This window comes from Serratia sp. BW106 (assembly GCF_002607755.1).
GTDB classification, from domain to species: domain Bacteria; phylum Pseudomonadota; class Gammaproteobacteria; order Enterobacterales; family Enterobacteriaceae; genus Serratia; species Serratia proteamaculans.
Genome location: NZ_MCGS01000009.1, coordinates 1 through 87,980, shown reverse-complemented (window position 1 = coordinate 87,980; position 87,980 = coordinate 1). Strand labels below are relative to the sequence as shown.

General features: G+C 54.3%; 89 protein-coding genes, 4 tRNA genes, 1 pseudogene and 1 other annotated feature. Of the genes and pseudogenes, 42 read left to right on the top strand and 52 right to left on the bottom strand.

All coding sequences use genetic code 11. From position 1 onward, the window contains the following. Positions 1-299: 299 nt before the first annotated feature. From clpB to rluD, 3 genes are all read right to left on the bottom strand, one after another. Positions 300-2,873, bottom strand: a complete 2,574-nt coding sequence (clpB, locus tag BEI65_RS07795; protein WP_085120345.1) for an ATP-dependent chaperone ClpB — start codon at positions 2,871-2,873, stop codon at positions 300-302. Between the two features lie 131 nt (positions 2,874-3,004). After that, positions 3,005-3,736, bottom strand: coding sequence for a purine nucleoside phosphorylase YfiH (yfiH, locus tag BEI65_RS07790; RefSeq protein WP_099062830.1), 732 nt, complete (start codon positions 3,734-3,736; stop codon positions 3,005-3,007). Further along, positions 3,736-4,713 carry a 23S rRNA pseudouridine(1911/1915/1917) synthase RluD gene (rluD, locus tag BEI65_RS07785; RefSeq protein WP_099062829.1) on the bottom strand — a complete coding sequence of 326 codons (978 nt, stop codon included), beginning with the start codon at positions 4,711-4,713 and terminating at the stop codon, positions 3,736-3,738. Before rluD ends, yfiH begins: the two co-directional genes overlap by 1 nt. A gap of 131 nt (positions 4,714-4,844) precedes the next feature. Between rluD and bamD the strand changes: the two genes are divergently transcribed. The 4 genes from bamD to pheA all read left to right on the top strand — a co-directional run bounded on the left by bamD (position 4,845) and on the right by pheA (position 7,679). Continuing rightward, positions 4,845-5,576 carry an outer membrane protein assembly factor BamD gene (gene bamD, locus BEI65_RS07775; RefSeq protein ID WP_099062828.1) on the top strand — a complete coding sequence of 244 codons (732 nt, stop codon included), beginning with the start codon at positions 4,845-4,847 and terminating at the stop codon, positions 5,574-5,576. Between the two features lie 312 nt (positions 5,577-5,888). Further along, positions 5,889-6,230, top strand: coding sequence for a ribosome-associated translation inhibitor RaiA (raiA, locus tag BEI65_RS07770; RefSeq protein ID WP_012005327.1), 342 nt, complete (start codon positions 5,889-5,891; stop codon positions 6,228-6,230). Between the two features lie 122 nt (positions 6,231-6,352). Further along, positions 6,353-6,479 (top strand) — a sequence feature (Phe leader region). Further along, complete coding sequence (locus BEI65_RS26965) at positions 6,354-6,401, top strand: hypothetical protein (RefSeq protein ID WP_197724615.1); 48 nt, start codon at positions 6,354-6,356, stop codon at positions 6,399-6,401. It overlaps the preceding feature by 48 nt. A 42-nt stretch (positions 6,480-6,521) precedes the next feature. Then, positions 6,522-7,679, top strand: coding sequence for a bifunctional chorismate mutase/prephenate dehydratase (pheA, locus tag BEI65_RS07765; protein ID WP_099062827.1), 1,158 nt, complete (start codon positions 6,522-6,524; stop codon positions 7,677-7,679). 41 nt (positions 7,680-7,720) lie between these two features. Here the strand turns inward: pheA and tyrA are convergent, their stop codons facing one another. Together tyrA and BEI65_RS07755 are read right to left on the bottom strand one after the other, a co-directional pair. Next, positions 7,721-8,842 (bottom strand): bifunctional chorismate mutase/prephenate dehydrogenase, encoded by a 1,122-nt coding sequence (tyrA, locus tag BEI65_RS07760; RefSeq protein WP_099062826.1) that lies wholly within the window; start codon positions 8,840-8,842, stop codon positions 7,721-7,723. 6 nt (positions 8,843-8,848) lie between these two features. Beyond that, positions 8,849-9,922, bottom strand: coding sequence for a 3-deoxy-7-phosphoheptulonate synthase (locus BEI65_RS07755; RefSeq protein ID WP_099062825.1), 1,074 nt, complete (start codon positions 9,920-9,922; stop codon positions 8,849-8,851). 583 nt (positions 9,923-10,505) lie between these two features. On the opposite strand from BEI65_RS07755, the gene BEI65_RS07750 reads away from it, so the two are divergent. Then, positions 10,506-11,270: a YdiY family protein gene (locus tag BEI65_RS07750; RefSeq protein WP_146751348.1), complete on the top strand. Its 765-nt coding sequence runs from the start codon at positions 10,506-10,508 to the stop codon at positions 11,268-11,270. Between the two features lie 54 nt (positions 11,271-11,324). On the opposite strand, the gene BEI65_RS07745 is transcribed toward BEI65_RS07750, so the two are convergent. Further along, positions 11,325-12,221: a helix-turn-helix domain-containing protein gene (locus BEI65_RS07745; RefSeq protein WP_099062824.1), complete on the bottom strand. Its 897-nt coding sequence runs from the start codon at positions 12,219-12,221 to the stop codon at positions 11,325-11,327. A gap of 247 nt (positions 12,222-12,468) precedes the next feature. Between BEI65_RS07745 and BEI65_RS07740 the strand changes: the two genes are divergently transcribed. From BEI65_RS07740 to BEI65_RS07635, 22 genes and pseudogenes are all read left to right on the top strand, one after another. Next, positions 12,469-12,774, top strand: a complete 306-nt coding sequence (locus BEI65_RS07740) for a hypothetical protein (RefSeq protein ID WP_099062823.1) — start codon at positions 12,469-12,471, stop codon at positions 12,772-12,774. Positions 12,775-12,848: 74 nt separating this feature from the next. Beyond that, the gene (locus BEI65_RS07735; RefSeq protein WP_085120335.1) at positions 12,849-13,070 is read left to right on the top strand and encodes a TraR/DksA C4-type zinc finger protein; all 222 of its coding nucleotides are present in this window, start codon (positions 12,849-12,851) and stop codon (positions 13,068-13,070) included. A 3-nt stretch (positions 13,071-13,073) separates the two neighbouring features. Further along, entirely contained in the window at positions 13,074-15,137 is a 2,064-nt protein-coding gene (locus tag BEI65_RS07730; RefSeq protein ID WP_099062822.1) for a replication endonuclease, read from the top strand. 63 nt (positions 15,138-15,200) lie between these two features. Further along, positions 15,201-15,395: a hypothetical protein gene (locus tag BEI65_RS07725; protein ID WP_099062821.1), complete on the top strand. Its 195-nt coding sequence runs from the start codon at positions 15,201-15,203 to the stop codon at positions 15,393-15,395. Positions 15,396-15,599: 204 nt separating this feature from the next. Continuing rightward, entirely contained in the window at positions 15,600-15,803 is a 204-nt protein-coding gene (locus BEI65_RS07720; RefSeq protein WP_099062820.1) for a tail protein X, read from the top strand. Positions 15,804-15,806: 3 nt separating this feature from the next. After that, complete coding sequence (locus BEI65_RS07715) at positions 15,807-16,025, top strand: HP1 family phage holin (RefSeq protein ID WP_099062819.1); 219 nt, start codon at positions 15,807-15,809, stop codon at positions 16,023-16,025. Beyond that, positions 16,009-16,521, top strand: coding sequence for a lysozyme (locus BEI65_RS07710; protein WP_099062818.1), 513 nt, complete (start codon positions 16,009-16,011; stop codon positions 16,519-16,521). The genes BEI65_RS07715 and BEI65_RS07710 overlap by 17 nt, the downstream gene beginning before the upstream one ends. 57 nt (positions 16,522-16,578) lie before the next feature. Further along, a complete protein-coding gene (locus tag BEI65_RS07705) occupies positions 16,579-17,043 on the top strand; it encodes a phage tail protein (protein WP_099062817.1) in 465 nt (154 codons plus the stop codon). Between the two features lie 88 nt (positions 17,044-17,131). Then, entirely contained in the window at positions 17,132-17,767 is a 636-nt protein-coding gene (locus tag BEI65_RS07700) for a phage baseplate assembly protein V (protein WP_099062816.1), read from the top strand. Next, positions 17,764-18,114 (top strand): GPW/gp25 family protein, encoded by a 351-nt coding sequence (locus BEI65_RS07695; RefSeq protein ID WP_085120328.1) that lies wholly within the window; start codon positions 17,764-17,766, stop codon positions 18,112-18,114. Before BEI65_RS07700 ends, BEI65_RS07695 begins: the two co-directional genes overlap by 4 nt. Before the next feature lie 4 nt (positions 18,115-18,118). Then, positions 18,119-19,027, top strand: a complete 909-nt coding sequence (locus tag BEI65_RS07690; protein WP_099062815.1) for a baseplate assembly protein — start codon at positions 18,119-18,121, stop codon at positions 19,025-19,027. After that, positions 19,020-19,541 (top strand): annotated as a pseudogene (locus BEI65_RS27395) (phage tail protein I); the annotation flags it as partial. The gene BEI65_RS07690 and the pseudogene BEI65_RS27395, both read left to right, overlap by 8 nt. 2,768 nt (positions 19,542-22,309) lie before the next feature. Next, positions 22,310-24,136: a phage tail protein gene (locus BEI65_RS07680; protein ID WP_099062813.1), complete on the top strand. Its 1,827-nt coding sequence runs from the start codon at positions 22,310-22,312 to the stop codon at positions 24,134-24,136. 1 nt (position 24,137) lies between these two features. Beyond that, positions 24,138-24,692 (top strand): tail fiber assembly protein, encoded by a 555-nt coding sequence (locus BEI65_RS07675; protein WP_099062812.1) that lies wholly within the window; start codon positions 24,138-24,140, stop codon positions 24,690-24,692. A gap of 143 nt (positions 24,693-24,835) precedes the next feature. Continuing rightward, on the top strand, positions 24,836-26,005 hold the full coding sequence (locus BEI65_RS07670; protein ID WP_012005308.1) for a phage tail sheath protein: 1,170 nt from the start codon (positions 24,836-24,838) through the stop codon (positions 26,003-26,005). Positions 26,006-26,018: 13 nt separating this feature from the next. Continuing rightward, positions 26,019-26,528 carry a phage major tail tube protein gene (locus tag BEI65_RS07665; protein ID WP_006323695.1) on the top strand — a complete coding sequence of 170 codons (510 nt, stop codon included), beginning with the start codon at positions 26,019-26,021 and terminating at the stop codon, positions 26,526-26,528. 64 nt (positions 26,529-26,592) lie between these two features. Then, a complete protein-coding gene (locus BEI65_RS07660; RefSeq protein WP_099062811.1) occupies positions 26,593-26,880 on the top strand; it encodes a phage tail assembly protein in 288 nt (95 codons plus the stop codon). Between the two features lie 20 nt (positions 26,881-26,900). After that, positions 26,901-27,035 carry a GpE family phage tail protein gene (locus tag BEI65_RS07655; protein ID WP_099062810.1) on the top strand — a complete coding sequence of 45 codons (135 nt, stop codon included), beginning with the start codon at positions 26,901-26,903 and terminating at the stop codon, positions 27,033-27,035. Continuing rightward, positions 27,028-29,085, top strand: a complete 2,058-nt coding sequence (locus BEI65_RS07650; RefSeq protein WP_099062809.1) for a phage tail tape measure protein — start codon at positions 27,028-27,030, stop codon at positions 29,083-29,085. Before BEI65_RS07655 ends, BEI65_RS07650 begins: the two co-directional genes overlap by 8 nt. A gap of 12 nt (positions 29,086-29,097) precedes the next feature. Next, the gene (locus BEI65_RS07645) at positions 29,098-29,559 is read left to right on the top strand and encodes a phage tail protein (RefSeq protein ID WP_099062808.1); all 462 of its coding nucleotides are present in this window, start codon (positions 29,098-29,100) and stop codon (positions 29,557-29,559) included. After that, positions 29,556-30,710, top strand: coding sequence for a contractile injection system protein, VgrG/Pvc8 family (locus BEI65_RS07640; protein WP_099062807.1), 1,155 nt, complete (start codon positions 29,556-29,558; stop codon positions 30,708-30,710). The genes BEI65_RS07645 and BEI65_RS07640 overlap by 4 nt, the downstream gene beginning before the upstream one ends. A gap of 89 nt (positions 30,711-30,799) precedes the next feature. Beyond that, a complete protein-coding gene (locus tag BEI65_RS07635) occupies positions 30,800-31,018 on the top strand; it encodes an ogr/Delta-like zinc finger family protein (RefSeq protein ID WP_017891661.1) in 219 nt (72 codons plus the stop codon). A gap of 155 nt (positions 31,019-31,173) precedes the next feature. Here the strand turns inward: BEI65_RS07635 and rplS are convergent, their stop codons facing one another. The 5 genes from rplS to ffh all read right to left on the bottom strand — a co-directional run bounded on the left by rplS (position 31,174) and on the right by ffh (position 34,798). Further along, the gene (rplS, locus tag BEI65_RS07630; RefSeq protein ID WP_012005300.1) at positions 31,174-31,530 is read right to left on the bottom strand and encodes a 50S ribosomal protein L19; all 357 of its coding nucleotides are present in this window, start codon (positions 31,528-31,530) and stop codon (positions 31,174-31,176) included. Positions 31,531-31,608: 78 nt separating this feature from the next. Beyond that, positions 31,609-32,352, bottom strand: a complete 744-nt coding sequence (trmD, locus tag BEI65_RS07625) for a tRNA (guanosine(37)-N1)-methyltransferase TrmD (RefSeq protein WP_085120317.1) — start codon at positions 32,350-32,352, stop codon at positions 31,609-31,611. Positions 32,353-32,404: 52 nt separating this feature from the next. Further along, on the bottom strand, positions 32,405-32,953 hold the full coding sequence (gene rimM, locus BEI65_RS07620) for a ribosome maturation factor RimM (protein WP_099062806.1): 549 nt from the start codon (positions 32,951-32,953) through the stop codon (positions 32,405-32,407). An 18-nt stretch (positions 32,954-32,971) separates the two neighbouring features. Then, entirely contained in the window at positions 32,972-33,220 is a 249-nt protein-coding gene (gene rpsP, locus BEI65_RS07615; RefSeq protein WP_004932501.1) for a 30S ribosomal protein S16, read from the bottom strand. Between the two features lie 216 nt (positions 33,221-33,436). After that, a complete protein-coding gene (gene ffh / locus BEI65_RS07610; RefSeq protein ID WP_099062805.1) occupies positions 33,437-34,798 on the bottom strand; it encodes a signal recognition particle protein in 1,362 nt (453 codons plus the stop codon). 169 nt (positions 34,799-34,967) lie between these two features. Here ffh and BEI65_RS07605 point away from each other — a divergent pair, with 169 nt between their 5' ends. Both BEI65_RS07605 and BEI65_RS07600 read left to right on the top strand, forming a co-directional pair. Then, positions 34,968-35,759 carry an inner membrane protein YpjD gene (locus tag BEI65_RS07605; protein WP_017891659.1) on the top strand — a complete coding sequence of 264 codons (792 nt, stop codon included), beginning with the start codon at positions 34,968-34,970 and terminating at the stop codon, positions 35,757-35,759. 40 nt (positions 35,760-35,799) lie between these two features. Further along, positions 35,800-37,089, top strand: a complete 1,290-nt coding sequence (locus BEI65_RS07600; protein ID WP_157765436.1) for an HlyC/CorC family transporter — start codon at positions 35,800-35,802, stop codon at positions 37,087-37,089. Positions 37,090-37,157: 68 nt separating this feature from the next. On the opposite strand, the gene luxS is transcribed toward BEI65_RS07600, so the two are convergent. The 13 genes from luxS to pncC form a co-directional block, all read right to left on the bottom strand. Further along, positions 37,158-37,673 carry an S-ribosylhomocysteine lyase gene (gene luxS, locus BEI65_RS07595; protein WP_004950350.1) on the bottom strand — a complete coding sequence of 172 codons (516 nt, stop codon included), beginning with the start codon at positions 37,671-37,673 and terminating at the stop codon, positions 37,158-37,160. Positions 37,674-37,839: 166 nt separating this feature from the next. Next, positions 37,840-39,402 carry a glutamate--cysteine ligase gene (gshA, locus tag BEI65_RS07590; RefSeq protein WP_099062804.1) on the bottom strand — a complete coding sequence of 521 codons (1,563 nt, stop codon included), beginning with the start codon at positions 39,400-39,402 and terminating at the stop codon, positions 37,840-37,842. Between the two features lie 82 nt (positions 39,403-39,484). Next, the gene (locus tag BEI65_RS07585; RefSeq protein WP_012005293.1) at positions 39,485-39,913 is read right to left on the bottom strand and encodes a YqaA family protein; all 429 of its coding nucleotides are present in this window, start codon (positions 39,911-39,913) and stop codon (positions 39,485-39,487) included. Beyond that, positions 39,910-40,476 (bottom strand): fructose-1-phosphate/6-phosphogluconate phosphatase, encoded by a 567-nt coding sequence (gene yqaB / locus BEI65_RS07580; protein ID WP_099062803.1) that lies wholly within the window; start codon positions 40,474-40,476, stop codon positions 39,910-39,912. The genes BEI65_RS07585 and yqaB overlap by 4 nt, the downstream gene beginning before the upstream one ends. A gap of 312 nt (positions 40,477-40,788) precedes the next feature. Next, positions 40,789-40,865 (bottom strand) — tRNA-Arg (locus BEI65_RS07575). A 188-nt stretch (positions 40,866-41,053) separates the two neighbouring features. Next, a tRNA-Arg gene (locus tag BEI65_RS07570) sits at positions 41,054-41,130 on the bottom strand. A gap of 61 nt (positions 41,131-41,191) precedes the next feature. Continuing rightward, positions 41,192-41,268: transfer RNA gene (locus BEI65_RS07565), tRNA-Arg, on the bottom strand. Between the two features lie 3 nt (positions 41,269-41,271). After that, positions 41,272-41,364 (bottom strand) — tRNA-Ser (locus BEI65_RS07560). Positions 41,365-41,674: 310 nt separating this feature from the next. Further along, a complete protein-coding gene (csrA, locus tag BEI65_RS07550) occupies positions 41,675-41,860 on the bottom strand; it encodes a carbon storage regulator CsrA (protein ID WP_004950328.1) in 186 nt (61 codons plus the stop codon). 252 nt (positions 41,861-42,112) lie between these two features. Then, positions 42,113-44,740, bottom strand: coding sequence for an alanine--tRNA ligase (gene alaS / locus BEI65_RS07545; protein ID WP_099062801.1), 2,628 nt, complete (start codon positions 44,738-44,740; stop codon positions 42,113-42,115). A 132-nt stretch (positions 44,741-44,872) separates the two neighbouring features. After that, positions 44,873-45,379: a recombination regulator RecX gene (gene recX / locus BEI65_RS07540; RefSeq protein ID WP_099062800.1), complete on the bottom strand. Its 507-nt coding sequence runs from the start codon at positions 45,377-45,379 to the stop codon at positions 44,873-44,875. Positions 45,380-45,442: 63 nt separating this feature from the next. Continuing rightward, positions 45,443-46,504: a recombinase RecA gene (gene recA, locus BEI65_RS07535; RefSeq protein ID WP_085120306.1), complete on the bottom strand. Its 1,062-nt coding sequence runs from the start codon at positions 46,502-46,504 to the stop codon at positions 45,443-45,445. A gap of 112 nt (positions 46,505-46,616) precedes the next feature. Further along, the gene (gene pncC / locus BEI65_RS07530; RefSeq protein ID WP_099062799.1) at positions 46,617-47,105 is read right to left on the bottom strand and encodes a nicotinamide-nucleotide amidase; all 489 of its coding nucleotides are present in this window, start codon (positions 47,103-47,105) and stop codon (positions 46,617-46,619) included. Positions 47,106-47,355: 250 nt separating this feature from the next. On the opposite strand from pncC, the gene BEI65_RS07525 reads away from it, so the two are divergent. Then, the gene (locus BEI65_RS07525) at positions 47,356-48,750 is read left to right on the top strand and encodes an MFS transporter (protein WP_099062798.1); all 1,395 of its coding nucleotides are present in this window, start codon (positions 47,356-47,358) and stop codon (positions 48,748-48,750) included. A 33-nt stretch (positions 48,751-48,783) separates the two neighbouring features. On the opposite strand, the gene chbG is transcribed toward BEI65_RS07525, so the two are convergent. From chbG to BEI65_RS07495, 6 genes are all read right to left on the bottom strand, one after another. Then, positions 48,784-49,545: a chitin disaccharide deacetylase gene (chbG, locus tag BEI65_RS07520; RefSeq protein WP_099062797.1), complete on the bottom strand. Its 762-nt coding sequence runs from the start codon at positions 49,543-49,545 to the stop codon at positions 48,784-48,786. 154 nt (positions 49,546-49,699) lie between these two features. Next, the gene (chbR, locus tag BEI65_RS07515) at positions 49,700-50,563 is read right to left on the bottom strand and encodes a transcriptional regulator ChbR (RefSeq protein WP_099062796.1); all 864 of its coding nucleotides are present in this window, start codon (positions 50,561-50,563) and stop codon (positions 49,700-49,702) included. Next, positions 50,563-51,948: a glycoside hydrolase family 1 protein gene (locus tag BEI65_RS07510; protein ID WP_099062795.1), complete on the bottom strand. Its 1,386-nt coding sequence runs from the start codon at positions 51,946-51,948 to the stop codon at positions 50,563-50,565. Before BEI65_RS07510 ends, chbR begins: the two co-directional genes overlap by 1 nt. Before the next feature lie 48 nt (positions 51,949-51,996). Beyond that, the gene (gene chbC / locus BEI65_RS07505) at positions 51,997-53,358 is read right to left on the bottom strand and encodes a PTS N,N'-diacetylchitobiose transporter subunit IIC (protein WP_012005283.1); all 1,362 of its coding nucleotides are present in this window, start codon (positions 53,356-53,358) and stop codon (positions 51,997-51,999) included. Between the two features lie 11 nt (positions 53,359-53,369). Then, a complete protein-coding gene (locus BEI65_RS07500; protein WP_020825274.1) occupies positions 53,370-53,687 on the bottom strand; it encodes a PTS sugar transporter subunit IIB in 318 nt (105 codons plus the stop codon). Positions 53,688-54,180: 493 nt separating this feature from the next. Further along, positions 54,181-55,098, bottom strand: coding sequence for a LysR family transcriptional regulator (locus BEI65_RS07495; protein ID WP_099062794.1), 918 nt, complete (start codon positions 55,096-55,098; stop codon positions 54,181-54,183). A 106-nt stretch (positions 55,099-55,204) separates the two neighbouring features. Between BEI65_RS07495 and BEI65_RS07490 the strand changes: the two genes are divergently transcribed. The 3 genes from BEI65_RS07490 to BEI65_RS07480 are packed head-to-tail and all read left to right on the top strand — an operon-like array spanning position 55,205 to position 58,075. Further along, positions 55,205-56,008 (top strand): SDR family NAD(P)-dependent oxidoreductase, encoded by an 804-nt coding sequence (locus BEI65_RS07490; protein WP_099062793.1) that lies wholly within the window; start codon positions 55,205-55,207, stop codon positions 56,006-56,008. 49 nt (positions 56,009-56,057) lie between these two features. After that, positions 56,058-57,029, top strand: coding sequence for an aldo/keto reductase (locus BEI65_RS07485; RefSeq protein ID WP_099062832.1), 972 nt, complete (start codon positions 56,058-56,060; stop codon positions 57,027-57,029). 35 nt (positions 57,030-57,064) lie between these two features. Then, on the top strand, positions 57,065-58,075 hold the full coding sequence (locus BEI65_RS07480; protein WP_232519024.1) for a hypothetical protein: 1,011 nt from the start codon (positions 57,065-57,067) through the stop codon (positions 58,073-58,075). A gap of 156 nt (positions 58,076-58,231) precedes the next feature. Here BEI65_RS07480 and BEI65_RS07475 read toward each other — a convergent pair whose 3' ends face one another. Both BEI65_RS07475 and BEI65_RS07470 read right to left on the bottom strand, forming a co-directional pair. Continuing rightward, a complete protein-coding gene (locus tag BEI65_RS07475; RefSeq protein WP_099062792.1) occupies positions 58,232-59,149 on the bottom strand; it encodes a nucleotidyl transferase AbiEii/AbiGii toxin family protein in 918 nt (305 codons plus the stop codon). Next, positions 59,142-59,915 carry a type IV toxin-antitoxin system AbiEi family antitoxin gene (locus tag BEI65_RS07470; protein ID WP_099062791.1) on the bottom strand — a complete coding sequence of 258 codons (774 nt, stop codon included), beginning with the start codon at positions 59,913-59,915 and terminating at the stop codon, positions 59,142-59,144. Before BEI65_RS07470 ends, BEI65_RS07475 begins: the two co-directional genes overlap by 8 nt. 441 nt (positions 59,916-60,356) lie before the next feature. Between BEI65_RS07470 and mutS the strand changes: the two genes are divergently transcribed. Beyond that, the gene (gene mutS / locus BEI65_RS07465; protein ID WP_099062790.1) at positions 60,357-62,912 is read left to right on the top strand and encodes a DNA mismatch repair protein MutS; all 2,556 of its coding nucleotides are present in this window, start codon (positions 60,357-60,359) and stop codon (positions 62,910-62,912) included. Between the two features lie 80 nt (positions 62,913-62,992). On the opposite strand, the gene rpoS is transcribed toward mutS, so the two are convergent. From rpoS to ftsB, 8 genes are all read right to left on the bottom strand, one after another. Continuing rightward, complete coding sequence (gene rpoS / locus BEI65_RS07460; RefSeq protein WP_099062789.1) at positions 62,993-63,991, bottom strand: RNA polymerase sigma factor RpoS; 999 nt, start codon at positions 63,989-63,991, stop codon at positions 62,993-62,995. Positions 63,992-64,044: 53 nt separating this feature from the next. Next, complete coding sequence (nlpD, locus tag BEI65_RS07455) at positions 64,045-65,031, bottom strand: murein hydrolase activator NlpD (RefSeq protein WP_198404416.1); 987 nt, start codon at positions 65,029-65,031, stop codon at positions 64,045-64,047. A gap of 325 nt (positions 65,032-65,356) precedes the next feature. After that, positions 65,357-65,983, bottom strand: a complete 627-nt coding sequence (locus tag BEI65_RS07445; RefSeq protein ID WP_012005278.1) for a protein-L-isoaspartate(D-aspartate) O-methyltransferase — start codon at positions 65,981-65,983, stop codon at positions 65,357-65,359. Beyond that, on the bottom strand, positions 65,977-66,738 hold the full coding sequence (gene surE / locus BEI65_RS07440) for a 5'/3'-nucleotidase SurE (protein ID WP_099062787.1): 762 nt from the start codon (positions 66,736-66,738) through the stop codon (positions 65,977-65,979). The genes BEI65_RS07445 and surE overlap by 7 nt, the downstream gene beginning before the upstream one ends. A gap of 268 nt (positions 66,739-67,006) precedes the next feature. Next, the gene (gene truD / locus BEI65_RS07435) at positions 67,007-68,053 is read right to left on the bottom strand and encodes a tRNA pseudouridine(13) synthase TruD (RefSeq protein WP_099062786.1); all 1,047 of its coding nucleotides are present in this window, start codon (positions 68,051-68,053) and stop codon (positions 67,007-67,009) included. 4 nt (positions 68,054-68,057) lie between these two features. After that, the gene (gene ispF / locus BEI65_RS07430) at positions 68,058-68,531 is read right to left on the bottom strand and encodes a 2-C-methyl-D-erythritol 2,4-cyclodiphosphate synthase (protein WP_099062785.1); all 474 of its coding nucleotides are present in this window, start codon (positions 68,529-68,531) and stop codon (positions 68,058-68,060) included. 10 nt (positions 68,532-68,541) lie between these two features. Further along, a complete protein-coding gene (gene ispD, locus BEI65_RS07425) occupies positions 68,542-69,249 on the bottom strand; it encodes a 2-C-methyl-D-erythritol 4-phosphate cytidylyltransferase (protein ID WP_099062784.1) in 708 nt (235 codons plus the stop codon). A 3-nt stretch (positions 69,250-69,252) separates the two neighbouring features. After that, the gene (ftsB, locus tag BEI65_RS07420) at positions 69,253-69,573 is read right to left on the bottom strand and encodes a cell division protein FtsB (protein WP_012005273.1); all 321 of its coding nucleotides are present in this window, start codon (positions 69,571-69,573) and stop codon (positions 69,253-69,255) included. 406 nt (positions 69,574-69,979) lie between these two features. On the opposite strand from ftsB, the gene BEI65_RS07415 reads away from it, so the two are divergent. From BEI65_RS07415 to BEI65_RS07405, 3 genes are all read left to right on the top strand, one after another. Further along, entirely contained in the window at positions 69,980-70,750 is a 771-nt protein-coding gene (locus BEI65_RS07415; RefSeq protein ID WP_099062783.1) for a basic amino acid ABC transporter substrate-binding protein, read from the top strand. Positions 70,751-70,867: 117 nt separating this feature from the next. Continuing rightward, positions 70,868-71,587, top strand: coding sequence for an amino acid ABC transporter permease (locus tag BEI65_RS07410; protein WP_051922616.1), 720 nt, complete (start codon positions 70,868-70,870; stop codon positions 71,585-71,587). Further along, positions 71,571-72,293 (top strand): amino acid ABC transporter ATP-binding protein, encoded by a 723-nt coding sequence (locus tag BEI65_RS07405; protein ID WP_099062782.1) that lies wholly within the window; start codon positions 71,571-71,573, stop codon positions 72,291-72,293. The genes BEI65_RS07410 and BEI65_RS07405 overlap by 17 nt, the downstream gene beginning before the upstream one ends. A gap of 52 nt (positions 72,294-72,345) precedes the next feature. On the opposite strand, the gene BEI65_RS07400 is transcribed toward BEI65_RS07405, so the two are convergent. The 6 genes from BEI65_RS07400 to BEI65_RS27120 all read right to left on the bottom strand — a co-directional run bounded on the left by BEI65_RS07400 (position 72,346) and on the right by BEI65_RS27120 (position 78,035). After that, positions 72,346-72,663 (bottom strand): DUF3561 family protein, encoded by a 318-nt coding sequence (locus BEI65_RS07400; protein WP_012005269.1) that lies wholly within the window; start codon positions 72,661-72,663, stop codon positions 72,346-72,348. An 85-nt stretch (positions 72,664-72,748) separates the two neighbouring features. Continuing rightward, positions 72,749-73,378, bottom strand: coding sequence for an adenylyl-sulfate kinase (gene cysC / locus BEI65_RS07395; RefSeq protein ID WP_099062781.1), 630 nt, complete (start codon positions 73,376-73,378; stop codon positions 72,749-72,751). Position 73,379: 1 nt separating this feature from the next. Next, positions 73,380-74,807, bottom strand: coding sequence for a sulfate adenylyltransferase subunit CysN (cysN, locus tag BEI65_RS07390; RefSeq protein WP_099062780.1), 1,428 nt, complete (start codon positions 74,805-74,807; stop codon positions 73,380-73,382). 11 nt (positions 74,808-74,818) lie between these two features. Beyond that, positions 74,819-75,727: a sulfate adenylyltransferase subunit CysD gene (gene cysD / locus BEI65_RS07385; RefSeq protein ID WP_037424720.1), complete on the bottom strand. Its 909-nt coding sequence runs from the start codon at positions 75,725-75,727 to the stop codon at positions 74,819-74,821. 9 nt (positions 75,728-75,736) lie between these two features. Beyond that, on the bottom strand, positions 75,737-77,167 hold the full coding sequence (gene cysG, locus BEI65_RS07380) for a siroheme synthase CysG (RefSeq protein WP_099062779.1): 1,431 nt from the start codon (positions 77,165-77,167) through the stop codon (positions 75,737-75,739). A 187-nt stretch (positions 77,168-77,354) separates the two neighbouring features. Continuing rightward, positions 77,355-78,035, bottom strand: a complete 681-nt coding sequence (locus BEI65_RS27120; protein ID WP_232519029.1) for a hypothetical protein — start codon at positions 78,033-78,035, stop codon at positions 77,355-77,357. Here BEI65_RS27120 and BEI65_RS07370 point away from each other — a divergent pair. The 3 genes from BEI65_RS07370 to BEI65_RS07360 all read left to right on the top strand — a co-directional run bounded on the left by BEI65_RS07370 (position 77,940) and on the right by BEI65_RS07360 (position 79,682). Further along, complete coding sequence (locus tag BEI65_RS07370) at positions 77,940-78,977, top strand: aminopeptidase (RefSeq protein ID WP_232519026.1); 1,038 nt, start codon at positions 77,940-77,942, stop codon at positions 78,975-78,977. The genes BEI65_RS27120 and BEI65_RS07370 overlap by 96 nt on opposite strands. 91 nt (positions 78,978-79,068) lie before the next feature. Beyond that, positions 79,069-79,344 (top strand): hypothetical protein, encoded by a 276-nt coding sequence (locus BEI65_RS07365; protein WP_085120271.1) that lies wholly within the window; start codon positions 79,069-79,071, stop codon positions 79,342-79,344. Positions 79,345-79,355: 11 nt separating this feature from the next. After that, complete coding sequence (locus BEI65_RS07360) at positions 79,356-79,682, top strand: type II toxin-antitoxin system RelE/ParE family toxin (protein WP_099062776.1); 327 nt, start codon at positions 79,356-79,358, stop codon at positions 79,680-79,682. A 45-nt stretch (positions 79,683-79,727) separates the two neighbouring features. Here the strand turns inward: BEI65_RS07360 and BEI65_RS07355 are convergent, their stop codons facing one another. From BEI65_RS07355 to cysJ, 3 genes are all read right to left on the bottom strand, one after another. After that, positions 79,728-80,462, bottom strand: coding sequence for a phosphoadenylyl-sulfate reductase (locus tag BEI65_RS07355; RefSeq protein ID WP_099062775.1), 735 nt, complete (start codon positions 80,460-80,462; stop codon positions 79,728-79,730). A 71-nt stretch (positions 80,463-80,533) separates the two neighbouring features. Next, complete coding sequence (gene cysI, locus BEI65_RS07350; RefSeq protein WP_099062774.1) at positions 80,534-82,249, bottom strand: assimilatory sulfite reductase (NADPH) hemoprotein subunit; 1,716 nt, start codon at positions 82,247-82,249, stop codon at positions 80,534-80,536. Continuing rightward, positions 82,249-84,048, bottom strand: a complete 1,800-nt coding sequence (gene cysJ / locus BEI65_RS07345; protein WP_085120268.1) for an NADPH-dependent assimilatory sulfite reductase flavoprotein subunit — start codon at positions 84,046-84,048, stop codon at positions 82,249-82,251. The genes cysI and cysJ overlap by 1 nt, the downstream gene beginning before the upstream one ends. Positions 84,049-84,485: 437 nt before the next feature. On the opposite strand from cysJ, the gene queD reads away from it, so the two are divergent. Continuing rightward, entirely contained in the window at positions 84,486-84,845 is a 360-nt protein-coding gene (queD, locus tag BEI65_RS07340; protein ID WP_012005257.1) for a 6-carboxytetrahydropterin synthase QueD, read from the top strand. Between the two features lie 41 nt (positions 84,846-84,886). Here the strand turns inward: queD and BEI65_RS26760 are convergent, their stop codons facing one another. Genes BEI65_RS26760 through queE form a run of 3 tightly spaced genes read right to left on the bottom strand, consistent with a single transcriptional unit; the run spans position 84,887 to position 86,277 of the window. Beyond that, a complete protein-coding gene (locus tag BEI65_RS26760; protein WP_139815969.1) occupies positions 84,887-85,078 on the bottom strand; it encodes a hypothetical protein in 192 nt (63 codons plus the stop codon). Beyond that, on the bottom strand, positions 85,053-85,580 hold the full coding sequence (locus BEI65_RS07335) for a hypothetical protein (protein ID WP_099062773.1): 528 nt from the start codon (positions 85,578-85,580) through the stop codon (positions 85,053-85,055). The genes BEI65_RS26760 and BEI65_RS07335 overlap by 26 nt, the downstream gene beginning before the upstream one ends. Before the next feature lie 25 nt (positions 85,581-85,605). Further along, positions 85,606-86,277, bottom strand: a complete 672-nt coding sequence (gene queE / locus BEI65_RS07330; RefSeq protein WP_099062772.1) for a 7-carboxy-7-deazaguanine synthase QueE — start codon at positions 86,275-86,277, stop codon at positions 85,606-85,608. A gap of 323 nt (positions 86,278-86,600) precedes the next feature. Between queE and BEI65_RS07325 the strand changes: the two genes are divergently transcribed. Further along, entirely contained in the window at positions 86,601-87,938 is a 1,338-nt protein-coding gene (locus tag BEI65_RS07325) for an aromatic acid/H+ symport family MFS transporter (protein WP_099062771.1), read from the top strand. The last annotated feature ends 42 nt before the right edge of the window (positions 87,939-87,980 follow it).

The following is an 87,980-nucleotide window of genomic DNA, read 5'->3' as shown; positions in this document are numbered from 1 at the left end:
CGGTGTTTTCACCGGCTTGCTCCTTCCTGGCTGGGCGACTGGTTCTCGTTAGAGGAGTCGTTGTTCCCGGTCAGTGGAGGCGCATTATAGGGAGTTCTCAGAAGGTCGCAACCCCTAAATGCAAAAAACTTTTCAAGCGTTCAAATAACCACCAAAAAAGCCATTTCAGGATATTTATTAGCCAGAAAAGTGAGATTTTAAGGTCGTTGCCTCGGAAAATCCTTTAAACCCAATGAAAACAGATAAAGAAAAGGGAGCGGTTTCCCGCTCCCTTTTATCGTAATGACTATAGATAGTCGTTACTGCCTGGCGACGATATGCTCGTTTTCTACATCCAGCGTCACCGGTTTGCCCGGAATCAGCTTGCCGGAAAGGATTTGCTGCGCCAATGGGTTTTCGATCTCCTGCTGGATAGCGCGTTTCAACGGACGCGCACCATACACAGGGTCGAAACCGGTTTTGCCCAGCAGCTCCAACGCCGGTTCGGTCATAGTGACTTCGTAACCGCGTTCTTCCAGACGTTTGTACAGACGTGCCAACTGAATCTTGGCGATCTCGGCAATGTGTTTCTGGCCGAGTGGGTGGAACACCACCACTTCATCTATACGGTTGATGAATTCCGGACGGAAATGATGTGTGACCATTTCCATCACCGATTCTTTCATCTGCGCGTAGTTCATCTGACCAAAGTGTTCCTGGATCAGATCGGACCCCAGGTTAGAAGTCATGATCACCACGGTATTACGGAAATCAACGGTGCGGCCCTGACCATCGGTCAGACGCCCGTCATCCAATACCTGCAGCAGGATGTTGAACACATCCGGGTGCGCCTTCTCAACTTCATCCAGCAGGATCACTGAATAAGGTCGACGACGCACTGCCTCGGTCAGATAACCGCCCTCTTCATACCCGACATAGCCCGGAGGCGCACCCACCAGCCGCGATACCGAATGTTTCTCCATAAACTCGGACATGTCGATACGCACCATGGCGTCGTCACTGTCAAACAGGAACGAAGCCAGTGCCTTACAGAGTTCGGTTTTACCCACCCCGGTCGGGCCGAGGAACAGGAATGAACCGATAGGTCGGTTTGGATCTGAAAGACCGGCACGGCTACGACGAATCGCGTTAGATACCGCACTCACTGCTTCATCCTGGCCAATGACCCGAGAATGCAGCTCCTGCTCCAGACGCAACAGTTTGTCACGCTCGCCTTCCAGCATTCTGGCAACAGGAATACCGGTGGCACGCGCCAGCACTTCGGCGATTTCTGCGTCCGTCACCCGGTTACGCAACAGCTTCATGGTTTTGCCTTCGGCCAGCGTGGCGGCGGCAAGCTGTTTTTCCAGCTCAGGGATCTTGCCGTACTGCAGTTCCGACATCCGCCCCAGATCGCCGACGCGACGCGCCTGCTCCAGGGTGATCTTGGCCTGCTCAAGATCCGCTTTAATATTCTGCGTGCCGGAGAGTGAAGCCTTTTCCGCTTTCCACTCTTCTTCCAGCTCTGAATATTCGCGTTCTTTCTGCTCGAGCTCGCCGCTAAGCATTTCCAGACGTTTCTTGCTGGCGTCGTCCGACTCTTTACTCAGCGCCTGCTGCTCCAGCTTGAGCTGAATAATGCGGCGCTCCAGACGATCGAGCGATTCCGGCTTCGAGTCCATCTGCATACGGATGCTGGACGCTGCCTCATCGATCAGGTCAATAGCCTTATCCGGCAATTGACGATCGGAGATGTAACGGTGTGACAACGTCGCCGCCGCAACAATCGCCGGGTCAGTGATCTGCACATGGTGATGCAGTTCATAACGTTCTTTCAGGCCGCGCAGAATTGCGATGGTGTCTTCAACGCTGGGTTCAGCCACATAGACTTTCTGGAAACGACGTTCGAGCGCCGCATCCTTCTCTATATACTGGCGGTATTCGTCCAGCGTAGTGGCACCGACGCAGTGCAGTTCCCCACGTGCCAGCGCCGGTTTCAACATATTACCGGCATCCATCGCGCCATCGGCTTTACCCGCGCCGACCATAGTGTGCAATTCATCAATAAACAGAATGACGCTGCCTTCCTGTTTAGACAAATCACTCAGCACCGCTTTCAGACGCTCTTCGAACTCACCGCGGTACTTGGCACCGGCGATCAGCGCCCCCATGTCGAGGGACAGCACGCGTTTATGCTTCAGGCCTTCCGGTACTTCACCATTAATGATGCGCTGCGCCAAACCTTCGACGATGGCGGTTTTACCCACGCCAGGCTCACCGATTAACACCGGGTTGTTTTTGGTGCGGCGTTGCAATACCTGAATGGTACGGCGGATCTCTTCGTCACGGCCGATAACCGGGTCAAGTTTGCCCTGTTCGGCACGTTCGGTCAGATCAATAGTGTATTTCTTCAATGCCTGACGTTGGTCTTCAGCACCCTGATCTTCCACGCTGTCTCCACCTCGCATTTGCTCAATCGCCTTGCTGATTTTATCGGTAGTCGCACCGGCCGCTTTCAACAGATCGGTCAATGTTCCGCGATCTTCAAGCACCGCCAACACAAAGAGTTCGGAAGAAATGAATTTGTCCGCCCGCTTTTGCGCCAGCTTGTCGCACAGGTTAAGGACACGCACCAGTTCATGGGACGGTTGAACGTCGCCACCGGTGCCTTCGACTTGAGGCTGACGAGACAGTGCCTGTTCGATTTCAGTGCGCACGCGCCCTGCATCGATACCGGCAGAAGTTAAGAGTGGACGAACCGTGCCCCCTTCCTGATTGAGCAAGGCGCTCATCAGATGTAACGGTTCAATAAATTGGTTGTCGCGCCCAAGGGCTAAAGATTGGGCATCGGCGAGGGCAAGCTGGAATTTGTTAGTAAGACGATCCAGACGCATAACACCTCCAAGATTGGGTCGAAATTGCTACTGGAGATTAAATGAGGTCATCCCTCAAAAATTCAAGGTTATTTCGACTGTATATTTTCGGTACTACATCATGCGTCTTTGGACCGTCCTAATTCAATAGGTTATATCAGCCAGATTAAACTTGCCAGACGTCCGGTTATTCCATCGCGACGATAGGAGAAAAAATGACTGATTTCGCTCACCGTACAGCGATCGCCACCGTAGATAGTGTGAATGCCTGCACGTTGCAAGCGTTGGCGAGCTAATAAATAGATATCGGCCAGGAATTTATCACCCTGGGGGGTAAAAGCCGCTGCTGCGACGGCGTCTACAGCAATAAATGCCGCACGGACCTCAGGCCCTACTTCAAACTGCTGCGGGCCAATCGCCGGCCCCAGCCAGGCGCTGATGCTACCTGGCTGGGCGGCAAAAGCGGCCAGAGTCTGTTCCAGCACGCCATTGCACAACCCACGCCAACCGGCATGGGCTGCGGCAACTTCATCACCGGCCTGCGAGCAAAACAGCACCGGCAGGCAATCTGCCGTCATCACGGCACACACCTGCCCCGGCACATTGCTGTAAACCGCATCCGCTTGCAGATCGGTTGGCGTTTGCCCATCCAGCCGCACTACGCGGGTACCATGCACCTGCTCCAGCCAAACTGGCATCTGAGGTAAGCTGGCACCCACCACCAGCCGTTGGCGATTATCCGCCACCGCCCGCTCTTCATCACCCACATGGGTTCCGAGGTTGAGCGAGTCATACGGCGGCAGGCTAACGCCGCCATGACGAGTGGTGCTGCAGGCTTTTACCCCCGCAGGCAACGGCCAATCGGGCAGGATGAGCGGATCCATTACCAGTTCATCTGATCTTTGAATTCTTCGGTATCAGCTTTCAGCGCGTTAATCAGATCGACCATATCCTGTGGCAGCGGCGCATGCCACTCCATCTGGATACCGCTGATTGGATGATATAAACGCAGCATGGTGGCGTGCAGTGCCTGGCGATCGAAACCGCGCAGCGCAGCAATAAATGCATCCGACGCACCTTTTGGTGGACGTGGACGGCCACCGTACAGTTGATCACCCACCAAAGGATGGTTGATATGTGACATATGAACGCGGATCTGGTGAGTACGGCCGGTTTCCAGACGCAGACGCAGACGAGTATGCGCGCGGAAGTGCTCCATAATACGGTAATGGGTCACCGCCGGTTTGCCCATCGGGTGCACTGCCATATGGGTGCGTTTGGTCGAATGGCGCGAAATCGGCTCTTCGACGGTGCCACCGGCGGTCATGGTACCAATAGCAACCGCTTCATATTCACGGGTGATATCACGCGCCTGCAGCGCTTCGACCAGCCGGGTTTGCGCCGGAACGGTTTTTGCCACGACCATCAGGCCGGTAGTGTCTTTGTCCAGACGGTGCACAATGCCGGCACGCGGCACATCGGCAATTTCAGGATAGTAGTGCAGTAATGCATTGAGCACCGTGCCATCCGGGTTACCGGCGCCAGGGTGCACGACCAGGTCGCGTGGCTTGTTGATAACCAGAATGTCACTGTCTTCGTAGACGATATTCAGCGCGATGTCCTGCGGTTCCCAACGGGCGTCTTCTTCTATCTGTGCATCAATGGCGACCGTCTCTCCCCCCAGTACCTTCTCTTTCGGTTTGTTTATCGTTTTGCCATTAACCTGTACCCGATTGTCCAGGATCCAATCTTTTATGCGAGATCGTGAATAATCAGGGAACAATTCGGCCAAAGCCTGATCTAAACGTTGTCCGAGTTGAGATTCGGCCACCGTTGCGGTGAGTTGTACTTGTTGTGCCATATGCAGCTTCTTCGTTAACGTTGGGTTTTCACGGCGATGCCGTTTAATATAATGTGCTATTGTAACTGGTCTTTGTCGGGAGCTTAACGGACAGTCTCCCGGAATAACACCCTGAGGATAATCAAAACGTCATGACGCGTATGAAATATCTGGTGGCGGCAGCCACGTTGAGCCTGGCGCTGGCAGGTTGCTCCACATCCAAGGATGCGGTTCCCGACAACCCACCTTCGGAAATCTATGCTACTGCCCAGCAAAAACTGCAGGACGGTAACTTTAAGGGCGCGATTACGCAACTCGAAGCGTTAGATAACCGCTATCCTTTCGGGCCGTACTCCCAGCAGGTTCAGTTAGACCTGATTTATGCCTACTACAAATCTGCCGATTTACCGCTGGCTCAGGCGTCTATCGATCGTTTCATGCGTCTGAACCCTACGCACCCGAACATCGACTACGTGATGTACATGCGTGGCCTGACCGATATGGCGTTGGATGACAGTGCATTGCAAGGCTTCTTCGGGGTCGATCGTTCAGACCGCGATCCACAGCATGCTCGCGCTGCGTTTCGCGATTTCAGCCAGCTGATTCAGCAGTACCCGAACAGCCAGTATGTGACCGATGCCAACAAGCGTCTGGTGTATCTGAAAGACCGCCTGGCCAAGTATGAGCTTTCGGTGGTGGAATACTACACTAAACGCGGTGCCTACGTCGCGGTCGTTAATCGTGCCGAACAGATGCTACGTGAATATCCAGATACTCAAGCGACGCGCGACGCGCTGCCGCTGATGGAAAATGCATATAAGCAGTTGCAACTGAACGGTCAGGCCGACAAAGTGGCCAAAGTGATTACCGCCAACCCGGCGTAACCGAATTGGCAAGGGTAGAAAAACAAAACGGCAGCTTCGGCTGCCGTTTTCATTTGCTGCGAACTTAGCCAGGGCTGGATAAATACACAAGAAAAAACACGATGTTAGCAAGACTGCGCCACCGCTTATCCTTTCAATCATGCGCGTTCCGCTCACAAGACTCAAGCGTTAGATAGCCAATTCAAATGCTGAATCACAGATTGAACTAACTTTGCAAAAAGTGACAAAAATACGTGATTTTCATCACGCATTTAAGCAAGAAGCGGGGTATGCTGGATCCATCCAAGACGGAAAGACAGAGAGGTAAGTTATATGACATTGAACATTACCAGCAAACAAATGGATATCACTCCCGCAATCCGCAGTCACGTCGAAGACCGTCTCACCAAACTGGAAAAATGGCAGGCCCAACTGATTAACCCACATATCGTCTTATCCAAAGAGCCGAAAGGGTTTGTTGCCGATGCCACCATTACTACCCCTAACGGCCCGCTGGTCGCCAGCGCAAAACATGAAGACATGTACACCGCCGTTAACGATCTGATCGCCAAGCTGGAGCGCCAATTGAATAAGGTGCAGCACAAAGGCGAAGCACGCCGTGCCGCGACCAGCGTGAAAGACATCATTCCAGAAGTCGAGCCGGAACAAGAATAACCGTTTAGCGGCTGTTTCACATCAAACGCGCCTGAGGGCGCGTTTTTTGTCTGGTTTTTTTATTGACGAGATAAAGGCCTGCGGTTACTTTAAAACCTGTCTCATGCATACTCTGGATAACCCATGTTCCGTAAACCGTTTTTCTTCGCATTCTTTTTTACCTTCCCCTGATTGGGAGGCGTTTCGTCGTGTGATAAAGAATGCGAAGACGAACAACAAAGCCTCCTGAAACCAGGGGGCTTTTTTTATGGCTATTTTACGACGTATAAAAATACAAGGCAGAAGCTGATTATGACCGACAACCCGTTACTCGTGCTGCGCAAACGCATCAGCGCACTGGATCTGAAACTGCTGTCCTTGCTGGCAGAACGCCGTGAGCTGGCGGTAGAAGTAGGAAAGACCAAGCTGCACTCTCACCGGCCAATCCGTGATAAAGAGCGCGAACGCGACCTGCTGGACGCCCTGATCGCCGCCGCCAAACCCTACGACCTGGACGGTTTTTACGTTACCCGCCTGTTCCAGCTGATTATCGAAGACTCGGTATTAACCCAGCAGTCACTACTGCAGAACCAGCTCAATCAAGTTAGCCAGCATTCCGCCCGCATCGCCTTCCTTGGCCCCAAGGGGTCCTATTCACATCTGGCCGCGCGCCAATATGCCGCTCGCCACTTCGATCAGTTGGTCGAATGCGGTTGCCAGAAATTCCAGGACATCTTCACCCAGGTCGAAACCGGCCAGGCGGATTACGCCATCCTGCCGATCGAGAATACCAGTTCCGGTTCGATTAACGACGTTTACGACCTGCTGCAACACACCAGCCTGTCGATCGTCGGCGAGTTGACCAACCCTATCGATCACTGTGTCCTGGTCGCCAGTGAGACCGATCTCGCCCAGATTGAAACCGTATATAGCCACCCGCAGCCGTTCCAGCAATGCAGTCAGTTCATTAACCGTTATCCACACTGGAAAATCGAATACTGTGAAAGCACGGCCGCCGCGATGGAAAAAGTGGCCAAATTGAACTCGCCAAAAGCCGCAGCGCTAGGCAGCGAAGCCGGTGGAGCCCTCTACGGGCTGCAAGTACTGGAGCATAATCTGGCCAATCAGCAGCAGAATATCACCCGTTTCATCGTACTGGCGCGCAAGGCTATTGAAGTGTCCGAACAGGTTCCGGCTAAAACCACGTTGATTATGGCGACCGGCCAGCAGTCAGGTGCGTTGGTTGAAGCCCTGTTGGTGCTGCGCGAAAACGGCATCATCATGACCAAACTGGAATCTCGCCCGATTAACGGCAATCCGTGGGAAGAAATGTTTTATATCGATGTGCAGGCAAACCTGCGTTCTGAATCAATGCAGAAAGCATTGAGGGATCTGACGCCAATCACCCGCTCGCTAAAAGTACTGGGTTGCTACCCAAGCGACAACGTGGTGCCGGTCAATCCATCCTGAATGAGATAAAAAAGGGTTCGGCATTGCCGAACCCGGATACTTTATTGCCGACTGTCGTTTGCCTGGCGCAGTAGCGAACGGCTTTCCACCAGGAAGCGCTGCGCATAGTCGCCAAACCAATGCTCGACCTTCTGGAAGCTCTGAATAAACGCTTGTTTATCGCCCTGCTCCAGCAGCTTTATTGCCTCGCCAAACCGCTGGTAGTAGCGTTTGATTAATGCAATGTTCTCTTCCGACGACATGATGATATCGGCGTACAGCTGCGGATCCTGAGCAAACAGCCGCCCGACCATTGCCAGCTCCAGCCGGTAGATTGGCGAGGAGAGTGCCAGCAACTGTTCCAGCTGTACGTTTTCTTCCGCCAGATGCAGACCGTAGGCAAAGGTCGCAAAATGGCGTAATGCCTGAATGAACGCCATGTTCTGGTCATGTTCAACCGCGCTGATACAGTGCAAACGAGCGCCCCATACCTGCAATTGCTCCAGCAACCATTGGTAAGCTTCCGGTTGGCGGCCATCACAGTAGACCACTACCTGCTTGGCCACGCTGCCTACGTCCGGACCAAACATCGGATGCAGCCCTACCACAGGCCCTGGATGTGCTGCCAGCATGGCATTCAGTGGGCGATTTTTTACTGAAGCAAGATCGACCAGGATACAGTCCGCCGGCAGTGGCGGTAACCGCTCAATGACCTGTTCTGTCACGTGAATCGGCACGCTGACAATCACCATGCCGGCGTCGGCCAGCAAGGTGTCGGCCTGCGGCCAATCTTGCTGATCCAATACCTTGACCTGGTAGCCGGACAGCGTCAGCAGGCGGTTAAACAACCGTCCCATTTGACCGTTACCGCCGATAATGACAATCGGACGCAGCTGTGGGTGCAGGGTTTTAAAACCTTTGTCGTTCTCACTGACATAAGACTCACGCATCACCCGACGTAGTACATCCTCGATCAGGTCAGGTGGCACACCAAGCTTCTCGGCTTCTTGACGCCGTGAGGCTAACATCGCCGCCTCACGCTCAGGAACATACACCGGCAAACCATGGTGGCTTTTAACCTCACCCACTTCCGCCACCAGTTGCAAGCGTTTTGCCAGCAGCCCCAGCAGAGCCTTATCCACTTCGTCAATTTGATCGCGCAACGCGGTCAGTTCAGCCACCATAACTTACTACTCTCCAGTACGTGCCGTCAGCGCAGTGCCGAGTTCCTGGTGCATATGGCGCAGCAGCGTCTCTGTACTTTCCCAGTTAATGCAGGCGTCAGTAACAGAAACCCCGTAGCGCATATCTGCACGAGGTTGTTCAGAAGACTGACTGCCTTCGTGCAGGTGGCTTTCCAGCATGATGCCGGTGATCGAACGGTTACCCGCTTTAATCTGCTCTACCACGGACTCGGCAACCGCCGGCTGACGGCGATAATCTTTGTTCGAGTTGCCATGGCTGCAATCTATCATCAAGGACGGGTGGAGTCCCGCCTCCTGCATCTGTTTTTCGCAAGCCGCAACGTCTTCGGCGCTGTAGTTCGGCGTTTTACCGCCGCGCAGGATCACGTGCCCATCCGGGTTACCCTGCGTTTGCAGCAGGCATACTTGCCCTGCCTGGTTGATGCCGACAAAACGGTGTGGCATCGCCGCAGCGCGCATGGCATTGATTGCCGTACCCAGGCTGCCGTCGGTACCATTTTTGAAGCCCACCGGCATCGACAACCCTGAAGCCATCTCACGGTGAGTTTGTGATTCCGTGGTGCGCGCGCCAATCGCTGACCAGCTGAACAGATCGCCCAGGTATTGCGGACTGTTCGGATCCAGGGCTTCGGTGGCCAACGGCAGGCCCATGCCCACCAGATCCAGCAGCAGGCGACGCGCGATGTGTAAACCGGCTTCAACATCAAACGAACCATCCATGTACGGATCGTTAATCAGGCCTTTCCAGCCGACCGTGGTTCGTGGTTTTTCAAAATAGACACGCATAACGATATACAGCTGATCGCTCAATTCAGCCGACAGGGTTTTCAAATGACGGGCGTAATCCAGCGCGGCATCCGGATCATGAATAGAACAAGGTCCGCACACCACCAGCAGGCGATGATCGCGCCCCTGTAAAATATCGGCGATGGTTTTGCGCGCGGTAGCGATTTCATTTTCATCGCTGCCGCTGAGCGGGAACTGGTTCTTCAGCTCTTCCGGAGTGATCAGAATTTGTTCTGCACTGATATGAACGTTATTGAGCGCGTCTTTTTGCATGATGCTGTTCCTGTCGTTTGCCGTTATGCGTAAGCGTTAATACAACCTTGAGCGTTTCAGGTCCTTACCATACCATGCGATGTAAAGTTTTCAATCCGATATCTGTAAATAAAAGATTACCATCCGTTAGAGACCCAAAAAAATAGTTTGAACGGAGACGCACAAAACAACTCAACAACATGATTTATAACTACAAAAATCAATCAAGAATTAAACATATCGTTTAACTTTTTTGATCTTGATTGATTCACTCCGCCACCAGAAAATGTAAACATAACTGTACACTTGTTTTGTTTAACCGTGCACCAGACTAGGGCAAGCCTCTCCGTTGAACCCGGATTATCTGGCATGCATCTTTGTCGACTGTTGCTACCAAACGACAACCGCAGCCAAAGCCCAGCCAAACACTAAGGACACTCAGCATGATATGCCGCAGGAAGGGGTTAATTAAGTAGAAGAAAAGTGAATAAGTGATGATGAGAAATTAAAAACTTAAGCTAATCGTAGCTATTTTGGTCGCCATGACGAACCGATATAATGTGACTGACATCACTTATAATCACTCTTAACAACTGGATCCAAAATGCTCTCTTTACGCGCTCGCCGCGCTATTCCGCTGTTCATTAGCTGCTTAACGACTTTCACCAGTGTTTCAGCCCTTGCCGACAATACACTTTTCACCGCGATGGACGATCCGGCCACCGCTAAAAAGCCGTTTGAAGGCAACGTCCAGGCAGGTTACAACTCGCAGTCTGGCAACTCACAAAGCTCGACCCTGCTGGCCAACACCAGCATGACCTGGTTCAACAGCGATGCCGCCTACAGCCTGTGGGGAGCCGCCAACAACACCACGTCCTCCAACGTGCGCTCATCTGAAAAGTATCAGGCCGGTGGCCGTACCCGTTATAACCTGTCCGATCGCAACTACCTGTTCGGTCAGGCAAGCTGGCTGAGCGACCGCTTCAACGGTTATGACTCTCGCTCCACGCTGACCGGCGGTTATGGTCGCCAAATTCTCAACGGGCCACTCAGCGATCTGCGGGTCGAATTTGGTCCAGGTGTGCGTCACGATGAGTATCATGGCGGTGGCCGCTCAACCAAAGCACTGGCTTACGGTGCAGCCAACTATTCGTACCAGTTGACCGATAATACCAAGTTCTCCGAAGGCGTTTCCGCACTGGCGAACGAAGAAACCACGCTGAACTCCGAAACCGCGCTGAGCGTTGCGATAAACGACAGGTTCGCCCTGCGTCTGGCTTACACCGTGACTTACAACAGCAAGCCGCCGGCGTCAGCGCCGAAGAACACCGACACCACCACTTCAATCAGTTTGGTGTACGGCCTGTAATCCTTCCGTCCCAATACTTATGACGCCGCTAAGCCCATCATCGATGGGCTTTTTTTATGCCTGAGGTGTCAGTGTCAACCAGACCATGCCCAAGGCTTTCAGCGCATCGGTAGAACACTGGAAGTCTGCATTCCCCCCGCTGACCTGTACCTGATTGCCCGGTAAACGCGCAATATCATAAACATCGATATTGCCGTCGATATCGATCAGCCAACGGCCATTGGCAATGTGAGTCACGGCTAAATCCACCAGCCAGGATAGCCGGCCGCCATCAATGTAAGCTGGCTTCGCGACCCCAGCAGGGATCAGTGAACTGTCCGCCAGCCATTCTCCCGCATCTTTCAACTGTCCGGCGACGAGCCGGTGCTTCGGCAACGCACGTCCTCCCGCAGGAGCAGCCTCCGTGGTGTTGCCACTCCCCATCTCCCCCTGCCCGGTTGCCAGCCACAACAGAGAGACGCCGGTATCCAGAGCACAGGTCACCACAATATCGCCAGGGAAATAGTTACGACGAACCCAGGTACTCATGGTGCCTGACGAAATGCCCAGCAAATCACCGAGTTCCTTCTGCAGACTGAAACCATAAGCATCTAGGATACGGCGTAGCACGCCTTTACCGCCGGAGGCCAGAACCCGATCGTAAAGCGCTTTGCCCTGTGCGGGTTGAATGGACTTGCGTTCATTTTTTGCTTTTGCAAGCTCACCGCTCATCAACCAAGCCAAATCAGCGCCCGTCGCCAGTGCGCAGCTGATAATCACATAGCCAGGCACACTGCCGCGCTGTTGCCAGCTGCTGATGTTATTAGGGGCTATCCCCAAGATTTCACTCAGTTCTTTTTGCGTGCTAACACCATAAGATGAAAGGATCCTTTCAATCACTGCGCCTACGGAGGCGTTATCGTTCACAGTCTCTTCACGCATATCATCACCGATTAAAATCAAAATTTGCATTTACAAGTCGCATTTTGCGATCTAAAGTACCATCACAACGTTGCACAAGCGACTCATATGTCACTTTAGTTAAGATGATGCGACATGATTGATGAAAATGCAAACGCCATGGTAATCCAATAGCGAGTTACACCGACAATCGCCTGACAGAAAGCAGGCGTGCCTCCTATAAAGTGGCCGTGACCCGACCAGGAACCCACCTCGCTTTTGCAAGCCTACTCATCAATTCGTATCCAGGGAGGTTGTCATGCTACTGGCGAGTGAAGAGCAACGGGCTATCGGCCTACGGCGCATTGGTGAAATCCGCCGCACGCTGTTCGCCCAAAATAAAAATCAGGCCGAAGAGATCTACAACACCGCTCCGCTGCACCTACGTCACACGCTCTGTTTTCATGCAGGCCTGACCGAACGTCACGTGATGCTGCGGTTCCACGAAATGAGCTATCCCCAGCGACAACAAATTGTCGCTGCGCTCAATGCATTCATTGAGTTGGGCAAGTCACTGCCGCGCTATATCAGCGAAGAAGATTGCTTGCTGAATCATAAAAAATAGCCGTTCTGCAACTTCTGGCGTGCAACCCGCCGGATGCCGTTCGGCCCAAATTCCCCCTAACAGGAAAACACACCATGGCTGATACCATTGATATGGCGCAGGAGCGCCAGGCACTGATGCTCGAGAAACAAATCGCGCACGCCAGACCCGTCGTCACCCAGGCCTCTGAGCTGTTTTGCGTCGAGTGTGACGCGGCAATCCCGGAGGTACGGCGCCGTGCTATTCCCGGCGTAATACGCTGCGTGGCCTGCCAGGAGATCGCAGAGGCTCAGCAACGTCATTTCATCCGGCGTTAAGCGATGTCAGCTCCTCCCGATCATGTAGGCCGCCAATCCTTGCCCCTGTTTGAAGGCGCCTACCCCTGGAATATCCCGCGGCCAGCCATTGGCCGCGAACCCACGCTAAACCGCGATCGGCTGCGCCAGTGGCAGGCCGCGCTGCAGCGCGTCAATACCCTGCCCTATTATTTGCGTGTACAGTTTACCGAGCGCCACCAACATCTATTGAGTCAGCAGGGCCCGAAAGCGGCCTGGCACTATCTGGTGTTGGTTTTCGAACGTCGTATATGGCCGCGTATTCAACAAGTGAACGACAAATTTGGCCTCAATCGGCAGGCCTCAATGCGCTTTGGCAATGAGGCAGACAGCTATCATGCTCTGCCAACGCTGGGTGACAAGGCGCTGGAACAGTTGGCAAAACGTATTGCCGGCCAGTTACTGGCGCTTTATCAAAGCGAGTGTGACACCCTACTGGTGAAACATGCGGGAGAGACTTCAGCACTGCTACGCAACGAATTCCAATCACGGCTGTATGGCCAAATTGCCGGCATGGCACGCGCTTTCAATATCCAGCCAATGCATTGGCAGTGCTACCGCAAGGGACTGCTGGACAGCCACCGCGCGGTAGCGGCACTGTCGAGACTGACCAGCGATCGCTGGTGGTTTCGACGCCTGAAAATGCAACGCATGCAGTGGCGTGAGGCGCTACTGATTGCCATCGGCAATGTCAGTCGCAACACTTCACCCTATGCCAGTCGACAGGCCATTCGGGACGTGAAGGCTCGACGACAGTCAAACCTGGATTATCTGCGCCGTTGCGATTTGGAGAATACCCTTACCGGGGAGCGTATCGATCTGATGGAGAAAGTGCTGGGCAGCATTGCCAATCCAGCCATTCGCCGTATGGAACTAATGAATACTCTGACAGGGATTGAAGCCTACGCAGCAAACAACAGCCACATCGGTCTGTTTATCACCCTGACGACTCCCGCACGTTTTCATCCCACTCGTACCTTCGGCGGCCACGGCAAGGCACGCTTTAATCACCGCTGGGATCGTGAAGATTTCACCCCAAAAGACGGCCAAGGCTACCTGGTGAAACAATGGAGCAAAATGCGCACCGCATTCAAAGATCACCAGTTGCAGGTCTATGGCGTTCGAGTGGTCGAACCGCACCACGACGGCACACCGCATTGGCACCTGATGCTGTTTACCCCCCAACCCCACCGTCAGCAAGTGATCAATATTCTGCGCCGCTATGCGCTGCAGCAAGATGCCGGGGAACCCGGAGCGCAGGAGAATCGCCTCCACTGTAAGCACCTGAATCGGGGAGGCGCGACCGCTTACATGGCCAAATACGTTGCCAAGAACCTCGATGGCTATGCGCTGGAAGGAGAACGGGATCACGAGACGGGCACCCCACTAAGCGAAACCGCCAATGCGGTCAGCGCCTGGGCCAGTACCTGGCGCATTCCGCAGTTTCACCCTTTTGGCCTACCCAGCATAGGCGCCTACCGTGAATGTCGTCGTATTCGTGGACATAGCTTGTCGCAGCAGTTCGATGAGCGAACCGAAGCCGTACGCGCCGCGGCCGATGCTGGCGATTTTGCCGGTTATATCAACGCTCAGGGCGGTGCCAACGTACCGCGCAGCCAACAGTGGGTGCGTGTAGCCCGTGATGATGCACCCACATTGAACAGCTATGACGAACGAGTGCAAAAGGTGGTCGGTATTTATGCCTCCCACCTGGGCCCTGATCGGGTATACCGGACCCGTACGTTGCAGTGGCGCATCGTGGCTAAAAACTCTGAGCCTGCAACACCTTGGAGTTCTGCCAATAACTGTGGATCACTGTCGATTAACCGCCCAAAACCCGCGCCTTCCGCACGTCTGACGCCGGCACAACAACAGCGCTGCCTGACGATTGCCCGCGATCTTCGGCAGATCGGCATCGATCCTGAACGCTGGCAGTTGGAAGTGCTGGTGAGGGGAGGCAAAATCCACTTCGGTGAACAACTTGTACAATTTCCGCTAATCAATGACTGGCCCTATTTTTACTGCACAAATGATAAATCCAACCATTGACGCCTTTAGCGTTTTGCTTAATACTGTATAAATAAACAGTATACTTAAGAGAGGGCAAGAACAGTGGAAATTATGGATAAACAACAGCTAACACTGTCCCGCATCCAGTTCATCGCCGATGTTTCGCAGGCCGCACAGTGCAATGCCGCCGAATTTCTGATCGCCATGTCGCTGATTTCAGATCTGGCCAGCCAGGTGCTGCCAGACAATGATTATCAAGAAATATTTTACCCGGCGGATCGACAGGACTCTCGCTAAATCAGCGTTTGCTTAAGCAAACCCCCTTTTCCAACACCCGCTACCGGCGGGTGTTTTCGTTTCTGCCAGCAGCATTTTCTCCCTTCCGTTGTGCCAGCGCATCCACAACCCCATCGCGTTGCCGACGCCTGCCTCGCACGGGAAACTGGGATATATCCAGGGCCCCCGCGCCCATCTCACTTTCCCCCAAGCAGGAGCCTAATGATGAAAATTTATGCACAACAAGGCGACACCATCGACGCAATTTGCTGGCGCTATTACGGCAGCACTCAGCGTCTGGTGGAGCAGGTTTATCTCGCCAATCGCGGCCTGGCCGATGCAGGCCCAATTCTTCCCCACGGTCATCCGATCGAACTGCCGGATCTGCCGGCGGCCGCTCAACGAGAAACCGTCAAACTGTGGGACTAAACGATGGAGAAACTCACCTCAACGCTTGCCTATCTCACGGCGGCCTGCCTGGCCTGGATGGGGCAGCACTCTACACAGGACATTGCCCTTTTGGTCGGTGCTGCGGTCGGTGTTGGTACTTTTGCGGTGAATTGGTACTACCGGCGTAAAAGCTACCAGCTGTTGAAATCGTTAAAAAAAAACGGTCTGAAACGCGGAGTCTACGATGAGCTCACTCGCTAAACGCTGCAGCGTGGCGGCTATTTTGGCCCTCGCAGCCCTGCTGCCACAGTTCAATACCCTGCACACCTCTGAGCAGGGATTGCGTCTGATTGCCGATTTCGAAGGCTGCCGGCTTTCACCTTATCAGTGCAGTGCCGGCGTCTGGACCAACGGCATCGGCCATACCGCTGGGGTGAAATCCGCCACCGTCATCAACGAACGTCAGGCGGCCGCCAATCTGATCGACGATGTCCGCACCGTCGAACGCGGTATCGCCCGCTGTATGGCGGTAGAGATGCCGCAGCCGGTTTATGACGCAGTCAGCGCCTTTGCTTTCAACGTAGGAGTTAGCGCGGCCTGCAATTCCACATTGGCCACCTTTATCAAGCGCCAACAATGGCAGGAAGCTTGCGATCAGCTCCCCCGCTGGGTCTATGTCAACGGCGTTAAAAACCAAGGGCTTGAACGCCGCCGCAATGCCGAACAGGCACTGTGCCTGCAGGGTGTCCAGCGCTGATATCCCTGCTTGTTCAATTCAACCACTCAGCAGGCACTGCCTGCCAGGAGAAACATCATGTTAAAACCCGAGCAGTTGCGTACTGCACTGGCCAACGCGCTACCAGACCTACAGACGCATCCCGATAAGCTACACATCAGCCTGGATAACGGGCGCGTGGTCTCTACATTAGGCCCTTCACTGTCTTTCGAATATCAATACCAACTCAACCTGACGCTGAGCGATCAGGTCAATGAAGAAGATCTGGTAATGGTCACCGTCTTGGCCTGGCTGCGCAGTCACCAGCCCGACATTCTCGCCAACGCGGAAAAACGAAAAAATGGCTTTACCTTCAAACGCGATATCAGTGCCGCCGGCCAGCTTGATCTGCAGTTGCAACTGACCGAACGCATTCAGGTGGAACAGCGCGACGGCGCGTTGCATATCACACCCTTGACCGAGCCACCGTTGCCGGAAAACGTCATTCGTTTCACCCAGGTTTACCTGCACGGCGAGCTGATAAGCCAATTTCAGCAACCATAAACTGACCTGCGGGACGGCTTCGGTTGTGCTGGCGCCAGCTAAACGCCGCCGCGTTGTCGCCCCCCTAACACGGCGGCATTCTTAAGAGATGAACACAGACAACTTCGATATTCAGCGCCTAGTGCGCAACCTGATACGCATTGGCACCATCAGCGAGGTCGACCTCGATCGCGGACGCTGCCGCGTAGCCACCGGTGGCAACCTCACCGACTGGCTTAATTGGCTGACCGGCCGCGCCGGTGATGCTCGTTGCTGGTGGGCGCCCAGCGTAGGCGAACAGGTGCTGGTGCTGTCGCTGGGGGGAGAGCTCGACACCGCCTTCGTGCTACCCGGTATTTTTTCCGATGCCCATCCGGCGCCGTCAACCTCGGCCCAGGCGGCACACATCACCTTCCCTGACGGCGCAGTGATCGAGTACGAACCGGCAGAAGGTGCGCTGAAAGTCATGGGCATCAAAAGTGCCACCATTGAAGCCACAGAGCGGGTAAACGTCACCGCACCGGCCATCACCTGTCGTGCAACGAGCAAGATCACGCTGGATGCCCCTGAAGTGGAATGCACCCAGTTATTAACCACCGGCACCATTGCCATCCGACAAGGCGGCTCGATGACCGGCGATCTCAACCACTCCGGCGGCAGCATCAGTTCTAACGGCGTGGTGGTGCATACCCACACCCACGGCGGCGTGCAAAACGGCGGAGGCCAAACGGATAAACCAGCATGAATAACGCGAAATATTTCGGCATGAACCGCGGCTCCGGCCGCGCGATCACCGACCTTGACCATATCCGTCAATCGGTAAGTGACATTTTAATCACCCCGATCGGCTCACGCATCATGCGCCGCAATTACGGTTCGCTGCTGTCCGAGCTGCTGGATCAGCCGCAAAACGACGTACTGAGGCTGCAAATCATGGCCGCCTGCTACAGCGCGCTGCTGCAGTGGGAGCCACGCATTCAACTAAGCGGCATCACCTTTAACACCACCATCGACGGAAAAATGGTGGTCGACATTACCGGCAACCGTACCGATACGCCGGATACCTTTTCTCTTTCTGTTTCAGTGAGCTGACACCATGGCAACCATTGACCTGAGCTTATTACCCGCCCCCACGGTAGTCGATCCCCTCGACTACGAGTCGCTGCTGGCCGATCGCAAGGCCACGCTGATTTCCCTTTACCCGGAGGAGCAGCGTGAAGCGATTGCACGCACGCTGACGCTGGAATCGGAACCGATCGTCAAGCTACTGCAGGAAAATGCTTACCGCGAACTGGTCCTGCGTCAGCGCATTAACGAGGCCGCCCAGGCGGTGATGCTCGGCTATGCCGGTGGCAGCGATCTCGATCAGCTTGGCGGTAACTTCCAGGTTGAACGCCTGGTGGTTCAGCAACCTGACACGACGGTCATTCCACCGGTAGCGGCAATTATGGAGTCCGACAGCGATTTCCGCGTACGCATCCAGCAGGCATTCGAAGGACTGAGCGTTGCCGGCTCCAGCGGCTCCTACGAATACCACGGCCGCTCCGCCGATGGTCGGGTGGCCGACGTTTCTGCCACCAGTCCCAGCCCGGCTAACGTACTGATCTCCGTGCTATCTCGTGAAGGTGATGGCACCGCCAGCGCCGAACTGGTGGCGATTGTCGATAAAGCATTGAACGATGAAGACGTACGCCCGGTGGCGGATCGGGTCATCGTTCGTTCCGCTACTATCGTCAATTACAGTATCGATGCGCTGCTTTATCTTTACCCAGGTCCGGAAGCCGAGCCAATCCGCCGTGCTGCCGAAGCCAAGCTGAAAAGCTACATCAGCGCACAACACCGCCTGGGCCGTGATATCCGTTTGTCGGCAATTTATGCCGCTCTGCATGCCGAAGGGGTACAGCGGGTGGAACTGAAAAGCCCACAGGCCGATATCGTGCTGGATAAAACCCAGGCCTCGTACTGCGCCAGTTATCTTCTGACCGTAGGAGGCTCCGATGAGTAACCGTCTGTTGCCAGTCGGCTCTTCGCCTCTGGAGGTTGCGGCAGCGGCCGCCTGCGCCGAGCTGGCTGCAATGCCGGTACCGCTGCGCGAGTTGTGGAACCCCGCGACCTGCCCGGTCAACCTGCTGCCGTATCTGGCCTGGGCGTTTTCAGTCGATCATTGGGATGAGGGCTGGACGGAAGAAAGCAAACGCAGCGTCGTCTCCTCTGCCTTCTTCGTGCATCGCCATAAAGGCACTATTGGCGCCATCCGCCGCGTGGTAGAGCCGTTGGGCTATCTGATCAAACTGCGTGAATGGTGGGAAACCAACGCGGAACCCGGCACCTTTTCCCTGGATATCGGCGTGCTGGAAAATGGCATCACCGAAGAAATGTACCTGGAAATGGAACGAATGATCGCCGACGCCAAGCCGGTCAGCCGCCACTTGACCGGCCTGGCGCTGAACCTGGAGGCATCTGGCAGCATCGAGGTGGCCGGTGGCCATTACGACGCCGAGATCACCACCGTATACCCGGATTACGTTGAGTTTGCTCGCCAGATGCTGGAGGGCCACTATCAATTTTTACAACGTAATACCGGTACCACTCTGGATTCGACCGAACAGCATTTTGTTCTCAATGAAGAACATATACTGGCCGACTCGCGCCATGAACGAGAGCTTTCCCGCATGGCGGGATTACCCAATGACGCCACCACCGAGGGACAGGCGTTACAAATCCTCGGTTATGCCCATGCCTATCTGGCGACCCAACAACAGAAGTATCTGGATCAGGCCATTGCCTGCTTTGACGCTTACGTAACTCATTTTTACGACGCTACCCCTATTCCGGAAACCCCTCAGCGGTGGGTCGCCAACTGGATCGTCAACGCCAAGGAGCCGGTACCGGCCAACTGGCCAGTGGATAACAAAGATCCTACACATAGCGGTTTCAAAGGCGTACCGATGGCCTTCACCAAAGGCAAGACGCAGGTTCCACAGGGTGCACCTTACTGGGGAGAGTATCTGGATATCGCTACCTTCGCCTTTGACGGTACCCTGGCCTGGGACGCCATCAATGCGCAGGTGCGTGCGGTTGACCCCACCGGCAACGTGGACTGGAACAGTGACGGCAAGCGCTACGACGTCGAGTGGATCATTAACTGGCAGGGTTATCAGATTAACGCCGACGGTGACATTCTGGCCAAAGGGCTGCCCCTCGCACAGTTTGGTACCGTTCAACTGAAAGACACCACACTCAGCGGTAGTCATAAACTGAACTTCGCCAATCGTCAGCCCGTCGAGCACGGCGGAGTCATGATTGAACGTAATCAGATCCAGCATAACCGCCCACTGCACGTGCCGGTCCCGCCCAATGCCATGGGCAATGCGGCTGACGCCGAGCTGTGGTTCGCCGATGCCTGCTACCTGCTGTATAAAATCACCGGTGAGCAGCGTTATTTCAAAGCCTGGAAAAGCGTTGAATTCACCGCTATGGAATACACCGATATTGATGCGCAGGATAAATTTTTCCGTCAGAGCCTGCATGCCAATACGCCGTTCACCGACGGCATCTCCTATGACTGGTCATATCCTGCCGATGCATCCGTCAGCTATGCGCGCAATGCCGAAGGCATGATTACACTGCGCAAAGACGTTGCGTCACAACAATCGTTGGAACAGCAATCGGTGTGGTTCCGCGTGAGCAACCAGTCCAAAGTTCGCACCACTTTCGGTGGTGTTGATGATCAAAACCAGCCTATTTCCTGCAGGCTACAATTGGCCATAGCACCTGAAAAGGATGCTGAACAAGCCACCGACTGGGGTATCGGTCTGCCGCAGTCTACCCAGGCGCAGGTAAAAACTTACGATATCGCACTGACCAGCCTGGCAGCACTGACTCGCGAGGATGGCAGCGATTATCTACTGGCCGATCTGCGGGCGGTGACCGATTACGGCGGTTGCGTGATTGGCAGTCGGTTTGAGGAACAGGTTTACGATCAACGCAGCGCAACGGTGATCAACGCCAGCTACCCCAACGATGACGCTGGCATGGTGATCGGCGCCTGGCTGACCACAGAGGAACGTTTTCCGGTAAACCAACTGGTTTATCGTGCTGATGCCGACTTCAATCTGCGGCTTGAGGACGACGATAAATGGCGCTGGTACTGGATGCTGCCCGCCACCGAGGGTAAATGGAAGTCGGCAACCTTTGACCCGGCGGCCGCGGTGCTGAGCGGCTATCAGCCAGACCATCAGGATGGCGATGAGAAACCTGCCCGTCCTAATTTCAGCACGGTTGATCAGGTCACTATCCTGCAGGATGGGAATGTGGCTAACGCCAACTTCAGTTACTACGTGCTGAATGATATACCGCCAACCTTCAGCGCCGACGACGGCTACACCATCAAATACCGCGTCACACTGCAGGCAGAAAACCCTTATACCGCACTATTGGGTGATTGCACCCTGCTGGGCCACCGCCAGGACAGCCTGTTCTGTACCCCTGGAGTGATCCCTTTCTCCAATATCTATCAGGCGGACAGCCAGCAATTCGACGGCTGGCACGGCATGCCTTATCCAGGCTACCAATACCCCTTCATTTTCGTGCATGCCGACGCCGATGCCGACGGCCTGATGCTCAACAACATGACCGAGTTCTTATGGCAGTCGCAGCAGTGGTACCAGCAGCAGTTTGGCGTATTGGGACCCGGTGCTTCCGCCTATATCTGGAATCGTTGGGACAACCTGAGCTATGGCAAAGCAGACAGTTGGACCATGTACCACTGGGGCGATGGGACGGCCTGGTCCGGTTATCAACCGCGAGCTTTCTTTGGCGCTGCACGCGCCTGGCATGAGCTGAAACTGGCGGGTAAAACACCACCTGCCAAATTGGTCAGCTATGTCGAAAACTGGCTGCACTGGCTGATCGGTTTTACCCAGGATTCCGGCGGTATTACGCCGACCGATTTCCCGATGACGGGTATCCCGCAACCTGACAAACATGACTTCACCGGCCATATGTGTGGTCTGTGGCTGGCCGGCGCCGTGCTGGCAAAAATGGCCGGCAGTGAGGTCGTGGGTACAGAACACTTTATCGAACAATGCGTTACAGAGTTACAGAAGAATTATCTCACCGGTGGGGATGTGATGGATGGCGCCTGGTCGCCGGCACCGCGTACCGGCACGGACAACGGGATGTTCTTCGGTTTTTGGTCGGGTGAAATCCTGCGCGGATTGAGCCTGTATGTGATGTACAAGAGCGGCCTCAACTATCCGGCCGACAAACAAAAGAGAGCAACGACATGACAGCAAAATACCGCGCCCTGCTCACCGATCAGGGCAAAGCGCTGCTGGCTAACGCCGCGGCAACCGGCCAGAAGCTGGAGATCACCCAGATGGCCGTCGGCGACGGCGGCGGTGCAGCCACCCTGCCCAGCGAAAGCCAGACCAGGTTGGTGAACGAAAAGCGACGCGCCGCGCTGAACTCCCTACAGGTTGACGCTAACAGCAGCAATCAGGTGATCGCCGAGCAGGTGATCCCGGAAGATACCGGCGGCTGGTGGATCCGCGAACTGGGGTTGTATGATAAAAACGGTGTACTGGTGGCCGTGGCCAATACGCCAGACACCTACAAACCGCTACTGGCCGAAGGGGCCGGCCGCACCCAAGTGGTACGTATGGTCCTGCTGGTCAAAGGCGATGCCAGCGCGGTGATTGTGGCGGACAAAACCGCCGTACTGGTTTCCCGCGATACGCTGGATGCCGCTATCGCCGAGCATGCGCGCTCACGTAACCACCCAGATGCCACCCTGCTGGCCAAAGGCTTCACCCAACTGAGCAGCGACATCAACAGCAGCAGCGAAACCCTGGCGGCGACGCCAAAAGCGGTGAAGGCGGTTAATGATGCAAGCGTCAAAAAAAGCAACAACCTTTCGGATCTGACCAACAAGGCCGTCGCACGTGGCAATCTCGCACTGGGTAATGCTGCAACGAGAAATGTAGGAACTGAAGCTACAAATTTGATGGAGGTCGGTGCGTTCGGCCTCGGCGCAGGCTCAAGACATCATGCCGACACCTACAGCAACCTTGGTGAAATTTATCGGGTCAACAGCACCTCAAAAAATTCGCCAGGAGGTGGTGTCTATGGCGTACTGAATCTCCCTTGCGATGGGGGGCCTTCCAGCGGGTATCTGGCGGTGCAGAATAATGGAACGGCCTACATCGGCAATTCCAGCACTCCGGAGAAACCGCTGACATGGTCCCGGGTTTATACCACGGGTTTTAAACCTACGGCGGCGGATGTTGGGGCCTACAACAAGGCCGAGGCCGACGGCAAATTTGTCAAACAGAGCGGCGACACCATTACCGGTGGTCTGACGGTAAATGGATCAACCACTATCTCAGGTGGACTTACTGCCAAGGCCAGTGTTGAACTTTACGGACCAACTCCATATATAGATTTCCATTATGATAATAACACCGGTGATTTTGATACCAGATTAGTTAATGATAATAAAGGCGTACTGTCTTTCCATGGTTCTGAGTATTATGTCAATGGCAAATTGAGCGCAACCGGCGACATTTGGTTCGGCGGTAAAATTAACATTGATGGTTCTCCTAATTTCTACAGCCGTGAATTTATTACCAAGTATGGGAATATGACCCTCACTGACGGAACCAGGCAAACCAATGGCTTGCGCCTGCAAGGCCAGGGGGATCTGTGCTCCGATCTTTACCATTCAGAAAAAATCGGTAGCTATCACGAATTCGGCATTCACGTAGCTAACGGTGGTGCTGATGGTTGGTTCACTTTCCGCAACAATGGTGAGTTTCGCGCAAATGGTACAATCTTTGCTTCGGGTGCAGCTTATCAAACCAATGGTGATATAAACGGGAGTATCTGGGGTGGCTATTTATCTAACTACCTTAATCAAAACTTTGTACGAGATATTCGCCTTGGTAATGTAGAAAACGCAGCATCTTGGAATGGCGCAGGGTATCTTGATAGCGCAGGTTACGTGCTGACTGGGGCAGCGAATAATAATAGAGATGAGTACATAGATGTAATTTACCGTCGCCCGCTGCAAAAGAATATTAATGGTAACTGGGTTACCGTCTGGAGCGTTTAAAATGAAGAATATAAAAAAATTCACTCTGACTGAGCCTGAAAGTTCAGAGCAAAAGTTACTGGCTGCCTCGCATGGTGTTTTATTTTTAAAGTCTGACAACGGCGATGATTGGTATGAATGCCAAAAGACATTTCGCAATGACACAATCAAGATAATGTATGATCTGAATGGTATCATTCGCTCAATCTCCAACAAACCGAATGCTGATGGGCATTTTGATGCATCTGGTTTTTTCCCGGAAAACATGAGCGTTGCCGAAATAGAGCAACTTCCGGAACATGCTGATATTGATGGCCGCTGGTTTTTTGACGGGACACAGGTTAAGCCTCGCACGTATTCAGTTGCGGAATTACAGCAGCAAGCTACAAATAAAAAACAGGATCTGAGTAAACAGGCTTCACTGCAAATTGCAACGCTCAACGACGCCGTCGAGCTAGAAATGGCGAGTGAAGAGGAGCAAAAGCGATTAACCGCCTGGAAAACCTATCGCGTTTTGCTCAGCAGGGTTGATCCTGGCGCAGCCCCAGATATCGACTGGCCGCAGCCACCGCAATAATCGCATTATCAGCGCCCCGCCCGGGGCGTTTTTTTTATCTTGATTTTCCTGCTGTTGTACCAGTTCTCATACATACCCAATGAGATGCGCGGCCCCATCGCGAAGGGCATTCTGTTGTTACCAACCACAAACGGAGTAATGCTATGGGTGATTATCACCACGGCGTGCGTGTCCTCGAAATCAATGAAGGCACCCGCGTAATTTCCACCGTCTCGACGGCAATTATTGGCATGGTTTGTACTGCAGAAGATGCCGATGCAAGCCTGTTCCCTCTCAACACTCCGGTGTTGATCACTGACGTCCTGGCCGCCAGCGGCAAGGCCGGCAAAAATGGCACCCTGGCACGCTCGCTGCTGGCGATCGCTGAGCAGGCCAAACCGGTCACCGTCGTGGTACGTGTGGCAGAAGGCAAAGACGAGGCTGAAACCACCTCCAATATCATTGGCGGTGCCGATGAAAACGGTAAATACACCGGCATGAAAGCCTTGCTGGCGGCACAGGCCGAACTGGGCGTGAAGCCACGTATCCTGGGTGTCCCGGGCCACGACAATCTGGAGGTGGCAACCGCACTGGCCGGTATCTGCCAACAACTGCGTGCCTTTGGTTATATCAGCGCTTACGGTTGCAAGACCGTCTCCGACGCCATCAAGTACCGCGCAGGCTTCAGCCAACGCGAACTGATGCTGATCTGGCCGGACTTTGTTAACTGGAACACCACCACCAACAGCAGCGACATCGCATATGCCACAGCTCGTGCACTCGGTCTGCGCGCCAAGATTGACCAGGAAACTGGCTGGCATAAAACCCTGTCCAACGTCGGCGTCAACGGCGTCAGCGGTATTTCAGCCAGCGTATTTTGGGATCTGCAAACCGTCGGTACCGATGCTGACCTGCTGAACGAAGCCTGCGTCACCACCCTGATCCGCAAAGATGGCTTCAAGTTCTGGGGCTCACGCACCTGTTCCGACGATCCATTATTCCAGTTCGAAAACTATACCCGCACCGCGCAGGTATTGGCTGACACCATGGCTGAAGCTCATCTGTGGGCAGTTGACCGCCCGGTTACGCCAACGCTGATCCGCGACATGATCGACGGCATCAAAGCCAAGTTCCGCGAGCTGAAATCTGCCGGGCTGATCATTGATGGCGACTGCTGGTATGACGAGAGCGCCAACGATAAAGAGACCCTGAAGGCCGGCAAGCTGTTTATCGATTACGACTACACCCCAGTACCGCCGCTGGAAGATTTAACCCTGCGCCAGCGCATCACCGACCGTTACCTGGCGAATTTCGCCGCGTCCGTGAACAGCTAAGGAGACCTGAATCATGGCACTGCCAAAAAAACTGAAATACCTGAACCTGTTTAATGACGGCTTCAATTATATGGGCGTGGTCTCGGCTATGACCCTGCCAAAACTGACTCGCAAGCTGGAGAAATTCCGCGGTGGCGGTATGAGCGGTGCGGCGTCGGTCGACTTCGGTCTGGACGACGATGCGCTGGTGGTCGAATGGACCATGGGCGGCATCGATGAGCTGGTGCTGAAACAATGGGGCCGCGTCGATGCGGTACCACTGCGCTTCACTGGCTCTTTCCAGCGCGATGACACCGGCGAAGTATCGGCGCTCGAAGTGGTCATGCGCGGTCGCCACAAAGAAATCGACAGCGGCGACTTCAAGCAAGGTGAAGACACCGAGACCAAGGTTTCTACCGACTGTACCTACTTCAAGCTGAGCATCGATGGCAAAGAGCTGATCGAGATCGATACCGTCAACATGATCGAAAAAGTTGACGGTGTGGATCTGCTGGCGGCCCACCGCCGCGCTATCGGTCTGTAATTTATCACTTCAATGGCCAGCCGCAGTGCTGGCCCTGTTTCCCCTGACAATCATTGGATATCCCATGGAACTGAATACCTCCCCAGAAAACACCGTAATGCTGGAAACCCCGATCAAACGCGGCGACAGCGAGATCCGTGAAGTGCAGGTCACCAAACCGAACGCCGGCAGCCTGCGCGGCATCGGCCTGGCGGCACTGGCCAACGCCGACGTCGACGCCCTGATCACCATCCTGCCGCGCGTGACCTATCCAAACCTGACCAAAGAAGAGTGCGCGCGCCTGGAACTGCCGGACCTGATTGCGCTGGCCGGCCAGGTGATCGGTTTTTTGTCACCGAAATCGGCCGAGTAAACATCGACCCCGTTCTGACCGTGGACGACCTGATGGCGGACATCGCAGTGATTTTTCACTGGCCGCCATCGGAGATGAACGGCATGACGCTGACCGAGCTGATGGACTGGCGCTATAAGGCCCTTCAACGTAGTGGAGTAAAAACAGATGAGTAGCAGCGGCAGCAAAAAAACGTTGGCAAACGCGGACACCAGCATCCGCAACCAGCAAAAGCGGCTAAAAACAGAACAAAAAAACCAGGCTCAACTAACCCAATTACTGAAGATAAAAGCGGCGCAGGCCGACGTACTGATTGAGCTTGATGCGATTCAAAATACCCGTATGGCTTTGCCCGCGTTTTTATCTTCCCCCAAAGATATTGAAACGGCACAGCAGGCGAATCTCAATCACGTCGTGCAAAAGGCCCGTGGAGCCATTTTATCGCTCCAGCAAGGCCATCTGGAAAAACAGCTCCAGGGCAAAGGGATTGATACCGCCAATTTAACCGGCGCCCAGCAACGCTCACAAGAAAATTCAGAGACCGCCCAAAACCTTCTTAGCCGCCAACAACGCGCCCGCCAAAAACTGAGTCAGCAAAGACGCACAGAAGTGCTTGGTGATTTTCAAACCCGACAGAACGGAATTGGAAAGATTCACGATGTTGCTTCAAAGGGGTTGGGACTGGCAGGTACTGCCTTCAACACCGGTAAAGATTTGCTGGCACCGGGTATGAAGTTTGAACAGCAGATGTCCGGTGTGCAGGCACAGTTAGGATTAAACAAAGATGACCGCCGGTTAACAGCCCTGCGCCAGCAGGCAACCAGCAGGGTGTCCAAGGGACAGTCTCCGCAGGAGGTCGCTGAAACGCAATCCGCTTTGGCCGCCGCTGGCTACAACCCTAAGGAAGTTTTGGCTGCGGCCCCCGCAGCACTGAATCTGGCCAAGGCCAGCGGCAGCAGCATCGAGGAGGCAGTAAAAGCGCTATCGGGTATCCAGCAGGCCTTTCAGCTGCCGGCCGATCAGGCTGGAAATATCGCCGATATAATGGCCAAAGCCAGCAGCAGCTATCAGTGGAGCCTTGATGAGTTCGATAAAAAAATACGGACCGCCGCACCGGCAGCCCTCCAGAGTGGACAGGGCCTGGAGCAAACCGCCGCACAGTTGGCCCCACAAGGGCACAGCCTGGGGAGCGTTGATGGCGCTGCTCAGGCGATGGTCACCGTACGGGGGGATAACCTGGATGGCGATATCAAGAAACTGTTCGCCTCCTGGGACAGCATCCGTATCGACCTGTTCGATGGGCAAAACTCAGCCCTACGGCAGTTGACGCAAACCGCAACCGGCTGGCTGAACACTCTGGGCCAATGGTCAAAAGAAAACCCCGCGTTGGCCAATACCCTGATGACGGTAGCCATTGCCGTAACCGCACTGATTGGCGGCCTGTCAACCATAGGTACCTTTATCGTGCCGGCGCTGAGCGCCATTAATATGCTGATGGCCGGTGCGGGTCTACTGGGCACCGTATTCACTTCCGTTGGCGGCATGATAGCCGGAGTCTTTGCTGCCCTCAGCCTGCCCATTGTCGCCGTAGTCGCCGCGATCGTCGGAGGGGCCGCCTTAATCTATAAGTATTGGGAACCGATTAGCGCCTTTATCGGCGGAATCGCGGAAAGTTTCAGTACGGCAATGGGTCCTATTGGTGAGGCATTTTCTCCAGTGATTACAGCCTTCAACAGCGTCATGGACAAGTTAAAACCGGTCTATAACTGGTTTATGCAATTATTAACGCCGATAAAAAGCACTCAGGAAGAACTGAACACCGCAGCGGCTTACGGAAAAATACTGGGCGAATGGCTGGTTTGGGCATTCAGGCTGCCCGGCGATGCGCTTAACCAGTTGATTGGCTTAATCGGCAAGGCGCGAGGCATCATTGATTCGGCCATTGGATGGTTTAGCAATGAAAAAAGCGATCCAACCTCGGAAAAATATGACAGTAGCCTTTCCCCCAGCGGTGGTGTGCTGAGCTTGGGCAACGAAAACTATCGTGCCGTTCGCCCAACCGCTCCCCCTAACCTTTCGGATAACAGCGTACTGACCAATAACATCGCCATCAACGTACCGGAGGGAACGACCCGTGACGAAATGGAACGTGTCGTCCGTTCAGCCATGATGGACATCGAAAATACTCGCCGTAATCAGCACCTCAGCGCTTATGCGCAGGTATAAGGAGCCAGACTAATGATGCTAACACTGGGACTGTTCGTATTTATGTTACGCACCCTGCCCTACCAAACCATGAACCGTCAGCTAAGCTATCGCTGGCCGACAGGAAGTCGCGTCGGCCAAAGGCCAAGTGCTCAATTTTTGGGCGTGGATGGCGAAACTATCACCTTAAGCGGACAACTGTTGCCTGAGCTAACCGGTGGGCGGCTATCTTTACTGACGCTGCAAACCATGGCCGAACAAGGGCGTGCCTGGCCGCTTATTGAAGGCAGTGGCACCATTTACGGTATGTTCGTGATCGAGAAAATCACTCAGGACAGCAAAGAATTTTTCGCTAACGGCCAACCACGCCAAATTTCCTTCACCATCACATTAAAACGCGTGGATGAATCGCTGCATGCCATGTTCGGTGATTTGCGTCACCAGGCTGGCGACCTGTTAGCGAAAGCGCAAAAAGCGACGGGAATGTCATTATGATCGCCGATGTTTATCAGCCTATGGGGGCCAAGCCAGCCCCCGACTTTATCCTGACGCTGGCAGATAAGGATATTACCAACGATATCCGTCAGCGGCTGATCTCGTTAAACATGGTAGATAATGGCGGCCTGAGTGCCGATCAATTGAACATTAACCTGGACGACAGCGATGGCCTGATGTCCCTGCCCAGCCGGGGGGCCATTCTGGAGTTGTTTCTTGGCTGGAATAACTCGGCGCTGGTAGGCCAGGGCAAGTTTATTGTCGATACTATCATCCACTCTGGCGCTCCAGATCTCATCTCAATCACAGCCCGTAGCGTTGATTTTCGCGGCTCGCTGAACGAATCCCGCAGCGAGTCTTATTCAGACAAGACCTTTGGCGAAATCGTGCAACAAATTTCAACGCGTAATGGGCTGAACGCCCCCTATTTGAGCGATGAGTTGGCCGCAATAAAGATTGCGCATATCGACCAAACCAATGAGACCGATGTTCAATTTCTTTCCCGGTTGGCCTTGGCAAATAGTGCACGAGTGACTATCAAATACCAGCGCCTGCAGTTTATCAAACCCGGGTTTGGTCGTAGCCCGCTTGGCGAGCCAAACCCTATTAAAACACTGACCCGCAGTGACGGCGACACTCACCGTTTTGAACTGAAAGATCGCGGCGGTTACACCGGTGTCAGCGCCAGTTGGCTGAATACCGAACATCCGGAGCAAGCCAACAGCAGCGTACAAGTAGAACGGGAAATCCCGCAGGCAAACGCCAGCACATCCCGGCATCCTGCCGCCAAATTCGCTGACAAAACAGCTACCGCTCCACAGCAAACCAGTAGCTATATGGTCGGTAAAGAAAAGCAGGTCTGCCACATTGCAAAAATCTATCGTGATAAAGAAACCGCCATGCGGGCTGCTCAGTCACTGTTTGAACAATTACAAAGAGGGATCGCAACCTTCAGTATCAGCCTGGCCACCGGGCAGCCAGATCTGTTCCCTGAGACCCCCATCCGAGTTTATGGTTTTAAGGAGGCTATCGATCAGCAGCTGTGGGTGGTTAATAAGATCACCCATACCTTAAGCAACAGTGGCTTCTTCAGTAATCTGGAACTTAACGTCTACATCGAGGGTGTTGAGATCACTACCAAAGAAAACTAATCTCGATTTCGACAATCAAGCTTGCTTTTGCAAGTTATTGGGCTATTATAAGTCATATAACTTGATGCAGTCGAAAGAGGGATTCAACTATGATGCACTGTCCACTTTGCGGTAGCGTGGCCCATACTCGTTCCAGCCGTTACCTGAGTGAAGCGACCAAAGAGCGCTATCACCAATGCCAGAACATTAACTGTAGCTGCACCTTCGCCACGCACGAGTCCGTCGCTCGGGTGATTGTAAAGCCTGGCGATATTATTCCGGCTCAGCCGCACCCGGAAAAAGCCAAGCCGCGCGCCGCCGCGCTGTAATGCAAAGAGCCTGCCACCGCAGGCTTTTTTATGCCTGTCGTAACTTACTTTTACAAGAATCAAATCTTGCAAATACGACCATTGGATTTTAAGCATAAAAAAAGGGGTCGGCATATTGCCAACCCCTTCATAGTTATTAACTTTTGGATGCAGCGTTAGCCGACGCGGTTCAGACGCTCTTTGATACGAGCAGACTTACCAGTACGCTCACGCAGATAGTACAGTTTGGCTTTACGAACGGCACCACGACGTTTAACAGCAATGCTGTCAATTACTGGTGAGTGAGTCTGGAATACACGCTCAACACCTTCGCCGTTGGAAATCTTACGAACAGTGAATGCAGAGTGCAGACCGCGGTTACGGATAGCGATAACCACGCCCTCGAATGCCTGCAGACGTTTTTTGCTACCTTCAACGACCCATACCTTCACTTCCACGGAATCACCCGGACGGAATGCAGGTACGTCTTGCTTCATCTGCTCTTGTTCAATTTGCTTAATAATGTTGCTCATAATATGTCTCTTACCCTAGGTAAACTGATATATCGGTCCCGTCGAGCCAATTGCTCAGACGTTCCCTTCATAGTCCTGCTACTTGGTCTGATGTTCCCGTTGGAACTCAGCCAGCAACACCGCTTGCTCGTCAGTCAGAGCTAGGCTTTCCAGAAGTTCAGGTCTTCTAAGCCAGGTACGGCCCAGCGACTGCTTTAAGCGCCAGCGACGTATCTCGGCATGGTTGCCCGACAGTAGAACTGGCGGAACCTCCATCCCTTCCAACACCTCAGGACGGGTATAGTGCGGGCAGTCCAGCAATCCATCGGCAAAAGAATCTTCTTCTGCTGAAGCCTGATGGCCCAGCACACCCGGTATAAAGCGGGCAACTGAATCGATCAGGGTCATTGCCGGCAGTTCCCCGCCGCTGAGAACGTAATCGCCGATTGACCATTCTTCATCAATTTCGGTTTGGATTACGCGCTCGTCTACCCCTTCATAACGACCGCACACCAGAATCATCTTCGGGTTGGCCGCCAGTTCGCACACGCCGGTTTGATCCAGCTTGCGCCCCTGAGGTGACAGATAAATCACCTTTGCTCCCTCGCCTGCCGCTGCTTTTGCTGCATGAATGGCTTCCCGCAAGGGTTGCACCATCATCAACATTCCCGGGCCGCCGCCATAAGGGCGCTCGTCCACGGTACGATGCCGGTCGTAGGTGAAGTCACGTGGACTCCAACACTGCACGCTCAGCAGGCCATTTTTTACTGCCCGGCCAGTCACCCCGTAATCGGTGATCGCGCGGAACATCTCAGGAAACAGGCTTACAATACCAATGAACACAAGCCAATCCCCATACTGTCATTCCACTTGTTTCGACCGTTTAATTCGGAGGTCAAAAACCAGGATCCCAATCTGCTTCAATCACGCGAGCAGTGAGATCGACTTTCTTGATAACCTGCCCATGAAGAAACGGGACCAACCGCTCCTTCATGCCGAATGCATCTTTCAGGTTAGCTTTAACAACCAACACATCGTTCGAACCGGTTTCCATCATATCGATGACTTTACCCAGTTCGTAGCCGGTGGTTGTGACTACCTGGCAGCCCATAAGGTCTTTCCAGTAGTAATCATCACCCACCAACTCAGGAAGTTGTTCCGAATCCACCAGGATCTCGCGATTGGTCAGTAGATTCGCAGCATCCCGATCGTCAACGCCTTTGACTTTGATGATCAGGTCCTGACTGTGGCGCTTCCAGTCTTCCAACTCGACAAGCTGCCATTGACCCGCCTGCTGGATAAACCACGGCTGATAGTCAAAAATGCTTTCGGCGTTCTCGGTGGATGAAAATACTCTGAGCCAACCACGGATGCCGTAAGTAGACCCCATTTTACCGAGTACAATCGGCTGCTTAGGTGCTACCGGTTTGAGTTGCTTGCTCATTGCCACCACCGCGACAGATTAAGCTGCTTTCTTAGCGTCTTTGATCAGCGCGTGAACGCGATCAGAAACAGTTGCACCCAGGCCGACCCAATGTTCGATGCGGTCCAGGTCCAGACGCAGTGCTTCAGCCTGACCAGATGCGATCGGGTTGAAGAAGCCTACGCGCTCGATGAAACGACCATCACGAGCATTGCGGCTGTCGGTCACTACTACTTGATAGAACGGACGCTTTTTTGCGCCGCCACGTGCCAAACGAATTGTTACCATAACATCCTCTTTAGTTAATAAAACAGCCGGGCCCCATTGAGGGAACGGGGCCCGGTTGCAATATAAAAAGCCCGAAAATTTTACTCATTTTGGCGCAAAAAGCAATCGAAAGCGTAGATCGTCGTCAACTACTTTTTATAGCCAGTAATATTTCGGGCGGTTTTCACCGCGAACGGCAAATGCTTAAACGCGCTCACCCCAGAGGGCAAGCGGCTGTCAGCGGCCTGGGAAGCCCGGCGGCATCATACCTTTCATGCCGCGCATCATCTTCGCCATTCCGCCTTTCTTCATCTTTTTCATCATGCGTTGCATATCGTCGAACTGCTTTAACAAACGGTTAACATCCTGCACCTGCATGCCGGAACCTACCGCAATACGACGCTTACGCGAACCTTTGATAATTTCCGGCTTGGCGCGCTCTTTCAGCGTCATCGAATTGATCATCGCCTCCATACGCACCAAAACCTTGTCGTCCATCTGCGATTTCACATTGTCCGGCAGTTGGCCGGCACCGGGCAGTTTACTCAGCATGTTGGCCATGCCGCCCATGTTACGCATCTGCTTCAGCTGCTCCAGGAAGTCGGTCAGATCGAAACCGTCACCTTTCTTCAGCTTGTTAGCCAGTTTTTCCGCCTGTTCGCGGTCAACTTTGCTTTCGATATCCTCGATCAGCGACAGCACGTCGCCCATGCCGAGAATACGCGATGCTACGCGGTCCGGATGGAATGGCTCCAGCGCTTCGGTTTTCTCGCCGACACCGAGGAACTTGATCGGCTTGCCGGTAATGTGACGGATGGATAACGCAGCACCGCCGCGCGCATCACCGTCAACTTTGGTCAGCACCACACCGGTCAGCGGCAGCGCTTCGTTAAAGGCCTTGGCGGTGTTGGCCGCATCCTGGCCGGTCATGGCGTCGACCACAAACAGGGTTTCCACCGGCTTAATCGCCGCGTGCACCTGCTTGATCTCGTCCATCATCGCTTCATCAACGTGCAAACGGCCGGCGGTATCGACGATCAGAACATCGTAGAACTTCAGCTTGGCCTGTTGCAGCGCACGGTTAACGATATCGATCGGCTTTTCTTTAACATCGGACGGGAAAAAGTCGATGCCGACACTCTCCGCCAACGTTTCCAACTGTTTGATCGCCGCTGGGCGATAAACGTCGGCAGAAACCACCAACACTTTTTTCTTCTGTTTTTCTTTCAGGAACTTGCCGAGCTTGGCGACGCTGGTGGTTTTACCGGCGCCCTGCAGGCCCGCCATCAGCACCACGGCCGGCGGTTGCGCCGCCAGGTTCAGCTCGGTGTTCACTTCGCCCATCGCGGCAATCAGCTCGTTCTTGACGATTTTGACGAACTCTTGCCCCGGCGTCAGGCTTTTGTTGACTTCATGACCTACCGCGCTCTCTTTTACGCGGTTGATAAAGTCCCGCACCACCGGCAGCGCAACGTCCGCTTCCAGCAATGCCATACGCACTTCACGCAGGGTTTCTTTGATATTTTCTTCGGTCAGCCGCCCACGGCCGCTGATATTGCGCAGGGTGCGCGACAAACGATCGGTTAAATTTTCAAACATCGTCTCTTGCTCAACGTGTAATAACAGGCCGCTCTGGCGACATAATTACGGCGATGATAACACGAAGCGAAAAGGATCTCTGCCTCAGCGTTGGAGATCGGTTGGAGTGGGACGCGCTCGACGCTATACTGACAATCCCATTCACCACGCCGAAGCAAAATTAAACGCTATGCCAGTTTTCTCCATTGTGGCTTTGATCGCCTACCTGCTCAGCCTTGGACTGATTATTCCCAGCTTGTTGCGGAAGAATAGCGCATACCGTCGGCTTGCTCTCGTCTCAGCAGTGGTGGCGCTGGTTTGCCACGCCATCGCACTGCAGCAACGTATTTTTGATGTCAGCGCCGGGCAAAACCTCAGCTTGCTGAACATCGGCTCGATAGTCAGCCTGATCATCTGTTCGGTCATGACCTTCGTTGCTTCACGTGACCGCGGCTGGTTCCTGCTGCCCATTGTTTACAGCTTCGCGATGATCAATCTGGCCTTCGCCAGCTTTATGCCAGGTGAATTTATTACCCATCTGGAAGCCAGCCCGGAACTGATGGTGCACATTGGCCTGGCGCTGTTTTCCTACGCCACGCTGATTATTGCCGCGCTGTATGCGCTGCAACTGGCCTGGCTGGACTACCTGCTGAAAAACAAAAAGCTGTCGTTCAGCGCCGACATGCCGCCGTTAATGAGCATCGAACGTAAAATGTTCCACATCACCCAGATCGGTGTCGTGCTGCTCACGCTCACGTTGTGCACCGGCCTGCTGTATATGGATAACCTGTTCAGCAAAGAAAACGTGCACAAAGCCGTCCTGTCGATCATGGCATGGTTTGTCTATATCGTTCTGTTGTGGGGCCATTACCATGAAGGCTGGCGTGGCCGCCGTGTCGTGTGGTTCAGCTTTGCCGGCGCCTTTCTGCTGACGCTGGCCTACTTCGGCAGCCGTCTGATCCAGCAAGTGATGGTTCGCTAAGCCCTCAGGCTATCTTTCTCCATACATAAGGAATACCGCGTTGGAGCACGTTTCGACAGGAACCCTGATCATTGTCCTGGTGGTTATGATCGTGGTTTCCGCTTACTTTTCAGCATCCGAAACCGGCATGATGACGCTAAACCGCTATCGTCTCCGTCATCTTTCCAAGCAGGGCAACCGCTCTGCCCGCCGGGTCGAGAAGCTACTGAAAAAACCGGATCGGTTGATTGGCCTGGTGCTGATCGGCAATAACCTGGTCAACATTCTGGCCTCAGCGCTGGCAACTATCGTCGGTATGCGTCTGTATGGCGATCTCGGCGTAGCTATCGCCACCGGTATCCTGACGTTTGCCGTGCTGTTGTTCGCCGAAGTGCTGCCGAAAACCTTCGCCGCGCTTTATCCAGAGCGCATCGCATTCCCCAGCAGCGTTCTGCTGGCACCGCTGCAGAAGGTCATGTTCCCGCTGGTATGGCTGCTCAACGGTATCACCACGCTGATCTTACGCCTGTTTGGCATCCATACCGACGTGCGCGTCAGCGACGCCGTCAGCAAAGACGAGTTACGCACTATCGTTAATGAATCCCACTCGCAGATTTCTCGTCGCAATCAGGACATGCTGATTTCAGTACTGGATCTGGAGAAGGTGACGGTCGACGACATCATGGTGCCCCGCAACGAGATCGTCGGCATTGATGTAAACGATGACTGGAAGTCGATCATGCGTCAGCTTACCCACTCACCGCACGGCCGCATCGTGCTGTACCGCGGGTCGCTGGATGATGCTATCGGCATGCTGCGGGTGCGTGAAGCCTACCGCCTGATGACCGAGAAAAAAGAGTTCAACAAAGAGAACCTGTTGCGCGCCGCCGACGAGATTTACTACGTGCCGGAAGGCACGCCGCTGAACGTCCAACTGGTGAAATTTCAGCGCAACAAAGAGAAAGTCAGCATCGTGGTGGACGAATACGGTGATATTCAGGGGCTGGTGACGGTCGAAGATATCCTGGAAGAGATCGTCGGTGATTTCACTACCTCGATGTCGCCAACGCTGGCGGAAGAGGTCAATCCGCAGAGCGATGGCTCGGTCCTGATCGACGGCACCGCCAACGTGCGCGAGTTGAACAAGGCATTCAACTGGACACTGCCGGCCACCGATGCACGAACCATTAACGGCATGCTGTTGGAAGAGCTGGAAGAGATCCCTGAGATTGGCACCCGGGTTCGGGTAGGCCATTACGACGTTGATATCCTCGACGTGCAGGACAATATGATCAAACAGGTGCGGGTCACGCCAATAAAATCGCTGCAATCCAGCGTCCAGCAACACTGACCGCCCGCCAGAAAGGAAAAAAGACGCGAACATCGCGTCTTTTTTTATCGCTGTAGCCAGGTGACGAACTAGATGTGCAGTTCCTGCAATTTCTCTTTCGGCAACGCCAGCTCTTCGTTGTGGTTCACTACCACGTCATGATCAAGAATGTGCTTGGCGATTTCCTGTGCTTCTTCCAGCGAGTGCATGTGGTAAGTCCCGCACTGGAACTCATTCAGCTCAGGAATTTTGCGCTGATCGGTCACTTTCAGCACGTCACTCATCGCGGCTTTCCAGGCATCGGCAACACGCTGCTCTTCCGGCACGCCAATCAGGCTCATGTAGAAGCCGGTACGGCATCCCATTGGGGAGATATCGATAATCTCAACGCCCTGGCCATTCAGATGGTCACGCATAAAGCCGGCAAACAGGTGTTCCAGCGTATGAATGCCGCGTTCAGGCATCACTTCCAGATTCGGACGGCAGAAGCGCAGATCGAATACGGTGATGGTATCGCCATGAGGAGTTTTCATGGTTTTCGCAACGCGGACAGCCGGGGCTGCCATGCGGGTATGGTCTACGGTGAAGCTATCCAGCAGTGGCATTTCGTTACCTCCTCGTAAAAGTGTATTTATTTCGAAACTTTTTTATCTATCCAGGAAACCTTTTCCAACTCAGCGAGTCTGAATATGTGAAAGACGCGCATTTGTTATCATCATCCCTGTCATCAGAGATGCATATTTGGCCACATTGATGTGGCCTTTTTCTTTTTCAGCTCCCGCCATGTTGCTTCAGGAACTCTTCAAAGCTTAGCGTATCACTGGCTTCTATGTTGCGTTGACGCTGCCATGAGGCTTCCTGCTCCTTCGCCAGTTCGGCTTCAGTCAGGATTTCCAACGGCTCTTCCATCAGCATCTGACGGTATTGCTCAGCCAGTTGCAGGCCTACACGACCGGTCCCCTCTTCCTTCATCGCTTTCAGAATACGGGCAGAGAATGTCAGTTCCGGATCGTCAAATGCCGCGACCAGTTCGTCACACACCTGCTGGTACTGGCGATCGCCGGCTTCACTATCCAACACTTCCGCCACGCGGCGCAAATCGTCAAACAGCGCTTTGCCTACTTTTGCCAACGGCTCACGGCTGTCATCACAACCGATGCCAATGGTCTGACCCGGTTTACGCCCTTCGAGGATCACCCGGTTCCAGTTTTTGCGCGTACACAGCAATTCATCGCTGCTCATCTCCGGCGCATCGGCCAGTACACACCACACCAGGAACAGGTCCAGGAAACGCGCCTGCACCGCATCTACGCCGATTGGCGAGAACGGGTTGATATCCAGCGAGCGAACTTCAATGTATTCGATACCGCCCCGTAGCAGCGCATCTGACGGTGTCTCACCACTTTTAGTCACACGCTTCGGCCGGATCGGCGCATAGAGTTCGTTTTCGATCTGCAGTACGTTACTGTTCAACTGCAGATGGCGGTCACCGTCTTTCACACCTAACTTGGCAAACTCTTCTGAAGGCGTGACAATCGCCCGCTTCAGGCCTTCAACATAGCTTTGCAGATCGTTGAAGGTGATGCCCAGATTACTTTGCGATTTATTGGTGTAACCCAGATCGCTCAAGCGTAGTGAAGTGGCATACGGCAGATAGCACATACCCTGTTCGGTACGCTCAAACGGCAACGCAGTTTCACGCCCTTTCAGGAACGAAGAACAGATCGCCGGCGATGCGCCGAACAGATACGGGATCACCCAGCCAAAACGATAATAGTTACGGATCAGACGGAAGTAGCCCGCTGAAATCTGCTCCTTACCGCTTTCGGCATCTTTAACACCAGCCCATGCTTGCCAGAATTCCAGCGGCAGGGAGAAATTGTAGTGCACGCCGGAAATGGTCTGCATCAGCGCGCCATAGCGGTTCTTCAACCCCTCACGGTACAACGTCTTCATGCGGCCAATATTCGACGAGCCGAACTGCGCCAGTTCAATGTCCTGCTCGGCTTCAATAAAGCACGGCATACTGAGCGGCCACATGCGCTCCTCGCCCAGATTACGCGCTACGTGACGATGAATATCACGCAAAAACGTCAGTAGGTGATCGAGGTTGTCGTCAACCGGCGTAATAAACTCTAACAGCGCCTCGGCAAAGTCTGTGGTTATCCAGTGGTGCGTTAATGCCGCCCCCAACTTCTCCGGATGTCCGGTTGTTGCAAGCTTTCCGTCTTCGGTGACACGCAGCGTTTCACGCTCAATGCCGCGACGAATGCCTTTTAATGCATGGGGATGGGCTTCCAACCAAGAAAGCGCCTGGGATACGTCCGGGATCAAATTGACCTCCCGCTTCTAAAAACAAGAACTCGTAAGCATACTGAATCTGCACCCGAGAGAATATTGAGTTATATTCACGTCGTTAATGCCACCAGGCCATTCCCTGTAACGTTATCATAGTCAAAATGATGTAACGCAGCGCCTTTCCGATACACAGAAACAGCGCGACAGGGCCCCAGGGCATGCGCAGCCAGCCTGCCAACACGCACAACAAATCGCCCACCACCGGCACCCAACTGAGCAACAGCGCAGCCGGGCCAAAGCGTTGCATCCACCCCAGTGCTGTATCCAGCCCTCGCTGTGGTTTCAACGCCGGTAACAGGCGCCCGATAATGACATTGGTCAGCCCACCAAGCGTATTGCCCAACGTCGCGGCCAGCACCAGCAATTCCGGTGAGACACGACTGTTGGTCAGCAAGGCGACCAAAATAATTTCTGAATTTCCCGGCAACAACGTCGCACTGAGAAAGCTGCCGCCGAATAACGACATCACGGCCAGCGTACTACTCACAGCGTGCGGACATCTACCACAGCCATATTGGCGCTTTTCGCCGCCTGGATGCCGAAATCTGCGTCCTCAAACACCACACATTTCTCTGGCGGTACGCCAATCAGTTCGGCGCAACGCAGGAAGGTGTCCGGCTCCGGCTTGTGACGCTGCACGTCGTCAGCACCCACGATCGCATCAAAGCAGTGGAACAGGCCCAGATGACGCAGCAGGGTTTCGGCCATACGATGCTCACTGCCGGTACCCACTGCCATCGGGCGGCGGCCATGGTAGGCTTTCACCACCTCGATCAATGGCAAGGGCTGTACGCTGTCCAGCAGCATTGCTTCTACCGCACGGGTTTTCTCTGCAGCCAGATGGTGAGGATCAAGATCAGCCTGATGGCTGGCAATAATCGCCTGGGCAATGCGCCAGGTCGGAGAACCGCTCAACGCCATCACCGCTGGCTCATCAAACGTCATACCGTAACGGGACAACACTTCACGCCACGCCTTACGGTGCGTCGGCTCAGTATCGAGAATGGTGCCGTCCATGTCGAAAATAAGACCCTGATAGCGGTCGTACATCGTTACTCCATGAGCGTTGTGGAAAGAAAACTACTTTAGCGTAAAGCCGGAAGGTTGTCGCTGATCGCGTAATAGCGGAATGTGCTGTGCGCAAGAGTAAAGATGGTGGGATTACAGTAGCGTATCGCCGAATGCCAGAAAGCGAAAAACCCGCCAAGGCGGGTTTTTCTTAGATGGTGCATCCAGGAGGATTACTCAGCGTAAACGCTTCGCCCTGCGGGCCGTTGCTAAAGCAACGTTATCCTTCTTCGTGCTACCTTCCAGTTCGTAGCTATCTGAAAGCGAAGACTTAGAGATAAGTACTTTTCAATATGGTGCATCCAGGAGGATTCGAACCTCCGACCGCTCGGTTCGTAGCCGAGTACTCTATCCAGCTGAGCTATGGATGCATGACTATTTTTGGTTTGTCTGCTTGAAGAAACAAGTTTGACAGAAAGAATGGTGCATCCAGGAGGATTACTCAGCGTAAACGCTTCGCCCTGTGGGCCGTTGCTGAAGCAACGTTATCCTCCTTTGAGCTACCTTCTAGCTCGCATCTATCTGAAAGTGAAGACTTAGAGATAAGCGCTTTTAAATATGGTGCATCCAGGAGGATTCGAACCTCCGACCGCTCGGTTCGTAGCCGAGTACTCTATCCAGCTGAGCTATGGATGCACAGGAATTCTTTTTTGATACCGTATGGTACGTTGTTACTACCCCACCATACTGCAAAATATGGTGCATCCAGGAGGATTCGAACCTCCGACCGCTCGGTTCGTAGCCGAGTACTCTATCCAGCTGAGCTATGGATGCAAATGGCGGTGAGGCGGGGATTCGAACCCCGGATGCAGCTTTTGACCGCATACTCCCTTAGCAGGGGAGCGCCTTCAGCCTCTCGGCCACCTCACCATACGCTTCTTGCGAATTGTGCCTAACTTGCTTTAGAGAAGCTCATCGGCACTGCGTGGCGCACATATTACTTTCTCCGACTTTTAAGTCAAACAATTTTTCCCATCTCATGCGTGTTTGCACAATTCACGCTCAACATGGGCGATTTCAAGTCAAAAAGAGTGTTTTATCAACAGGCAATAACAGTGAATTAGCAAACAAAGCGAAAGAAGCGGCAGAAAGATTTTGCAGGGGAAGTCTGGGAAAGGTCGGTGGCGGGCACAAAAAAGCGCAGTAGCGTCTCGCTGAGCAACGAGACGCTGCTTCGAAATCAGAAAGTCGTCTGTTGAGACTTCTCGGCCTGAATGCGCTGATAGATTTCTTCGCGGTGAACTGACACCTCTTTAGGGGCATTCACACCAATACGAACCTGGTTGCCTTTGACCCCTAACACTGTGACAGTGACCTCATCGCCAATCATGAGGGTTTCACCAACTCGACGAGTCAGAATTAACATTCTTTGCTCCTTGAAAGATTAAAAGAGTCGGGTCTCTCAGTTTCCCCGTCAGTATCCATCATATGCTGCGAAAACGTAAGTCATGTAACCCACAATAAATGTAAGCAGACTTGGTCTCACCTCAGATAATGATAAGTTTAGCCGACCTGAAAAACTTTGTTCCCGTAATTGTAACCAAATTGTGTTAGCACAGTTTAAAAACGCCATAATCAGTAATGAGTTATGGCGTTTGTAAGTGCTATTTATTTATATTCACAGTTTCGAGGCCACCCAGGCTTCTACGCTGTCTAATGCCGCTGGCAGGGCGCTGACATCAGTCCCCCCGGCCTGCGCCATATCAGGGCGTCCGCCCCCTTTGCCGCCAACCTGCTGCGCCACGTTACCGATCAGCTCGCCGGCTTTCACCCGGTCGGTCAAATCTTTGGTCACGCCGGCAATCAGGCTCACCTTATCATCGGCCGTGGTGGCCAGCACGATAATCGCAGAACCCAGTTGATTTTTCAGGTCATCAACCATGGTTCGCAGCATTTTGGCCTCAACATTATCCAACTGGCTGACCAACAGCTGTACGCCGTTAACCATTTTCGCCTTGCTGGACAATGAAGCGCTTTCTTGCGCCGCCTGCTGGTCCTTCAACTGCTGCAGCTCTTTTTCCAAGGCACGGGTACGATCGAGCACCGCTCGCACTTTGTCCGTCAGGTTATTGCTGTCACCCTTAACCAGATGAGCAACGTCCTGTAACAGATCGTTTTGCTGATGCAAGGTAGCAATCGCCCCTTCACCGGTTACCGCTTCAATACGGCGGATACCGGCGGCGGTGCCAGACTCACTCAGAATGCGGAACAGACCGATATCGCCGGTACGGCTGGCATGGGTGCCGCCACACAGCTCGGTCGAGAAGTCGCCCATGGTCAGTACGCGCACGTTGTCGTCGTACTTCTCACCGAACAGCGCCATAGCGCCCTTCTCTTTGGCATCATCCAACGCCATGACCTCGGTTTGCACCGGCAGGTTACGACGTATCTGCTGGTTTACCAAGTCTTCCACAATGCGAATTTGCTCCGGCTTCATCGCTTCAAAATGCGAGAAGTCAAAACGCAGGTATTTATCGTTAACCAACGAGCCTTTCTGCGCCACGTGCTCGCCCAGCGTCTGACGCAGTGCAGCGTGCAGCAGGTGGGTCGCGGAGTGGTTCAGACGAATGCGGTTGCGGCGAACAGTGTCGATTTGCGCATCAACGCGGTCATTCACTTTCAGCGAACCCTGAGACAACTTGCCCTGATGGCCGATAGCCTGACCGTATTTCTGGGTATCGCTCACCACAAAATCAGCGCCGGCGGCTTTCAGCACGCCTTTATCGCCGACCTGGCCACCGGACTCACCGTAGAATGGGGTCTCGTCCAGTACCACCACGGCTTCTTCACCGGCGTGGATCTCGTCCACAGGTTGACCATCACGGAACAGCGCGGTCACGGTGGACTGCTGTTGTTCATGGTCATAGCCGCTGAATTGGCTGGCACCATCAACACGGATCATGCTGTTGTAGTCTGCGCCGAAACCGCTGGACTCACGCGCACGACGGCGCTGGGCTTCCATGGCCTGTTCGAAACCGGCTTCATCCACTTTCAGGCCACGTTCACGACACACGTCTGCCGTCAGATCGACCGGGAAACCGTAGGTGTCATACAGTCGGAATGCAGTTTCACCATCCAGGGTATCGCCCTGCAAGTTGGCCAGTTCTTCATCCAGCAGCGTCAAACCACGCTCCAGGGTACGGGCAAACTGATCTTCTTCGGTTTTCAGCACTTGCTCAACCAGTGACTGCTGGCGCTTCAGCTCATCGGCTGCCGGCCCCATCACTTCGATCAATGGTGCGACCAGCTTGTAGAAGAAGGTGTCTTTCGCACCCAGCATGTTGCCATGACGAACCGCGCGGCGAATGATGCGACGCAGCACATAACCACGGCCTTCGTTTGACGGTGTCACACCGTCTGACACCAGGAAGGCGCAAGAACGGATATGGTCGGCAATAACGCGCAGGGATTTGTTATCCAAATCTGTGGCGCCGGTCACCTTGGCCACCGCGGCAATCAGCTTGCTGAACAGGTCGATTTCATAGTTGGAGTTCACATGCTGCAAGACTGCGGCAATACGCTCCAGGCCCATACCGGTATCTACCGAAGGTTTTGGCAGTGGCAGCATGGTACCGTCGGATTGACGGTTGAACTGCATGAATACGAGGTTCCAGATCTCAATGTAACGATCGCCGTCTTCTTCCGGGCTGCCCGGTGGGCCACCCCAGATATGATCGCCGTGATCGTAGAAAATCTCGGTGCACGGGCCACATGGGCCGGTATCGCCCATCTGCCAGAAGTTGTCGGAAGCAAAGGCACCGCCTTTATTGTCGCCAATGCGGATAATACGCTCTGCCGGTACGCCAATTTGCTTCTGCCAGATGTCGAAGGCTTCGTCATCGGTTTCATAGACGGTCACCCACAGCCGGTCTTTCGGCAGGTTAAACCAGTTTTCACCGGTCAACAGTTCCCACGCGTAGCTGATGGCATCGTGTTTGAAGTAGTCGCCGAAGCTGAAGTTACCCAGCATTTCGAAGAAGGTGTGGTGACGTGCGGTATAACCGACGTTTTCCAGATCGTTATGCTTGCCGCCCGCACGTACGCAACGCTGTGAGGTAGTGGCTCGGGAATAGGCGCGCTTGTCCAGCCCCAGGAAAACATCTTTAAATTGGTTCATGCCGGCATTGGTAAACAACAATGTCGGATCATTGTCAGGCACCAGGGAGCTGCTTGCTACAACCTGATGGCCCTTACTATGAAAGAAATCGAGAAACGCTTGACGGATCTCAGCGGTGCTCTTGCTCATAATTTTCCCGGAAAGGCTAGAATAACGACACGTGAGCAAGATACGCGACATCCTGACGATGCATCTAACTCACGAACAAAAAGTGGGGATAAGATAAATTTTCTTCAGAGGGAAGTAAAACCCCGTGTGCGTTCATTGCGCAAAATCACGGAAAATTGACTGAATTTCTTCCTGGAAAAAGCCACGATAGAGCAGATAACGCTGCACTTTGGCTTTTTCTTTCCAGTCCGTAGGCAATGAGTCGCCAAATTTACGCTGTGCCACCTGTTTGGCCTGTTCACACCAGTCAATCTCACAGTCCGCCAACGCTGCCTGCGTCAGCTCTTTATCCACGCCTTTTTGCATCAGTTCAGAGCGGATGCGCTGCGCACCATAGCCTTTACGGCTGCGGCTACCGATGTAGCTGCGGGCAAAGCGCTCATCGTCCAGCCAGTTATGCTGGTAGCAATAGGCAATCACCTGCTCGATAACGGCAGGATCGATGGGTTCTTCAGGGGGCGGAGCAGAGGACGAGGGAGTTTTGGTGCCAAATCTGGCTTTCGCCATAAATGGCTGCGCCGCAAGTTTGCGGCGCAGTTCAGCTTCACTATGATCGCGTTGCGACAGCAGGCGCATGGCGCGGCTTAGCAAATCATTCATTATTCAAGCCTGATTAATTAACGTTCGTGAACCCTCAATGGTGCTCACGAACGTCAGCAGCGATTAAAACTCTTCGCTGGTTTCAGCTTCATCATCGAAGCCTTCGTTGGTGGCAGCGACCAGTTCGCCGTTGCTGTGCAGCAGCAGTTCACGCAGTCGTTTATCCAACTCAGCAGCCACCGCCGGGTTTTCTTTCAGGAAGTTACAGGCGTTTGCCTTACCCTGACCGATTTTGTCGCCGTTGTAGCTGTACCAGGCGCCGGCTTTCTCGATCATCTTGTGCTTAACGCCCAGATCAACCAGTTCACCGCGGCTGTTGATACCTTCACCGTACAGGATTTGGAACTCGGCCTGCTTGAACGGCGCAGCGATTTTGTTTTTTACCACTTTTACGCGGGTTTCGCTGCCGACCACTTCATCGCCTTCTTTTACCGCGCCGATACGGCGGATATCCAGACGAACAGAAGCGTAGAATTTCAGTGCGTTACCGCCAGTGGTGGTTTCCGGGTTACCGAACATCACACCGATTTTCATACGGATCTGGTTGATGAAGATCAGCAGCGTGTTGGCGTTTTTCAGGTTACCCGCCAGCTTACGCATCGCCTGGCTCATCATACGCGCCGCCAGGCCCATATGTGAGTCACCGATTTCACCTTCGATTTCCGCTTTTGGCGTCAACGCCGCTACGGAGTCAACGATGATCACATCAACCGCGCCAGAGCGGGTTAAGGCATCACAGATTTCCAGCGCTTGCTCACCGGTGTCCGGCTGAGAACACAGCAGGTTGTCGATATCAACACCCAGCTTTTTCGCATAAATCGGATCCAGCGCGTGTTCGGCATCGATGAACGCACAGGTTTTACCCTGGCGCTGTGCCGAAGCGATAACCTGCAGCGTCAGGGTAGTTTTACCTGAAGACTCCGGGCCATAAATCTCAACGATACGGCCCATTGGCAGGCCGCCCGCACCCAGTGCGATATCCAGTGACAGTGAGCCGGTGGAGATCGTTTCTACGTCCATAGAACGGTCTTCACCCAGACGCATGATGGAGCCTTTGCCGAACTGTTTCTCAATCTGGCCCAGTGCCGCAGCTAGCGCCTTTTGCTTGTTCTCATCAATAGCCATTTTTGCTCCTTCGTTACGCAATGTCGGTGTTACCCCACACTGCCACTGATTGTATGTTGTGCAGGAAATGCCACTAATTATACTGTATGGTCATACAGTATCAAGCCTAATTTTACAAAAAATCATCAAGCGCGGTTTGCAGCGCAAAAATCGTCGCCTGAAGTCGCACTGCATCGCGATCGCCGCTAAATTGCTTCTTGTGCGCCACTACCCTTCCGGAGCGGTCGGCAAAGCCAAACCAAACGGTGCCCACCGGTTTTTCCGTACTCCCGCCGTCTGGCCCGGCAATGCCGCTCACCGACAGCGCCAGGCTGGCCCGTGCGGCGTGTAATGCCCCCTGAGCCATCTCACGCACCACCTCTTCGCTCACTGCGCCATGGGCTGTCAGGGTCGCTTCAGCCACGCCCAACAATTCATGTTTCGCCGTATTGCTGTAGGTGACAAAGCCACGGTCGAAATAGGCAGAACTCCCGGCAATGTCGGTGATGGCTTTGGCAATGCCGCCGCCAGTGCAGGACTCTGCGCAGGTGATCCACTGGCCGTTGGCCTTCAGTTTTTCGCCCACCGCAATGCTGAGTTTACGCAGTTGATTTTCACTCATAACCTCTCCTTAGCGAATCAGGTATATGCGCCCGATAGTAGCATTTATCAAGCTTGCCTGACGGCGTGATGACAGAAATACGCGGCGCTTCGCAGGCGAGGCGGTGTTAAGCGGCAAACCAAACTGCTAGTATCGAATGTAATGCTCGGGTTAACGGGCGGTGTTTTGCACGAGGGATCTCACCGGGTTGCGTTTGCCACCGGCAGGGTCAGCCCCAGGGCAAACCAGGATAAAAGATTAGGATGATAGAGTGAAAAAAACGTTAGGCGTCTTCTTTCCGTTGTATACCACCACCCTGCTGATGCTGCTGGGTTCAGGGTTGCTCACCACTTACGTCTCCCTGCGTTTAACCTCTATCCACGTGACCGGTGCGCTGATCGGCGCCATTATCGCCGCCAACTACATCGGCCTGGTGATCGGCGGCAAAGTCGGCCATTTTCTGATTGCCCGCGTCGGTCATATCCGCGCCTACGTTTCCTGCGCCGGTATTATCACCGCCGCGGTGTTGGGACATGGCCTGACGGAATATATTCCCGTGTGGGTGGTGCTGCGGCTGATTATCGGCATGTGCATGATGTGTCAATTCATGGTGCTGGAAAGCTGGCTGAACGATCAGGCGGAATCCAATCAGCGCGGAACGGTTTTCGGCTTTTATATGGCGGCCACCTATCTGGGTATGTCATTGGGTCAGGTGGTGTTAATGCTGCAAAGCAATCTCGGCATCACCACCCTGCTGGTGATCGCCCTGTGCTTTGCACTCTGCCTGGTACCTATCGCCCTCACCACCCGCACCAATGCACGCCATATGTCACCGGCTCCAATGGAGCTACGCTATTTTATCGGGGCCATTCCCAAGGTGCTGGCCACCACGCTGGTGATCGGCATGGTGGTGGGATCTTTCTATGGGCTGGCACCGGTATACGCGAGCCTGCAATCGCTGACTACTCAGCAGACCGGCTTGTTTATGGCGATAGCCATCTTCGCCGGGCTGGTAGCGCAGTTCCCGCTTAGTTGGCTGTCAGACCGCTACAACCGCACACTGCTGATGCGCATCAACGCCATTTTATTGATCGTCGCCGCCCTGCCGCTGGCGCTGGTGCCGCACATTGATTTTCCGGTGTTGCTGGTGGTGGGCTTTATCGTCAGCATGCTGCAGTTCACGCTGTATCCGCTGGTGGTCGCCCTGGCGAACGATTTGATTGAACCGGAACGACGCGTATCCCTGGCCGCCTGTTTGCTGATGGCCTTCGGCGTAGGTGCCAGTATCGGCCCATTGGCAGTCGGCTCGCTGATTGAGCCACTGGGCGGCAATATTCTGTATGCCTTCTTCTCGCTTTGCGGCCTGCTGCTGGTGGGCTTCAGTCGGACGGTCAAACAGGACGAATCGCAGTTTGTGCAGGATGCGCCCTTGCCGCATATTCCCCTGCCGGACAGCCTGACCAGTTCCCCGCTTTCTCCGGCGCTGAACCCAACCTTCGATGAACAGATCATCCATGACACCATGCCGCCACCGGAAGCGGCACCGGATCCGGTCGAGCCACAGACCAGTGAAACGTCGGGGGAAGAAGACGCAGAGACACCGGTCCCGCAGGGCGCCGATCCTGATGAGGATACCGGGCTGAAAAAGGCCCACTCGATGCTTTAAGCGGGCCATTTTTATGATGCTACGTCGGGGTCTTCACAGATCCAGGAAGGATCCCAGACGGTAGCCGCGCTCCGCAATCATGTTTTTAATGCCTGGCGATGTCAAAACATCCACTTCGGCCAGGCGCGGGTAGCAATACTTGCTCGCCAATATCGTTTTATCCAAAAACGCCGGGTGACACATCATCTCCACCGACTGGGCACCGCGTTGATCGGTGCGCTCAAGCACCTGTAAAAACAGCGCCTCGGATATCTCCTCACCATAAAAGCCCGCATCAAACCATTCGGTGCTGCGACCATAGCGCAGTGGAATGTCTTGCCGTGCAACTTCTTCGCGGCCGATGCGCAGCGGGATGGATTTGGTCTGGGCAAAGGCCTCCACCAGCGGAAAAATCTGCGGCAGCATGTGCACGTGATGGTGGCTGTCGATATGCGTCGGCGCTTTACCAAACACGGCCACGAATTTGTCGTATTGGCTCACCAACTCATCGTGGATTTCGTTCAGGTCCAACAGCGCAGATTCCGCGCGTTCCCATAACCACTTGCCCAGCTCCCCACGCTCGTTGACCAGCGACGGCATGGCGGTCAGGGGATGCCCGTGGGTCAGTACAAAGTGCAGGCCAATCTGCAGCCCGGGATAAAGCTGGCTGAGCCTGGCCGCATGGTGCACATCCGCGCTATTGACCATGGCCGTGGTCGAAGAAACAACCCCAGAGTGAAACGCCTCGATAACGCCGTAGTTCTGGCCCTTGCTCAGGCCAAAATCGTCGGCATTCACTATCAGTAACTTGTCCATTGTGGGCATCCATTTAACAAATTTTTGGCAAGGGAATACCGTCCGTCAGGTACGGCAATTCCCCTTCGCTTAAGCAAAGAAATTTATCGCATCAGGCTATTGGCGGCCTGAAAGGCATTCGGAATATCGGCGTTAATGCTTATCGGGAGCGGCCCTAAATAGGGCCGTAGAACTTTTTTCGGTAATTACCCGGCGTCACTTCAGTGAGTCTTTTAAAGTTTTTAATAAACAGGCTCACGTCACCATAGCCCGAGTCAAAGGCAATATCCGAGACCGAATAGTTGGTGACCTCAAGCTGGGTTTTGGCGAAGTTGATGCGGATTTCATTGATCACCTGCATCGGGGTTTTATGGTAATAACGCCGCATTGCCCGGGTCAGGTACTCCTGCGTTTTCCCCGACAGCTCTACCATATTAAGCAATGCCTTTTCACCAAACATCGCCTTATCATGCATCCCCGCCAGGGTGTTCTTCAGCCACTGAGGAATGTCATCCCCCTCGCCACTCTCTTCCTTATAATGACGAATGCGGCTGATGATATAAAAGGTCAGCGTTTCCAGAAACTCGGCAAAATCATCCTCACGAAACTGCGGTGAACTGACCACCGACTCGATATAAGCCAGGAACTCACTCTTCAGGCTATAGGCCTGAGAGGCGACAAAACAACGAGGTAACTGCTGCAAATAGTTCTCTTCAAAGAAAACCTTGCCGACCGCCACGTTAAAGATTTTCGCGGCGCCGAACTCATAGAAGCTTTGGTGATGCGAGCCAATGGGGATAAACACAAAATCCCCCCGCTCCAGCAGCACCCGCTTGCCGTTAATCTCCTGATAGCATTTGCCGCTCAGGACGATGGTGAATTCGTAATAGTCATGCTGATGCAGCCCGGTGGCGCTCTCCACCTTGTTATAGATAAACAGATGGAAATCTTTGCAGTTAAAAAAATCCTGCTCCCGAATCAGCTTAACGTCGTTCGCATTCAGCGAAACCAGGTTCTCAGACACCGCGCGCGCTCCCATTAGTCAAAGCCGTTTTGTCTGGCCGTCTCAGCAAACCAATAGCCGCTCTTTTTGATCGTGCGCCGTTGGCTTTCCCGCTCCAGTCGAACCAACCCGTAGCGATTCTTGTAGGCATTAAGCCAGGACCAGCAGTCAATAAAGGTCCATAAATGGTAGCCTTTACAGTTAGCCCCCTCGGACAACGCCTGATGCAGCCATTTCAGGTGGTCGCGAATAAAGTCGATGCGATAATCATCCTCTACCCGCCCACTGGCACCAATAAAGGCCTCTTCACCCTCTACACCCATGCCGTTTTCTGAAATATAGCAGGGAATATTGCCGTAGTTCTCCTTCAAGTCCATCAGGATGTCATACAGGCCTTTTTCATAGATTTCCCAGCCGCGGTGCGGGTTAATCCTGCGGCCCGGCATCTCGTAAAAGCTGAACAAATCTTCCGGCATCGTCACCGGGTCACTGGCCTGATAGCCGGGCCTGGCTTTAACTCTGCGCGGTTGATAGTAATTGACGCCCAGAATATCCACCACCCCATCGGCAATCAGCTGCGCGTCTTCCGGCGCTGTCTGCGGCAACAAATCATTGGCCCGCAGTAAATTCACCAGATCTTCCGGATAGCGGCCCTTGGTCACCGGATCGAGGAAACTTTTATTCAACAGCAGATCCGCATAGTGGGCGGCGATGCGATCTTCCTGGCTGTCCGAACGCGGATAAGTCGGGCTCAGGTTCAGGATAATCCCGATGCTGCCCTGATTCCCCAGCGCTCTGAATTCGTTCACCGCTTTGGCATGGGCCAAAACGCTGTGGTAAGCCACCGCGATCGCCCTTTTGAAATCAACTACGCAAGGATAATGCAGGTCATTCAGATACCCGGCTTCGACCGGGACAATCGGCTCATTGAAGGTGAACCAATGGCTGACTCTGTCGCCGAACAGGCTGAAACAGGTTTTGGCATAGCGGGCGTAGGCTTCCACCACCGTCCGGCTTTCCCAGCCGCCCTGTTGCTGCATGCACAGCGGCATATCGAAATGGTAAAGGTTGATAAATGGCGTGATGCCCTGGGCTAGCAGGCTGTCGATCATCGCATTATAGAAAGCGACCGCTTTCGGATTCACTTCGCCATCCCCTTGCGGGATCAACCGCGACCAGGAGATGGAAGTTCTGAAGCTATTATGGCCAAGGGTCTTTAACAGCAGGACATCTTGCTGGAAATGGTCATAAAAGGTGGAGGTCTCGGACGGGCCAACCTGATGATGAAAGCGTTCTGGCGCAATCTCATACCAGTAATCGAAGATGTTCTGGCTTTTGCCATCCCGGGCTGCTGCCCCTTCCGACTGCGGCGCAGAGGTGGCACTTCCCCACCAGAAATCGTCAGCAAATTGATATTTCATCCGAAGGCTCCCTAAAACCGGGGCAGCAAGCGCTGCCCCAGACTGCAGTTAGAATTTCAACGCTTTGGCAATGTCTTCTTCGCTTTCCGTTGCCTGATCAATCTGGCTCTGCGCCTTGTTGGAGATCATCACAAACGGCAGGTAAATCAAGGTCGCGACGCCCAGGTTGAAGAAACTCAACAACATGGCGACGATACTGCCGTTAGTGTTGAAGAACGCCCCCAGCCCCACCGGCATGGTCCACGGCGCAATGTTGGTGATTGGCGGGATCAGCCCGGTGTAATAAGCCACCGTGGTGATGATCGTCAGCACCGGCTGAACCAGGATAAAGGGAATAAACATCACCGGGTTCATAATCACCGGCAGACCGAACAGAATAGGTTCGTTGATCTGGAAAATGCCCGATGGCGTCGCCAGCTTGGCAACCTGACGATAATCTTCGCGGCGTGAAGCGATAAAGATGGCAATGATCAGCCCCAGTGTCGATCCCGTCCCACCCAGATAGATGTAGGAGTCAACGAACGGCTTCGCCCACATGTGGAACTCTTTACCGGCAGCCACTGCCGCTTCGACAGAACCATACTTGTTGTACAGCTCTACGTTCTCCAGCGCGAATGGCGTCATGATGCCGCTGTCCAGCGCGGCCAGTGCCATCGAACCATGCACCCCAAAGAACCACAGCAGTGAGGAGAACATCACATACACCCAGCCCACTACGCTGCCCATTTTCGCCAGCGGTGCCGAGATGCTGTCCATAATGATTTGGTGGAAGTTGGTTCCCCACAGCGTCAGGCAATAGGCCAGTACGCCCATGATCGACAGGATAAGAAAGCCGGGGATCAGGGCCGAGAACGAACGTGACACTGAAGAAGGTACGCTGTCCGGCAGGCTGATCACCCAGTTGCGGCGCACCACAAAGGTAAACATCTCCGCCACCACCAGACCGATCACCATACCGGAAATAATGTTGGCACCACCCAGCCAGTTAGCCCCTACGGCATAAGCCTCACCGACGCTGAACGGGGTCACCGTCATAAAGGCGGCAACCGCCAGCAGAGCCGCGGCCAGTGGGTCGACCTTGCGCTCTTCGGCTAAAGCCATGCTGATAAAGAAGGGCGTCATCAGGGACATAATCCCCAGGGTGCCGTTATAAACGCTGCCACCGATGGCCTTCAGGCCATTCAGCGTCTCAATGGTGGACGCATCCAGCCGCACCCCCATTGAAAAGAAGAACGAGCCTTCACCGAAGCTGAGGAACACGTTGTTGATCAGCACGAACATCGCCCCGGTCAACGTCAGCGGCATTAATCGAATGAACCCGTTTTTGATGGCATTAACATGGGGCTGTTTACCAATTTTCACAGCAAAAGGCAGAATGACCTTTTCCAACGAGGCAATTAACGTATTCACGGCAGACCCCTTTATTGGTTAGCTTTTTTTATAGTGGCGACTGCGGCCTTCAATACCCCAAGACCATCGAGCTTGCCGTATAAAGCAGAGTCGATCACTTCGACGGGCTTATTGGGCAACTGCTTCTGTACTTCAGCCAGCGTGTAGGCAATCTGCGGCCCCAGCAGGATCAAATCTGCCTCAGCGCCCTTTTCTGCTGCCAGCGCCTCCGGATAAGCGGCAATGATTACCGGCACTTCGTACTTCTCGGCTTGCGCTTTCATTTTGGAAACCAGCAGGGAAGTCGACATACCGGCAGAACAAAACAGATAGATTTTTTTCTTTTCCATACCCAATCCCTCAAGATAATCAAAAAAGCCCCGTGTCATTTGTTTGCCAGATGCAATAGCCATTGCCTCGCGCACATTCCTTATGAAAATTTCCGTCACTTTGCCCTGGTTGCAGACAGTATACGGAGGCATTGCAGCGGATCGGTAAGCCATCAGCATAGAGAACCGTCTCTGCTTGACCTGCCTGATTGACCCTCTTCACATTTCACATAAAAAAATAGTGTGATCGACGTCGCAAATAACCTTAAATTACTGAATAAATTCGATGAAAATAACTAAAAAACAATTATAAACAATAAGTTATAAACATGCAGGGTATTTATGGATTATTCGACGCGCGGGTCCAGCCATCGCTCGATAGATGAACAAAAAATCGTTCGCCCTTGATTAGCCGACTTCAACAAGACGGGACGATTCGACAGAGGAAAACCGGAGGTAAAATGGCAGGGATTTTGAGCGGACGGAGTTTGCCGGATGAGGTCTGGACTCGGTGCTATGATTCCGCGGGATTATTCGCCTGGCTGGGATAACGCATGACATTGATCACCGTGGTCAGTGCCACTGGATGGTTTCTGCGGTTCGGATAATAAAGATAAAAACCAGGGAACGGCGCGCACCAGTCAGCCAACACTCGCTCCAGCCGCCCGGTTGCCAGATGTTCATTCACTTCTTCCTCGATAGCGAACGCAATGCCTGCGTGAGCTAACGCAGCCTGCAACATCAGTCTCGCGTCATCCAATATCAGCGGGCTGTTCACCGAGACGGAAAGCGCCTGAGTCCCTTTTTGGAATGTCCACTTGTAGAGCTCTCCTGAGGCAATCTTTCGCCATCCGATACAGCGATGACTCAACAGATCTTCAGGATGATTCGGCTTGCCGTACTGTTGGAAATATTCAGGGGTTGCCACAATGGCCAGCCGTAAATCAGGGGTAACGCGCACCGCCCGCATGTCGTTGTGCAGATCCTTTCCGAGCCTGATACCGGCATCAAAACCTTGTTCAACGATATTGGCAAAGCCCTCTTGCGCCACGATTTCCAGCGTAATTCCTGGGTAATCACGGGCCAGTCGCCCCAAATGAGGGACCAGCGCAAGTTCTATTGCCGTTCGCGGCGCATTGATCCGCACCAGCCCCTGGGGTTGTTCGCGGAAGGTATTCAGGCTTTCCAGTGCGGTATCTATATCCGTAAACGCCGGTACCAGCTGCGCCAACAGATGTTCACCGGCCTCAGTCGGCGCTACGTTACGGGTAGTCCGATTCAACAGACGAATACCGACCTGCGCCTCCAGCTCGCGCATCGTATGACTGAGCGTTGGCGGCGTCACGCCAAGCCTGGCGGCTGCCCGTCTGAAACTGCGTTCCTGAGCAATGGCGACGAAAGCCACCAGCCCTGACAAGTCGGTTTTTTTCATTGGATTGATATAAATAATCTAATAGTGAAGTGAATTTTTAACGGATAGTTATCCTTTTCGCAACAACATAGCATGGTGAGGTGTTCAATTACTGAGTATTAATGCCATGACTCACTACGCTGATGCTGTACAAACGCCCTCCCGTAAACGTCTGGAGGGGAAAGTCGCCCTGGTTACCGGCGGGGGCACCGGTATCGGGCGCGCCGCCGTACTGGCTTATGCTCGCGAAGGGGCGAAAGTCGTGCTGGCCGGGCGCCGCGCTGCAGAGATAGAAGCCACCGCTCATGAGGTTGTGCTGGCCGGCGGAGAAGCGCTGGCCGTGGTGGCTGACGTTTCACAGGAAGAAGATGTCCGTCGTTTGCTCGCCAGAGTCAACGCGCACTACGGACGACTGGATATCGCCTTCAACAACGCCGGTATTCTCGGCAACTTTGTGCCGATTCATCAACAAACCAGTGCAGATTTCGACGCGGTGATCGCCATCAACCTCAGGGGCGTGTGGCTCTCGATTAAATACCAGGTCGAGACTTTCCTGGCGCAAAACTCGGGCGGCGTGATCGTCAACACCTCTTCCTGGCTCGCCAAAGGCGCACTTGCCGGATCATCAAGTTATTCCGCCAGCAAGGGAGCACTCGATTCGCTGATCCGTGCGGTAGCGCTTGAGTATGGCAATCAGGCTATCCGTATCAACAACATCAATCCCGGCATCATCGACACGCCGATGGCCCACAGCAGCATATCCGACGCATCCGCCTTTACGCCTTTCATCGCACATACGCCCGCCCAACGTCTGGGTCAGCCTGAAGATATCGGTGATGTCGCCGTCTGGCTTTCGACGGATGACGCCCGCTTTATCACCGGACAAAGCATTTTGGTGGACGGCGGCTACACCATCGCCGGTATGCGCTGAGAGATAACCCTGTCGACACCCAGCTCGACGAGTCCCCGGAGGGAAGATGATGAACTATGTGCGCCTTGGAAATAGCGGTCTGAAAGTCTCCCAGCTTTGTCTGGGCTGTATGACCTATGGCGATCCCGGTTGGCGTCCCTGGGTATTGCCAGAGGATCAAGCCCGCCCCTTCATCCGGGAAGCGCTGGAAGCCGGAATTAACTTTTTCGATACCGCCAATATCTATTCTTCAGGCGAGAGTGAACGCATTCTCGGGCGTGCGCTGAAGGATTTTGCCCACCGCGATGACATGGTGATCGCCACCAAGGCGTTCTTCCCGATGGGCGAACAGCCCAACAATCGCGGCCTGTCACGCAAACATATCATTCAAAGCGTTGAGGCCTCGCTGCAACGTCTGGGGACTGATTATCTCGATCTGTTCGTCATGCACCGTTTCGATGAGGAAACCCCGATTGAGGAAACGGCCGAAACGCTCGATGCGCTGGTGCGGGCCGGCAAGATCCGCTATCTCGGCGCGTCCTCGATGCAGGCCTGGCATTTTATGAAAATGTTGGCGTTTCAACGCCATAACAAATTGGCCGCCTTTATTTCCATGCAAAGCCAATACAATCTGGTCACGCGTGAGGATGAAGAAGATCTCATCCCGCTTTGCCAGGAGGAAGGAGTCAGCCTGACTCCTTGGTCGCCATTGGCGAGGGGGTTACTGGCAGGGGCAAAAGGAGCCGGGACGCTACGCGCCGAAACCGACGAACAAGCGCCCCGCTGGTACGGCGGCAGAAAAGAAGTCGAACAAACCATTATGGCCGTTGAAAACATCGCCGCTGAGAGAGGCGTTCCGGCGGCCCAGGTCTCTCTGGCATGGGTGCTGGCCAAAACGGCGGTTGCCGCGCCGATTGTCGGTATGTCCAAGTCACATCACCTCCAGGATGCGCTCAAGGCGCTCTCTCTCACGCTGTCCCATGAGGAAATCGCACAACTTGAAGCACCGATGAAAGAACAGACCCGCCCTCAGCGTTGGTAGGACTTCGCCCCATCATCAATCACAGGAGAGGCTCAATGTTATACGCTATAAACTATCGCCCGGCACAGGCGGCGCTGGTGGCCTTTATGCTCGCCATGACAACGCCTGCGGTTTCCGCTGCCGTCACCGCTGCGCCGAACGCCACCTGCAACTCGTCCAGTCTGACATTACCGCCGGGCGCGCTCTACCCTAATGGCATTGCCCGCGCATCCGACGGCACCCTGTATGTTGGCCTGGTGACCAGTGGCCGCATCCTGCGCAAACGCCCGAACGAAGATTGGGAGACCTTCTTTGCCGGCGCCGATACCGTTTTCGCCTCAACCACGCTGCGGTTGGATGAACAACATGGTCTGTTATGGGGAAACTCGCCGGATTTCCTGCCCACAGGAAAAACCCGCGCCCATCGCGTTTTTGCCCTGAATGTCTCCAGTGCCACGATTAACCGCAGTTTGACCTTACCAGAGGGGGGCATGGGCAATGACCTGGTTCTCGCCAAAGACGGCACGGTTTATCTGACGGAGACCAAAGCGGGCAGCATCATGAGGCTGCGCCCGGGTGAAGACAACTTTCAGATCCTCTTCCGCGATAAACGTCTGGCTAGTCCCGGGGGTATCGGTGCCGCAGGCATTGTTCTGTTGAATGACCGGATAATGGCGGTTGCCAACTTTGGCAGCGGAAAGCTCTATACCCTGAGCTATGGGGAGGCGACGCCGCAACTGGCTGAAATCCTGCTGCCTCGCACTATCGAAAATCCGGATGGGATGGGATTGGCACCAGACGGTTCGCTGATCGTGCTCGAAAATGGCATTAAAAGCGGCCAGGGCAGGATCCTGCGAATTACCGCTCCCGGTGCTGCCGGTATGCATTCTATTGAAGTTATTCGTGAGGGAATGGAGTCGCCGGTCAATCTGGACATCACGCCACAGGGCTGCGCCTTTGTCACTGAATCGCGCATTCGCCACCGCCTGCTGCCCGGCCACGAAGCCGAAGTACCCGACAGCTTTCGTATTTACCAACTTCCACTGCCCTTATCCGCCGCCAACTGACACTTCAACCTTTCTGGGCTTGCTGGAGAATATACTCCACAAGTCCAGCGCCCTATTTTTGGGTCTTCTTCATTTTCGCATAACCGTAAAACACGATGCGGTTTATAAAACACCACAAAGTGACACTCAGAGTGAATGTACAGTCAAAATTTTAAACTACCCTATCCACCCGGCAAGAGTCTCCTCAAGCTTCACCAACGCCTGAATGTGTTTCTCTTTTGGCATACGACCAATATTTTGGAGCTTCCACCTCACCGCAGGTAAATACTGAATCTGGTTTTCGGGAGCAAGGCTCCAATCCGGTTCACCGCGCTTGAAAGACATCAGAAAATCACAATCCCGCTGAGTAAATTGTACTTTGAGAGCCGTCACCATTAATTCGGGTATCGCATTGAGTTTTTCCAGAGAAACCATATCGAACGTCATTCCGTTAAATTCATTCGCATACAGTTCAGAGATATTTTTCCAGCGGGGGTTCAGTACCTCTGATAATGGACGTGGATGTCCCAGCAGATAAGTGATAAATCCATTAAAGATTTGGCGATCAATACCTTGTGTTTCGAGTAGCATTTTGACGTCATAGAAATCGCGAGGATGTTGCCTATCCAATGCAGCGCAAAGCTTGCCACCATAGAGATCGGCAAGTGATACAACCTGAATGGTTGCAAAACCGAACTCGTTTTCGACCGCTTCAACAACATCACGTTCTTCTGAAGGATACAGAGTGCCTCGTGCGACAGGCGAAACTTCAATCTTAATCTGTGCCTGCTGAGAATAAACAACAATGCGCATTTCATCAGAGTTATTCGTTTGTAGCACCGCCGAAATACCCGCCTGTTGTTGCAGTATTTCAGCGATACGTGTCAAGGCCGCCCGAACATTTGGCAATGCCACATCTCTGTTTTCCAGCGGAATGTAAGCCAAATCAATATCAACTGATAAACGTGGAAACTCGCGAACAAACAAGTTAATCGCCGTCCCACCCTTTAGTGCAAAGCAGCGCTCTGATGCTACGACAGGTAATGTACTGAGTAGCAACGCCACTTGGCGATAATAGGGTGAATGCTTATCCATGTGAGATCTCTTTGCTAACAAAACTCTCTGGAACCGTGATCTGATATTTTTGGTCCAGCTTACCACCCGATACGATCTGTCGCTTTCCTGCCCCTAAATCAATGTTGGTTTTATCTATTCGCTTAACCCATGCATGAACATAGTGATCGGCCAAAAACAGATAAAGGCGGTTAGTTTGCACTGCTCGACTGGATTGCAACAATGCTTCGACTTTACGTGGACTCAGGTTTACCAGGCCCTGAAACAGCTCCGCTGCATGCTCAAATGAAAGCGAACCTGGAACGGCGTTAGCAACCTCGTAAGCCGCTAACTCCGGCACACTCGCCTTTAACCGCTCGCCCTTAATTTCTACCTCGGTCAGATATTTTCCGTCATGCATATTGAGCTTCTGATTTGAAAGTAAAAGCCACTCAACATTGGGAAATTCTTTGAACCACTTTGGCAATGAAGCTTTATTTTCAACACAGAGCCAAATCACCTGGCGCGTTAACTGAAGATAATGAGAGCGTCCTTGATAGGTCAGACTAGTAAGCCCTGCCAGATGTACAGAAACCCCAAGTTGATGTTGCAGGCATAGAATTGCATCACTCCACTGAGGCTCACGCCCACTCCTCACGTATACTCCAGCACGTAGTTTTTGCAACCAGTCGCTGTGCATATACTTATTGGCCAAAGAAGGGCTGATGCCATTTTTCGTCAGCCAGGACTGCAAAACCAAGGATCCCGGTGCCGTATTCTGCAAAAGCCAGTTTAACTTTGATGACATAGATTCACCCTTGGTTTAACAATAATTAAAATAGTAAACTCCCGAGTGAGTATCATGTCAATGTTGAATGCAATTAATACAACGACCACAGGATATGAATGTACGGGCATTGGGTCTGCGGTAATCATCAGATCGCTAAATAGCCAAACGAAGATCCGCGGATTCCTCATGCGGAGTTTTAAACGAGGTTCTGCTCGGTATAGGTCCTTGCAACCTCATCCCCCATCTTGCAAACCGACTTTGCGTAAAGCTTCCCATTTTTACCTGTGACAGCCGATTGCCCGCTGGGCTAGTATAGCGACAGTATTAAGGGCTTATTGATCCTTAACGCCGTCAACCACAGCCTATCGAGTGGTTTTTTTATGCCACGGCGTGCCCCCTGCTGATGACAATCAAAATCGCAACCAACTTTAAATTCAATGGATTGGAAACAGTAATCTTATGAATAGTACCGACAAGCTCGATTCACATACGCCGATGATGCAGCAGTATCTGCGCCTCAAGGCCCAGCATCCCGAGATCCTGCTGTTCTACCGCATGGGCGACTTTTACGAGCTGTTCTATGACGACGCCAAACGCGCTTCCCAACTGCTGGATATCTCGCTGACCAAACGCGGTGCCTCAGCGGGGGAGCCTATCCCAATGGCCGGCGTACCCCACCACGCGGTAGAGAACTATCTGGCCAAGCTGGTGCAGCTCGGTGAATCTGTCGCCCTGTGTGAACAAATCGGCGATCCCGCCACCAGTAAAGGTCCGGTGGAGCGCAAAGTGGTGCGTATCGTCACGCCAGGCACCATCACCGACGAAGCCCTGTTGCAAGAACGTCAGGATAACCTGCTGGCGGCCATCTGGCAGGACGCACGCGGCTTTGGCTACGCCACGCTGGACATCAGCTCCGGTCGTTTCCGCGTTGCCGAACCGGCAGATATCGAAACCATGGCGGCAGAGTTGCAGCGCACCAATCCCGCCGAGTTGCTGTACCCCGAAACCTTTGAACAGATGTCGCTGATTGAACAGCGCCACGGCCTGCGCCGTCGTCCACTGTGGGAATTTGAACCTGAAACGGCACGCCAGCAGCTTAATCTGCAGTTCGGCACCCGCGATCTCACCGGTTTCGGCGTTGAACAGGCTCATCAGGCGCTGCGCGCTGCCGGTTGTCTGTTGCAGTACGTTAAAGATACCCAACGTACCTCATTACCGCATATCCGCGGGATCACCATGGAACGCCAGCAGGACGGCATTATCATGGATGCCGCCACGCGGCGTAACCTTGAGCTGACTCAGAACCTGTCCGGCGGCAGCGAAAATACCCTGGCGGCGATCCTCGACTGTAGCGTGACGGCGATGGGCAGCCGCATGCTTAAGCGCTGGCTGCACATGCCCACCCGTGACATCAAGGTGCTGAATAACCGCCAGCAGGCAATTGGCTCCCTGCAGGATCTGTATGCCGATTTGCAGCCTTCGCTGCGCCAGGTCGGCGACCTGGAACGTATACTGGCCCGTTTGGCGTTGCGCAGTGCCCGTCCACGCGATCTGGCGCGTATGCGTCATGCTTTCCAACAATTGCCGGATATCCATGCGTTGCTAAAAGGGGTAGAAACCCCCTATGTGCAACAGTTGCTGTCACAGGTCGGTCAGTTTGATGAACTACAGGATTTGCTGGAACGCGCAGTGGTTGAAGCCCCGCCGGTGCTGGTACGTGACGGCGGCGTGATCGCTCCCGGTTACAACAGCGAACTGGATGAATGGCGCGCGCTGGCCGATGGTGCCACCGACTATCTCGACCGTCTTGAGATCCGCGAGCGTGAAAAACTGGGGCTGGATACGCTGAAGGTGGGCTTCAATGGCGTGCATGGCTATTACATCCAGGTCAGCCGCGGGCAAAGCCATCTGGTGCCGATCCACTACGTGCGCCGCCAGACGCTGAAAAATGCCGAACGCTACATCATTCCAGAACTGAAAGAATATGAAGACAAGGTGCTGACCTCGAAAGGGAAAGCGCTGGCGATCGAGAAAGGGCTGTACGAAGAGCTGTTCGACCTGTTGCTGCCGCACCTGGGTGAATTGCAACAAAGCGCCGGTGCACTGGCCGAGCTGGACGTGTTGGCCAACCTGTCTGAACGTGCAGAGACGCTGAACTACGCCTGCCCGACCATGAGCGAACAACCCGGCGTGCGCATCACCGAAGGCCGCCACCCGGTCGTCGAGCAGGTGCTGAGCGAGCCGTTTATTTCCAACCCGCTGTCGCTGTCACCTCAGCGTCGGATGTTGATCATTACCGGCCCAAATATGGGCGGTAAAAGTACCTATATGCGCCAAACGGCGCTGATCGTGCTGATGGCACACATCGGCAGTTATGTGCCGGCGAGCAAGGCGGTCATCGGCCCGGTAGACCGCATTTTCACCCGCGTGGGCGCAGCGGACGATCTGGCCTCCGGGCGTTCTACCTTTATGGTGGAGATGACCGAAACCGCCAATATCCTGCATAACGCCACCGAAAACAGCCTGGTGCTGATGGATGAAATTGGCCGCGGCACCTCAACTTATGACGGTTTATCCCTGGCCTGGGCCTGCGCCGAGAACCTGGCCAGCCGCATTAAAGCCATGACGCTGTTCGCCACCCATTACTTTGAGCTCACCACCCTGCCGGAAAAAATGGAAGGCGTGGTTAACGTGCATCTGGATGCGCTGGAACACGGCGACACTATCGCCTTTATGCACAGCGTGCAGGACGGCGCGGCCAGCAAGAGTTATGGTCTGGCGGTTGCTGCACTGGCCGGCGTACCGCGTGAGGTGATCAAGCGCGCGCGCCAGAAGCTGCGTGAACTGGAGGCCATTTCCAGCCATACCGCTACCGGTACCGTTGATGCCACCCAGATGACGCTGCTGAATGAGGAAACCTCACCGGCGGTTGAAGCACTCGAGGCATTGGATCCGGACTCACTGTCGCCACGTCAGGCGCTGGAGTGGATTTACCGTCTGAAGAACATGGTCTGATCCTGCATAAACTGCAGGCATAAAAAAACGGTGAGCATGATGCTCACCGTTTTTATTTTGATGCGATTCGACTGTCGACGTTACTCGCGGAACAGTGCCTCAATGCTCAGGCCCTGCATTTGCAGAATTTCACGTAAACGGCGTAAACCTTCAACCTGGATCTGGCGTACTCGCTCGCGAGTCAGGCCAATTTCACGGCCCACATCTTCAAGCGTTGCCGCTTCGTAGCCCAACAGGCCAAAGCGACGCGCCAGCACTTCACGCTGTTTGGCGTTCAGTTCGAACAGCCATTTAACGATGCTCTGTTTCATGTCATCGTCTTGCGTGGTGTCTTCCGGTCCGTTGTCTTTCTCGTCTGCCAGAATATCCAGCAAAGCCTTCTCTGAATCCCCGCCCAACGGCGTATCGACAGAAGTGATACGTTCGTTCAGACGCAGCATACGGCTGACGTCATCGACCGGCTTGTCGAGTTGCTCTGCAATCTCTTCAGCGCTCGGTTCATGATCCAGTTTATGAGAAAGCTCGCGCGCGGTGCGCAAATAGACATTCAGTTCTTTAACAATGTGGATAGGCAAGCGGATGGTACGGGTTTGGTTCATGATCGCCCGTTCAATCGTCTGCCGGATCCACCAGGTTGCGTAAGTCGAGAAACGGAAACCGCGTTCTGGGTCAAACTTTTCCACCGCACGGATCAGACCGAGGTTACCCTCTTCAATCAGATCCAGCAGCGCCAGGCCGCGATTGCTGTAACGGCGGGCGATTTTCACCACCAACCGCAGGTTACTTTCAATCATTCGGCGGCGGGACGGCACGTCACCGCGCAGTGCACGCCGCGCAAAATAAACTTCTTCCTCTGCGGTCAGCAGCGGAGAATAACCGATTTCGCCAAGATAGAGCTGCGTCGCATCCAATACGCGTTGGGTCACGCCTTGTGACAACAACTCTTCTTCCGCTAAATCACTCTCACTGGCCTCTTCTTCAACCAGTGTTTTTTCGTCGAATGATTCCGCTTCCGTTGCGTTCTCGTCGAAATCCGCATCGTCATGTAACTCGTTAACTTTCAGCGTATTTTGGCTCATATGCTGCTCCTACCCGTGATACCGCGAGCAGAATACAGCGTATTCTGCCCAATCTATCGCTGCGGAAGATAACGCAGCGGGTTTACGGATTTCCCCTTGTAACGAATTTCAAAATGCAAACGTACTGAACTGGTTCCGGTGCTACCCATGGTGGCTATTTTTTGACCCGCCTTCACTTCTTGTTGTTCCCGGACCAGCATTGTGTCGTTGTGAGCGTAGGCGCTCAGGTAATCATCATTGTGTTTGATGATGATTAGATTACCGTAACCCCGTAAAGCGTTGCCTGCGTACACTACACGACCATCGGCGGTAGCGAAGATTGGCTGCCCACGAGTCCCGGCGATATCGACACCTTTATTCCCACCTTCTGATGAGGAAAAGTTATCAATAATCTTACCGTCAGTCGGCCATCTCCAGGTACTTACTGGGGCGCTGTTGCTGACGGTGCTGCTCACTGGTGGAGCAACTACCGGTGCGGTAACAGGGGCTGTTGCGGTAGTTGCCGCCACTGCACCTGCTGTAGGTAACATCTTACCTACATTCTGTTTACCCGAATTATCAGAATACGCGTTAGTTGATGGAGAATCAACCGTTGCAGTTTGTATCTGAGAGGTCGATGGCGGCTTCGGAACACCGCCGCTGGTTGCGTCTGTTGCCGCCAGCATGCCGCCGTTTCCGTTGGCAGAACCATTACCAAGCTGAATGCTTTGGCCGACATTCAGGCTGTATGGTTCAGGAATATTATTGCGCTGGGCCAGGTCACGGTAATCGTTTCCGGTGATCCAGGCGATGTAAAACAGCGTGTCTCCGCGCTTAACCGTATAGGTATTACCGCTGTAGCTCCCTTTGGGGATCGAAGTGTAACTGCGGTTGTAAACAATGTGCCCTTCAGCATTAGCCTGTGATCCAGCATTGCCGGATGCAGCGGCTCCGCCACCGTCCACACTACTAATAGGGGCCGATGTCGACTCAGTGTTCGAACAACCTGCCAACCACAAACTTACCATCGTACACACCGCAACCCGGCGTAATGTAATCATTGGGCTTCCCGTGCTCATGCTTCCCCCATGACAGCAATATCAGCGATATATCCAAATACCCTTTACATGGTAGCTGAGCTTTTAACATTCTCTCGATTTCTACCCTGAAAGGTGCCCACGGCCGATCCCTGAACGTCAGGAAATCCTCATGCCGGAGCCTCAAAACAGCGCGCCAATGCTAACCACATTAGCGCCGCTGCACCATAAGACAACTGCGCAGAAAGGCAATTGTATTGAAAATTAGTTTTATTGAAACGTTAAAACATTAACCGGAGGTGATGAAAGTGCAACAGATTTCGTTTCCTGTCGAAAATTCAGACAATCGCTAGGCCAATTCGCCCTTCACCAGGGGAACAAAACGCACCGCTTCGACGGTATCGATAACAAATTCGCTTCCCTGGCGCCGAATGTACTTCAGCGTTTGGGCCTGCTCACCGACCGGTAACACCAGAATGCCACCGTCGTCCAACTGCTCCATCAGCGCCGGGGGGATCTCCGGTGGTGCCGCCGTGACAATGATGGCATCAAACGGCCCGCGCGATGCCCAGCCCTGCCAGCCATCGCCGTGACGGGTGGAAACATTGTGAAGATCGAGTTGTTTCAACCGGCGCTTGGCCTGCCATTGCAGCCCTTTGATGCGTTCAACAGAGCAAACATGCTGCACCAGATGCGCCAGGATGGCGGTTTGATAGCCGGAACCGGTACCGATCTCCAATACCCGGGAGGTTGGCGTCAGGTTCAGCAGTTCGGTCATGCGTGCGACCATATAAGGTTGGGAGATCGTTTGGCCGGAGCCAATGGGTAACGCGGTATTCTCATAGGCCTTGTGTTCAAGTGCTTCATCAACAAAACGTTCCCGCGGCACTGCTTCGATCGCCTGCAGCAACCGTTCGTCCCGGATCCCCTGTTGACGCAGCTGCGTCAGCAATGTTTGCATACGCTTGTTCACCATTCCCCGCCGACCCCTGCTTTGGTTAACCACGTTTTTACCACGTCCTGAGCCGCATAGGCGGTTAAATCCACCTGCAGTGGCGTGATGGCCACATAACCTTGTTCTACCGCAGCGAAATCCGTGTCTGGCCCGGCATCAAACTTAGCACCCGGCGGCCCGATCCAATAGAGATTTTGCCCGCGCGGATCTTGTTGACAGAACACCTTGTCAGCCGGATGGCGGCTGCCGCAGCGGGTCACACGAATGCCCTTAATCTGGTCCAGCGGCAAATCCGGCACGTTAATATTCAGAATTTTACCGGTTCGCAACGGTTCCCGCAGTAACGCACGCAGTACCCGACAGGTGATAGCCGCGGCGGTCGCATAATGCTGATGGCCGTTCAGCGACACGGCCAGCGCAGGTAACCCCAAATGGCGCCCTTCCATAGCAGCCGCTACGGTGCCGGAATAGATAACGTCATCCCCCAGATTAGGCCCGGCGTTGATACCGGAAACCACGATATCCGGCGCAGGCTGCATCAGGGCATTCACACCCAGATACACACAGTCGGTCGGCGTTCCCTGCTGTACGGCGATATCGCCATTGGGCATCGTCAGGGTGCGCAATGGGGATTCCAGCGTCAGCGCATTGGATGAACCACTGCGGTTACGATCCGGTGCCACAACTTGAACTTCGGCGAACTCTCGCAATGCCGCCGCCAGCACCTGAATGCCCGGGGCGGTCACGCCGTCGTCATTACTCAGCAATATCCGCATAAGAGGTTGTCTTCTTTTTTATCTCTCAACCTGACCCTTTTTAAGCGGGCCGGCTATTTAACTACTCGGAATGAACGCCCAAAAGGAGGGGCTTAACCAGCAGATATTATGTTCACTCCCCCCGGCATGTCCAGTCACCAAGGGAAAAGACGAATTTTCGACCGGCTTCGGCACACTTCTTAACACCAAAAACCGCAGACAGGGCCAATACACCTCATGGCGCCGTCATGCTCCAGACGAAAAAAAACCTGCCTAAGCAGGTTTTCTATTACTCACTAATATCCGCATCACTGCTGTCCTGCCGCATAATTTCGCGCACCACGCTGGTGGCGAAACTGCCGGCCGGTAGCCAAAAACGCAGTTCAACGGTGGCATCATCCCACCAGTCCCACTGCATATTTTTTGGCTGTAACAACAGTGCACGGCGGGCCGGATCAACACGTTCACGCTTTAAAAGCGCCATCAGTTCCGGTTGCTCCAGCAAACACTGCTGTTCAAAATTTAACGCTTCACCGGCGGTGCCCGGCTCGCCGTCACCCGGCAAGGGGGCGGTAATCATCAGTTCGCCGGCATCCAGCCGCTGTTGCAGCGCTTCCAACTCTTCAGGCTTGGCAACAAACCAGCTGCCACGACCACTGAGCTGCAAGGCATCTCCTTCCAGCACGGTATATTGCTGCTGATTGGCCAGACGCCGGCTGGCAATCAGATTAAACAACGCACTGCGGCTGGCAGAAAGATAAAAACTGCGCTTGCTGCGTTCTTTAACCCGGATCTCATCATTCGCCCAACGCCGCGCCATCACCAGATTATTGCCACCGCGACCAAAGCGCTGGCTGCCAAAATAGTTCGGCACACCGCTGGCCGCAATCGCCTGCAGACGCGGTTCGACATCCTGACGGTCGGAAATATGACGCAGTACCAGCGTGAAGGCATTGCCTTTCAGCGTGCCAATACGCATTTTACGCAGGTGGCGGGCGCTGGTCAGCACTTCGCAGCCCTCCAGTGAGAACTGAGTAAAATCGGGGGTTTCTTTACCCGGCAAATGCAGGCAGAACCACTGCTCGGTCACCGCATGACGATCTTTCAGACCAGCATAACTGACAGAGCGGGCGTGAATACCGGCAAAGCGCGCCAGATAATCGGCAACAAACTGGGTGTTGCAGCCATTTTTGCGGATGTTCACCAGCACATGTTCGCCTTCGCCGTCCGGCTCAAAACCCAGGTCTTCCACCACCACGAAATCTTCCGGGTTGGCTTTCAACACGCCGGTGCTCTGCGGCTGGCCATGCAGCCAGGTCAGGTTAGTCATATCCATGCGCTTATTCCTTGATCAACAAGGCAACCGCTTCGCAGGCAATACCTTCGCCGCGCCCGGTGAATCCGAGCTGTTCGGTGGTGGTAGCCTTAACGTTAACGTCATCCATATGGCATTGCAGGTCTTCCGCCAGGAAAACGCGCATTTGCGGGATATGCGACGCCATTTTAGGGGCCTGGGCAATAATGGTGATATCCAGATTCCCCAGACGGTAGCCTTTGGCGCGGATACGTTTCCAGGCCTCACGCAGCAGCACGCGGCTGTCGGCGCCTTTGAAAGCGGGGTCTGTGTCCGGGAACAGCTTGCCAATATCCCCCAACGCCGCCGCACCCAGCAGGGCATCGGTCGCCGCGTGCAGCGCCACATCACCGTCGGAGTGGGCCAGCAAACCTTTTTCATAAGGGATACGAACACCACCGATCACCAGCGGCCCTTCGCCACCAAATTTATGTACGTCAAAACCGTGACCGATACGCATGATGCGCTCCTTAATTGTCCAACTGAGTTAAATAGAAGGCCGCCAGCGCCAAATCTTCCGGGCGCGTGACTTTAATATTGTCCGAGCGTCCACTGACCAGCAACGGATGATAGCCACAATGCTCCAGCGCAGAGGCCTCATCGGTGACCGTCGCGCCGTCGTCCAACGCGCGCTGCAGGCAAAGTTTAAGCAAGGCCAGCGGGAATAGCTGCGGCGTTAACGCATGCCACAGGTCCTGACGCTCAACGGTATGGGAGATTGCACTGTGACCCGGCTCGGCACGCTTCATGGTGTCACGTACCGGTGCGGCCAAAATCCCCCCCACCTCGCTGTGTTCGGTGATCGCCAACAGGCGTTCCAGATCGTCGGCATGCAGACAGGGCCGCGCAGCATCGTGTACCAGCACCCATTTTGCCTCACCGGCCAGTTGCAAGCCGGCCATTACCGAATCGGCGCGTTGCTGACCGCCGACGGTGACCCGCACGCGGGGATCCCTGGCAATAGGTAACTGGTGAAATTGCTGGTCATCGGGGCCGATCGCCACAATCACCTGCGGAATACGCGGATGGCGCAATAACGCGTGGATCGCATGCTCAAGAATGGTTTGGTGGCCGATGGTTAAATACTGCTTCGGGCAATCCGCCTGCATACGGCTGCCGATACCGGCAGCGGGCAGGACGGCAATCACCGGTGGAACGGTTCCTGCGGAGTGATTCATGCGTTACTTTTGTAGGTTATTTTGCGAGGAGGACGCCGCGTTGCGTCTGGATTGATCAGGAACCAGACGATAGAAAGTTTCACCGGGCTTAATCATGCTCAGTTCATTGCGCGCACGCTCTTCGATCGCTTCCTGACCGCCGTTCAAATCGTCGATTTCGGCGAACAGCTGATCGTTACGCGCTTTCAATTTCGCATTGCTGCCCTGTTGGACTGCAACGTCATCATTGACCCGCACGTAATCGTGAACACCATTTTTGCCCAGCCACAGTGAATACTGTAACCAACCGAGCAATGCCAGCAATAACAGCGTAAGTTTTCCCATCTCCGCCCCCTGAAAAACCGCCTAATCATCCCACAACTTTTCGTTGGACTCCACACTGAGAACGGCATTTCACCGCCAAATTCAGAGTAGGATGAGAATTTCTTGAGTTTATAACCTAAATTCGCGCCGAAAGCGGCAAAAAAAACCACTTTCACCCGATAAGACACAGATCGACAGCACCGCCCTCCCTCAATCAGGGTTTTTCTCGGTTATGCAGCAAGAAAAACTGGCTGCCCCGTCGTTTTGCCAACGCTTCCGCCGACCACGAACGAAAAGTGCATATTTAACACCATTGAAAATTCCATCATCAGGTAAGAGTTGTGTTTTTATTCATTAAGGATTATTTTTATGCACTCATAGTGCATAAATAAATCCAATGGATAACTTTTAATTACCGGGGATAGTGATGTTAAAACGCTTAGTTCTGATTGGCGCCTGCCTGGCCGCCACCCTGTCGGCTTCTGCCCTGGCAGCCGAACCTACTTACGTCGTCGGCTCCGGCGGCACCTATCGTCCGTTCGAATTCGAAAACAGCAACAAACAGCTGGAAGGCTTTGATATTGATATCATCAAGGCCGTGGCCAAGGCCGAAGGCTTCCAGGTCAAGCTGGTGAATACACCGTGGGAAGGGATCTTCGCCACGCTGAATTCCGGCGATCGCGACATCATTATCTCCGGCATCACCATCACCGACAAACGCAAGCAAATGGTTGATTTCTCTGCGCCTTACTTCCCGGCGGAGCAGACTATCGTGGTGCCTAAAGACTCTAACGTGAACTCCATCGCCGCGTTGAAAGCGCTGAAGGTCGGTGTGGTGAACTCCAGCACCGGCGACATTGTGGTATCCGACGTGCTGGGCAAAAACAGCACCGCCATCAAACGCTTCGACAACACTCCGCTGCTGCTGCAGGAGCTGTACGAAGACGGCATCGGCGCCGCCGTGGGCGACGTTGGCGTGGCCAAGTTCTACATCAAAACTCACCCGGAAAAAGAGTTCAAACTGGTGTCCGACGCCAAATTCGAGCGTCAGTATTTCGGCATTGCCGTTGCCAAGGGCAACGAGGAACTGCGCGGCAAGATCAACGCCGGCCTGAAGAAAATCATCGCCGACGGCACCTACGCCAAAATTTACCAGACCTGGTTTGACAGCAACGTGCCGACGCTGCCTGCCGAATAAGCCTTAAGTGACCGGAGCTCGCTCGAGCTCCGGAGCAACAATCTCTTTGAGTACACCGAGAAGGAACACCCATTGAATTTCCGTTGGGAGATTATCCAGGAGTACGCCCCGCTGTTTATGGAAGGCGCCTGGATGACCATCAAATGCACCATTATCTGCGTGATATTGGGCACCACCTGGGGGCTGCTCCTGGGGTTAGGGCGTCTGGCACAAGCACCGCACGGCATCTGGAAACCGATACTGCATTACGGCGTCCAATGGCCGGTGCGCATTTATATCAGTGCCTTCCGCGGCACACCGCTGTTTGTGCAGATCATGGTGGTGCACTTTGCCCTGGTACCGTTGTTTATCAACCCACGTGACGGCCTGCTGGTCACCAACGGCCTGATGAGCAGTGACTTCGCCCGTGCGCTGCGCTCCGACTACGGCGCGTTTCTCTCCTGCGTCGTGGCGATTACGCTCAACGCCGGTGCCTACGTTTCGGAAATTTTCCGTGCCGGCATTCAGTCAATCGATCGCGGCCAGATGGAGGCTTCACGCTCACTGGGCATGAGCTACGGCAAAACCATGCGCAAGGTGATCCTGCCACAGGCATTCCGTCGCATGCTGCCACCGCTGGGCAACAACGCCATTGCCATCGTCAAGGATTCCTCATTGGCCTCCGCCATCGGCCTGGCCGATCTGGCCTATGCCGCCCGGACGGTTTCCGGCGCCTATGCCACCTATTGGGAGCCCTACCTGACCATTTCGCTGGTCTATTGGGTCCTCACCTTCCTGCTTTCGCTGATGGTGCAACACATGGAAAAGAGGTTCGGGAAAAGTGATTCGCGTACATAATCTGCAAAAACAATTCGGCGAAAGCCACGTACTGCGTGGCATCTCCTGCGAAATCGCGACCAACGAAGTGGTCTGCGTCATCGGCCCGTCCGGCTCCGGTAAAAGCACCTTCCTGCGTTGTATCAACGCGCTGGAAACGCTTTCTGGCGGCGAGGTCCTGGTTAACGGTTTTGCCATACACAGCCAGAAAACCGATCTCAATAAAATGCGTGAGAGTGTGGGGATGGTGTTCCAGCGCTTTAACCTGTTCCCGCATATGACGGTGCTGGAGAACATTATTATGGCGCCGATGGGGGTGAAAAAGCTGTCGCGCGCCGACGCCGTCCTGCGCGCAGAAGCGCTGTTACGTAAAGTGGGTCTGTTGGACAAGATTGACGCCTATCCCAGCAGCCTGTCCGGCGGCCAACAACAGCGGGTGGCGATTGCCCGGGCGCTGGCGATGGAGCCGAAAATCATGCTGTTCGACGAACCCACCTCAGCGCTTGATCCCGAGTTGGTCGGCGAAGTGCTGGCGGTCATGAAGTCGTTGGCACACGAAGGAATGACCATGGTGGTGGTAACCCACGAGATGGGTTTTGCCCGCGAAGTGGCCGATCGGGTGTTGTTTATCGATCAAGGGATCATTCAGGAAGAAGGCACGCCGCAGCAGATTTTCAGCCAGCCTGCCAACCCGCGAACGCAGGCTTTTCTAAGCAAAGTTTTGTAACCTTCGGCACGGCTTTGCAATGCTTCGGGCGCAGGCAACTGCGCCCGCTCTCTCACCAACCGGTCAGAAAACTGAATACCAGCCAGAACAGACACAGCACGATAGCGCCAGTCAGCAGCAACGTCAGGATCAGACGGCCACGCAGCAGCATGCTGAGCGTAATGCCAATCAGCACCGAAACCGGCATCAGGGCCAGGAAGAACGGCCAGGTGTAGAGCAGGAAGAAGAGGGTGTTGGAGCCATAGACCACGAACGGCACCGCGAACGCCAGCCAGTAGAAAACAAAGCCACAGACGCCGCCCAGGAAAGAATAAGAGGGTTCCTCTTTCTCCTGGTTTGAGTCAATCAAGATAGGCGAGACATTTTGCATAGTGATCCCTGGTTATTCGGCACGCTCTTCGGCGGGCTTAGCGTAAAAAGCGTATGACGCAAAAACGCCACACGCTTTTCTGAATTCAGGGTTTGATAATAGCCCGACCACGCAGCACGTCTAACAATTGCGCAATCAAATTTGTTACCAATTGTTGGCCATCAAGGTGAATATCCGGCCGTTGCGGTGCCTCGTAAACCGAGTCAATTCCGGTGAAATTACGCAGTTCGCCGGCGCGGGCTTTTTTGTACAATCCCTTCGGATCGCGCTCCTCACAAATCGCCAGCGGCGTGTCGACAAACACCTCGATAAAGCGATCTTCATCAAGCAGTTGGCGCACCATCTGCCGTTCTGCGCGGTGCGGTGAAATAAACGCGGTCAGCACCACCAGTCCGGCGTCCACCATCAGTTTGGACACTTCACCCACGCGGCGAATGTTCTCGCGTCGATCGTCATCGGAAAAGCCCAGATCTCGGCACAGGCCATGGCGCACGTTATCGCCATCCAACAGATAGGTGCTGACGCCAAGGGCGTGCAGCGCCTGCTCCAGTGCACCGGCGACGGTGGATTTACCCGAGCCGGACAGCCCGGTAAACCACAGCACCACGCCTTTATGGCCATTACGGGCTTCACGATCCGCACGCGCTACCGCATGCGGGTGCCAGACCACGTTATCGTCCTCCGGCCCGGTTGGCCGTTGCTCTGCATCGGCCACGTTATTTGCCCCCGATCAGGTCACGCGCGCCCCAATGCGGGAAGTGTTTGCGTACCAGAGCATTCAGTTCCAGCTCGAACGCACTGAACTCCCCTGCCGCTACCGGAGCGTCCTGCAAGGTTTCGCGGATCAATCCGGCGCCGACCGTGACGTTACTCAGGCGATCGATAAAAATCAGCCCACCGGTATCATGGTTACGCTGATAGCTGTCCAGCACCAGCGGCTCGTCGAAAGTCAGCTCCACCAGACCAATGCCGTTCAGCGGCAAGGTGTCGGCCTGATGTTGGGCCAGCGAGTTAATTTCTACCTGGTGACGAATACCTTCCACCCGTGCACGGGTCTTTTTACCGGCAACCTTGATGTCATAGCTCTGCCCTGGCAACAGCGGCTTCTCGGCCATCCACACCACGTCGACCAATGCGCTTTGCGCCGCCTGCAAGGTTTCCCCGGCATCGACCAGCAAATCGCCACGGCTGATATCCACTTCATCCTTCAGCACCAGCGTGATCGCCTCACCCGGCACCGCTTCCTGCAAATCGCCATCAAAGGTAACAATGCGTGCAACGGTAGATTCCACACCGGAAGGCAGCACCTTCACGCGTTGGCCCACGCGCACCACACCGGCAGACAGGGTGCCGGCATAGCCACGAAAATCCAGGTTCGGACGGTTAACATATTGCACCGGGAAGCGCAGCGGCTGCGTTTCACGCTCGCTGATCACATCCACGCTTTCCAGCACCTGCAGCAGCGTTGGGCCGTTATACCAAGGCATCTGGGTGCTTTCGCTGGCCACATTATCGCCGTCCAGCGCCGATAGCGGGACAAACTTGATGTCCAGATCGTTCGGCAACTGCTGGGCGAAGGTCAGATAGTCCTGTTTGAACTGCTCGAATACCGACTCTTGATAATCCACCAGGTCCATTTTATTGACCGCGACCACCAGATGGCGGATCCCCAGCAACGTAGCGATAAAGCTGTGTCGGCGAGTTTGATCCAGCACCCCTTTGCGTGCGTCGATCAACAGGATCGCCAAATCGCAGGTAGAGGCACCGGTCGCCATATTACGGGTGTACTGCTCATGCCCCGGCGTATCGGCGATAATAAACTTGCGCTTTTCGGTCGAGAAATAACGATAGGCCACATCGATGGTAATGCCCTGTTCACGCTCGGCCTGCAGACCGTCGACCAGCAATGCCAGATCGAGCTTTTCGCCCTGGGTGCCGATGCGCTTGCTGTCACTGTGCAACGTTGACAGCTGATCTTCGTAGATCTGGCGGGTATCGTGCAGCAGGCGGCCGATCAGGGTACTTTTACCGTCGTCGACGCTGCCGCAGGTCAGGAACCGTAACAGACTTTTATGTTGCTGTGCGTGCAGGTAAGACTCGACCCCGCCCTGTTCAGCGATTTGTTGTGCAATTGCGTTATTCATCCGGCGGCTCCTTAGAAATACCCTTGACGCTTTTTCAGCTCCATCGAACCGGACTGATCGCGGTCGATCATCCGTCCCTGGCGCTCACTGGTGGTGGACACCAACATCTCTTCGATGATTTCGGGCAGCGTTTCGGCCTCGGACTCCACCGCACCGGTCAGCGGCCAGCAACCCAGCGTGCGGAAACGCACCATGCGCTGGCTGATCACTTCACCCGGCTGCAGATCGATGCGATCGTCGTCCACCATCAGCAGCATGCCGTCGCGCTCTACCACCGGGCGTGGTTTCGCCAGGTACAACGGGATAATGTCGATCTTTTCCAGGAAGATGTACTGCCAGATATCCAGCTCGGTCCAGTTCGACAGCGGGAACACACGAATGCTCTCGCCCTTGTTAATCTGGCCGTTATAGTTGTGCCACAGCTCCGGACGCTGGTTCTTCGGATCCCAGCGGTGGAAACGGTCGCGGAAAGAATAGATACGCTCTTTGGCGCGTGACTTCTCTTCGTCACGGCGAGCACCGCCAAAGGCGGCATCAAAACCGTATTTGTTCAGCGCCTGCTTCAGGCCTTCGGTTTTCATGATATCGGTGTGCTTGGCACTGCCGTGAACGAACGGGTTGATGCCCATCGCCACGCCTTCCGGGTTTTTGTGGATCAACAGTTCAAAACCGTATTCCTTCGCGGTGCGATCACGGAATTGGTACATTTCACTGAATTTCCAGCCGGTATCCACGTGCAGCAGAGGGAACGGCAGCGTGCCCGGGTAAAAGGCCTTACGCGCCAGATGCAGCATCACGGAAGAGTCTTTACCGATGGAATAGAGCATCACCGGGTTGCCGAATTCAGCGGCGACTTCACGGATGATATGGATACTCTCCGCCTCCAATTGCCGCAAATGAGTGAGTCGTTTTTCGTCCATAACAGATCCTTAAGCCAAATTCACGACGGCTGGGCGTGATACCCCTTCCGTCTGCGGTTGATGCCCAAACCAGGCGATTTGGTGATGTAACTCCACCACTTCGCCGATCACCAGCAGCGCCGGTAACGGTGCCTGTTGAGCCAATTGTTCGAGTTGTTGCAGCGTACCGGTTTGCACCAGTTGGTCCGCACGCGTGCCGCGGCTGATGACCGCTACGGGCGTAGTGGCCGAGCGGCCGTGGGCTATCAGGCGCTGGCTGATATCCGCCGCCTTCATGGTGCCCATATAGATAGCCAGAGTCTGACGCGCACGCGCCAGGTCGGCCCAGTCCAGCCCATCGCCGTCGGGACGACAGTGACCGGTAATAAAGGTGACACTTTGTGCGTGATCGCGGTGCGTCAGCGGGATACCTGCATAGGCGGTAGCCCCGGCGGCAGCGGTCACACCCGGCACCACCTGGAACGGAATGCCTGCCGCAGCAGCCACCTGCAATTCTTCGCCGCCCCGGCCAAAGATAAAGGGATCGCCCCCCTTCAACCGCACCACACGCTTGCCCTGTTGCGCCAGTTCCACCAGCAGGCGGTTGGTTTCCTCCTGGATCACCGAATGCGCTCCGGCGCGTTTGCCCACGCAGATGCGTTCGGCATCGCGACGAACCAAATCAAGGATTTCATCGCTGACCAGATGGTCATACAGCACCACGTCGGCCTGCTGCATCACCTGCAACCCGCGCAGGGTCAGTAACCCCACGTCGCCCGGCCCGGCGCCCACCAGCGAGATTTCGCCCTGAGTGCCTTCACTGCCCTGGGCAAACTGCTGTAAGTCTTGCTCCAGTTGCCGTTCCGCTTCGGCGGTTTGGCCATTGGCCACCAGCGTTGCGAAGCGACCACCAAAGGTTTTTTCCCAAAAGCGCCGACGTTCACCGATCGCATTCAGCCGTTGTTTCACCTGCCCGCGCCAGCGCCCGGCGACCTCGGCCATCTGCCCCAGGCTGGCGGGCAACAAGGCTTCGAGTTTTTCACGCAGCATGCGCGCCAACACCGGAGCCTGGCCGCTGGAAGAGACGGCCACCACCAGGGGTGAACGGTCGATTATCGACGGGAAGATGAACGAGCAGCGCGGCTGATCGTCCACCACATTGGCCAGCACCCGGCGTTTATCCGCTTCGGCAAACACCTCGGCATTCAGCGCACTGTCATCAGTGGCGGCAATCACCAGGAAAACCTCATCCAGTTGCTGAGCGACAAAAGCTTTTCCCAGCCAGTGGACTTGCCCCTGCTGACGTAATTGTTCGAGTATCGGTGAGAGTGACTGCGCAACTATCCGTATTTCAGCCCCGGCGCGCAGGAGAAGATCAACTTTGCGCGCAGCCACTTCACCGCCGCCAACGACCAGCACCGGACGTTGTTTTAGGTCGGCAAATATAGGTAGATAGTCCACAACAGCCTTTTCATCTATGCAGGAAGATACTGTGACTATACGGGCTGAGATTTAGCCTCTGAAATGACGAAAAGGAATGACTAGTGCAATAATGGAATAAGGCACGCCGCGTCAGGGTTTGCGGCGGTTTCACGCCCGGTATGGCCACAGCGATGAACCAGCCCAGGCAGGCGCCAGGGGACGGAAGTTAAAACCAAAACTTCGCGGCAGTCATGCACAGTCCGGCTACAACCAATATGGTGCTAACCATCCATTTGGTTTGATTAGCCATCTCTTTATGAACCAAACCGATCTCCCGCTGCAGCAATCCCACTTCCTTATGCAAATCGCCTTTGGTAACAAACTCCACTGAACGCATGGTCAGCGTCGCCAAATCGGTTTTGACCTGATTGAGGGTATGTTCCACATACTCAGCTTTCTTCTCCATCAGGCCGAACCTGTTATCACACTTGTCCAACATCAGGGTTTCTCCTTCGATCCGTATGAACCTTATCGCCGAATAATAAACCACACGCTGGCCATGGTTAAATACCGATTCCCGTAATATGCCCAGCATTTCGCAAAATGTGTTGCACGAACCCGGGATCGATATCAATAGTTGCGCACAGCGCCGAAATTTTGCCTGCACAGCGTAAATTTCAGAGCGGAGGAAATTGTTTAATCTGCCGCCGAGTCTCATACTGAGAGCCGCAAAAAGAATCGGTATTACCGACATTAAAAAGAAGGATTTTTCGGTATGTTTTCCCGCGTTTACCTGAAGACCGGCCTGCTGGTGGCAGTGCTTGGCGGTATTTTCAGCGTTTCGGCTGCCGCCCAGCCCGCGAAAGAGGCCCCGATGGGCAAGTTCGCCGCCGATCAAATTCGTCATATTGCCACCTATTTCCCCGGCCGTATGGCAGGCAGCCCAGCCGAATTGCTCACCGCCGATTATCTGAACCAGCAGTTCAGCAAGATGGGGTATCAGAGCGATATCCGCAGTTTCAATACCCGGTATATCTACACCAGCAAAGACGGCAAGAAGAACTGGAATAACGTCACCGCCAGCTCGGTGATCGCCGCCAAAAATGGCAGTAATCCGCAGCAAATCCTGATCGTGGCGCATTTTGATACCTATACGCCGAAGAGCGATGCCGATCTGGACAACAATCTCGGCGGCTTGACGCTACAGGGCGTCGATGACAATGCCTCTGGCGTTGGTGTGATGTTGGAGTTGGCGGAACGCCTGAAGAATATCCCCACGACTTACGGCCTGCGCTTTGTCGCCACCAGCGCCGAAGAGATCGGTTCGCTGGGTGCACAGAACTATTTGCAGCGCATAAGCCCGGAAGAGAAACGTAATACGCTGCTGGTGATTAACCTCGACAGCCTGATTACCGGCGATCGCCTGTACTTCAATTCCGGTCTCAACACGCCGCCGAAACTGGCGAAACAGAGCCGCGATCGCGCGCTGGATATTGCCCATCGCTACGGCATCGCCGCCGCCACTAACCCGGGTACTAAGGCGCACCCAAAAGGCACCGGCTGCTGCTCCGATCAGGAAGTGTTTGATAAAGCAGGTATCCCGGTACTGGCCGTCGAAGCCACCAATTGGTCACTGGGTGATAAAGACGGCTATCAACAACGCGCCGTCAGCCCGCATTTCCCACAGGGCGTGAGCTGGCATCGCCCGCAGTACGATAACCTGCAATACCTGGAGCGTAATCTGCCAGGGCGAATCGACAAGCGCAGCCGCGAGAGCGTGCAGATCCTGTTGCCGCTGATCAAAGAGCTGGCACAGGCACACCCGGTAAAAACACCCAAGAAGAAGTAGTCGTATCGGGGGCAAAATTCAGTACAAATTTTGTACCCCAGTACTCGACTGAGTATACTGTTGCCAGGAATACGCAGCAGGAGCCCTACTGATGAGCACGCAAAAGACCCTGTCGCAGAAAGCGACGCGGGAAAGCCTCGGCTCTCCCGAAAATTTCGAGGGAGGTGTTTGGGTGACGAGAAATGGAACCGCTGAATTATTCGTTCAAACTGCAGCCGAGCGCCAGGAAGAGCTCGCCGCTTGGGAACGAGAACGGCAAACGCATGCGTTGCTGAAACTGACCTTGAAGGCAAAACAGGATGTCACCGAAGGCAGAACACTTTCTGCTGAAGAGGCATTACAAAGGTTACGCGCATCACGGGGGTAAGGATCACCACCATGTATGATGTTCACCTTACGAATACAGCATTGCAGTGCCTCAGCGATATTGAATCCTTTAAGGCCTCCACTCTTGGCCCACAAGGCTCAGCAAGATTCGTTGAGTCACTGTTTGCCGATACTCTCCAACATTTACGCCTTGATCCGCTACGCTGCCGGTATAACGTTCAGTTAGCTGAATTTGGGCTGGCGGTACGTGAGCGACTGGATCGTCACGACTACCGAACGCTGTATGAAGTGACAGAAAATCGCGTAGATATTCTACTTATTTTGCATACCCGCCAAGATATCGGTGCGGCACTCTGGCGGCATATGTTGCTGAATTAACAAGGGCCCAGCAAATGCTGAGCCCCTGGCCGGTTTAATAGGGTATTAGCCTTCGTGCAGGCCGCACTCGCGCTTCAGACCGAAGAAACGGGTTTCTTCTTCGCTCATGCCCGGTTCCCATTTCTGCGTGGTATGGGTATCCCCTACCGACAGATAGCCTTGCTCCCACAGCGGGTGGTAACTCAGGCCGTGCTCGGTGAGGTATTGATAAATTTTGCGGTTGTCCCAGTCGATAATCGGCAGGATCTTGAACACCCCGCGTTGTACCGCCAACACTGGCAAATGAGCGCGACTGCCGGATTGCTCACGGCGCAGGCCGGCGAACCAGGTCTGTCCGCCCAGGGTTTCCAGCGCGCGGTTCATCGGTTCAACCTTGTTAAGCTGGTTGTACTTCTCTATGCCCTCAACGCCCTGCTCCCACAGTTTGCCATAGCGTGCCTCCTGCCAGGCAGGCGACTGCTCGGCGCGGAACACCTGCAGGTTCAGCTTCAGTTTGTCAGCCAACTGGTCGATAAACTGATAGGTTTCCGGGAACAGATAGCCGGTATCGGTGAGGATCACCGGGATATCCGGCTTGATCCTGGTGACCAAATGCAGGCACACCGCCGCCTGAATGCCAAAGCTTGAAGAGAGCACAAACTCGCCCGGCAGATGTTCCAGCGCCCATTCCACACGTTGCTCGGCAGAAAGTGTCTCCAACTGACCATTAACCACCGCCAGTGCCAACGCCTGCCCAGACTTGGGCAGCGCATTCAGCTCTGCCAGATTGAATTCAGCCATGTTGCCTGCCTCCTGATACTTGAATCATACCGCGCAGATCCAGCCCCCTGTGACAGCGGGGCCAAATGGCGTCAGTTCCAGAAATCCTGTGCCGGATCAACCACCGGCCGGACCACACCGGCGCGGATGGTGAAATCACCAAAGCCTTCGCCTGCCGTGCGCTCGGTGGCCCAACGGCCCACCAGTTGGTCAATCTCTCGCAGAATTTCTTCTTCGTTAATATTTTCGCGATACATGCGCGGAATACGCGTGCCTTCCCGGTTACCGCCAAGATGCAGGTTATAGCGGCCAACCGCTTTACCTACCAGACCAATCTCCGCCAGCAGCGCGCGCCCACAGCCGTTCGGGCAACCGGTGATGCGCAGCACAATGTGCTCGTCACCCACCCCGTGCCGGTGCAGGATCCCTTCCACTTTGGTGACGAACTCCGGCAGAAAACGCTCGGCCTCTGCCATTGCCAATGGGCAGGTTGGGAAAGATACGCAGGCCATCGAGTTTTGACGCTGTACGCTGACCCCGTCGTCGATCAGACCATGATCCCGTGCCAGAGCTTCGATCTTCGCCTTCTCGCTTTCCGGCACGCCGGCGACGATCAGGTTCTGGTTGGCGGTCAGACGGAAATCCCCTTTGTGGATCCGTGCGATCTCGGCAACGCCGGTTTTCAGCGGACGCTCTGGGTAATCCAACAACCGGCCATTCTCGATAAACAGCGTCAGGTGCCATTGATCATCAATGCCTTTCACCCAACCGATGCGATCGCCGCGACCGGTGAATTCGTACGGGCGGATTGGCTCGAAAGTGATGCCTGCCCGTTTTTCCACTTCAGCACGGAAGGTGTCGACCCCGACGCGCTCCAGCGTATATTTGGTTTTGGCGTTCTTGCGATCGGTACGATTGCCCCAGTCGCGTTGAGTGGTCACTACCGCTTCCGCGACGGCCAGCGTGTGTTCCAGCGGGATATAGCCGAATTCACTGGCCTGGCGGGCATAAGTTTTCTTGTTGCCGTGTTCAATCGACAAACCACCGCCCACCAGCAGGTTGAAGCCCACCAGCTTGCCGTTTTTGGCGATCGCAACGAAGTTCATGTCGTTAGCGTGCAGATCAACGTCATTCTGCGGCGGGATCACCACCGTGGTTTTAAATTTGCGCGGCAGATAGGTAGCACCGAGGATTGGCTCTTCGTCGGTGGTCGCCACTTTTTCCTGATCCAGCCACACTTCTGCATAAGCGCGAGTACGCGGCAGCAGATGTTCAGAAATCTTCTTCGCCCACTCGTAGGCTTCCTGATGCAGCTCGGACTCTACCGGGTTGGAGGTACAAAGCACGTTGCGGTTGACGTCGTTGGCGGTAGCCAGCGCATCCAGGCCCAGTCGGCCCAGCAGTTGGTGAACCGGCTTCACGTTGCCCTTCAAAATGCCATGGAACTGGAAGGTCTGACGGTTGGTGATACGAATGCTGCCGTAAAGCGTGCTTTCCTGCGCAAACTTATCAATGCCCAGCCACTGCTGCGGGGAAATAATCCCCCCCGGCAGACGGCAACGCAGCATCATCGCGTGACGCGGCTCCAGCTTCTGCTCGGCGCGTTCGGCACGGATATCACGGTCGTCCTGCTGGTACATGCCGTGAAAACGGATCAGCAGGAAGTTGTCACCGGTAAAACCGCCGGTCAGGCCGTCCTTCAAATCTTCAGCAATGGTGCCGCGCAGGAAGTTACTTTCTTTCTTCAAACGCTCGGCATCGGCCAATTTGCCTTCAACCACCAGAGGCCCCGGGTGTTTATCACTCATCAGTAAACATCTCGCTGATAACGGCGCTCAAGGCGCAGCTCACTTAAAAATTCATCCGCCAGCTCGGCATCCATACCACCGTGCTCGGCCACCAGTTCCAGTAATGTATTTTCCACGTCCTTCGCCATGCGGTTTGCATCGCCGCAGACATAAATGTGTGCGCCTTCCTGGATCCAACGCCACACTTCAGCGCCCTGTTCGCGCAGTTTGTCTTGCACGTAGACTTTATGTTGCTGGTCGCGTGACCAGGCCAGATCGATGCGAGTCAGCAGGCCGTCCTTCACATAGCGCTGCCATTCGACCTGATACAGGAAATCTTCGGTAAAGTGCGGGTTGCCGAAGAACAGCCAGTTCTTGCCACCGGCACCGTCAGCATCACGCTGCTGCATAAAGGCACGGAACGGCGCAATGCCGGTACCCGGACCAATCATGATCACCGGTGTTTCCGGGTTGGCCGGCAAACGGAAGTTGTCGTTATGTTCGATGAAGACCCGCAGGTCGCCGTCCTCTTCCAGACGATCGGCCAGGAAACTGGAGGCGCCACCGGCACGTTCGCGGCCGTCGATGTCGTAGCGCACCACACCGACGGTAACGTGCACTTCGTTTTCGTTCTCAGCCTGCGAGGAAGCGATGGAATACAAACGCGGCGTCAGCGGACGTAGTAAAGCAATCAACTGTTCGGCGTTGAGATCGGCCGGGGCCTGACGCACCATGTCGACAATCGGCGTGTTGTGCGCGTAATGCTGCAGCGCCGCTTTATCCGCCAGCAGGCCGATCAACTTCTCATCACGCGACAGGGCCGCGTATTTGTCGACAATCAGCGTGGTGTTCTGCGTCAGCTCAAAATGGCTGCGCAACGCTTGCGCCAGCGGCAAGGTTTTACCTTCCACTTCCACCGACTCGTCGCCTTTCAGCCACAGCAGTTGCACCAGCTCATCCACCAGCGCAGGATCGTTATCGAACCATACACCCAGCGCGTCACCCGGTCGGTAACGCAGGCCAGAATCGCCCAGGTCGATCTCGATATGGCGCACGTCTTTGTCTGACGCACGGCCGGTAATTTTTTGCTTCACCGCCAGTTGCGCGGTCAGCGGCTGTTCTTTGCTGTATGGGCTGCTGTCGAGCAGATCAACCGCGCCGCTGGCAAGCTGGCCCGGTGCAGCGTTTTCAGCCGGGGCACGTGCTTTCAGCACTTCCACTACCTGTTTACGCCAGGCCGTGGCCAGTTCCTGATATTCCACGTCGGCGTCAACCCGCTCGACCAGGCGCTCGGCACCCAGTTCGGCCAGTTTGCCGTCGAAGTCTTTCCCCGACTGACAGAAGTTTTCGTAGGAAGTGTCTCCCAACCCGAATACCGCAAACGCGGTCTCGTTGAGTTTGGGTGCTTTCTTCGAGAACAGGAATTTATGCAGCGCAACCGCCTCTTCCGCCGGATCACCTTCCCCCTGCGTGGAGGCGACGATCACCAGCAAACGTTCCTGGGCAATTTGCTTGAACTTGTAGTCACCGGCGTTCACCAGGGTGACGCTCAATTTGGCGGCCAACAGATCGTCACGCAGCTGTTCTGCCAGACGGCGTGCATTACCGGTTTGCGACGCGGAGATCAGCGTAATGCTGGCGGCAGCAGAGGCCACCGGCGCAATGGCTACGGCGCCAGGCTGTTGATTAACCATTCCCCAGAAATAACCTGACAGCCACGCCAGCTGCGTTGGTGAATATTCACCAATCGCCGCCTGCAGGCGTGCCAGCTGTTCGGGCGTCAGCGGGAGCAAAGATGTTGGAGGTGCCTGAGTCGTCATTGCAGTACTTATTTCCTATACTTGGCACCTATCCAGCCAGGTGCTCGCCAATGTCAGTCGCTGTCTTTTCGTTCAGTCCGTGGTGCTGAAAAGATCAGGATAGTTTGTAAGGTTACCGAGCAGATTAGCAACGATTAAATAAGGGATAGCCATAAATAATAACTAAAATGACTAAGCGGTTTTTCTGGTAAGGGTTAGCAGTTAAAGCGTTAAGGTGTATTTTTTATCCCTATGAAAATAAACCTGTTTTTTTGAAGCTTATTGAATGACTCGCATTTACCACTCATTACCCCAACCGATAGGTCTATCAATGACCAAACAAAAAAAGTGTTAAGACCGCTTTGCGGCGGCTGGCGGTAGACCAAAGCGGTATAAATGGCAAGCAGGCTCCATTTCCGGTAAACTTCGGCGGTTTTTGAGTCAATGAGGCCGTAATAATGGCAACCACGCTGTTTAAAGATTTTCAGTTTGAAGCCGCACACCGCTTGCCGAACGTCGCGGAGGGCCATAAATGTGGTCGTCTACACGGGCATTCGTTTATGGTGCGTCTGGAAGTGACCGGTGAAGTCGATGCACACACCGGTTGGGTGATGGATTTCGCCGAGCTTAAAGCCGTGTTCTCCCCTATCTGGGAGCGCCTGGATCACAATTATCTAAACGATATTCCAGGATTGGAAAATCCCACCAGCGAAGTTCTTGCCGCCTGGATTTGGCAGCAGCTCAAACCTCAGTTGCCGGAACTGACTGCGGTGATGGTGAAAGAAACCTGTACCGCGGGATGCGTGTATAAAGGTTAAAGAAAGGGCGCCGATGGCGCCCTTCTACAAAATATCTTGCTTCAAACCTCAACAGCAGTTTTTTTGCTGTGCTTGCGATCAACCGCAACGATGCGGCCATTGATCATTTCATATTCACCGGTTTGTAGCTTTTTCTTCATGATATCGCTGGCCACGGCATGAAGTTTAGAACCTAGATCTAAAGACAAGCGCTCCAGAGTGGCAGCATCAGTAACTTTCTGTAGTGACGACATATCCTCTCCCTCCCTCACCCAGATTGCCATAACATTTCATATTAGGCAGTGCGACTAACGGTTTTGTTCTCTTATAGCCTAACCCTAAGAAACCATTATAAATGCTTACGAGATCCACATCTCTCTCATGCTCTTTATCCAGCGCAGCACTAAAAACATAAGCACCTGCATTTGATACATAGTAATGCTCAATAATTGACCTGGCAACTTTAAGCAGCACCTTACCGGCCAATAATCCGGGTAACCTAACGTGACTGTAACCGCCCCAGGTTTCAACCGTTTCAACCTGATCAAATGCGACAGCCCACATTCCCGCCTCTGGAAATTGGAAATCAGGTATGTCGGCATTAATATGAATGCCTTTATTTACCAATTGTTTATTGTTGTAGATCTCTTCAAAACCCACCGCATAGACCCTGCCAGAAACAACAAACATTCTGGTAATAAATCCGGGGCCATAGCTGTCATCAAAAGGCTCTTCCCAAGCAATTCTTCTTTTCAATCTTAACCATCCTTGGTTAAATTTTTTAGGCAATATTCAGATACTTATGGGTCTGCATCGACAGGCGCCAGTTGCGCGCAATGCAGGTTTCAATACACAGGCGGGTCGCCTCTTCCTTCTGACTGATCGGCTGCAACGCGATAATCCGCGGTTTCTCATCATGCAGCGTCGCCAGCAGCGCATCCAGCGCTTCAATATCACGCTCGCGTCCGACCGGATGCTTCACTTCATCAGCACGTTGCAAAGCCTGGCTCAACACCTTCATGCCACCGCGCATATTCACCTTGGGTGAAACCGTCACCCAGGTTTTCGCCGAGCATTGAATTTCGTGAGTACCACTGGTTTCAATCTGGCAGCCGTAGCCGTGCTCTTCCAGTAACTCGGTCAGCGGGGTCAGATCGTAAATGCAGGGCTCACCGCCGGTGATCACCACGTGGCTCGCGGTATAACCTTGCTGGCGCATGACGGCCAACAACTGCTCGGCACTGGCGCTGCCCCAGGCATCGCTCTCTTCGGTTTTAACCAGAATCCGTTGCATATCAACTTCCCGATTGGCTTCCTTTTCCCAGGTATGTTTGGTATCGCACCAGCTGCATCCTACCGGGCAGCCCTGCAGGCGGATGAAAATGGCCGGAACGCCGGTAAAAAAGCCTTCGCCCTGCAAGGTTTGGAACATTTCATTAATCGGGTACTGCATCGGTTTCTCAATCTGGAAAGGTAAAAAGGGATTATCGCAGATTCCGGCCCGGTGACCAAACAGGCGAAATTGTATTAAATTTTATCCTCCGCGCTATCGGCAGCTTATCTCACCGGCTATCGGCTTCATTTAATTCGCTTACTGTGCCATCCCCTTGCATTGACGGTGTAATCTGCTTCGCAAAAACAACATTTAATTAACGTATAAGATAAATATATTTGACATAAACCGCTCACACGCAGATGTATATACAGGCAAGCACAAGTCGGACGTCAGTTCCGGCGGTTCATTCACCACAATCATATCTGCGTTTAGAGGGTGCCATGGCTCATTCCACCGAGTTGAATATTCAACAGGCCATCGACGACAGCAAATTCTCGCTGTTTCACTGGACCTTGATCATTTTGGGATTCCTGATCCTGGCCATTGATGGCTTTGACACTGCGGCAATGGGGTATATCGCCCCTTCGGTCGCCAAAGACTGGGGCATCGTGAAGCAGGATCTCGGCCCGGTGCTGAGCGCCGCCCTGTTGGGGCTGTCACTCGGTGCACTGGTTGCCGGGCCGATCTCCGACCGTATCGGCCGCAAACGGGTGCTGGTGTTTTCGTGCCTGTTCTTCGGCCTGTCGAGTCTGGCTACTGCCTATGCCGGATCGCTCAACAGTCTGACGCTATGGCGTTTTCTCACCGGCCTGGGGCTGGGTGCGGCAATGCCGAACGCCATCACGCTGATTTCCGAATATGCGCCGCAGCGCTGCCGTTCGATGGCGATTAACACCATGTACTGCGGTTTCCCACTGGGTGCGGCCGGCGGCGGCGCCATTTCGTCGTGGCTGATCCCGGCCTATGGCTGGCACAGCGTGCTGTTGCTGGGGGCGATAGCTCCGCTGGTGCTGACGGTCTTGTTGATCCTGTTCCTGCCGGAGTCGGTGAAGTACATGGTTAACCGCGGCAAAGAGACGCTCAAAATCAAACGCATCGCCCAGCGCTTTGTCAGCCAGGATCTCGATAACGTCTCGCGTTTTTATCTGTATGAAGAGCCACTGGCGAAATCAAAAACCAGCGTCGGCCTGTTGTTCACCCGGCCTTATCTGACCGGAACCTTGATGCTGTGGCTGACCTACTTTATGGGTTTGGTGATTTATTACGTCTTGCTGAGCTGGATGCCTATCCTGATGCAGGGTCTGGGTTATCAGTTGGAGCAGTCGGCGATCCTGACCTCGTTGTTCACCTTCGGCGGGACCCTCGGCATTCTGGTGGCCGGCTGGCTGATGGACCGCTGGAACGCCCATAAGGTGGTGTCGAGCGGCTTTGTCATTACCGCGCTGCTGATTGTGGCGATGGCGACCGAAGACAGCCATATCGTGCTGCTGGGCACCTTTATCTTCCTGATGGGGATCACCATGAACGGGGCGCAGTCCGGCCTGCAAACGCTGGCAGCGACCTTTTACCCGACTCACAGTCGTGCAACCGGCATTGCCTGGATGCAGGGCATCGGCCGCTTTGGTGGCGTAGCGGGTACCATGATGGGGGCGCAGTTGCTGGCCATGCAGTGGGAAGTGCAGAGTATTTTGATGTTCCTGTGCGTGCCGGCGTTGATCGCCGCTATCGCCACGGTATTCAAAATGACCCGCCGGGCGGTGTTACAGCCTGCGGCATAAAGAAAAATGCCCGCCCTCTGGCGCAATGCCGTTCACTTAAGT

Excerpts from the sequence above, each read along its gene's own strand:
- BEI65_RS07660 (WP_099062811.1), top strand. The coding sequence starts at position 26,593 with ATGGAACTGAATACCTCCCCAGAAAACACCGTAATGCTGGAAACCCCG.
- BEI65_RS07710 (WP_099062818.1), top strand. The coding sequence starts at position 16,009 with ATGAGCTCACTCGCTAAACGCTGCAGCGTGGCGGCTATTTTGGCCCTC.
- BEI65_RS07690 (WP_099062815.1), top strand. The coding sequence starts at position 18,119 with ATGGCAACCATTGACCTGAGCTTATTACCCGCCCCCACGGTAGTCGAT.
- BEI65_RS07670 (WP_012005308.1), top strand. The coding sequence starts at position 24,836 with ATGGGTGATTATCACCACGGCGTGCGTGTCCTCGAAATCAATGAAGGC.
- BEI65_RS07605 (WP_017891659.1), top strand. The coding sequence starts at position 34,968 with ATGCCAGTTTTCTCCATTGTGGCTTTGATCGCCTACCTGCTCAGCCTT.
- cysN (WP_099062780.1), bottom strand. The coding sequence starts at position 74,807 with ATGAATAACGCAATTGCACAACAAATCGCTGAACAGGGCGGGGTCGAG.
- BEI65_RS07715 (WP_099062819.1), top strand. The coding sequence starts at position 15,807 with ATGGAGAAACTCACCTCAACGCTTGCCTATCTCACGGCGGCCTGCCTG.
- ispD (WP_099062784.1), bottom strand. The coding sequence starts at position 69,249 with ATGAATCACTCCGCAGGAACCGTTCCACCGGTGATTGCCGTCCTGCCC.
- cysJ (WP_085120268.1), bottom strand. The coding sequence starts at position 84,048 with ATGACGACTCAGGCACCTCCAACATCTTTGCTCCCGCTGACGCCCGAA.
- BEI65_RS07640 (WP_099062807.1), top strand. The coding sequence starts at position 29,556 with ATGATCGCCGATGTTTATCAGCCTATGGGGGCCAAGCCAGCCCCCGAC.
- BEI65_RS07665 (WP_006323695.1), top strand. The coding sequence starts at position 26,019 with ATGGCACTGCCAAAAAAACTGAAATACCTGAACCTGTTTAATGACGGC.
- BEI65_RS07325 (WP_099062771.1), top strand. The coding sequence starts at position 86,601 with ATGGCTCATTCCACCGAGTTGAATATTCAACAGGCCATCGACGACAGC.
- BEI65_RS07445 (WP_012005278.1), bottom strand. The coding sequence starts at position 65,983 with ATGGTGAACAAGCGTATGCAAACATTGCTGACGCAGCTGCGTCAACAG.
- BEI65_RS07680 (WP_099062813.1), top strand. The coding sequence starts at position 22,310 with ATGACAGCAAAATACCGCGCCCTGCTCACCGATCAGGGCAAAGCGCTG.
- BEI65_RS07470 (WP_099062791.1), bottom strand. The coding sequence starts at position 59,915 with ATGTCATCAAAGTTAAACTGGCTTTTGCAGAATACGGCACCGGGATCC.
- pheA (WP_099062827.1), top strand. The coding sequence starts at position 6,522 with ATGACCGACAACCCGTTACTCGTGCTGCGCAAACGCATCAGCGCACTG.
- BEI65_RS07365 (WP_085120271.1), top strand. The coding sequence starts at position 79,069 with ATGAGCACGCAAAAGACCCTGTCGCAGAAAGCGACGCGGGAAAGCCTC.
- yfiH (WP_099062830.1), bottom strand. The coding sequence starts at position 3,736 with ATGGATCCGCTCATCCTGCCCGATTGGCCGTTGCCTGCGGGGGTAAAA.
- csrA (WP_004950328.1), bottom strand. The coding sequence starts at position 41,860 with ATGTTAATTCTGACTCGTCGAGTTGGTGAAACCCTCATGATTGGCGAT.
- mutS (WP_099062790.1), top strand. The coding sequence starts at position 60,357 with ATGAATAGTACCGACAAGCTCGATTCACATACGCCGATGATGCAGCAG.
- BEI65_RS07730 (WP_099062822.1), top strand. The coding sequence starts at position 13,074 with ATGTCAGCTCCTCCCGATCATGTAGGCCGCCAATCCTTGCCCCTGTTT.
- tyrA (WP_099062826.1), bottom strand. The coding sequence starts at position 8,842 with ATGGTGGCTGAACTGACCGCGTTGCGCGATCAAATTGACGAAGTGGAT.
- recX (WP_099062800.1), bottom strand. The coding sequence starts at position 45,379 with ATGAATGATTTGCTAAGCCGCGCCATGCGCCTGCTGTCGCAACGCGAT.
- pncC (WP_099062799.1), bottom strand. The coding sequence starts at position 47,105 with ATGAGTGAAAATCAACTGCGTAAACTCAGCATTGCGGTGGGCGAAAAA.
- BEI65_RS07700 (WP_099062816.1), top strand. The coding sequence starts at position 17,132 with ATGAACACAGACAACTTCGATATTCAGCGCCTAGTGCGCAACCTGATA.
- BEI65_RS26760 (WP_139815969.1), bottom strand. The coding sequence starts at position 85,078 with ATGTCGTCACTACAGAAAGTTACTGATGCTGCCACTCTGGAGCGCTTG.
- BEI65_RS07510 (WP_099062795.1), bottom strand. The coding sequence starts at position 51,948 with ATGAAATATCAATTTGCTGACGATTTCTGGTGGGGAAGTGCCACCTCT.
- BEI65_RS07490 (WP_099062793.1), top strand. The coding sequence starts at position 55,205 with ATGACTCACTACGCTGATGCTGTACAAACGCCCTCCCGTAAACGTCTG.
- BEI65_RS07635 (WP_017891661.1), top strand. The coding sequence starts at position 30,800 with ATGATGCACTGTCCACTTTGCGGTAGCGTGGCCCATACTCGTTCCAGC.
- BEI65_RS07645 (WP_099062808.1), top strand. The coding sequence starts at position 29,098 with ATGATGCTAACACTGGGACTGTTCGTATTTATGTTACGCACCCTGCCC.
- chbG (WP_099062797.1), bottom strand. The coding sequence starts at position 49,545 with ATGGACAAGTTACTGATAGTGAATGCCGACGATTTTGGCCTGAGCAAG.
- BEI65_RS07480 (WP_232519024.1), top strand. The coding sequence starts at position 57,065 with ATGTTATACGCTATAAACTATCGCCCGGCACAGGCGGCGCTGGTGGCC.
- BEI65_RS07750 (WP_146751348.1), top strand. The coding sequence starts at position 10,506 with ATGCTCTCTTTACGCGCTCGCCGCGCTATTCCGCTGTTCATTAGCTGC.
- truD (WP_099062786.1), bottom strand. The coding sequence starts at position 68,053 with ATGGATATGACTAACCTGACCTGGCTGCATGGCCAGCCGCAGAGCACC.
- ffh (WP_099062805.1), bottom strand. The coding sequence starts at position 34,798 with ATGTTTGAAAATTTAACCGATCGTTTGTCGCGCACCCTGCGCAATATC.
- BEI65_RS07745 (WP_099062824.1), bottom strand. The coding sequence starts at position 12,221 with ATGCAAATTTTGATTTTAATCGGTGATGATATGCGTGAAGAGACTGTG.
- BEI65_RS07675 (WP_099062812.1), top strand. The coding sequence starts at position 24,138 with ATGAAGAATATAAAAAAATTCACTCTGACTGAGCCTGAAAGTTCAGAG.
- surE (WP_099062787.1), bottom strand. The coding sequence starts at position 66,738 with ATGCGGATATTGCTGAGTAATGACGACGGCGTGACCGCCCCGGGCATT.
- BEI65_RS07720 (WP_099062820.1), top strand. The coding sequence starts at position 15,600 with ATGAAAATTTATGCACAACAAGGCGACACCATCGACGCAATTTGCTGG.
- BEI65_RS07705 (WP_099062817.1), top strand. The coding sequence starts at position 16,579 with ATGTTAAAACCCGAGCAGTTGCGTACTGCACTGGCCAACGCGCTACCA.
- BEI65_RS07415 (WP_099062783.1), top strand. The coding sequence starts at position 69,980 with ATGTTAAAACGCTTAGTTCTGATTGGCGCCTGCCTGGCCGCCACCCTG.
- yqaB (WP_099062803.1), bottom strand. The coding sequence starts at position 40,476 with ATGTACGACCGCTATCAGGGTCTTATTTTCGACATGGACGGCACCATT.
- cysD (WP_037424720.1), bottom strand. The coding sequence starts at position 75,727 with ATGGACGAAAAACGACTCACTCATTTGCGGCAATTGGAGGCGGAGAGT.
- ftsB (WP_012005273.1), bottom strand. The coding sequence starts at position 69,573 with ATGGGAAAACTTACGCTGTTATTGCTGGCATTGCTCGGTTGGTTACAG.
- BEI65_RS07495 (WP_099062794.1), bottom strand. The coding sequence starts at position 55,098 with ATGAAAAAAACCGACTTGTCAGGGCTGGTGGCTTTCGTCGCCATTGCT.
- BEI65_RS07650 (WP_099062809.1), top strand. The coding sequence starts at position 27,028 with ATGAGTAGCAGCGGCAGCAAAAAAACGTTGGCAAACGCGGACACCAGC.
- BEI65_RS07740 (WP_099062823.1), top strand. The coding sequence starts at position 12,469 with ATGCTACTGGCGAGTGAAGAGCAACGGGCTATCGGCCTACGGCGCATT.
- BEI65_RS07735 (WP_085120335.1), top strand. The coding sequence starts at position 12,849 with ATGGCTGATACCATTGATATGGCGCAGGAGCGCCAGGCACTGATGCTC.
- rluD (WP_099062829.1), bottom strand. The coding sequence starts at position 4,713 with ATGGCACAACAAGTACAACTCACCGCAACGGTGGCCGAATCTCAACTC.
- BEI65_RS27120 (WP_232519029.1), bottom strand. The coding sequence starts at position 78,035 with ATGACGAATTTGATCGGCGGCGAACTTGCCCATCGGGGCCTCTTTCGC.
- queD (WP_012005257.1), top strand. The coding sequence starts at position 84,486 with ATGGCAACCACGCTGTTTAAAGATTTTCAGTTTGAAGCCGCACACCGC.
- rimM (WP_099062806.1), bottom strand. The coding sequence starts at position 32,953 with ATGAGCAAGCAACTCAAACCGGTAGCACCTAAGCAGCCGATTGTACTC.
- BEI65_RS07410 (WP_051922616.1), top strand. The coding sequence starts at position 70,868 with ATGGAAGGCGCCTGGATGACCATCAAATGCACCATTATCTGCGTGATA.
- nlpD (WP_198404416.1), bottom strand. The coding sequence starts at position 65,031 with ATGATTACATTACGCCGGGTTGCGGTGTGTACGATGGTAAGTTTGTGG.
- chbR (WP_099062796.1), bottom strand. The coding sequence starts at position 50,563 with ATGGGAGCGCGCGCGGTGTCTGAGAACCTGGTTTCGCTGAATGCGAAC.
- alaS (WP_099062801.1), bottom strand. The coding sequence starts at position 44,740 with ATGAGCAAGAGCACCGCTGAGATCCGTCAAGCGTTTCTCGATTTCTTT.
- luxS (WP_004950350.1), bottom strand. The coding sequence starts at position 37,673 with ATGCCACTGCTGGATAGCTTCACCGTAGACCATACCCGCATGGCAGCC.
- bamD (WP_099062828.1), top strand. The coding sequence starts at position 4,845 with ATGACGCGTATGAAATATCTGGTGGCGGCAGCCACGTTGAGCCTGGCG.
- BEI65_RS07485 (WP_099062832.1), top strand. The coding sequence starts at position 56,058 with ATGAACTATGTGCGCCTTGGAAATAGCGGTCTGAAAGTCTCCCAGCTT.
- BEI65_RS07695 (WP_085120328.1), top strand. The coding sequence starts at position 17,764 with ATGAATAACGCGAAATATTTCGGCATGAACCGCGGCTCCGGCCGCGCG.
- BEI65_RS07400 (WP_012005269.1), bottom strand. The coding sequence starts at position 72,663 with ATGCAAAATGTCTCGCCTATCTTGATTGACTCAAACCAGGAGAAAGAG.
- rpsP (WP_004932501.1), bottom strand. The coding sequence starts at position 33,220 with ATGGTAACAATTCGTTTGGCACGTGGCGGCGCAAAAAAGCGTCCGTTC.
- queE (WP_099062772.1), bottom strand. The coding sequence starts at position 86,277 with ATGCAGTACCCGATTAATGAAATGTTCCAAACCTTGCAGGGCGAAGGC.
- raiA (WP_012005327.1), top strand. The coding sequence starts at position 5,889 with ATGACATTGAACATTACCAGCAAACAAATGGATATCACTCCCGCAATC.
- recA (WP_085120306.1), bottom strand. The coding sequence starts at position 46,504 with ATGGCTATTGATGAGAACAAGCAAAAGGCGCTAGCTGCGGCACTGGGC.
- clpB (WP_085120345.1), bottom strand. The coding sequence starts at position 2,873 with ATGCGTCTGGATCGTCTTACTAACAAATTCCAGCTTGCCCTCGCCGAT.
- ispF (WP_099062785.1), bottom strand. The coding sequence starts at position 68,531 with ATGCGTATCGGTCACGGTTTTGACGTACATAAATTTGGTGGCGAAGGG.
- BEI65_RS07755 (WP_099062825.1), bottom strand. The coding sequence starts at position 9,922 with ATGCAAAAAGACGCGCTCAATAACGTTCATATCAGTGCAGAACAAATT.
- BEI65_RS07500 (WP_020825274.1), bottom strand. The coding sequence starts at position 53,687 with ATGGAAAAGAAAAAAATCTATCTGTTTTGTTCTGCCGGTATGTCGACT.
- rpoS (WP_099062789.1), bottom strand. The coding sequence starts at position 63,991 with ATGAGCCAAAATACGCTGAAAGTTAACGAGTTACATGACGATGCGGAT.
- BEI65_RS07475 (WP_099062792.1), bottom strand. The coding sequence starts at position 59,149 with ATGGATAAGCATTCACCCTATTATCGCCAAGTGGCGTTGCTACTCAGT.
- BEI65_RS07360 (WP_099062776.1), top strand. The coding sequence starts at position 79,356 with ATGTATGATGTTCACCTTACGAATACAGCATTGCAGTGCCTCAGCGAT.
- BEI65_RS07355 (WP_099062775.1), bottom strand. The coding sequence starts at position 80,462 with ATGGCTGAATTCAATCTGGCAGAGCTGAATGCGCTGCCCAAGTCTGGG.
- cysI (WP_099062774.1), bottom strand. The coding sequence starts at position 82,249 with ATGAGTGATAAACACCCGGGGCCTCTGGTGGTTGAAGGCAAATTGGCC.
- rplS (WP_012005300.1), bottom strand. The coding sequence starts at position 31,530 with ATGAGCAACATTATTAAGCAAATTGAACAAGAGCAGATGAAGCAAGAC.